84 protein-coding genes, 6 tRNA genes, 2 rRNA genes and 2 riboswitches (2 of these 94 running past the window's edge) are annotated in these 115,343 nt (G+C 46.5%); of the genes, 73 read left to right on the top strand and 19 right to left on the bottom strand.

Features of this window, described 5'->3' with window-relative positions; genetic code table 11:
• From SK066_RS03800 to SK066_RS03835, 8 genes are all read left to right on the top strand, one after another.
• Positions 1-2,362 (top strand): 23S ribosomal RNA (locus tag SK066_RS03800) (it extends 561 nt beyond the left edge of the window).
• 65 nt (positions 2,363-2,427) lie between these two features.
• A 5S ribosomal RNA gene (gene rrf / locus SK066_RS03805) occupies positions 2,428-2,544 on the top strand.
• A gap of 63 nt (positions 2,545-2,607) precedes the next feature.
• Positions 2,608-2,683 (top strand) — tRNA-Thr (locus tag SK066_RS03810).
• A gap of 35 nt (positions 2,684-2,718) precedes the next feature.
• Positions 2,719-2,791, top strand: a tRNA-His gene (locus SK066_RS03815).
• A 23-nt stretch (positions 2,792-2,814) separates the two neighbouring features.
• Positions 2,815-2,889: transfer RNA gene (locus tag SK066_RS03820), tRNA-Gln, on the top strand.
• 16 nt (positions 2,890-2,905) lie between these two features.
• Positions 2,906-2,981: transfer RNA gene (locus tag SK066_RS03825), tRNA-Lys, on the top strand.
• A 42-nt stretch (positions 2,982-3,023) separates the two neighbouring features.
• Positions 3,024-3,110, top strand: a tRNA-Leu gene (locus SK066_RS03830).
• A 6-nt stretch (positions 3,111-3,116) separates the two neighbouring features.
• A tRNA-Gly gene (locus SK066_RS03835) sits at positions 3,117-3,191 on the top strand.
• Between the two features lie 663 nt (positions 3,192-3,854).
• Here SK066_RS03835 and SK066_RS03840 read toward each other — a convergent pair.
• Entirely contained in the window at positions 3,855-4,850 is a 996-nt protein-coding gene (locus tag SK066_RS03840; protein WP_320544794.1) for a ketoacyl-ACP synthase III, read from the bottom strand.
• Between the two features lie 943 nt (positions 4,851-5,793).
• Here SK066_RS03840 and SK066_RS03845 point away from each other — a divergent pair.
• The 6 genes from SK066_RS03845 to SK066_RS03870 all read left to right on the top strand — a co-directional run bounded on the left by SK066_RS03845 (position 5,794) and on the right by SK066_RS03870 (position 15,953).
• Positions 5,794-6,981 (top strand): GNAT family N-acetyltransferase, encoded by a 1,188-nt coding sequence (locus tag SK066_RS03845; protein ID WP_320543705.1) that lies wholly within the window; start codon positions 5,794-5,796, stop codon positions 6,979-6,981.
• 866 nt (positions 6,982-7,847) lie between these two features.
• Positions 7,848-10,004 (top strand): DNA topoisomerase III, encoded by a 2,157-nt coding sequence (locus tag SK066_RS03850; protein WP_320543706.1) that lies wholly within the window; start codon positions 7,848-7,850, stop codon positions 10,002-10,004.
• 350 nt (positions 10,005-10,354) lie between these two features.
• Positions 10,355-11,341 carry a LacI family DNA-binding transcriptional regulator gene (locus SK066_RS03855; protein WP_320543707.1) on the top strand — a complete coding sequence of 329 codons (987 nt, stop codon included), beginning with the start codon at positions 10,355-10,357 and terminating at the stop codon, positions 11,339-11,341.
• Positions 11,342-11,845: 504 nt separating this feature from the next.
• Complete coding sequence (locus SK066_RS03860; RefSeq protein ID WP_320543708.1) at positions 11,846-13,351, top strand: glycoside hydrolase family 32 protein; 1,506 nt, start codon at positions 11,846-11,848, stop codon at positions 13,349-13,351.
• A gap of 46 nt (positions 13,352-13,397) precedes the next feature.
• Entirely contained in the window at positions 13,398-14,810 is a 1,413-nt protein-coding gene (locus SK066_RS03865) for a sucrose-specific PTS transporter subunit IIBC (protein WP_320543709.1), read from the top strand.
• Positions 14,811-15,167: 357 nt separating this feature from the next.
• A complete protein-coding gene (locus tag SK066_RS03870) occupies positions 15,168-15,953 on the top strand; it encodes a MurR/RpiR family transcriptional regulator (RefSeq protein ID WP_320543710.1) in 786 nt (261 codons plus the stop codon).
• A gap of 126 nt (positions 15,954-16,079) precedes the next feature.
• On the opposite strand, the gene SK066_RS03875 is transcribed toward SK066_RS03870, so the two are convergent.
• Positions 16,080-17,078: a Gfo/Idh/MocA family protein gene (locus SK066_RS03875; RefSeq protein WP_320544795.1), complete on the bottom strand. Its 999-nt coding sequence runs from the start codon at positions 17,076-17,078 to the stop codon at positions 16,080-16,082.
• Positions 17,079-17,438: 360 nt separating this feature from the next.
• Here SK066_RS03875 and SK066_RS03880 point away from each other — a divergent pair, with 360 nt between their 5' ends.
• Complete coding sequence (locus tag SK066_RS03880; protein WP_320543711.1) at positions 17,439-19,052, top strand: maltose/glucose-specific PTS transporter subunit IIC; 1,614 nt, start codon at positions 17,439-17,441, stop codon at positions 19,050-19,052.
• 7 nt (positions 19,053-19,059) lie between these two features.
• Entirely contained in the window at positions 19,060-19,779 is a 720-nt protein-coding gene (locus SK066_RS03885; protein WP_320543712.1) for an N-acetylmannosamine-6-phosphate 2-epimerase, read from the top strand.
• Between the two features lie 162 nt (positions 19,780-19,941).
• On the opposite strand, the gene SK066_RS03890 is transcribed toward SK066_RS03885, so the two are convergent.
• Positions 19,942-20,751 (bottom strand): MurR/RpiR family transcriptional regulator, encoded by an 810-nt coding sequence (locus SK066_RS03890; protein ID WP_320543713.1) that lies wholly within the window; start codon positions 20,749-20,751, stop codon positions 19,942-19,944.
• 303 nt (positions 20,752-21,054) lie between these two features.
• On the opposite strand from SK066_RS03890, the gene SK066_RS03895 reads away from it, so the two are divergent.
• Positions 21,055-23,253, top strand: a complete 2,199-nt coding sequence (locus tag SK066_RS03895; protein WP_320543714.1) for an alpha-galactosidase — start codon at positions 21,055-21,057, stop codon at positions 23,251-23,253.
• Between the two features lie 283 nt (positions 23,254-23,536).
• A complete protein-coding gene (locus SK066_RS03900; RefSeq protein ID WP_320543715.1) occupies positions 23,537-23,824 on the top strand; it encodes a DUF1294 domain-containing protein in 288 nt (95 codons plus the stop codon).
• Between the two features lie 240 nt (positions 23,825-24,064).
• Here SK066_RS03900 and SK066_RS03905 read toward each other — a convergent pair whose 3' ends face one another.
• The gene (locus SK066_RS03905; RefSeq protein ID WP_320543716.1) at positions 24,065-25,054 is read right to left on the bottom strand and encodes an AraC family transcriptional regulator; all 990 of its coding nucleotides are present in this window, start codon (positions 25,052-25,054) and stop codon (positions 24,065-24,067) included.
• 297 nt (positions 25,055-25,351) lie between these two features.
• Between SK066_RS03905 and SK066_RS03910 the strand changes: the two genes are divergently transcribed.
• The 12 genes from SK066_RS03910 (at position 25,352) to purF (ending at position 39,955) form a co-directional block, all read left to right on the top strand.
• Positions 25,352-26,755 carry an MFS transporter gene (locus tag SK066_RS03910; RefSeq protein WP_320543717.1) on the top strand — a complete coding sequence of 468 codons (1,404 nt, stop codon included), beginning with the start codon at positions 25,352-25,354 and terminating at the stop codon, positions 26,753-26,755.
• A gap of 30 nt (positions 26,756-26,785) precedes the next feature.
• Complete coding sequence (locus tag SK066_RS03915) at positions 26,786-28,069, top strand: glycoside hydrolase family 1 protein (RefSeq protein ID WP_320543718.1); 1,284 nt, start codon at positions 26,786-26,788, stop codon at positions 28,067-28,069.
• A gap of 267 nt (positions 28,070-28,336) precedes the next feature.
• Entirely contained in the window at positions 28,337-28,777 is a 441-nt protein-coding gene (locus SK066_RS03920; protein WP_188778537.1) for a universal stress protein, read from the top strand.
• Positions 28,778-29,090: 313 nt separating this feature from the next.
• Positions 29,091-30,524: a phosphopantetheine-binding protein gene (locus tag SK066_RS03925; RefSeq protein ID WP_320543719.1), complete on the top strand. Its 1,434-nt coding sequence runs from the start codon at positions 29,091-29,093 to the stop codon at positions 30,522-30,524.
• Between the two features lie 334 nt (positions 30,525-30,858).
• Positions 30,859-30,960: riboswitch (purine riboswitch) on the top strand.
• A 305-nt stretch (positions 30,961-31,265) separates the two neighbouring features.
• On the top strand, positions 31,266-31,763 hold the full coding sequence (gene purE, locus SK066_RS03930) for a 5-(carboxyamino)imidazole ribonucleotide mutase (RefSeq protein WP_320543720.1): 498 nt from the start codon (positions 31,266-31,268) through the stop codon (positions 31,761-31,763).
• Positions 31,760-32,953, top strand: a complete 1,194-nt coding sequence (gene purK / locus SK066_RS03935) for a 5-(carboxyamino)imidazole ribonucleotide synthase (RefSeq protein ID WP_407673740.1) — start codon at positions 31,760-31,762, stop codon at positions 32,951-32,953. The genes purE and purK overlap by 4 nt, the downstream gene beginning before the upstream one ends.
• Positions 32,946-34,241: an adenylosuccinate lyase gene (gene purB / locus SK066_RS03940; protein WP_188778531.1), complete on the top strand. Its 1,296-nt coding sequence runs from the start codon at positions 32,946-32,948 to the stop codon at positions 34,239-34,241. Before purK ends, purB begins: the two co-directional genes overlap by 8 nt.
• 69 nt (positions 34,242-34,310) lie before the next feature.
• Positions 34,311-35,204, top strand: a complete 894-nt coding sequence (locus SK066_RS03945; protein ID WP_320543721.1) for a phosphoribosylaminoimidazolesuccinocarboxamide synthase — start codon at positions 34,311-34,313, stop codon at positions 35,202-35,204.
• Between the two features lie 118 nt (positions 35,205-35,322).
• Positions 35,323-35,568 (top strand): phosphoribosylformylglycinamidine synthase subunit PurS, encoded by a 246-nt coding sequence (gene purS / locus SK066_RS03950; protein ID WP_188778527.1) that lies wholly within the window; start codon positions 35,323-35,325, stop codon positions 35,566-35,568.
• 4 nt (positions 35,569-35,572) lie between these two features.
• On the top strand, positions 35,573-36,262 hold the full coding sequence (gene purQ / locus SK066_RS03955) for a phosphoribosylformylglycinamidine synthase subunit PurQ (protein ID WP_320543722.1): 690 nt from the start codon (positions 35,573-35,575) through the stop codon (positions 36,260-36,262).
• Positions 36,240-38,489, top strand: coding sequence for a phosphoribosylformylglycinamidine synthase subunit PurL (purL, locus tag SK066_RS03960; protein ID WP_320543723.1), 2,250 nt, complete (start codon positions 36,240-36,242; stop codon positions 38,487-38,489). Before purQ ends, purL begins: the two co-directional genes overlap by 23 nt.
• Positions 38,474-39,955 (top strand): amidophosphoribosyltransferase, encoded by a 1,482-nt coding sequence (gene purF, locus SK066_RS03965; protein ID WP_188778520.1) that lies wholly within the window; start codon positions 38,474-38,476, stop codon positions 39,953-39,955. The genes purL and purF overlap by 16 nt, the downstream gene beginning before the upstream one ends.
• Positions 39,956-40,681: 726 nt before the next feature.
• Here purF and SK066_RS03970 read toward each other — a convergent pair.
• On the bottom strand, positions 40,682-40,822 hold the full coding sequence (locus SK066_RS03970) for a hypothetical protein (RefSeq protein ID WP_188778518.1): 141 nt from the start codon (positions 40,820-40,822) through the stop codon (positions 40,682-40,684).
• 68 nt (positions 40,823-40,890) lie between these two features.
• Here SK066_RS03970 and purM point away from each other — a divergent pair, with 68 nt between their 5' ends.
• The 20 genes from purM (at position 40,891) to SK066_RS04070 (ending at position 64,773) form a co-directional block, all read left to right on the top strand.
• Positions 40,891-41,934, top strand: coding sequence for a phosphoribosylformylglycinamidine cyclo-ligase (purM, locus tag SK066_RS03975; RefSeq protein ID WP_320544797.1), 1,044 nt, complete (start codon positions 40,891-40,893; stop codon positions 41,932-41,934).
• The gene (purN, locus tag SK066_RS03980) at positions 41,934-42,554 is read left to right on the top strand and encodes a phosphoribosylglycinamide formyltransferase (protein ID WP_320543724.1); all 621 of its coding nucleotides are present in this window, start codon (positions 41,934-41,936) and stop codon (positions 42,552-42,554) included. Before purM ends, purN begins: the two co-directional genes overlap by 1 nt.
• Before the next feature lie 347 nt (positions 42,555-42,901).
• On the top strand, positions 42,902-44,449 hold the full coding sequence (gene purH / locus SK066_RS03985) for a bifunctional phosphoribosylaminoimidazolecarboxamide formyltransferase/IMP cyclohydrolase (RefSeq protein WP_320543725.1): 1,548 nt from the start codon (positions 42,902-42,904) through the stop codon (positions 44,447-44,449).
• A gap of 95 nt (positions 44,450-44,544) precedes the next feature.
• Positions 44,545-45,822: a phosphoribosylamine--glycine ligase gene (purD, locus tag SK066_RS03990; RefSeq protein WP_320543726.1), complete on the top strand. Its 1,278-nt coding sequence runs from the start codon at positions 44,545-44,547 to the stop codon at positions 45,820-45,822.
• A gap of 375 nt (positions 45,823-46,197) precedes the next feature.
• Positions 46,198-46,662 (top strand): hypothetical protein, encoded by a 465-nt coding sequence (locus SK066_RS03995; protein ID WP_320543727.1) that lies wholly within the window; start codon positions 46,198-46,200, stop codon positions 46,660-46,662.
• A 270-nt stretch (positions 46,663-46,932) separates the two neighbouring features.
• Positions 46,933-47,331 (top strand): hypothetical protein, encoded by a 399-nt coding sequence (locus SK066_RS04000; RefSeq protein ID WP_320543728.1) that lies wholly within the window; start codon positions 46,933-46,935, stop codon positions 47,329-47,331.
• Between the two features lie 556 nt (positions 47,332-47,887).
• Positions 47,888-48,661, top strand: a complete 774-nt coding sequence (locus SK066_RS04005) for a hypothetical protein (RefSeq protein WP_320543729.1) — start codon at positions 47,888-47,890, stop codon at positions 48,659-48,661.
• Positions 48,658-56,763 carry an RHS repeat-associated core domain-containing protein gene (locus SK066_RS04010; protein WP_320543730.1) on the top strand — a complete coding sequence of 2,702 codons (8,106 nt, stop codon included), beginning with the start codon at positions 48,658-48,660 and terminating at the stop codon, positions 56,761-56,763. The genes SK066_RS04005 and SK066_RS04010 overlap by 4 nt, the downstream gene beginning before the upstream one ends.
• Before the next feature lie 19 nt (positions 56,764-56,782).
• Entirely contained in the window at positions 56,783-57,205 is a 423-nt protein-coding gene (locus SK066_RS04015) for a hypothetical protein (RefSeq protein WP_320543731.1), read from the top strand.
• 974 nt (positions 57,206-58,179) lie between these two features.
• Positions 58,180-59,229 (top strand): RHS repeat-associated core domain-containing protein, encoded by a 1,050-nt coding sequence (locus tag SK066_RS04020; RefSeq protein WP_320543732.1) that lies wholly within the window; start codon positions 58,180-58,182, stop codon positions 59,227-59,229.
• Positions 59,230-59,243: 14 nt separating this feature from the next.
• Positions 59,244-59,486 carry a hypothetical protein gene (locus tag SK066_RS04025; protein ID WP_188778192.1) on the top strand — a complete coding sequence of 81 codons (243 nt, stop codon included), beginning with the start codon at positions 59,244-59,246 and terminating at the stop codon, positions 59,484-59,486.
• 75 nt (positions 59,487-59,561) lie between these two features.
• Positions 59,562-60,320: a pre-toxin TG domain-containing protein gene (locus SK066_RS04030; RefSeq protein ID WP_320543733.1), complete on the top strand. Its 759-nt coding sequence runs from the start codon at positions 59,562-59,564 to the stop codon at positions 60,318-60,320.
• 14 nt (positions 60,321-60,334) lie between these two features.
• The gene (locus SK066_RS04035; protein ID WP_320543734.1) at positions 60,335-60,538 is read left to right on the top strand and encodes a hypothetical protein; all 204 of its coding nucleotides are present in this window, start codon (positions 60,335-60,337) and stop codon (positions 60,536-60,538) included.
• A 258-nt stretch (positions 60,539-60,796) separates the two neighbouring features.
• Complete coding sequence (locus SK066_RS04040) at positions 60,797-61,108, top strand: pre-toxin TG domain-containing protein (RefSeq protein WP_320543735.1); 312 nt, start codon at positions 60,797-60,799, stop codon at positions 61,106-61,108.
• 3 nt (positions 61,109-61,111) lie between these two features.
• Complete coding sequence (locus SK066_RS04045) at positions 61,112-61,645, top strand: hypothetical protein (RefSeq protein WP_320543736.1); 534 nt, start codon at positions 61,112-61,114, stop codon at positions 61,643-61,645.
• Between the two features lie 25 nt (positions 61,646-61,670).
• The gene (locus tag SK066_RS04050) at positions 61,671-62,048 is read left to right on the top strand and encodes a hypothetical protein (protein WP_320543737.1); all 378 of its coding nucleotides are present in this window, start codon (positions 61,671-61,673) and stop codon (positions 62,046-62,048) included.
• An 843-nt stretch (positions 62,049-62,891) separates the two neighbouring features.
• Entirely contained in the window at positions 62,892-63,224 is a 333-nt protein-coding gene (locus SK066_RS04055; RefSeq protein ID WP_320543738.1) for an Imm8 family immunity protein, read from the top strand.
• A 159-nt stretch (positions 63,225-63,383) separates the two neighbouring features.
• Positions 63,384-63,887, top strand: coding sequence for a hypothetical protein (locus SK066_RS04060; RefSeq protein ID WP_320543739.1), 504 nt, complete (start codon positions 63,384-63,386; stop codon positions 63,885-63,887).
• A 125-nt stretch (positions 63,888-64,012) separates the two neighbouring features.
• Positions 64,013-64,237: a bacteriocin immunity protein gene (locus SK066_RS04065; RefSeq protein ID WP_320543740.1), complete on the top strand. Its 225-nt coding sequence runs from the start codon at positions 64,013-64,015 to the stop codon at positions 64,235-64,237.
• An 8-nt stretch (positions 64,238-64,245) separates the two neighbouring features.
• A complete protein-coding gene (locus SK066_RS04070) occupies positions 64,246-64,773 on the top strand; it encodes a DUF4303 domain-containing protein (protein WP_320543741.1) in 528 nt (175 codons plus the stop codon).
• A gap of 368 nt (positions 64,774-65,141) precedes the next feature.
• On the opposite strand, the gene SK066_RS04075 is transcribed toward SK066_RS04070, so the two are convergent.
• The 3 genes from SK066_RS04075 to SK066_RS04085 all read right to left on the bottom strand — a co-directional run bounded on the left by SK066_RS04075 (position 65,142) and on the right by SK066_RS04085 (position 68,647).
• Positions 65,142-65,870 (bottom strand): amino acid ABC transporter ATP-binding protein, encoded by a 729-nt coding sequence (locus SK066_RS04075; RefSeq protein WP_188778214.1) that lies wholly within the window; start codon positions 65,868-65,870, stop codon positions 65,142-65,144.
• Positions 65,863-67,326 carry an amino acid ABC transporter substrate-binding protein/permease gene (locus SK066_RS04080; protein WP_188778215.1) on the bottom strand — a complete coding sequence of 488 codons (1,464 nt, stop codon included), beginning with the start codon at positions 67,324-67,326 and terminating at the stop codon, positions 65,863-65,865. Before SK066_RS04080 ends, SK066_RS04075 begins: the two co-directional genes overlap by 8 nt.
• A gap of 496 nt (positions 67,327-67,822) precedes the next feature.
• A complete protein-coding gene (locus tag SK066_RS04085; protein WP_320543742.1) occupies positions 67,823-68,647 on the bottom strand; it encodes a hypothetical protein in 825 nt (274 codons plus the stop codon).
• 200 nt (positions 68,648-68,847) lie between these two features.
• On the opposite strand from SK066_RS04085, the gene SK066_RS04090 reads away from it, so the two are divergent.
• The gene (locus SK066_RS04090; RefSeq protein ID WP_407673809.1) at positions 68,848-69,771 is read left to right on the top strand and encodes a nucleoside hydrolase; all 924 of its coding nucleotides are present in this window, start codon (positions 68,848-68,850) and stop codon (positions 69,769-69,771) included.
• Positions 69,772-69,959: 188 nt separating this feature from the next.
• Here SK066_RS04090 and SK066_RS04095 read toward each other — a convergent pair whose 3' ends face one another.
• Entirely contained in the window at positions 69,960-70,133 is a 174-nt protein-coding gene (locus SK066_RS04095) for a hypothetical protein (protein ID WP_320543744.1), read from the bottom strand.
• 382 nt (positions 70,134-70,515) lie between these two features.
• On the opposite strand from SK066_RS04095, the gene SK066_RS04100 reads away from it, so the two are divergent.
• The 5 genes from SK066_RS04100 (at position 70,516) to SK066_RS04120 (ending at position 76,682) form a co-directional block, all read left to right on the top strand.
• Positions 70,516-71,313: a DeoR/GlpR family DNA-binding transcription regulator gene (locus SK066_RS04100; protein WP_188778219.1), complete on the top strand. Its 798-nt coding sequence runs from the start codon at positions 70,516-70,518 to the stop codon at positions 71,311-71,313.
• Between the two features lie 334 nt (positions 71,314-71,647).
• On the top strand, positions 71,648-72,919 hold the full coding sequence (gene ilvA, locus SK066_RS04105; RefSeq protein WP_320543745.1) for a threonine ammonia-lyase IlvA: 1,272 nt from the start codon (positions 71,648-71,650) through the stop codon (positions 72,917-72,919).
• A 218-nt stretch (positions 72,920-73,137) separates the two neighbouring features.
• Positions 73,138-73,437, top strand: coding sequence for a putative quinol monooxygenase (locus SK066_RS04110; protein ID WP_320543746.1), 300 nt, complete (start codon positions 73,138-73,140; stop codon positions 73,435-73,437).
• A gap of 308 nt (positions 73,438-73,745) precedes the next feature.
• Positions 73,746-75,986, top strand: coding sequence for a S8 family serine peptidase (locus SK066_RS04115; RefSeq protein ID WP_320543747.1), 2,241 nt, complete (start codon positions 73,746-73,748; stop codon positions 75,984-75,986).
• 48 nt (positions 75,987-76,034) lie between these two features.
• Positions 76,035-76,682, top strand: coding sequence for an S-layer homology domain-containing protein (locus SK066_RS04120; protein WP_188778223.1), 648 nt, complete (start codon positions 76,035-76,037; stop codon positions 76,680-76,682).
• A 262-nt stretch (positions 76,683-76,944) separates the two neighbouring features.
• On the opposite strand, the gene SK066_RS04125 is transcribed toward SK066_RS04120, so the two are convergent.
• Positions 76,945-77,904 (bottom strand): polysaccharide deacetylase family protein, encoded by a 960-nt coding sequence (locus SK066_RS04125; RefSeq protein WP_188778224.1) that lies wholly within the window; start codon positions 77,902-77,904, stop codon positions 76,945-76,947.
• 627 nt (positions 77,905-78,531) lie between these two features.
• Entirely contained in the window at positions 78,532-81,666 is a 3,135-nt protein-coding gene (locus SK066_RS04130) for an alpha-mannosidase (protein ID WP_320543748.1), read from the bottom strand.
• Positions 81,667-82,259: 593 nt separating this feature from the next.
• Here SK066_RS04130 and SK066_RS04135 point away from each other — a divergent pair.
• Positions 82,260-83,123, top strand: coding sequence for a DMT family transporter (locus tag SK066_RS04135; RefSeq protein ID WP_320543749.1), 864 nt, complete (start codon positions 82,260-82,262; stop codon positions 83,121-83,123).
• On the opposite strand, the gene SK066_RS04140 is transcribed toward SK066_RS04135, so the two are convergent.
• A complete protein-coding gene (locus tag SK066_RS04140; RefSeq protein WP_320543750.1) occupies positions 83,056-83,793 on the bottom strand; it encodes an ArsR/SmtB family transcription factor in 738 nt (245 codons plus the stop codon). The two genes, SK066_RS04135 and SK066_RS04140, sit on opposite strands and share 68 nt — an antisense overlap.
• A gap of 405 nt (positions 83,794-84,198) precedes the next feature.
• On the opposite strand from SK066_RS04140, the gene SK066_RS04145 reads away from it, so the two are divergent.
• From SK066_RS04145 to SK066_RS04155, 3 genes are all read left to right on the top strand, one after another.
• Positions 84,199-86,286: a Na+/H+ antiporter gene (locus SK066_RS04145; RefSeq protein WP_320543751.1), complete on the top strand. Its 2,088-nt coding sequence runs from the start codon at positions 84,199-84,201 to the stop codon at positions 86,284-86,286.
• Positions 86,287-86,484: 198 nt separating this feature from the next.
• Positions 86,485-87,885, top strand: a complete 1,401-nt coding sequence (locus SK066_RS04150) for a prolyl oligopeptidase family serine peptidase (RefSeq protein WP_320543752.1) — start codon at positions 86,485-86,487, stop codon at positions 87,883-87,885.
• Between the two features lie 582 nt (positions 87,886-88,467).
• Complete coding sequence (locus SK066_RS04155; protein ID WP_320543753.1) at positions 88,468-89,223, top strand: SDR family NAD(P)-dependent oxidoreductase; 756 nt, start codon at positions 88,468-88,470, stop codon at positions 89,221-89,223.
• 213 nt (positions 89,224-89,436) lie between these two features.
• On the opposite strand, the gene SK066_RS04160 is transcribed toward SK066_RS04155, so the two are convergent.
• Both SK066_RS04160 and SK066_RS04165 read right to left on the bottom strand, forming a co-directional pair.
• Positions 89,437-89,937: a hypothetical protein gene (locus SK066_RS04160; RefSeq protein WP_320543754.1), complete on the bottom strand. Its 501-nt coding sequence runs from the start codon at positions 89,935-89,937 to the stop codon at positions 89,437-89,439.
• 48 nt (positions 89,938-89,985) lie between these two features.
• Complete coding sequence (locus SK066_RS04165) at positions 89,986-90,711, bottom strand: HAD family hydrolase (RefSeq protein WP_320543755.1); 726 nt, start codon at positions 90,709-90,711, stop codon at positions 89,986-89,988.
• Between the two features lie 340 nt (positions 90,712-91,051).
• On the opposite strand from SK066_RS04165, the gene SK066_RS04170 reads away from it, so the two are divergent.
• Positions 91,052-92,608: a Ppx/GppA phosphatase family protein gene (locus SK066_RS04170; protein ID WP_188778243.1), complete on the top strand. Its 1,557-nt coding sequence runs from the start codon at positions 91,052-91,054 to the stop codon at positions 92,606-92,608.
• Here the strand turns inward: SK066_RS04170 and ppk1 are convergent.
• From ppk1 to SK066_RS04190, 4 genes are all read right to left on the bottom strand, one after another.
• The gene (gene ppk1, locus SK066_RS04175; RefSeq protein WP_250345545.1) at positions 92,541-94,685 is read right to left on the bottom strand and encodes a polyphosphate kinase 1; all 2,145 of its coding nucleotides are present in this window, start codon (positions 94,683-94,685) and stop codon (positions 92,541-92,543) included. The two genes, SK066_RS04170 and ppk1, sit on opposite strands and share 68 nt — an antisense overlap.
• A gap of 1,346 nt (positions 94,686-96,031) precedes the next feature.
• Positions 96,032-96,994 carry a polysaccharide deacetylase family protein gene (locus SK066_RS04180; protein ID WP_320543756.1) on the bottom strand — a complete coding sequence of 321 codons (963 nt, stop codon included), beginning with the start codon at positions 96,992-96,994 and terminating at the stop codon, positions 96,032-96,034.
• Between the two features lie 521 nt (positions 96,995-97,515).
• Positions 97,516-98,592, bottom strand: coding sequence for a nuclear transport factor 2 family protein (locus SK066_RS04185; protein WP_320543757.1), 1,077 nt, complete (start codon positions 98,590-98,592; stop codon positions 97,516-97,518).
• 502 nt (positions 98,593-99,094) lie between these two features.
• A complete protein-coding gene (locus tag SK066_RS04190; RefSeq protein WP_320543758.1) occupies positions 99,095-99,763 on the bottom strand; it encodes a DUF1129 family protein in 669 nt (222 codons plus the stop codon).
• A 454-nt stretch (positions 99,764-100,217) separates the two neighbouring features.
• On the opposite strand from SK066_RS04190, the gene SK066_RS04195 reads away from it, so the two are divergent.
• From SK066_RS04195 to SK066_RS04225, 7 genes are all read left to right on the top strand, one after another.
• Entirely contained in the window at positions 100,218-101,048 is an 831-nt protein-coding gene (locus tag SK066_RS04195; RefSeq protein ID WP_188778255.1) for an alpha/beta hydrolase, read from the top strand.
• 265 nt (positions 101,049-101,313) lie between these two features.
• A riboswitch (TPP riboswitch) is annotated at positions 101,314-101,416 on the top strand.
• 156 nt (positions 101,417-101,572) lie between these two features.
• Complete coding sequence (gene thiM, locus SK066_RS04200; RefSeq protein ID WP_320543759.1) at positions 101,573-102,397, top strand: hydroxyethylthiazole kinase; 825 nt, start codon at positions 101,573-101,575, stop codon at positions 102,395-102,397.
• A gap of 57 nt (positions 102,398-102,454) precedes the next feature.
• The gene (gene thiD, locus SK066_RS04205) at positions 102,455-103,264 is read left to right on the top strand and encodes a bifunctional hydroxymethylpyrimidine kinase/phosphomethylpyrimidine kinase (RefSeq protein ID WP_320543760.1); all 810 of its coding nucleotides are present in this window, start codon (positions 102,455-102,457) and stop codon (positions 103,262-103,264) included.
• Positions 103,261-104,121 carry a thiamine phosphate synthase gene (thiE, locus tag SK066_RS04210; RefSeq protein WP_320543761.1) on the top strand — a complete coding sequence of 287 codons (861 nt, stop codon included), beginning with the start codon at positions 103,261-103,263 and terminating at the stop codon, positions 104,119-104,121. Before thiD ends, thiE begins: the two co-directional genes overlap by 4 nt.
• 303 nt (positions 104,122-104,424) lie before the next feature.
• Positions 104,425-105,705, top strand: coding sequence for a helix-turn-helix domain-containing protein (locus SK066_RS04215; protein ID WP_320543762.1), 1,281 nt, complete (start codon positions 104,425-104,427; stop codon positions 105,703-105,705).
• Between the two features lie 574 nt (positions 105,706-106,279).
• Entirely contained in the window at positions 106,280-106,696 is a 417-nt protein-coding gene (locus SK066_RS04220) for a hypothetical protein (RefSeq protein WP_320543763.1), read from the top strand.
• Between the two features lie 109 nt (positions 106,697-106,805).
• Positions 106,806-107,609, top strand: coding sequence for a hypothetical protein (locus SK066_RS04225; protein WP_320543764.1), 804 nt, complete (start codon positions 106,806-106,808; stop codon positions 107,607-107,609).
• 226 nt (positions 107,610-107,835) lie between these two features.
• On the opposite strand, the gene SK066_RS04230 is transcribed toward SK066_RS04225, so the two are convergent.
• Positions 107,836-108,366, bottom strand: coding sequence for a DoxX family protein (locus SK066_RS04230; protein ID WP_188778657.1), 531 nt, complete (start codon positions 108,364-108,366; stop codon positions 107,836-107,838).
• Between the two features lie 709 nt (positions 108,367-109,075).
• On the opposite strand from SK066_RS04230, the gene SK066_RS04235 reads away from it, so the two are divergent.
• The 5 genes from SK066_RS04235 to SK066_RS04255 form a co-directional block, all read left to right on the top strand.
• The gene (locus tag SK066_RS04235) at positions 109,076-110,407 is read left to right on the top strand and encodes a DUF3048 domain-containing protein (protein ID WP_320543765.1); all 1,332 of its coding nucleotides are present in this window, start codon (positions 109,076-109,078) and stop codon (positions 110,405-110,407) included.
• Positions 110,408-110,622: 215 nt separating this feature from the next.
• Positions 110,623-111,237, top strand: a complete 615-nt coding sequence (locus SK066_RS04240) for a DUF47 domain-containing protein (RefSeq protein WP_188778608.1) — start codon at positions 110,623-110,625, stop codon at positions 111,235-111,237.
• A gap of 241 nt (positions 111,238-111,478) precedes the next feature.
• Entirely contained in the window at positions 111,479-112,480 is a 1,002-nt protein-coding gene (locus tag SK066_RS04245; protein WP_188778661.1) for an inorganic phosphate transporter, read from the top strand.
• A gap of 299 nt (positions 112,481-112,779) precedes the next feature.
• The gene (gene corA, locus SK066_RS04250) at positions 112,780-113,742 is read left to right on the top strand and encodes a magnesium/cobalt transporter CorA (RefSeq protein WP_320543766.1); all 963 of its coding nucleotides are present in this window, start codon (positions 112,780-112,782) and stop codon (positions 113,740-113,742) included.
• 1,369 nt (positions 113,743-115,111) lie between these two features.
• Positions 115,112-115,343, top strand: partial view of a YerC/YecD family TrpR-related protein gene (locus tag SK066_RS04255; protein ID WP_188778663.1) — the 5' portion only. It continues 59 nt past the right edge of the window; 232 of the gene's 291 nt are visible here — the first part of the coding sequence; its start codon is at positions 115,112-115,114; its stop codon lies beyond the right edge, outside the window.

Raw genomic sequence — 115,343 nt, forward strand, 5'->3', positions numbered from 1 at the left:
CCGTGTGCTTACAAAAAGTCAGAGCCCGATTAATGGGTGATGGCGTGCCTTTTGTAGAATGAACCGGCGAGTTACGTTCCCGTGCAAGGTTAAGGTGAGAAGCCGGAGCCGCAGCGAAAGCGAGTCTGAATAGGGCGACTTAGTACGTGGACGTAGACCCGAAACCGGGTGATCTACCCCTGTCCAGGATGAAGGTACGGTAACACGTACTGGAGGTCCGAACCCACGCACGTTGAAAAGTGCGGGGATGAGGTGGGGGTAGCGGAGAAATTCCAATCGAACTCGGAGATAGCTGGTTCTCCCCGAAATAGCTTTAGGGCTAGCCTCGGAAGATGAGTCGCGGAGGTAGAGCACTGATTGGGTGCGGGGCCCGCAAGGGTTACCAAGCTCAGTCAAACTCCGAATGCCGCAGACTTTATTCCGGGAGTCAGACAGTGGGTGCTAAGGTCCATTGTCAAAAGGGAAACAGCCCAGACCATCAGCTAAGGTCCCCAAGTGTGTGTTAAGTGGGAAAGGATGTGAAGTTGCACAGACAACCAGGATGTTGGCTTAGAAGCAGCCACCATTTAAAGAGTGCGTAATAGCTCACTGGTCGAGTGACTTTGCGCCGAAAATGTAACGGGGCTAAACACACCACCGAAGCTATGGCTTGATGCTTTGCATCAGGGGTAGGGGAGCGTTGAATTGAGGTTGAAGGTATACCGTAAGGAGTGCTGGACACAATTCAAGTGAGAATGCCGGTATGAGTAACGAAAAGATCAGTGAGAATCTGATCCGCCGAAAACCTAAGGGTTCCTGAGGAAGGCTCGTCCTCTCAGGGTAAGTCGGGACCTAAGGCGAGGCCGAAAGGCGTAGTCGACGGACAACAGGTTGAAATTCCTGTACCACCGAGAGCCGCTATGAGCAACGGGGTGACGCAGGAGGGTAGTGACGCAGGCTGATGGATGCCTGTCTAAGCAGTGAGACTTGCATGTAGGTAAATCCGCATGCTCTAAGGTCAGGCTGTGATGGGGAGCGAAAATTACAGTAGCGAAGGTCATGATCTCACACTGCCAAGAAAAGCCTCTAGCCAGGAAGCAGGTGCCCGTACCGTAAACCGACACAGGTAGGTGAGAAGAGAATTCTAAGGCGCGCGGAAGAACTCTCGTTAAGGAACTCGGCAAAATGACCCCGTAACTTCGGGAGAAGGGGTGCCCCGGTAGTGTGAATAGCACGAGGGGGCCGCAGTGAAAAGGCCCAAGCGACTGTTTAGCAAAAACACAGGTCTGTGCGAAGCCGCAAGGCGAAGTATACGGGCTGACGCCTGCCCGGTGCTGGAAGGTTAAGGGGAGTGGTTAGCGCAAGCGAAGCTATGAACCGAAGCCCCAGTAAACGGCGGCCGTAACTATAACGGTCCTAAGGTAGCGAAATTCCTTGTCAGGTAAATTCTGACCCGCACGAATGGCGTAACGATTTGGGCGCTGTCTCAACGAGAGATCCGGTGAAATTTTAATACCTGTGAAGATGCAGGTTACCCGCGACAAGACGGAAAGACCCCATGGAGCTTTACTGCAGCTTGATATTGAACTGGGGTGCGATTTGTACAGGATAGGTGGGAGCCTACGAAGAGGGAGCGCAAGCTTCCTTGGAGGCGCCGTTGGGATACCACCCTGATCGCATCTGAGTTCTAACCTGGTACCGTGATCCGGTACGGGGACCGTGTCAGGTGGGCAGTTTGACTGGGGCGGTCGCCTCCTAAAATGTAACGGAGGCGCCCTAAGGTTCCCTCAGAATGGTTGGAAATCATTCGAAGAGTGCAAAGGCAAAAGGGAGCTTGACTGCGAGACCTACAAGTCGAGCAGGGACGAAAGTCGGGCTTAGTGATCCGGTGGTACCGCATGGAAGGGCCATCGCTCAACGGATAAAAGCTACCCTGGGGATAACAGGCTTATCTCCCCCAAGAGTCCACATCGACGGGGAGGTTTGGCACCTCGATGTCGGCTCATCGCATCCTGGGGCTGAAGTAGGTCCCAAGGGTTGGGCTGTTCGCCCATTAAAGCGGTACGCGAGCTGGGTTCAGAACGTCGTGAGACAGTTCGGTCCCTATCTGTCGTGGGCGTAGGAAATTTGAGAGGAGCTGTCCTTAGTACGAGAGGACCGGGATGGACGCACCGCTGGTGTACCAGTTGTTCCGCCAGGAGCATCGCTGGGTAGCTACGTGCGGAAGGGATAAGCGCTGAAAGCATCTAAGCGTGAAGCCCCCCTCAAGATGAGATTTCCCAGTATGTAAGACCCCTTGAAGACGACGAGGTAGATAGGTTGGAGGTGGAAGTGCAGCAATGCATGGAGCTGACCAATACTAATCGGTCGAGGGCTTATCCTATCTTCTAAAATCGCGATGATTCGTTTCGGATTCAGTTTTCAGGTGATTAACCTGTAGCAAGAACGTTTGGTGATGATGGCGGAGGGGTTCCACACGTACCCATCCCGAACACGACCGTTAAGCCCTCCAGCGCCAATGGTACTTGGACCGCAGGGTCCTGGGAGAGTAGGACGTCGCCAAGCGAACAAGCAAGACTATGTTGTACCTTAAGGTTTTCAATGAAATACTTGGAAGCCTTACTTTATGCCGGTGTAGCTCAGTTGGTAGAGCAACTGACTTGTAATCAGTAGGTCGGGGGTTCAAATCCTCTCGCCGGCACCATTTTCTTTTAAAGAGAATAAAAGATGGTTATTGTGGCGGTCGTGGCGAAGGGGTTAACGCATCGGACTGTGACTCCGACATTCGCGGGTTCAATTCCCGTCGATCGCCCTTTATTTTCTTTCTACTATTGTAGGGGGTTAGCCAAGCGGTAAGGCAACGGACTTTGACTCCGTCACGCATAGGTTCAAATCCTATACCCCCTGCCATTTTCATTTTATATATGAGCCATTAGCTCAGTTGGTAGAGCACCTGACTTTTAATCAGGGTGTCGAAGGTTCGAGTCCTTCATGGCTCACCATTTGTTTTCTACAAATGTGTGAATAGTTTTACGTTGTAATATGCGGTCGTGGCGGAATTGGCAGACGCGCACGGTTCAGGTCCGTGTGGGCTTACCCCCGTGGAGGTTCGAGTCCTCTCGACCGCACCATATTATGCGGACGTGGCTCAGCGGTAGAGCATCGCCTTGCCAAGGCGAGGGTCGCGGGTTCGATTCCCGTCGTCCGCTCCATATAGATTCTTAGTAGGTGCCAGAATGGGCATAAAAGGAACGGTTTAATACTTCCTATATTCCCGATCGAAGGCGCTTTTGTTTTGGGTTTAAGGCTTGGATTGTTGCTTGTGGGTGGAATAGATGATGTTGTACGAATTGCATCATTACCCTGAATTCACATTGCTTTAAACCTTGACTTCCTGATCCGCGAGTGTCGTTCTATGGTAGAACTTCTATTTTACATGACCTATGGTTATGTAACTGGAGCTTGGGTTCGAATCCCATCACCCGCTTAATAAAAAGAGGCTGTTCTCATGTCATGTATGACGTTGAGAGCAGCCTCTTTCTGTATAGGTTAATGGTTTATTGTGCGATTATAGTGGATGATTGGATTACAGGTAAATAGCTTGATGCATTAGTGCTTTATGCAATAGTATTGATTTTTCAAAAGCATTTACTGAACAGTCTGTATCTGAGAGCTTAAAATAGGGATGAGTGATCGAAAATAGAAACGAGAGCTTGAGAATAGGGCGAATACCTGATAGTTCAGGGTTCTGGCCATATAAGCTCATTCATTTAAGACATAGTTATTTGAAATGTGATTGTTTTGGAAGTGTTCGTTTAAGATTTGTCGGCTAAGGTTTGATTTTTAATGTATGTTTGAATTTTAATATATCTTTATTAGGATTCGTTCGTTTTAGGGTTCCAATGAAGGAGCATACCCATCTGGGTGAGACCTGCACCGAAGCCATATAGGAGTAAGGTATTTCCTGTTGTTACTTTGCCATCTTCTATGCCCTGCTGAAGTGCGAGCGGGATAGAGGCAGAGGATGTATTGCCGAACCATTCTGCACTCGTTAATGTACGGGTGAAGGAAATGCCTGATTTTTCACAGATCGAATCGATCATTTTCAGGTTCGCGCTGTGTGGAACAAACCAGTCCACCTGGTCGGTTACGAGCTGGTTTCGTTCCAGCAGCTGACGTAATCCTTGTGGAACGGTGCGCACTGCCCATTTATAGACTTCACGGCCATTTTGATAAATGTTCCCGTTTCCTTCCATTGGTGTATCGTTAATCTGCGCAGAGAGATTACTACGGTATACATGCTGTCCCCCATTACCGTCACTATCCATAATCACATCGATAAAGCTTGGTTGATCTGCATCATATTCTATGAGAGCAGCTCCAGCACCATCACCAAACAAAATACAGGTGCTGCGATCGGTGTAATCCAGCGTTTTGGTCATGGTCTCACTGGCAATGACGAGAATTTTACGATGCATACCGGATGTGACGAGGCTATTTGCCATATGTAGGGCATATACAAAACCAGCACATGTGGCATTCAGATCAAATACACCTGCTTTGGTAATACCAAAATGAGCTTGAATCTGCGCAGCTACACTTGGAAATACATAATCAGCGGTTGTTGTCGCTACGATAATCAATTCGACATCATCGATGCTAACGGGATGGTGACTGAGCATATGCTGTACAGCCTCGATCCCAAGAGAAGAACTAAATTGGTCTGGAGCAGCGACTCTACGCTCTCGCATACCGGTGCGCTGGACAATCCATTCATCAGAGGTATCGACCAATTGCTCTAAATCTGCATTGGTCAGTCGTTTTTCTGGTACGTAAGTGCCAAGAGCCGTAATACGAGCTTTTGATGAAATCATCCGGGTCACCTCATTTTGTAGTTATATAGTCTGTTATTGCAGCTTGCTTGTATAGCGATAGAGCGAAAGTACCTTCATTTTATGATACGTGTACAGATAGGTTAGATGGAAGCATTAATTTAAAATTAAATGATTGTAAGTAGGAATTTAACTATTTTTAACATATAAAAATTGTTGGCTTCGGGCTTAGCGATAAAAGGCGCTCCGTGTAGCAGAAAGATTATAAGGTGTTGCGTTTAGTTGAGATTGTACGTATAACGCAGTAGAAAGAAAGAAAGAAAGAAAGAAAGAAAGAAAGAAAGAAAGAAAGATAGATAGATAGATAGATAGATAGATAGAGGCGAGCTAAGAAATTTAAGTAGTATCTAGTATTAGTACTTGGTACTAATTTTAGCAAATAGTTATATCAAAGTAAATACAAAAGAAAATACAAAAGACTAGTAGAGTTAGAGCAAGCAATAGTTTTCATTCCACGGATATGTAGATTAGTGTTTTATACAGGGGTGGTGTTTGTCTATATATATTTGTTTGTATATATCGAAGGCGCACATATTGTCTGTATATATTGAAGGCTCACATAAATACAGTTTGTTTGTACATTATCGTATTGTATGTATCAAAATCGGATTGTAAGTATCAAAGCAACACATGGAACTAAGTGTTGGATTAAAATAAAGTTGTATGAAGTAAAGTCATCTTGCATATAGAGTACATTGTGTACCTATAGTAGGGAATCAAATATCGTCCGGCGTGACATAGATTAGCAAAATGACATGTAACAACGTAGCGTATATACAACATGGAATCAATATAAATTTAATAGGAAATCAATCGTAGCGTGAAGCCTCGTTTCTGTTGGTGGCGTGAGAAAAGTCTGTTATGATGTTGGGGTGTGACAATGAGCTATCGATAGGCTATTTATGGAATGGAGGAGAATGGAATGGAAATCAGACAATTGAAGGAAGATGAATTTGAACAGCATCTGGAGTTATCGATGTATGCTTTTCAATATAAGCTAAATGAGGAAGAGACAGAGCGATCACGGCAGTTTTTTAAACCGGAGCGTGTATGGGGAGCTTTTGAGGATGGCATACTTCATGCTCAGTTGAAGCTATATCCATTCCAAACGTACATACAGCAACAAAGCATCGACATGGGCGGGATTGCTGGTGTAGCCACATGGCCAGAAAATCGTCGTCAGGGGCTCGTCGATCAGTTGCTTCGTCATGCTTTGCAGCTGATGAAGGAGCAGGGACAATCAGTATCCTTTTTACATCCATTTTATTTCCCATTTTATCGTAAATATGGCTGGGAGCTATATGCAGAGTATATGCAATATACGATTCCAACCGGCTTATTACCTGCGAAGGTGCAAACGGATGGTTACATCAAGCGTGGTGTGCGTGATATCGAGCTATTGCACTCACTTTACAGCCAGTATGCAAGCCAGTACAATGGTACGCTCGTTCGTGATACCGAGTGGTGGCAACATGCTATATTTCGTTCGGATGATACGCGTACAGCTGTGTATTACGCGGCAGATGGACAGGCTCAGGGCTATATCCTGTATAGCGTTTTAAATAAAGAAATGAATATTAGCGAAATTGCGTATACGACGCAAGAGGCACGCCGCGGATTATGGACGTACATTTCCAATCATGATTCGATGGTAGAGCATGTGAAGCTGAGAGCACCGCTGGATGATGGGCTTCCGTACCTGTTACAGGACCCGCGGATTGAGCAGCAGCGCGTACCTTATTTTATGGCGCGGATTGTAGATATGAAAGTATTTTTGGAGCAGTATGCTTTTGAAAAAGAAATCGCTGGTGAGCTGACGATTGAAGTGAGTGATCGTGTAGCCGATTGGAATGAAGGCGTATGGCGAATGGTATGGGATACTGATGGAAAGGCGACTGTGGAGCAGGTAGCTGCTGCTGAAGATTCCAAGCCATCCGCATATGATGTGCAGGTGAAGGCAGATATTCGCGTATGGACAGCGATGCTGATGGGTTACAAGCGTCCGACTGAGCTGGCTCGCTGGGAGCAATTACAGGCTGATGAGCAGGCGATCCAATTGCTGGAGAAGCTGATTCCGAATCGCGAAACGCATTTGATGGACTTTTTCTAAGATAGAGATTGAGGTTGTTTCAGTCTGATGTGATCTAGTCTGAATATGCTGGATATCTGGTATGTAGATATTCGGTGTAGAGGAGTAGATGAACTAGGCTTTATGGTTAATATAAAAGGTCTTTTTGCCAGAATACATGGGCTTGTTCATGAATATGAGGTGACTTTTTGGAGCCGATTATTGATGGTGAGCGATGTGTTGTTGTGGTGAAAAGGCCTTTTTGGATTGCAGAGGTTTAGAGAGGAGTTAGTAGAGATGTCGAGTGGACTTTAGTATATGAAGGAGATGATCTGAGTGATGGATATGTATAGGGGAAGGGGGATTTAGGCTCAGAGAGATAGAGAGGATGTTACGGAATCGTCTGCATAGTAGGGGGAATTATGGTACATTTATATTTGATGTTTAGCTAGCGGTTGTGGTACATTTTGCGACGGTATGTGGTATGTGGTATGTGGTATGTGGTATGTGGTATGTGGTATGTGGTATGTGGTATGTGGTATGTGGTATGTGGTATGTGGTATGTGGTATGTGGTATGTGGTATGCGTAAGAGAGTAGGCGATCCGTGCGAATAGAAAAAAATTGTGCATCGATGGGTACTTTGACTGGATGACTGGATGTTTAAAGAGCAAGAGTGAGTAAAGCTGAACTGTGGATGAATCGATCCTGTGTGTATAAAGCTTGAATAGATGAAGCTCTAGATTCGAATTGGAATGTACTAGATATGAAATGAGAAATAGAAGTAGAAATAAGTAAGATCAGAAAATCAAGCATTAAGAACCAAGAATCAACAACAAAAAACCAAGAACAAAAAACCAAGAACAAACACAAGGAATCAACAATCAAGCACGAGGAAAGGGAAAACAACATGAGTAAAACGCTTGTACTGGCAGAAAAGCCTTCGGTGGCGAAGGAGATTGCGCGGGTGATGGGAAGTCAGCAGCAGCATAAGGGCTATTTGGAAGGGCCGGCTTATATTGTGACATGGGCGCTGGGACATCTGGTTGGTCTGGCTGAGCCAGAGGATTATGATAAGCAGTATCAGAAATGGAATTTGGACGATTTACCGATTTTGCCGGATCGGATGCGGTTGAAGGTGCTACGGGAAAGTGCGCATCAATACAAAACAGTCCAGCATCTCATGAAGCGCAGTGATGTCGGCGCGCTTATCGTGGCTACGGATGCCGCGCGTGAAGGGGAATTGCTGGCTCGTTGGATTATACATATGGCTGGCTGGAAAAAGTCATTTCAGCGCTTATGGATATCATCGCAGACGGATCGTGCGATTCGTGAAGGCTTTAGCAAGCTACGACCGGGAAAGGAATTTGATCGTTTGTATGAGTCAGCACGTTGCCGGGCAGAGGCGGATTGGATGATTGGTCTTAATGTCACACGTGCGCTGACATGTAAATTCGATGCACAGCTATCCGCAGGACGTGTGCAGACGCCAACACTGGGGATGATTATGCAGCGTGAGCAGGAAATTCGCAGCTTCCGTTCGCAGGATTATTATACTTTGCAGATTGATCTGGGAGCATTCCAGGCACAGTGGCGTGGCAAACAAGGAGACGGCAGACTGTTCGAAGCACCACAGGTGCAGCAGCTTCAACAGAAGCTAGAAGGGAAGCAGGCTTCCATTCGCGAGCTGAAAAGGAGCGAGCGTCAGGAGCCACATCCACTGGCGTATGATCTGACCGAGCTACAGCGTGATGCGAATCGTCGGTATGGGTTTTCAGCCAAGCATACATCCAATGTGTTGCAAAAGCTATATGAGCAGCATAAGCTTGTCACCTATCCACGTACGGATTCGCGTTATTTGTCCTCGGATATGACGGATACGCTGAAGGAGCGTCTGACGAGTGTGGCGGTTGGTCCGTATGCACCGCTTGCGCGTCCATTGCTGCGTGGTGCATTGAATGTTACACGTCGTATTGTCGATGACAGTAAGGTGAGTGATCACCATGCGATTATTCCGACTGAGGAAACGGTACTTTTGAATCGTCTGACGGCGGATGAGCGCAAGCTGTACGATCTGATTGCACGGCGCTTTATTAGTTTATTTTATCCAGCTGCGCGTTATGATATCGTCCAGGTAACGATTGAAGCGGCAGGCGAGGTATTCCATGCAAAAGGCGTTACTGTGAAGGAGCAGGGCTGGAAGATTGTCTATGGGGAGCAGTGGCAGGATGATGAGGACGAGGAACAGGAATCGTCATCGGATCATAGGGAGCGAGTTGATGCGGTTCAGTCTTTGCCGGAGCTAAAGCAGGGCGAATCTCATATGATTCAGCGTACACTGGTACGCAATGGACGTACGCTGCCACCGAAGCGTTATACAGAGGCAGCGCTGCTATCACGGATGGAAAAGCATGGACTGGGTACACCTGCAACACGTGCAGATATTATTGAAAAGCTCGTATCCTCCGATACGATTGAGCGCAAGGGTAATTCGCTTCATCCTACCGGAAAAGGAACACAGCTGATCGAGCTAGTATCGCCTCAGCTACGCACACCGGAGCTGACCGCACGCTGGGAGGCTGAGCTAGAGCGGATTGCGCGAGGTCAGGGAAAACCGGAGCCATTTTTAAAGGGGATTCGCGAAATGGCTGCTTCGCTGGTAAGTGGAGTAAAAGCGAGCGAAGTGGAGTATAAGCCGCATAATCTGTCGCATAGTCATTGTCCAGATTGTGGCGCACGTATGCTAGAGAAAAAGTCCAAGCGTGGCAAGTTCCTGATCTGTCCGTCAGAGGACTGTGGATATCGGCGTTCCGCAGAAAAACAGCTGGCTAATCGTCGTTGTCCCCAATGCCATAAAAAGATGGAGATGAAGGATGGCAAGGCGGGTAAGTATGTGCAATGTCTCAGCTGCGGGATTACCGAGGTATTGAACAAGAATGGAGCACGTCCGGTGAAGAAACGGGAGCAGCAAAAGCTGGTGAAGCAGTTTGAACAGAAGGAGGAATTTGGCTCAAATCTGGGAGATCTGCTCAAAGCGGCACTGCAAAACAAGTCGGATGAAGCATAATATACAGAAAAATGTTAATTTATAGCTAGTATTGCTTGCATAGGCAAGCAGAAGCTTCGATTCAGGCAGGGATTTGACGATAAAAGTCGTATATATAAGCATCAGGGAAATGGAAATTCATTGGAGGGGACAGGGTACTGGATATCCTATAGATGAAGGGCTACTTCTCTGAGATAAGTTTTAGTTTGAATACAATGGCAATGCCCGTAATTAGAAGCATTAATTCCTATAGCTCAGAAGCATTAATTTAAAATAATTGGAAGATGGAATTCTAATTTCTGGATGATTCATAACAGGCGAATAGCCGATCACACGGGCGCTTCACATGGAGCGTCCTTATGGAGGTTAACATGAGCAAGACAATTGCAGATATTGCCCGAATTGCCGGTGTGGCGAAAAGCACCGTATCGCGCTATTTGAACGGTGGCTCGGTCAGTGTCGCCACACGGAATAAAATTGAGCAGGTAATCAAGGAAACAGGCTATGTACCGAATACGTTTGCCCAGAGCCTGAAAGCTAAAACAGCCAATATTATCGGCACGATCGTTCCTCGTCTGGATTCATTTGCGACCTCGCATACCTTAATGGGAATTGATGATCAGCTGCGTAATCAGGGTTGCCGTATGCTCATTACAAATACGAGTCAGGATATGAACCGGGAAATTGAAGCGATCTATGAGCTGGCTCGTCAGAAAATATCCGGTATTATTTTATTAGCTGCGCGTATTACAGAGGCGCATCTGGAGGCGATTCAGACTACGGATATTCCGGTATTGCTTGTCGGGCAGCAGCATGAGCAGATTCACAGCCTGATCCACAATGATTATGATGCAGGCTATGAGCTAGGGCGCTATGTACTGGATCGTGGGCATCGTCGTCTTGCATATCTGGGTGTAACCGAGCAGGATATTGCGGTAGGAGTACGCCGGAAGCAGGGCTTTGCACGGGCAGTAAAGGAAACGGGAGAATGCACTGTAGCTTATTATGAAACAAGCTTTCGGATGTCAGATGCACGTCAGTATGCGCTAAAGCTATTACAGGAGCCGTTAGATGCTACAATTATCGTATGTGCAACCGACAATATTGCGCTTGGAGTGATGAAGGCGGCGCATGAGCTTGGGATCGATATCCCTGCGCAGTTATCGATAACTGGATTCGGTGGCTATGATGTGACTGAGGTCGTTCATCCAGCCTTAACGACGATTCGATATCCCTATCAAGAAGCTGGTAAAATTGCTGCTCAGGACATCGTGAAGCTGGTGCATCGTCAGCATGTGCAAATGGTTACCGTGATGGACTACGAATTATTACAGCGAGAAAGCGTTGACAAATGCTGATAGCGGTTTTATAATAACTTTGGAATCGGTTCCAAAAAAACTGCAACCGGATACAAAATCGGATTTGAGGATGTATGCGATCAGCAGAGTTGGAAGCTATTCTAGGAATGTTTAATAAATGCTTTTGAATATGTTACACATACATGATGATCAACAACTGATCTCCAATAGGAATCAGTTGTTATTTCAAACAATTTGGAACCGGTTCCTAAATAGAATGTATACCTGATGTGCTTTCCCGTGTAATCGTGATTGAAGCATAGTGTGGAAAGAACAGAAAGAACGGCTGAATTTTAATAGGATTAGATGCTGGCATTTTACACGTAATATAGTTCAATTTAAAGTATAAATTGAATTGCAGAGGACGAAATTGTATATCAGTCTGGAACATAGATTGAAGTATGAAGTATAGCAGACGAGATAATAGATCAGGCTGTATCTAAACTGACATGTATTATTTTTTTAATCAAATTGGAACCGGTTCCTTTGATATGGAGAATACTAATGAAAATGACGAGAGAACAGAAATATCGACTACTAGAGAACGTTTCACCACAGGAGATCGAGCAGCTGCTACAGCAGAGTGAAGCTTCTCCGTGGCGTCAGCAGTATCATATTCAGCCCGCGATGGGGCTGCTCAATGATCCGAATGGATTTGCTTATTATGACGGGTATTACCATTTATTTTATCAATGGTTCCCACTCGGCACGGATCATGGCATGAAATACTGGTATCACCTGAAATCAACCGATCTGGTGAATTGGATCGATTGTGGAATCGGTGTGAAGCCGGGAGATTGGTTTGATTCTCATGGGGCATATTCCGGTAGCGGCATAGAGCATGAGGGCAAGCTATATCTGATGTATACGGGCAATACACGGGATAGTGAATGGCAGCGACATCCTTATCAGTGCATGGCGATCATGGAGGAGGAGGGGCATATCCATAAGCTGGAGGAGCCGGTTATTGCTAGCGTACCTGCTGGCTATACAGAGCATTTCCGTGATCCAAAGGTATGGAAGGATGGCGACTGGTTCTACTGTGTGATCGGCGCACAGCGAGATGATCTGACTGGCGCGATCGTGATGTATCGTTCACACAATATGCTGGACTGGGAGTTACTGGGCGAATTGCAGACAGCGCTTCCGCAGTTTGGATACATGTGGGAATGCCCGGATTATTTTGAAATGAACGGGCAGGCGGTGCTGTTGTTCTGTCCCCAGGGAGTTGCTGCTGAGGGAGAACAGTATCGCAATATTTACCAGTCTGGCTATATCAGTGCTGCACCACTTCAATTGCCTGAGCTAAAGCTGGAGCATGGCACATTTCGCGAATTGGATCATGGATTTGACTTCTATGCTCCGCAGACTGCGATCGGCCCGAAGGGTAGACGCATTCTGGTAGGCTGGATGGGCTTACCCGATACGGTGTATCCAACCGACAGTCATGGATGGGCGCATTGCCTGACCTTACCGCGGGAGCTTGAGCTGCGCGAGGATGGCGTGCTATTGCAACGACCGGTACAGGAGCTAGCATTACGGCGCGGGGAAAAGGCAATGTTTGCAGGTATCCTACACGAAGGACGCAGCAGCTATGTCGGCTTCGACGGTGTAGCGTACGAGCTGGATTGTCGCTTTGACCGGGCTTCCAATGAGATGGGCGCAGCGGCGAAAGCCTTTGGCATCGAGCTGCGAGTAGGAGAGCAGCAGCGTACGATCATTCGCTATGAAGCAGAGCATCGTCGCCTCATACTGGATCGTTCCGAAGCAGGACAGCCGCTCGCTGAGAATTATGGTACGACACGTAGCTATGAGCTGGAGCGTCCGCTGGAGCGATTGCAGATTTTCGTAGATGTATCATCGGTAGAGATTTTTGCAAATGATGGAGAGGCTGTATTTACGAGCCGGATTTTCCCAGAGCCAGAGAGTCGGGGCATTGTATTTTTCGCAGAGGCTGGACAGGTGAAGCTTCATACTGAAAAATGGGAGTATCCCTCCAGGCAGCAGTAATACATGTGCCGTAATGGCAGATATGGATATGAGAGGATGAATCAAGATGGCGCAAAATCATGAAATTGCCAATGAAGTACTGGAGGCTGTAGGAGGAAGGGAGAATATCGCTTCCTTCGCGCATTGTGCTACCCGACTTCGTATTATGGTCAATGACAAGGAAAAAATCGATCAGAACAAGGTCGAAAATATAGAGAAGGTCAAAGGAGCATTTTTCAACTCCGGACAATATCAGATCATCTTCGGCACAGGCACGGTGAATCAGATCTATGAGGAAATGGAAAAGATGGGTCTGGACGGCTCTACCAAGGAGGAAGTGAAAAACCAGGCGAAAAAGCAGGGAGGAAGCTTCCAGCGTGCGATTCGTACATTTGGCGATGTGTTTGTACCGATTATTCCGGTGCTCGTAGCAACAGGTTTGTTCATGGGTCTGCGCGGCTTGCTGACACAACCTGAAATTCTGGCGCTGTTCGGTATGACAAAGGAGACGATCTCGCCGAACTTCCTGCTGTATACGCAGGTATTGACAGATACAGCCTTTGCTTTCCTGCCAGCACTGGTGGCATGGTCGGCGTTCCGCGTATTTGGCGGTAGTCCGGTGCTCGGGATTATTCTCGGTTTGATGCTGGTTAACCCGGCGCTACCGAATGCCTATTCTGTGGCAGACGGCTCAGCGCAAGCACTTCGTTTCTTTGATTTTATTCCGGTTGTTGGTTATCAGGGTTCGGTTATTCCCGCATTCGTTGTGGGTCTGCTCGGTGCGAAGCTAGAACGCTTTTTACGTAAGCGCATTCCGGAAGCGCTTGATCTGATTTTGACGCCGTTTCTAACGCTACTTATTATGATCACACTGGGTCTGTTTGCGATTGGCCCGATCTTCCACTCGCTGGAAGAGGTTGTGTTGAATGCAACAACGGCTGTACTGAATCTGCCATACGGTATTGCGGGGATCGTGATCGGCGGTCTGCATCAGATCGTCGTGGTTACCGGCGTGCATCATATCTTCAATCTGCTGGAAATTCAGCTATTGGAGCGCACTGGAGCTAATCCGTTTAACGCGATTATCACCTGTGCGATGGCTGCTCAAGCTGCTGCTTGTCTGGCAGTAGGTCTGAAAACAAAAGACAAAAAGCTCAAAGCACTCGCACTGCCATCGTCACTGTCTGCATTCCTCGGTATTACTGAACCAGCGATTTTCGGTGTAAACCTGCGCTATATGAAGCCATTTGTGATGGGACTGATCGGTGGAGCGGCAGGGGGATTCCTGGCTTCGCTGTTCCATCTTGCGGGTACAGGCATGGCGATTACGGTGTTGCCAGGTACGTTGCTGTATCTGAATTCGCAGCTGCCGATGTACATTTTGTGTAATGGTGTAGCGATTGCAGTTGGTTTTGTACTGACCTGGTTGTTCGGGTTCAGTGATAAAATGCTGAACGATATGAAAATCTCGGGTAAATAAGAGTTTTCGTTTAGCTATAGAGGATAGCGTTCTATTTCTTGTAAAGCATGGCTGGAATGATGCAGTACTGGAATAATGCAGTATATGATGGGTATGGCTATATAGTAGTTCTACGCTATGCCGTATGGGTAAAGCTAATGTAGTGCAATATCGGGTGATCATGAATCGTATAATCACGAATGATGTATAATCGTGGATCGAAAAAGCAGGTAGCCGTGGAATTGAGGGCTACCTGCTTTTTGATGTGAATTTTTGCTATAGTAGGCATACAAACTACGATATGGAATCGGGATCACTCGCAGCATACATAGACGAATGAACCAGGGTAGAAGTGATGATCCAGCAGGAGCGGATACAATGACATTATGGAAGCAGTTGAAATACGCACAGCATCTAACGACACAGGAGCAGCATATAGTCGATTATATTGTCCAGCAGCCGCAGGCGGTATTTGATCATAATGCACAGCAGCTAGCACGTCTGACACTGACCAGTGCCTCAACGATTGTACGTCTATGCAAAAAGCTAGGCTTGAGCGGCTATCCTGATTTTCAATTAAAGCTGGCATTGGAATTATCACCAGAGCAGCGGCAATCGCTGGAGCCTTCACAGGATCAGAGAAGTGCAGAGCGACATTTGCAAACGATCTCGGGTGTATACGATGAAGCGCTGATCGAGACGCAGCGGATGTGTGTGCCAGCGGTGCTGGAGCGCGTGATTCGATGGATCGGCGAAGCAAGGCGGATCGATGTGTATGGAAGTGATAGCAATTATTATACGGCTGAGCTTGCCTGTGCGCGCTGGAACGAGATTGGACTAACCGCCATTGCGCAAAATAATGCGAATCATCATTATTTATCCAGTCCGCATATGGATTCGTCTACTTTATCATTTGTCATCTCGCATACTGGACGTAATCGCAGTATGCTGGACATTGCGCGTACACTGAAAAGGAATAACCGCCGTGTAGTAGCATTGACCGTAGAAGGCTCGCCATTATCCGAGCTATGCGATGATACATTGTACACATATGCACAGCGTCCGGGTATGCTGGGCAAAATGTATTCGATGATGTCAGCACAGTATCTATTTGATGTGCTGTATGCTGGAACGATAGCAGATCGGACAGAGTTAGAAGGCTAGTGTAGGGGATGCGACAGACAATGATGAATGGAGTGATGAGATAAGCTAAAAAGCTAAAAAGCTAAAAGCTGGAAAGTAATGAGTAGCCTATCTTATCATGACGACATCACTTGTTATAGCACCCTGTTATGGAGCCATTATCGAGCGAGTATCCGCTGCAAATACGATGCCTGCATCCTGACGCGCCTGATCCAGCGTCTGCATCACACCGTAGCTATATTCCAGCAATTCATAGCACTGCTCATAATCTCCCCGATGATACATCTTCACAAAGTCGACCAGCTCGTAGTAAAGCGGATTATTCGTCGTCTGCGCATTATACTGCTCGGTCGTATCACCGACCTGCAAATGAACTGTACGACAGCCATTAGCTCCATTTTCTACATGAATATAGCCTTTCTCCCCTTGAATAAGAACGAAATTCATGCCTGCGGTGTCTTTGCAGCCTACAGCGGTCGCGGTAAAGCCATCGTACTGCATAACGAGTACGCCTGATGTATCGATCCCGTTGGCATGCTTGTTAGCGGTATAGCGGATCTGCTGCGGTGCACCTACTAGGTTCATAATAAAATGCACATTGTATACATTAATATCCATCAGTGCACCACCGGAAAATTGCGGATTGAATACGTTCGGCGTCTCTCCGGCGAGTAGCTGATCATATTTGCGTGAATACTGGCTGTAATTGCACTGAATCATACGCAGTTGACCGAGGCGATGCACATTGTCCTTGATCCAGCGATAATTCGGTAAATGGATATTCGTAATCGCTTCGAACAGGAAGCGATTATTTTGCTTTGCTAGCTGGATTAGTTGCTGTAGCTCGTGTGCATTGGAGGCGAATGGCTTTTCACAAATAACATGCTTGCCCTGCTCTAATGCTAGACATGCATAATCAAAATGCAGACTATTCGGTGATGCGATATACACGCAGTCTACAGCTGAACTGGAGACGAGCGCATTCAGCTCTGTATAGATGTGCGGAATACGGTACATATCTGCAAGTGGACGAGCCGTCGCTTCTTGTCGTGAAAAGATCGCAATACACGCTGCATGCTCAACCTCAGATAATGCAGATAAAAAAGCTTCAACAATACTGCCTGTACCGATCACGCCGATCTTCATGGTAGGTTGGTTGATATTCATTAGGGTAGCTCCTTTGGAAATACATAGATTAAAAAGATAGATACAACGGATAGCGCATGATTCGGGAAAGAGAATGGATGGGTAACTGTGGGTTTGATTTTCTGCTATATCCTAATCCATTCAGCATGATGAGATTATGGCTATCATAGCATCGAGATAATTAACGCAATAGAGATAGCAGGGGAATTGGTGTCAGGTTGCACAATTGATAACATGACTGCTGTAATCCTGAAATTGAATTTTATAAAAAAGAAAATAAGAATATATACCATATCCATTGACGAAAATGGTTTTCTTAATATATGTTTAAAAGAAAATATTTTCAGGTGGTGGGCACAGATGAAAACGTTTTTCGAAAAGGCACAGCGATTTGGCAAATCGTTTATGTTACCGATTGCTGTATTGCCAGCGGCAGGGTTGTTACTCGGTATTGGTGGGGCATTATCCAATCCAAACACGGTAAGTACGTATCCGTTACTGCAAATTGAATGGCTACAGCATATTTTCAAGGTGATGAGTAGTGCGGGCAGTATTGCCTTTGACAATCTAGCGTTGATCTTTGCGATTGGTGTGGCTGTAGGGCTGGCGCGTTCGGATAAAGGAACCGCAGGTCTGGCGGCGGCGCTGGCGTATCTCGTCATGAACGCGTCCATGAATGCGATGCTAATTAACGCAGACAAGCTAGCTGAGGATAATCCGGCAGCGGTAGGGCAGGGGATGATTCTTGGTATTCAGTCGCTGCAAACGGGTGTACTGGGCGGGATTATTATTGGTCTGGTTACAGCGGCGCTGCATAATCGCTACAATAAGATCGAATTGCCCCAGTTTCTGGGCTTTTTCGGAGGGTCGCGTTTTATTCCCATCATCTCCTCCTTTGCTGCGATCTTCGTCGGACTGCTGCTCTTTCTAGTATGGCCGACGATTCAACTAGGTATCACGAAGCTGGGCGGTATTGTGGATGCCACTGGATATGTAGGAACACTGTTTTATGGATTTTTCCTGCGGATGCTGGGTCCGCTGGGACTGCATCATATTTTTTATTTACCATTCTGGCAAACCGGGCTTGGCGGAACGTTGGAAGTATCTGGTAAGATATATGAAGGTACACAAAATATTTTCTTTGCTCAGCTGGGTGATCCGAGTACGCAAAAGTTCTTTATTGGCACATCGCGCTTTATGTCCGGTCGCTTCATTACGATGATGTTCGGGCTGCTCGGTGCAGCGCTGGCTATCTATCATACAGCGCGTCCAGAGCGGAAAAAGATCGTTGGCGGTCTGATGCTGTCCGCGGCATTAACATCATTCCTGACAGGCATTACTGAGCCGCTGGAGTTCTCGTTTCTGTTCGTAGCCCCACTGTTGTATGTGATTCATGCGGCATTTGACGGGTTGGCATTTATGCTGGCGCATATGTTTCAGATTACGATTGGACAGACCTTTTCCGGTGGTCTGATCGACTTTATCCTGTTCGGTATTTTGCAGGGGAATGCGAAAACGAACTGGGTGATCGTGCCGATCATCGGAGCCGTGTGGTTCTGTCTGTACTACTTTACCTTCCGCTTCCTGATCGTGAAGTTTAACTTCAAAACGCCGGGACGTGAGGATGAGGGTGGAGTAGCCGCAGATGGTGCAACTGGCGCAGTGAAAAGCTCAGATGGCGAGGATGGTATAGCAGCGACAACGATGTCCACGTCCACAGCACCTGCTTCACAGGCATCGCGCTCGGAGATCATTCTGCATGCCCTTGGTGGAACGAACAATATTAAAGATCTGGATTGCTGTGCGACAAGGCTGCGTGTATCGGTGTATGATCCCGGTCAGGTAAACAAGGAGGCTTTCCCGGCAACTGGCGCGAAAGGCGTACTCGTGAATGGCAATGGCGTACAGGTCATCTATGGGCCACAGGTGAGCGTGATTAAAAACGAAATCGAAGAATATATGGAAGGTGAGTGATTGACGAATGGAGCTGGATTCCCTCGGACTACAACACAAACTGATCGTATCCTGTCAGGCGCTTCCGGACGAACCCCTGCACAGCTCATGGATTATGGGGAAAATGGCTCTGGCTGCCAAGCAAGGCGGCGCAGCAGGCATTCGTGCCAATTCGGTCGATGATATTATGGAGATTCGCAAGCAGGTCGAGCTGCCAGTGATCGGTATCATTAAGCGGAATTATGGTGAGCATCCGGTATTTATCACACCGACGCTGCGAGAGATCGATGAGCTGTCGACGACAGGCTGTGAGATTGTGGCGCTGGATGCGACGAGTCGCCCACGTCCAGATGGCATGGAGCTGGCGGAGCTGGTACGGCAAATTCGGCTACGTTACCCGCAGTTGCTATTGATGGCAGATGTATCGACGGTGGAGGAAGGAGTCGAGGCGCAGCGGCTAGGCTTTGATCTGGTGTCTGCTACACTGGTCGGGTATACCGAATATACGCAGGGACAGAAGGTATATGCAGATGATTTTGCTATTTTAAAAGAAATGGTTCGGCAGATTCGTACACCGATCGTGGCAGAGGGCAATATTCTGACGCCGGAGATGGCGGCGCGCTGTCTGGAAATTGGCGTGTATAGTGTCGTTGTAGGTGGGGCGATTACGCGTCCGCAGCAGATTACAGGGCGGTTCGTAGAGCAGATGAGTGGGGTGCAGTCGGCTTCGGTGATGAGAAAGGAGTAGAAGGCTTAATAAATTTTTGGGGAATTGCTGAAAAACTAAAATTAAAAGCTTATATCCAAAATAGAACGGTTCTGTTTAAAACACAAATGGGAAAAAGTAGCATATGTGTAGAAATAAAACTGACACTTAGCTGAATAGCAGTGTCAGTTTTATTTCTATTTATTATTCCTGCTCCATCCGATACAACGCATCCAACGTCTGCTGACGCGCCGCCTTCATCCCCTCATCCTCCAGCAGCAGCATCGAGATCATATCCAGCACATAAATAATCGCCAGCTGGCTATTCACAAACTGCACATCACCGACTCGCTGTAATCCCGGTGTGAACAGGCACAGATCGGTCGTCTCTGTAAAAGGAGTATGGTCAAAGTTCGTAATCCCGATAATATACGCACCGCGGCTGCGAGCGGTTGTCAGCGCTGTCGTCACTTCATCGGTATGCCCGGAATTGGATAATCCGATCACGACATCCTGCTCATCTGTTAGCGATGCATTCATCAGCATCATATGCGAGTCACTGATCGCATCAATCGTAATATTCATGCGCATCAGCCGATATTTGAATTCCAGTGCAGACAGCCCGGAGCTGCCAATACCGTATACATATACACGCCGTGCCTTCATGATCTGCCTTACGACCTGCTGTACCAGCTCAGGCTGGATCATCTCGGCAGTAGCGCTAATCATTTCATTATAAATATGCTGTGTCTGGGCAAACACATTCATATTATCGCGTGGCTGAGCTGCTTCGCGGTTCAGATTGATTTTAAAATCTACAAAGCTGGAAAAGCCAACCTTCCGGCAAAAGCGCGTAATCGTCGACATGGATGCCTGCGTTAAGGTGGACAGATCGCGAATATTGATATTTTGAATCGAGCTTCGATGACGGATCACATAATCGGCGATTTCCTTTTCCTTGGCGGACAGTTGCTGGTATTTCAACTGGAGCTCGTCTAGCACACTGAGAGCCATGGTCTTTCCTCCTTTTGCTTTCTCTGTATGTAACATTATACGGACATGAATGAACGCAAGGAACCATGAAAATCATGGATCATGCCATTTTTTTTTGATGGCAATCGTCCTACAATTAGAATGTAAGCGTTATAGTAGAAATCGGACAGTATCGCCCTGATGTCATTGTAGCAGATATAGAGCTGCCATATGGCACCATTCAATATGCATGCCAGGCTTCTGGAAGTGGTGATGAATAGCATTCCTGCATAATCCTATGAAGGCGGCATACTGTACCGGTCATGATTTGGGAGGAAGAGAAACATGCCAATTTTATTCGATAAACAACAACAGCTTTTCCATTTGCAAACGAATGCGACGAGCTATGTGATTCAGCTTGTTCATGACCGTCATCCTGCACATCTATACTGGGGCCCGCGTTTGCGTCAGTCTTCGGTTAGTAGTCTGCTGTACCAGGTAGAGCGTTGCTCGTTCAGCCCGAACTACCATGCAGAGGATCGGACATTTGCTTTTGATACATTGCCTCAAGAATATCCAGGCTATGGACGCGGTGATTATCGCGAGCCAGCCTTTGAAATTGCCCAGCCTAACGGATCGACGATTAACGATCTGCATTATGTGAGCCACCGAATTACGACAGGTAAGCCGAAGCTGGAAGGTCTGCCAGCGACCTATGTGGAGCAGGATGCAGAAGCCGATACACTGGAGATCGTACTCAAGGATGAGCTGACTGGCATGGAAGCGGTCATGCAGTATTCGGTCTTTAACGAGCTGAATGCGATTACGCGTGCAGTGCGTTTCACGAATCAGGGTACAGCAGCGGTATCGATCGAGCGTGCACTGAGCAGTAGCGTAGACTTTGGCGGCGATCAATTCGAGATGCTGCATCTGTCCGGTGCATGGGTACGTGAGCGTCATATGCATTACCGCAAGCTGGCACCCGGATTACAGCGTGTCGAAAGTAAGCGCGGCTCCAGTAGCCACCAGCATAATCCATTTATTGCGTTGCTTGAAAAAGGAGCGAATGAGGAGCATGGCGGTGTGTACGGTATGAGCCTTGTGTATAGCGGTAACTTTGTTGCACAGGTGGAGGTGGAGCAATTCGGTACAACCCGGATGCAGATCGGGATGTCGCCATTTGATTTTAACTGGAATCTGGAGCCGGGCACATCGTTCCAGACACCAGAGGCTGTGCTCGTGTATTCGCATAACGGTCTGGGTGAATTGTCTCGTACGTATCACCGGCTGTATCGTACACGTCTGAGTCGTGGTGAGCATCGCGATCGTGTACGGCCAATTCTGATCAACAACTGGGAAGCGACCTATTTTGATTTTGACGCGCCTAAGATTAAAAATATTGCCGCAGCAGGCAAAGAGCTGGGCATTGAGCTATTCGTACTGGATGATGGCTGGTTCGGTCATCGGGATAACGACCGTTCTTCACTTGGCGACTGGGTAGAGGATCGTCGCAAGCTGCCAGAAGGTCTGGGCAAGCTAGCACAGGATATCGTAGATACGGGAATGCAGTTCGGACTCTGGTTCGAGCCAGAAATGATCTCGCCAGATAGCGATCTGTATCGTGCGCATCCAGACTGGTGTCTGCATGTACCGGATCGCAGCCGTACGATGGGACGTGAGCAGCTCATTCTCGATCTGTCGCGCGAGGATGTGTGCGATTACATCGTGGATTCGGTAAGCAAGGTACTGTCTTCTGCACCGATCACCTATGTAAAATGGGATATGAACCGCAATATGACAGAGATCGGCTCAGCCTTGCTGCCTGCGGAGCGCCAGCGTGAAACGGCACACCGTTATATGCTCGGTCTGTACAATGTGCTGGAGCGCATCACGACTGCCTTCCCGCATGTACTGTTTGAAAGCTGCTCTGGTGGCGGTGGACGCTTTGATCCCGGTATGCTCTACTACATGCCACAAACGTGGACAAGTGATGATACTGATGCGATCGAACGCCTGAAAATCCAATACGGCACAAGTGTCGTTTATCCAGCGAGTGCAATGGGCTCGCACGTATCGGCAGTGCCGAACCATCAGGTGGGACGTATCACCTCGATTGCCACACGCGGTCATGTAGCGATGTCGGGCAACTTTGGTTATGAGCTGGATTTGACTCGTCTGACCGATGAGGAGAAGCAGGAGGTTCGCGATCAGGTTAAGCAGTATAAGGAGCTGCGCGAGCTGATTCAGTTTGGTGATTTCTATCGTCTGCTCAGTCCATTTGAAGGTGATCAGACGGCATGGATGTTTGTATCGGGTGATCGCAGTGAAGCATTTGCTGGTTATTTCAAAGTGCTGGCTGAGCCGAACCCGCCGCTACGCAGATTGAAGCTGCAAGGACTTGATCCAGAGCGCCAATATCGGATGAGCATCAATGGGGTTACTGAAGGGCTGTATTATGGCGATGAACTGATGTATCATGGCATTGCATTGCCAGAACGCTATGGTGACTTCCAGAGCACACTGTTTTCGTTTCGTGCAGAGTAATTGAGGTTGGCATGACAGATAGCTATGATGAACATAAACGATGGATCGCACGTAGCAATGAATCACAGGAGCGCTTATCGAAGTGCAGACTATGATCCATCCTAAAACCGATCTTATCGTTAAAAGAACATCAACAAAGAGAACGCCACCACAGGCGTTCTCTTTGTTTGTCGTGTCATCTTTTGCAAGGTATACTGTTCATAGTTCTGTTGCCTGTACTGGTTAACTGGTGAGGGCATTCGATAGTAAGGACGAGTATATGTGCTGGAATGAGGGATTAATTATGATCGAGCTGATTCTCGGCATCTGGCTGATAATCATTAATGTGATTGCTTATGGCACGATGGCATTGGATAAAAGTCGGGCTGTACGTGGACGCAGTCGTCAACGTATTCCTGAAAAGACATTATTTACGTTAGCCGCTATCGGCGGTGCGGCGGGTGTTTGGCTGGCGATGATCAGCCGCCGTCACAAAACAAAGCATCGTTCCTTTGTGCTTGGCGTGCCTGCGCTGCTGGTACTAAATGTACTCGTATACGGGTATATTTTCTACCGTTTACGGATGGGATGAAATTAAAATAGGAGCAACGCTATCGTTATAATCGTTATAGATATGGCACCGATAGCATGCACAGCAAAGAACCGGAAGAACGCTCATCATGTGCGTTCTTCCGGTTCTTTGCTGTTGTTCAGTTTATTTTGGTATTTGTATTTGATAGGGGTAGAAGGTGAAGGGCTGTTATTGTAATGATACGAGTTATCCAGCTGGCATGCTGCTTGCACCTAAGCGAAATGGCGGCTTACCCGTATATTAACTACGCATATGCTGACGATAGCTGCTCGGTGTTGAACCAAAATATTCCTTGAATTTTTTATGAAAAAAGGATGGACTGGAATAGCCAACCTCCTCAGCAATCGCGGGAATAGGCATCTCGGAGTTGGTCAAGAATAAGGCTGCTTTGTTCAGACGTTCCATTTGCAGTAAATCCATGAAGGAGTGTCCGGTTTCCTTTTTCAAAAAGGCAGAGACATAGTTCGGATGATAGCCGAATTGCTCAGCAAGCTCGACCAGATTGCAATCACGATAATGCTCACGTACATAACGCAGCATCTCCAGCACCATCCGATCACGAGGCTCATGCTGTTCCTGCTGGCTGCCTGTGCTGCTGTGACGTACAAGCTCGGTAAATAGAATAAAGCAGTACGAATCGATCAGCTCTGCCGAGCAAAAATCTCGATCAAAGTATTCGCACATCATGCGCACAAGTGTATCGTGAATCGTCATCGCTGGCTTAGCTTCAAAATACAGATAGCTATTCATCCGGCGACTGTCGAGCAGCGAGTGGATGAGAAACTGGCTCGTCGTGTTCATACTGGCAAAGCGGCTTAAAAAGCTGGAAGACAGATAGTCCCGCTTGAGCTTCACATCGATAATAATATCCTCGTTCCCCGTCTCGTTCACCGTATGTGGTGTCTGCTTATCAATCAAAATGATATCGCCCTCGTTCATCACGATCTGTTGATTCAGTAGCGAGATCGTACATTGTCCACGATAGACATAGATCAGCTCGATATATTGATGCATATGAAATGGAATGTATGCGCCAGGCAGCTGCTGTGAGATCGCAATGCTATCTTCAATCGGCACATAGGTCATATTCAGACTAAGATCGAACAGATAGACCTGCTGTCCCTGTACGATCACAGATGGAGGCTGATAATCCTCGATGATTTGTTGCCAGTCTGGCTTAGGACGCTGATTGTTTTCGAGCAGAAAGGTATCCAGCTGATTCTGATTCATCGGCGTGCTCCTTTCATCCTTATTTATATAGGCACAGGAGTTGTTACAATCAAGAACTCCTACGTGTCAAAGTAGTGCTGTAAGGCTATTATACAACTCGTTCATGAAGAGAAAATGAACAACCGCTAAATTATTAAACATATTGGAATCGAGCAGGATTTTGCTTGGAATATGCTCTTATTCATTTTGTAAGCGCTTGCTATGATGGTGTCAGCGATAGAGCATTCCTCCCTTTACGGACCAATCCGGCGGGTTCGCGGCTCTATATGAATCACGATATTGAAGGAGGCTTATGCAATGGAGCTACAAGCACCACATCATTCGGAGCACACCAGCATGGTACAGCCGGAGCAAGCAGGGCAATATGCAAGCATTCGATGGAAGGAGCGACTTGGTTACGGAATCGGTGACTTTTCTACGAATCTAATCTGGGTCGCTATTACGACCTATTTGACCTTTTTCTACACAGACATTGCACATCTATCAGCGGGTGTGATTGGAACGGTATTGCTCGCGACACGCTTGCTGGATGGTGTAGTTGATATCGGCATTGGCGTGCTCGTTGATCGCACACGCAGTAAGCATGGCAAGGCACGTCCGTGGCTCAAATGGATGAGCTTGCCGTTTGGACTATCCGTAATGCTACTGTTCACAGCGCCTGATCTCGGTGCAACGGGTTCGATCTTCTATGCTGCGATTACTTATTTTATCGTCACGGTCATCTATTCTTCGATTAATATTCCTTATGCTGCGCTGAACTCGCTTATTACGCAGGAGCCGTACCAACGTTCGATGCTCAATATTACACGCGGCGTGCTAAGCATGTGTGGTGGTGTACTTATTAGCGTGATGGCGCTACCGCTGGTCAATACACTGGGTGGTGGGAAAATGGGCTGGTCACTGACATTCGTGATCATCGGTCTTCTCTCTCCGCTACTACTCATGATCACGTATAAAACAACCCGTGAGCGTGTGAAGCCAGTGGTCGTGCAAAAACAGATTCCACTGCGGATTGCTCTGCGCTCGCTCATACGCAATAAATACTGGCTGCTCGTGGTCGCTTTTACAACACTGGTATTTTTGAGCAGTGGCATCAGTTCGGCGCTGAATATCTATTATGCACAGTATATTTTGCATGATTCAGGATTAGTTGGTGTACTGGCGCTAGCAGGGCTGTTGCCGATTGTGATCGGGATGCTGGTCTCTGCTCCATTAATCAAGCGTCTGGGTAAACGCAATACCGTTTTGCTGGGGATGTGCATCTCACTCGCTGGTGCATTACTCGTGCTTATTCAGCCGTCCAGTCTGGAAATTGTGCTGTTAAGTACAGTACTGAAAACGTTAGGCACGGCACCTGCTGTAGCTACAGGTGCCGCGATGCTGGCAGACACGGTTGAATACGGCGAGTGGAAAACAGGGGCACGGATCGAAGGCTTAATCTATAGCGGTAGCGGATTGTCTTCCAAAATTGGCACAGGACTTGGCGGCGCGTGTGTCGGTTGGGCTCTGGCGTGGGGTGGCTATGTAGGTGGCGTGCAGTTCCAATCCGCTTCGGCACTTCAGGCGATTACGACATTGTTCTTATACGTGCCGATTGTGCTGGCGATATTGCAAATTGTACTGATGACGATGTATCAGCTAGATAAACGTTATCCAGTTATCATTGCTGAACTAAAAGCAATGACTAATCCCCAATCTTAAATACGAACTTCAACTATAGGAGTGATGACGATGAATCAAGCAATGTTTCCAGCATCCTTTATGTGGGGCACCGCTACAGCGGCTTATCAGGTAGAAGGAAATAATCGATACAGCGACTTCTGGGCAGAGGAGCATGCAGAAGGCTCGCCTTATCGCGACAAATCCGGTGCTGCAATTGATCATTATCATTTGTATCGAGAAGATATTCAGCTGATGGCAGGTCTCGGTCTGAATACGTATCGCTTTTCGATTGAATGGGCACGGATTGAACCGGAGCGCGGACAGTTTTCACGCGAAGCGACCGAGCATTATCGCGATATGCTACAAGCCTGCCATGAGCATGGATTGACACCGCTCGTAACGCTGCATCATTTCTCTTCGCCACAATGGCTGATGAAGCTGGGTGGCTGGGCGAGCGTTGAAGTGGTAGCATGCTTTGCAGCGTATACCGAATGGGTTATGCGTGAGCTGGGTGATCTGATTCCGTATGTGATGACCTTTAATGAAGTGAATTTACCGATTATGCTGCGTGAGGTATTTTCTACTATTGGTGTGATTCCGCCAGTAGGTATTGATGCGGCAGCATGGTCAGCACCGGCATGGCGTGAATCGGCAGCACGTCTATGTGGCACGACGGTAGAGCGTTATTTTACCTTTCATATGATCTCGGATGAGCGTAGCATCGATCTGCTCAAACAAACACATCGTCGTGCGCGTGCGATCATTCGCCAGCTTCGACCGGAGACTAAGGTCGGCTTCTCGATGGCACTATCAGATGTGCAGTATATTCCCGGCGGCGAAGCGATTGCTGAACAGAAATGGGCTGCTTATTTCCGTACGTATGCCGATCTGGCAGAGGGAGATGACTACTTTGGGCTGCAAAATTACACACGCCAGGTGTACGGATCCGATGGTCTGGTAGCCCCTGAGGAAGACGCAGAGCTAACACAGATGAAGTATGAATTTTACCCGGAGGCATTAGAAAAGGTAATCCGACGTGTAGCAGATGAGCTAAAGCTACCTATTATCATCACCGAACATGGTGTAGCGACAGAGGATGATACACGACGTGTGGAGTATATCCGTCGTGGTCTGCAAGGCGTACAGTCCTGTCTTGCTGATGGCATTGATGTGCGTGGGTATATGTACTGGTCTGCATTTGATAATTTTGAATGGAATTCGGGATATGCGATGACCTTCGGTATGATCGGGGTAGATCGCTCGACTCAGGAGCGTACGGTGAAGGCGAGCGGACATTATCTAGGACAGATTGCACGCAGTCATAATATGCGCACGCCAGAATCTGCTCGCTGAGTAGTTACACATGCCTCTCTCGTTTCAGTAGGAAAGTGTTGCGGGTAATTCATTGTACAGGCATCAAATAGCATTTGTAGCTGCTTATTGCTTGAGTAGAAAAAGGGCTTGGTCTATCGCTAGATGCTGTTCATATGTTAACAGTGATATAATAGGGATGTGCCAGAGAATTGCCCGAACCTGTACATAACCGTCTGCGGCACGAACAATCGGGCAGCGGCTATCATTTTGAAGTCAGCATTACGCTGAGAAGAGAGGGGAACAAACATGCTGTTTTCTAACATTTTGCTTGCTTACGATGGTTCTAAGGCTTCTAATAAGGCACTGAATCGTGCTATTGAGCTAGCTCAGGCGAATCCAGAGGCACATATCGACGCGATCCATGTGTTTGATTTTCCACGTTACTTTATGGGCGAGGGCATTGTACCCGTGCCAACGACGTCGAATGAAGAGCTGTACGAGATGGCGATGCAGACCGCGAAGGAAGCCAAGCGCCGCCTGGATGAGTCAGGTATTACAAACAAATATGATGTCGAAATGATTCAAGGCTCTGCTGCACAGAGCATTCTTGAATTCGCTGACAGCCACAACTCTGATGTGATCATCATCGGTAGCCGTGGACTGGGCAGCATTCGTGAATTTGTACTTGGTAGTGTGAGCCATAATGTGGTGCAGCACGCTCGTATCCCGGTATTGATCGTAAAATAAAGCAACCTACTACAATAGCATCAAGCAGTCGGATAGCCAGTACGCTTCCTAGGAAGTGTACTGGCTATTTTTGTATAATAATACCAAATTACTACAAATAAAATAGAAGAAACAGCCGATAACATCTATAGCTTGTGCGTGATGTTCGTATTTATGCACAGATGGAGTTTGATCCAAAGGCATTAATTATTCGTTAAACAGGTTAATAACTAAGATGTACGGAACGACAAGTGAGCTCATCATTTATTTTCAAGTCTGACAGTATGGCTCTGATAACAATGAGATGATGCAACAGAGAAGGGAGCAATAATAGATGGAAATACAGCTGCAAGTATCTGAATCGATGTTAGGCAAGCTCGACCTGCTCATGGAGCGCATTCCCTATCTAGCTGAAACGATTACAGGCGTTACCTATGTGGAAACGGCTCGCATGGTTGTAGTCGCTCTGGATACAGAGGAGATTGCGGAAGCAGAGGAGCTGCACGAAGACTATGCTGCTCTGTGTGATAGCCTGATGCAGACCCGTGTCATTAGTAAAACCGTCGTGCGTAGTAATCAATCGGACTCGGATCGGTCAGTGATCTCATCTGCATCGGTATCCAGTGAAGCGCCGGTATCTGCTCCCTATCTGGATGAAACGGATATTACGTTACTGGAGCAGCTGGATCGTTCCTTTATCGAGATTGCGCGACATCATGGCGCTGTTCTTCGTGAGTATCCTTCTACATTTACTAAAGCCAATATGGCACGCAACCAGTATCATATTAATTTTCCGCAAAATATTGTCGGTGTGGCAACTGTGCCGCATCAATTCAAAACGATCAATCGTTTTCGTGAGCAAGCAGCTTCGCATTCGCATCATCAATCACTTGTTCCAACAGGTGAAATTTTGCAGCCTTGTATTTGCTATCATTGCTATGAGGAGCAGCAAGGTAGTCGTTCAGGCAGTCGTCGCATTATGACAGCGAAAGGGAAATGCTTCCGTAACGAGATCGCCTGGCGCAAGGATGAATTCCGTCGCACTGAATTCATGATGCGCGAGATTGTATTCGTCGGTGATCAGCAGTGGGTTATGGATACACGCAATGCGATTATGGATGAGGTGTGGGAGCTGTTTACGGGGCTTGGCTTAACGGGCAAAATCGAAACAGCGACAGACCCGTTCTTTTTCAGTCAGGATGTGAAAACAAAGGGCGCCTATCAAATGGTCAGCAATGCAAAGTATGAGCTGGCAGCCGTGCGCAATAATGGACAGGAAAGCTCGATTGCATCGTTTAACTATTGTGAGGATGTATTGTGCGGCAAATACGATATTCGCGATGAGGACGGCAATGGGATGTACTCAGGCTGTGTTGCATTTGGTATGGATCGCTGGAAGGAAGCCTTTCTGGAGCGCTATGGCCGTGATCAGAGTCAGTGGCCGACCTTTACGATTCAAGCGCTGAAGCAAGAGCAGATGTTAGCCGTAGCTGCTACTCCTGTCGCACATAGAAGCTGTAGCGAGGACGCAGAGCAAGCCATCATACACGTATTGCACGATATTTTCCAGAGAGAAGTAAACCTGGAGCCAGATGAAGACCTGAATCAAGCAGGGCTCGACTCGATCACCACGATTGATCTGATTGTCGGTCTCGAAGAACGGCTCGGTATTCGTATTCAGGATCAAGACCTGACCGTAGCGAATCTATCCTCGATTCGTACGATTACGGAGATGCTGAACAATAAATACTGTGCAGTGGTCAGTTAAGCACCATCCAGCTCATCGTAGATTCCTGTGTTCTCCCAATGCCAAAGGATATCTGCTGATTTCTTCAGCAAGTGGATAAAGCAGTAGGGATTCGGCTACAGGTAATCCCTTTTTCTAAACCAGGACGCACCGTTATCACTAGACTCCCTGTCATCCAAAGGAGCTAAGGCGATAACGATGCGTCTTTTTTGCTGTTTTCAAGCTTTACAGCAGTTATGTAGTGAAATAAATCATCAAAATACGAACAATTAAAAATGTGAACTTTGTAACGTTCGCCTTTTAAGTTGACATACCATGGAACTCATTGGTACACTGTGTAACGAAGCTTATAAATAACGTGAATTGTGATTTGACTCGTATAACGCTGGGAATAAGGCCCGGAAGTATCTACCCGAAAACCGTAAATTTTCGGACTACGAGAGCAGGGAATGAACAGGTAGCACGGCCATCAGGCTGTCTACATGCTGTTGCTACATCCGGTACGATCCTCCGTGCAAGCGAGGAAGCCGGCGTGTCAGGCACCCGCATTTCATCCGTTCGGTGCTCGGTAGTCCGGAAATCCTGGAAAACAACTGTTTTCTCATGGGTTTGCGGATTTTTTTCTGACTGGAAATCGAAACGTCGATAAATAGTCATTCATTTCCAGTCGCTAACATTGCGCGAACAAGCGAATGCTATGCTTGATAGATAGAGCAGCTAGGCTATTGAACCTTTATCCTTTCACAGAAAGTAGGTAATGTCATGTCAGTACAGATCGCTGTCGTGATGGGCAGCAAGTCAGATTGGGAAACGATGCAGCATGCCTGTCAGGTGCTGGATGAGCTGAGCATCCCTTATGAAAAGCAGGTTGTGTCTGCACATCGCACACCGGATTTGATGTTCCGTTTTGCTGAAGAAGCGCAGGATCGCGGCATTAAGGTAATTATCGCTGGTGCTGGAGGCGCAGCACATCTGCCAGGAATGATCGCTTCCAAAACATTGCTTCCCGTTATTGGCGTACCGGTCAAATCGGCTGCGCTGAACGGACTCGATTCCCTGCTGTCGATCGTACAAATGCCAGGCGGCATTCCGGTTGCTACTGTAGCGATTGGTAAAGCGGGCGCGATTAACGCTGGACTGCTGGCAGGTCAGATGATCGGTGCATTTGACCGTTCCATTCTGGAGCGCCTGAACGAGCGTCGTGAGCGCATTAAGCAGGAAGTGCTAGAATCCAGCGAGACACTGGGAGCTGATGAATGATGAACCCATCTGTACAAGGACGCAAGGGTCGTATCATTGAGCCGGGCTCGACGATTGGGATACTTGGCGGTGGACAGCTTGGACGGATGATGGTGCTACAGGGTGCGCCGCTTGGCTACCGTTTCGTTACACTGGATCCGGCAGACAACGCACCGTGCGGACAGGTGAGCAGCCAGATCGTTGCGCATTATGATGATGTAGAAGCGGCCCAGCAGCTTGCAGAGCAAGCGGATGTGATCACGTACGAATTTGAAAATGTGGATGCTGGCGTTGCCGCATTGCTGGAAGAGCAGTCCTACGTGCCGCAGGGCAGTAAGCTACTCTACACCACACAGCATCGTTTACGTGAGAAACGAGCGATTGAGGCAGCAGGCGCAACCGTTGCCCCGTATGCTGAGGTGAAGAGTGCAGAACAGACGCTGGAGGCGGTACGCCGTTTTGGTACACCGTGTGTGATGAAGACAGCAACCGGCGGCTATGATGGCAAAGGGCAATTCGTGATTCGTAGCGAGGAGCAGGCTGCACAGGCATACGAGGAGCTTAGCGCAGCAGGTACTGATCTTGTCGTAGAGCAATTTATCGACTTCGCATGCGAGCTGTCTGTTGTCGCTGCTCGTAGCAGCAATGGGGAGATCAAGACCTTCCCGGTCGCGGAAAATATTCATATCGATAATATTTTACATCTGTCGATTGTGCCTGCACGCGTAGCGGATGAGGTACAGCGCCGTGCGGAGCAGATGGCAGCAGCGATTGCCGAATCGATGGATGCGGTCGGCTTGCTGGCAGTAGAGCTGTTTTGCACAGCGGATGGCGAGCTGTATGTGAACGAGCTAGCACCAAGACCGCATAATTCTGGACATTATACGATGGAAGCCTGCGCGACCTCACAGTTTGAGCAGCATGTACGAGCGATCTGCGGCTTGCCACTTGGTAGTACAAAGCTGCATATGCCCGTCGTGATGGTGAACATTCTTGGCGAGCATGTGCCGGAGGTACAGCAGCGTATGCTGGTGGCAGATACGGAAGCAGAGCGATTGAATGTCATACCGAAGTACCATTTATATGGTAAAGAAGAGGCCAAACACAAACGTAAGATGGGACATATCAATGTGCTGTGTCATAATAGTGAAGACGCTCTGAATTGGATAGAGCAAACCAACATATGGAGGACGAGAACCTATCATGATTGAACGTTATAGCAGACCGGAGATGCGCAACATCTGGAGTGAGGAAAACAAATTCAAGGCATGGCTTGAAGTGGAAATTTGCGCGTGTGAAGCATGGGCAGACCTGGGTGTGATTCCGAAGGAAGATGTGGAGAAGCTGCGTGCGAATGCAAGCTTTGATATTGACCGCATTTATGAGATTGAGCAGGAGACACGTCATGATGTGATCGCCTTTACACGTGCCGTATCCGAAAGTCTGGGCGAGGAACGTAAATGGGTGCATTATGGTCTGACTTCTACCGACGTGGTGGATACTGCACTCGGTTACCTGCTGCGTCAGGCGAATGAAATTTTGGAACGCGATATTATCAATTTTATCGAAATTTTGAAGGAAAAAGCACTGGCTTATAAAAATACGCCGATGATGGGACGTACTCATGGCGTACACGCGGAGCCAACGACATTCGGTCTGAAAATGGCGCTGTGGCATGAGGAAATGAAGCGTAATCTGGAGCGTTTCCGTCATGCGGCTGACAATGTGCAGTACGGTAAAATTTCCGGTGCGGTCGGTACATATGCCAACATCGATCCAGCGGTAGAAGAATTTGTATGTAACAAGCTGGGCACAAAGGCAGCACCGATCTCCACGCAAACCTTGCAGCGTGATCGTCATGCCGAGTACATGGCAACACTGGCGCTGGTAGCAACATCGCTCGACAAATTTGCAACCGAGATTCGCGCCCTGCAAAAGAGCGAATTCCGCGAGGTGGAAGAAGCATTTGCTAAGGGTCAAAAAGGCTCGTCCGCGATGCCACACAAGCGTAACCCGATCGGCTCGGAGAACATTTCCGGTCTATCGCGTGTGATCCGTGGTCATATGGTGTCCGCGTATGAAAATGTAACGCTGTGGCATGAGCGCGATATCTCGCACTCATCTGTAGAGCGTATCATTTTGCCAGATGCGACAATGCTGCTGAACTACATGCTGAACCGTTTTGGCAATATCGTGAAAAACCTGACCGTATTCCCGGAAAATATGCAGCGTAACATCCAGCGTACGTATGGCGTACCGTTCTCCGGTCGTGTGATGACCAAGCTGATCGACAAAGGCATGAGCCGTGAGCAAGCGTACGATACAGTACAGCCGCGTGCAATGCAGGCGTGGGAAGAACAGCGTTCGTTTAAAGATATCATTTCCGAGACACCGGAGATCACATCACAGTTGAGCAGCGAAGAGATCGAAGATGCATTCAATCCAGCATGGCATCTCAAGCATGTAGATACGATTTTCAAAAAGCTCGGTCTGGACTGAGATAACGGAAGATCAGATCAACCAGAAGGCATACATGTATATACCAACCTGAGGGAGAGGGAACGCAATATGGCAGCACAGGCATTAGCTACGGCAGCGGATCTGATCGATGCGCCGCTCATTTATAAAGGTAAAGTACGAGAGCTGTACGATCTGGGCGAGCATTTCTTGATTGTTGTGACGGATCGTATCTCGGCATTCGACTATGTGCTTGATCCGCCTGTACCACATAAGGGTGAGGTGCTGAATCGTCTGAGCGCCTACTGGTTTGGCGAGACCAAGCATCTGATCGACAATCATGTGGTGCATATCGATGTGGATCAGCTTGGTGATATCGTGCGTGATCGTGAAGCGCTGCGTAACCGGATCATGGTGACACGCAAGGCGGAGCGGATCGATATGGAATGTGTCGTACGCGGCTATATTACCGGTGGCGGCTGGCGTCAATATGAGCAGACAGGCGAGGTCAATGGTATCGCCTTGCCGCAGGGCTTGCGCAAAAATGGCGAGTTCCCTCAACCTATTTTTACACCGGCAGCGAAAAATGATGTCGGACATGATGAGGATATTTCATTTGAGCAAATGAAGCAGCAGGTTGGCGAGGAACTCGCGGTTCAGTTGCGCGACAAAAGCATTGAGCTGTATGAGTTCGCACGCAAACAGTGCTTGCAGCACGATATTATTTTAGCGGATTGCAAATTTGAATTTGGACTGATCGATGGCAAGCTGATTCTGATCGATGAGATCTTCACCCCGGATTCCTCGCGTTTCTGGGCCAAATCGAATTATGCACTCGATATTGAGATTGACAGTATGGATAAGGAGCCCGTGCGTACGTATCTGGCAGGCACCGATTGGGATAAAAACAGTCAGCCCAATCCTCTTCCAGCTGAGGTTGTACAGGCGACAGCAGAGCGTTATCTGGCGATTTACGAAAAGCTTACCGGTTCCAAACTTTCGTAATGCTACCGCTAGCTATCGACTCGTTTCATTGATTGGTTAGGTAATACGAATGATTTTGCAGGTGCTATACGATATGAAATGCAAGCTATTCACCATTCCAAGGAGGAACAATGAACCCATGATCAAAGCGACTGTCCATGTGACCATTAAAGAAAGCGTACTTGACCCACAAGGAGCAACTGTACAAGGAGCACTGCATTCTCTCGGATTCAATGAAGTAGAGAGTCTGCGCATCGGCAAATTTATGGAGATTGAGCTGGATACCGACAACCGTGAGGAAGCGGAGCAGCGCCTGAAAGTAATGTGTGAGAAGCTACTGGCTAATACAGTGGTTGAAGACTATCGATTCGAACTGGAGGGTTAATTCCATGAAATTTGCAGTACTCGTATTTCCTGGCTCCAACTGTGATATCGACTGCTTCAAGGCAGTAGAGGAAACACTGGGCGAGCCGGTTGATTATGTATGGCACACGGCAACCGACCTGTCGGCTTATGATTGTATTCTTGTACCTGGTGGCTTCTCCTATGGTGACTACCTGCGCTGTGGCGCGATTTCCCGCTTCGCACCTGTAATGAATGAGGTTGTCAAAGCAGCAGAGCAAGGCAAATATGTGCTTGGCATTTGCAATGGATTCCAGATTCTGACCGAAGCGCGTCTGCTGCCTGGAGCCTTGCTGCGTAACGAATCGATGAAGTTCCGTTGTCATGATACGGTACTCACCGTAACGAATAATGAGACGCCATTCACACTGGATTATGCAAAGGATGAAGAGATCATCATTCCGATTGCACACGGCGAAGGCAATTACTATTGTGATGAAGCGACACTGGAGCAGCTGAAGGCGAATAACCAGATCGTGTTCCAATATGGTGATAATCCGAATGGCTCGCTGCACGATATTGCAGGCATCTGTAATGAGCGCGGTAATGTAGTTGGCATGATGCCACACCCTGAGCGTGCGGTGAATGAGCTGCTCGGCAGCACAGACGGCAAGAAAATGTTCACATCTATTTTGAAAGCCTGGAGGGATCAACATGACGCAGCAAACATCCGTTAAGGAACCGACGGCGGAGCAAGTCGCAGAACAGAAGTTGTATCAGCAAATGGGCGTATCGGATACCGAATTCGACCTGATCTGCGGTTTCCTCGGACGTAAACCAAACTACACGGAAATTGGCGTATTCAGCGTAATGTGGTCGGAGCACTGTGCCTACAAAAACTCTAAACCATTGCTGAGACGCTTCCCGACGGATGGCCCGCGCGTATTGATGGGCCCGGGTGAAGGCGCTGGTATCGTGGATATCGGCGACAACCAGGCAGTTGTATTCAAAATTGAAAGTCATAACCATCCATCTGCGGTTGAGCCGTATCAAGGCGCAGCTACCGGTGTGGGCGGCATCATTCGTGACATTTTTTCGATGGGCGCACGTCCAATCGCATCGCTGAACTCTCTGCGCTTCGGTAAGCTGGAGAGCGAGCGCGTGAAGTATTTGTTTGAGCATGTGGTTGCGGGTATTGCAGGCTACGGCAACTGTATCGGTATCCCGACAGTTGGCGGCGAAGTGATGTTTGATGAGAGCTATGAAGGCAATCCACTCGTCAATGCGATGTGTGTCGGTCTGATCGATCACGATAAAATTCAGCGTGGTGTGGCGAAAGGTGTAGGGAATCCGGTATTTTATGTGGGACCTCCAACCGGACGCGATGGTATCCACGGTGCTACCTTCGCATCGGAGGAGCTAACAGAGGAATCGGAAGCGCGCAAAACGGCGGTACAGGTGGGCGATCCGTTTATGGAGAAGCTCGTTATGGAATCGTGTCTGGAACTGATCGATAGCGGCATCGTGCTCGGGATTCAGGATATGGGCGCAGCCGGTCTGACCTGCTCTAGCTCAGAGATGGCAAGTAAAGCAGGCAATGGTCTGGAGCTGTATTTGGATCAGGTGCCACAGCGTGAATCTGGCATGACCCCTTATGAAATGATGTTGTCCGAATCGCAGGAGCGTATGCTGTTCGTGGTCGAGCCGAAGGATGAAGCACAGGCGATGGAGATTTTTGAGCGCTGGGGCGTTATCTGTGCAAAGGTGGGTAAAGTAACAGACGATGGTCGTCTGAAGCTGTTCCATCACGGCGAGCTGGTTGGCGATATGCCGGTACATGCTCTCGTTGATGAGTGTCCGGTATACAACAAGCCATCCGCAGTGCCTGCTTATTATGAGCAAATGGAAGGCGTAGATACAATTGGATATAACGAAGTGACCGATCTGTCTGGCGCTCTCAAATCCGTACTCGCTTCTCCGACGGTAGCGAGCAAGGCATGGGTATACGATCAGTACGATTACATGGTACGTACGAGCACAGCGGTTCGCCCGGGCTCAGATGCAGCGGTCGTTACCGTGCCAGGTACACGTAAGGCGCTTGCAATGACGACCGATTGTAACTCACGCTTCGTCTATCTTGATCCAGAAGTGGGCGGCAAAATTGCAGTTAGCGAAGCAGCACGCAACATCGTATGCTCCGGTGCAGAGCCACTGGCGATTACGGATAACCTGAACTTCGGTAGCCCGGAAAAGCCAGAAATTTTCTGGCAAATGGAAAAATCGGTTGACGGTATGGCAACAGCTTGCCGTGCACTGGAAACACCGGTTATCGGCGGTAACGTCAGCCTTTACAATGAAAATGCACGCGGTTCGATCTATCCGACACCAGTTGTCGGTATGGTGGGCCTCGTTCACGATACGGATCACATTACGACACAGGCATTCAAGCAAGCTGGCGATGTACTGTTCCTGTTGGGCGAAACGAAAGCCGAACTGGGCGGTAGCGAATTCCAATATATCGTACACGGCAAAACCGAAGGACGTCCGCCTGCACTGGATCTCGTTGTTGAAAAGCAATTGCTGGATGGCGTGCTAGGAGCGATTCAAGGCGGTCTGGTACAATCTGCACATGATCTGTCCGAAGGCGGTCTGGCGGTGGCGCTGGCAGAATCCTGCATTAGCGGCAAGCTTGGCGCAGATGTTGAGCTAGCATCGAATGGTCTGCGTAATGATCTGCTGCTGTTCAGCGAATCGCAATCGCGTATTCTATTATCGGCAACAGCAGACAATGCCGATGCACTCGTGAGCAAGCTGGAAGCAGCAGGCGTACCAGTAACACGAATCGGACAGGTAGCAGCAACAAAAAATCTTACTATTCAAGTGGACGGCAAGCAAGTCCTGGCAGAAGAGGTAGACGCACTTCGCCAGGTCTGGGAGGATGCGATTCCATGTCTGATGAATTAAATGGATTACAGCTTTGGACTGGTGACTATTACAATCAGGGAACCGGACCGAATGATATTTTCGATACGTTAAAGGAGGAATGCGGCGTTTTCGGTGTCTACGGACACTCGGGGGCCGCTTCCCTGTCTTATTACGGGCTGCATGCCCTTCAGCATCGCGGTGAGGAAAGCTGCGGAATTTGTGTGAGTGATCGCAACCAGTTCAACTATCATCGTGGGATGGGACTGGTGAAGGAAGTATTCGATAAGGATATTATGAGCACACTTAACGGCGATATCTCGGTAGGGCATGTACGCTATTCGACGAGCGGTAGCAGTCATCTCGGTAATGCACAGCCGCTCGTATTCCGCTATCGCGCAGGCGAGCTGGCGCTAGCGACCAATGGCAACATCGTTAATGCACCGCAAATTCGGCGTGAGCTGGAGGAAGCAGGTTCGATTTTCCAGACGACCAGTGATACAGAGGTTGTCGCGCATCTGATCGCACGCTCCTCCAAGCCGCTGGTGGAAGCGGTGAAGGATGCGTTCCGCCGTATTGTCGGTGGGTTTGCCTTTCTCGTAATGACGAACGAGCAACTCATCGTAGCCAGTGATCCGAACGGTTTGCGTCCGCTTACGATGGGACGCCTTGGCGATGCGTACATCTTCACATCAGAAACCTGTGCGCTGGAAACGATCGGTGCGGAAGCGATTCGTGATGTGAAGCCAGGCGAGCTGCTCGTACTGGATGAGAATGGGTTGCATGAAGATTCGTATGTAGATGAGCCGCAGCGCAAGGCGCTATGCTCGATGGAATATATTTATTTTGCCCGCCCGGATAGCGATATGAATGGCTCTAATCTGCATTCAGCACGTAAACGGATGGGCTCGGTCATGGCGCGCGAAGCGTTCGTCGATGCCGATCTCGTCACTGGCGTACCGGATTCCAGTATCTCAGCAGCGATCGGTTACGCTGAGCAGACCGGTATCCCTTACGAGCTCGGTATGATCAAAAACAAATACACCGGACGTACCTTCATCCAGCCGAGTCAGGAGCTGCGTGAGCAGGGTGTGAAAATGAAGCTCAGTGCTGTACGCCGTGTAGTTGAGGGTAAACGCGTCGTCATGATCGACGACTCCATCGTACGCGGTACAACCTCACGCCGAATCGTAAACATGCTACGTGATGCGGGTGCAACAGAAGTGCATGTACGCATCACATCACCCCCTTTTAAAAATCCATGCTTCTACGGCATCGATACACCAGATCGTCGTGACCTGATCGCTTCGTCCAAGTCGGTCGAAGAAATCCGCGAGGAGATCAACGCTGATTCGCTGGCGTTTCTGAGTCATACTGGGCTGGTGGAAGCGGTCGCTGGGGATAACAAGCATGACTACAAAGGCGGCATGTGCATGGCGTGCTTCGACAACGACTATCCGACGCAGGTAGACTTCGGTGGCGAAGAACAATTCGGATGTGGGTGTTGAGAAATGGTTTTCTGGGTGGTGGAAAAGAGGATGTGGAGTGGTGCGGGGAACGCTCCGGGCGAGGAATAGGTCGCCGATCGCGGGTTGAACTCGGGTGCCTTGGATTGGATAACCTCTTGTAGAGGTCGGCACCCGAGTTCAAAGGCGATCTTTGACCTATCTCCTCGCCCTCCGCTCCGCACACTCTCCATCCATTTTCCAACGGAGAAAAGCCCTTCTCGTGGGTAGTAGCAGGGAAGGATTAGACCTTTAAACATTAGATCTTCAAACCTCAAGCCTTCGAGTATTAGGGCTTTGAGACTTTGACTTTTGAGATAAGACTTAGGTCGTTATAGCTCTGAACTTTGGAGTAGGTAGGTTTATGTTCTTTGGGAAATATTAATGTGGGTTAAGAGCGGTGACATCGTACATGTACGATGTGATTGGAGTAAAGACAAGGCAAGGGCAATGAAGGTGTATAGAGATTGAATGCATGAGACACTCAATCTAAAAATAAAACAAAGCAAATTAAAACAATGCAAAAAAGAAAACAATACGACACACTATATACAGCGACAGACTACGTACAACAATCAATACGAACAACGATACAATACAACAAACAACTCAAAACATCTCCCAGCAATCAACACAAGATTCACCCTAACAACCCGACAATGTAGCAGTTACAGTGTTTATCCTGCTACTCCCCCTAATGAGGCGGGAATGGTTTTGGAGCGTAGGAGCTTATTGCACCAAGCGGAGGGGATGGAATCGATCGGGCGCAGCATTTGTAGCTGGCTTTTGACCGCTAAGCGGTCGTTCAAAAAAGCCAGCTACAACGGCGAAGCCCGACCGATCCATCCCCGCAGCGCCCGTAGCAGTCAAAGCACCCCCCCGCTCCACTTCCCATCTCTCCGCCAAACATTTTAACATTTGAAAGAGGTGCGATGGCAGTGTCAGAAGCGTATAAAAAGGCCGGAGTCGATATCGCGGCAGGTAATGAAGCGGTCGAGCGAATGAAGAAGCATGTGAAAACTACATTTCGTCCAGAGGTGATGACGGATCTGGGTGGTTTTGGTGCGTTGTTCGGTCTGAATAAGGATAAATACGAGGAGCCTGTACTCGTATCCGGTACGGACGGTGTAGGAACGAAGCTGAAGCTGGCTTTTGCGATGGATAAGCATGATACGATCGGGATCGATGCGGTAGCGATGTGTGTGAACGATATTGTAGTACAGGGCGCAGAGCCCCTATTTTTCCTCGATTATCTAGCTTGTGACCGTGTTATTCCTGAAAAGATTGAAGCGATCGTATCCGGTATCGCGGATGGCTGTCGTCAGGCAGGCTGTGCGTTGATTGGTGGCGAGACGGCGGAAATGCCGGGCATGTATTCGGAGGGTGAATATGATATCGCTGGCTTTACCGTTGGGATTGTAGATAAGCCCAAGGTGATCACAGGTAGCGAGATTGCGGCGGGTGACGCGGTGATTGGTCTGGCTTCTAGCGGCGTGCACAGTAACGGATTCTCTCTTGTGCGCAAGCTACTGCTGGAGGATGGCGGCTATGAGCTGACAGCGCAGGTTGCTGAGCTGGATAACGCCGTACTGGGTGATGTACTGCTGGAGCCAACACGTATTTATGTCAAGTCCTCGCTGGCACTGCAAGAGGCGATACAGGTGAAGGGCATGGCGCATATTACAGGTGGCGGCTTTATTGAAAATATTCCACGTATGCTGCCAGAAAATGTGAACGTCGATATCGAATATGGTAGCTGGCCGATTCTGCCGATTTTCCAGCTGATGCAAGCAAAAGGTGCGATCAGCAATCGTGATATGTTTACAACATTTAATATGGGTATCGGTATGGTGATCGTCGTACCTGCGGAGCAAGCAGAGCAAGCACTTGCTGTATTGGAGCAGCATGGCGAGCAGGCATATCGCATCGGTACGGTTACAGAAGGCGAGCGTATCGTTACCTTTACCGGAGCGGATGTATAATGAAGCCTGTAGCCATTGCCGTATTTGCATCTGGACAGGGTAGTAACTTTCAGGCGATGGTCGATGCGCAGCGTAGCGGGCTGCTCGGTCTGGCTGAGGTTAAGCTGCTTGTGTGCGATAAGCCGAATGCGCCGGTGATTGAACGGGCGCAGCGTGCAGGTGTAGAAACATTTGTGTTCCAACCGAAAGAATATAGCAGCCGTGAGCAATACGAAATGGAGATTGTGAACAAGCTACAGCAGCGAAGCATCGACTATGTGGTGCTGGCAGGCTATATGCGGCTACTCACACCAACGATGGTCAATCCTTACATGGGACGGATGATCAATATTCATCCTTCCCTGCTGCCTGCATTTCCGGGTAAGGATGCGATTGGTCAGGCACTGGACTATGGTGTGAAGTTGACCGGAGTAACGGTTCATTTTGTCGATAATGGCATGGATACCGGGGCGATTATCGCACAGCAGCCTGCGCCGATTCATCCTGATGATACCGCCGACACGCTGGCTGAACGTATTCATCATATTGAACAAACGCTGTATCCGCGTGTTGTCTCCCAGCTTGCTGCGGGCAAGATTCGTCTGGCAGACGATGGACGGCATGTGATTGTGGAGCAGTAACAGGGACGTTGTATTATAGTTACGTTTATAAAAGTGTGGTCTTATATGAATTAGTGATAGGTGCAGTTCATGATCACCTTATATGTGAACAGGTGTAGGCACATTAAATCTTTCGGTTTGATTGAGTAAAGGAGTACCTTGATCAAGTTAAATTGTAGATTTGATTGTGCACTGGTGTATTTATAGCTCAGGATTTAAAGTTACACTCGGTCAATATCGTAGTAGATAGCGTAGAGTACCGATGTTGCTACGGGTATTGATGGTATTCGTGAATGCCATGCTGTGTTACCGATTACGTTACATGGATCTATTCAAGCTGTACCCATTTGAAGGAGGAATCCCTAATTATGAGTATCAAACGAGCGCTCGTCAGCGTATCCGATAAAACAGGTGTCGTCGATTTCTGTCGCGAGCTATCCGAGCTAGGCGTAGAGATCATTTCGACCGGAGGAACGAAAAATCTACTGGCAGATGCAGGTGTACCGGTTATCGGTATTTCCGACGTGACGGGCTTTCCAGAAATTCTGGATGGACGTGTAAAAACATTGCATCCTGCTGTACATAGCGGTCTGCTGGCGATTCGAGATAGTGAAGAGCATCAGAAGCAGATGGACGAGCTTGGACTTGGCTATATCGACCTGGTTGTCGTTAACCTGTACCCATTCCAGGAAACGGTAGCAAAACCGAATGTGGCATACGAGGATGCGATTGAAAATATCGATATCGGTGGCCCAACGATGCTGCGCAGTGCGGCGAAAAATCATGCTTTTGTGACTGTTGTTGTGGATGCAGCCGATTATGCGAACGTACTGGACGAAGTGCGCGCAGGTGGCGATACGACACTGGCAACACGTAAAGGACTGGCTGCCAAAGTATTCCGTCATACAGCAGCTTACGACTCCCTCATCTCTGACTATCTGGCAGGCGTACTGGAAACACCATATCCAGAGCGTTACACTGTAACCTATGAGAAAATTCAAGACCTGCGCTACGGAGAAAATCCGCACCAGACCGCAGCCTTTTATCGTAAGCCGCTGGCGCCAGCAGGCACGCTGACTACGGCTGAGCAGCTGCACGGCAAAGAGCTGTCGTATAACAACATCAATGATGCGAACGCTGCGCTACAGATCGTGAAGGAATTTACAGAGCCAGCCGTTGTAGCGGTGAAGCATATGAATCCTTGCGGTGTAGGCGTAGGGGCAACGATCGCCGAAGCGTACAACAAGGCATATACCGCAGATCCAACATCGATCTTCGGCGGTATCGTGGCGGCTAACCGTGTGATCGATGCGGACACAGCGCAGCCGCTGAGCGAGATTTTCCTGGAGATCATTCTGGCACCAGACTTCACACCGGAAGCACTGGACATTTTAACGAAAAAGAAAAATATCCGTCTGCTGAAAATGGGCGAGCTAGCTCCGACTGGTGAGCGTAAAGCACAGCCAATCGTAACGATGGTTGAAGGTGGCATGGTCGTACAGGATAGCGATGTACATGTGATCACCGAAGCCGATCTAAAAATCGTTACCGATCGTGCACCGTCTGCCGAAGAAATGAAGCAGCTTCTGTTCGGATGGAAAGTGGTGAAGCATGTCAAATCGAATGCGATTGTACTTGCCGCAGACGATATGACCGTTGGCGTAGGCGCTGGACAAATGAACCGTGTAGGTGCAGCCAAAATTGCGATCGAGCAAGCAGCAGACAAAGCCAAAGGTGCGATTCTCGCCTCCGATGCCTTTTTCCCAATGGGCGATACCGTCGAAGCCGCTGCCAAAGCAGGCATTACGGCGATCATTCAGCCGGGTGGCTCGGTCAAAGACGAGGAATCAATCAAGGCAGCCAACGAGCATGGTATCGCAATGGTATTTACCGGAGTGCGTCACTTCAAGCACTAAAAACATGTATAAACCTTCAACCTGCACAGATGCTGTATCGGATACAGCGCTTCTGTTGCAGGTTGTATTCCATTTAAATGAACGGAGAGTGACCTATGGATATTCTCGTTATCGGCAGTGGCGGACGCGAGCACGCGATCATCTGGGCGCTAGCAAAAAGTCCACAAGCCGACCGCATCTACTGTGCACCTGGCAATGCAGGCATCGGACAGATTGCCGAATGTGTGCCAATCGCCGTACATGAATTTGAAAAGCTGGCAGACTTTGCCGCTGAGCGCAAGGTCGGTCTGGTCATGGTTGGCCCGGACGATCCACTGGCAGAGGGCATTGTGGATGTATTTGAAGCGCGCAACATTCCTGTATACGGCCCGCGCAAAAATGCTGCAATCATTGAAGGCAGCAAAACATTTATGAAAGACCTGCTGCACAAATACAATATCCCAACAGCCGCCTATGCTAAATTCGATACGTACGAAGCAGCGCTGGATTACCTGCAACAGCAGCCGATTCCAGTCGTAATCAAGGCGGATGGACTTGCCGCTGGTAAAGGGGTCACCGTAGCGCGTAGTATGGATGAAGCAATCGATGCGTTGCAGGCGATTATGCAGGATAAAGTGTTTGGCGAGGCAGGTAGCCGCGTGATTATCGAGGAGTTCATGGAAGGACAGGAAATGTCCATTCTTGCCTTTGTCGATGGTGAAACGGTACGGGCGATGCCAGCTGCACAGGATCATAAGCCAGTATACGATAATGATGAAGGCCCGAATACAGGCGGCATGGGGACGTATTCTCCGCTTCCGCATATCGATGAAGCGATCATCGACGAAGCAATGGAGACGATCGTCATTCCAACCGCCAAGGCGATGGTAGCAGAAGGTCGTCCTTTCCGCGGTGTACTATTCGCTGGTCTGATGATCACACCGGATGGCAAGCCGAAAACGGTCGAGTTTAACGCCCGTTTTGGCGATCCAGAAACGCAGGTTGTCTTACCACGTCTCAAAACGGATCTGCTGGACATTTTCCTTGCCAGCGTAAACGGCACACTGGCTGAGCTGGAGATCGAATGGTCAGATGAAGCGGCTGTCTGCGTGATTCTGGCTTCCGGCGGTTATCCGGCTTCGTATCCAAAGGGAGTACCGATTCATGGTGTGGATGCTGTAGATCGCTCTAAGGCACTCGTATTCCACGCAGGCACAGGCACGAGCGCGACAGGCGAACTGGTAACTAACGGTGGTCGCGTGCTCGGTGTAGTCGGTCTGGGCGCAGACATTGCTTCTGCCCGTACAGCAGCTTATGCAGAAGCGAAGAAGATTACGTTTGAAGGCAAGCATCAGCGGAGTGATATTGCGGCGAAGGCGCTGGTTCGTGGGTGAAATTGGGCGAGCTGCTTAGCCTATTGGTTATAAATGAATTTAAATAAATAAAGTAATACGAACCATATTGAATCCTCTATACTCTGATAAGATAAAGTATGGAGTAAAAGCATGTTATATTGCTTTTACTCTGTATTGAGGCTGAACAGTAGTATGGGGGATTTTTTGAGTTTGATCAAAGGCTTTGTTAAAGGACAATGTTGATATCATTAATAAAGAATAAACATATTTGAAGGTAGCAGGATTGAGTAAAGAGTTTAGTAACTACAATATTAAAGAGTTTCCATTATCATTATTCGTATTTGAAATATAGTTTGCGTTTATTAAGATTCAGCATTTAACGGTTCTTCAGATAACTTTAGCAGGAGGTATATTTTGAAAAAAATTCGCGGAAAGAAAAGATATTTTCGTAATTTGTGGGAAGAAGTTAATACGTATGACTTAAAAATTAATAACGAAGCATACTTTGATTTTTGGCATAATCACCTTGATTTTATTGGAGTTGGTGAAAGTAGTTTGAAGATAAGGAGAGAGCATATTAAAGCGCATATAGCGTTATATGATAGGTTGCTAAAGCAACTTGAAGAATTTAAAAAACCTTATCAATCATGGATTTGCATTCATGAAAATGACCCAATGTCAGATGCAGTATATATTCATACATCAAACCCCAATAATGACTACTTCCCGCATAAGATGAACGATTTGGATTGGCATTGTAATATACCTAATACTTATAAAGATTTAATCGATCTTTATAAATTTGATGTTGCCTATTATAAGTCGGAGCATGAAGAAGTGTATTATATCCAGGCGAAAGAACAAGGTATTAAATTATAAAGTTAGACTAATAAAAGTATTAGAGGTAATCACTTAGAATTGGATACTCTCCATATTTTAATTGAATTGATATGTTCGCCATCGTAAAAAAGATCCTGTATTAGTGAACTTTTGGAAGCGCTATCTGGGAATAGATTGCAAATGCTGAATAAAGATTATGAGCTCTCTCACAGCATGGATCTCGTAGCCAGGATTGATCATTCATTGCTGCATAATGTTGAATCATGTAATAATTCGAAACCATCAAAAACTGAAAAGGAGGGATTAGCTATGGCAGATAAATATCCTAAATATGTTACGCAAACAGCAATGAAAGGTCTTATACAAAAAATCGATCTACCTGCCCCTGATGAATTCTCACAGGATTGGGAGTACGAAGTATCGGATGCTGCAAGAGTAAGTGAGTTTCTATATGCTTATGAAAATGTAGAGCTAACTACAGATGAAAAATTTGCTCTAATGATTATTATTATTTCGTCCTTTGATGATGCCATATTGGAAGGGAGCGCTGAGAACAATTGGAGCAACTTGATCAGGCATCATCTTTTGCAGGATCACCGCATTCATAAACACACGATTCTGTATTGGGCGATGCTGGATGAAGAGGATATGAGCAATGTTTATGCGGTAACACCATTTATGAGAGAGATTGCTCATCTATTCAATTGATACATAAATAGACTGGCTACAATAGCAGCGATGAATATATTGAATCATTCAACACAGGTGAGCTATGATCGTTTTCTGGTAATTGAATTGGATAAAAATAATATTTGCATATATTTTCCTATACGTTGAGCAGTGCTTCTGTCTGGATATACGTAGTATTCAACTACCATTTACCAGAGGATAGATCTGATCAAATGTGTAGGATTTTTTGCGTTGTTTATCGCTCATATAACCATATGGAATGTTCTACATGCAATAAAAAACTAGCTCGAATTTACTAAGTAAGTCTACAAATTGTTAACATAAATGCAGGTGACATGCACTACATTTATAGCCCTTATGGTTCATTTGCCTGTCCAGCTACCAAAATTTAAAGCTTGTTATCCGATATAAACAGAACGTTCTTCCAATAATCTATAAAAATAACGAAAGCTTCAAAATAAGGAGGGATCTGCAATAGCTTAAAATGGATAAAGCAAGGTGTAGTTTTTGGGAATAAGGAAGTCGAAGCGATGTAGTTTTACATTAGCAAGAAAAGGATAAGGGAGCGAATGTAATGAATAGATTTACCGCTAGAACCGTCGCAGCTGTTCTACTATGTACTGCGATGTTTAGTCATGTAGCTATAACGAAAGCAGCAGATTATCAGTATGATGGACTGGATCGCGTAACCTCTGCACAGCGAGGCGATCAAACAACGACCTATACGTATGATCACGGGGGGAACCTGCTCAGCGTAACCTCAACGAGCACGCCAGCTGTACAAAAGAGCAATATTATTCAAGGCTGGACCGCTTATATGACCAGAGGAATGAAGTCACACTACGAAACTGCAACGGCCAATGTATATAGCAATAACGATGCGCCTGTTCACTATTTTACCTCTTCTGTAGCGAATGATGTGTATAGCGATAACAGACCCGTAACGGTAACGGAGGAAGTGTACAGCTCACCAGAGCCCACGCTAACCGCACAATGGATTACACTGGATGCAAAACGAACCGGCGGCGCTAATATTTACCGAGATATTCCTGTACAAGGTGGCACCCTTTATACATATGAAGGTTGGGTCAAATCGGACGAAATGAAAGATGCGGTCGTGCAAGTAATCGTTAACTACTACGATAACAATAAGCGTCTAATTCGTTACGATAATCTACTGAATCTCAAGCAAAATACAGATTGGAAAAGCTATAATGCTAGACTGGTCGCCCCAGCCGGAGCGGTCAAGGCTAGAGTTCATTTACAGATTGTACTGCTTAAGGCTAACGGACATGCCAAGGCAGGCTTTGCCGACCGCACGTTTGAAAAGGCAGGTGGCGCACAGTGAGGCGATTCGCTATGTTTTTGCGCTGGAGTATGCTGGTCGCTGTACTGGTTGTGGTTGGATATGGATTGACAACGCATGTAGCCAAAGCGGCAGTATCCAATACATATAGTATTGCGCCAGGACAAACTATTACTTTTCAACACTATTATTCAAGTGGGGTAACTGTATTCTTAGAAGGTAATTCTTATGAGTATGCTATTTATAAATCGAATCGTGATGTGTCTAGTTATGGCATGTATTCTGCTCGCAGGTCAATTAATCTTGCTCCAAGCAATACACTGGTTGTAGCTAATAGCTCCAGTACAACAATGATTGTCGATTCAAAGGCTAAAGTTCTTAATGTTGCTGATAGTGCATCTGGTTTAGTTGCGCTGCAACACTATACTGTCTCTCCAGGTGGCAGCGTATTGGTGTCTAATTACGATGATAATAATAGCCAAACAATTCAGGTTGGCGGAGTTAATGCCAATGTGAATATTAATGCGTCAGGACAATATAGTACATTTACATCTAAAAAATCTGGTGGAACAGAGACTCTAGTTAAAGGTGGCTCGGTTATTATTACAAATCGAGATACATCTTCTTATGATATTTATGGAGCTGCCCGAGTAATCGGAATTAATAGCTCATCTGTACCAGCTAACTTTTTGTACAATGTACAACCGAAACAAGCCGTTCAAGCTATTAATAAATCTGACCAAAGTGGCTATGTTTATATTGAGGGCGGCTCCTACGAATTTGTACTCTACGATGAAGATGACTCGATCGCCTCTTCAGGTAAAACAACATCGGTAACAAAGTTCGTTAAAGCGGGTCAACGCATCGTTATTACCAATCCCAATACTTCCAACCTGGTAGTAAGCGGCCCGTATCATATTTTTGCAGCTTCCGATCAGGTCGAGCCACCAACAGTGACCAAGACATTAGGCGCTGGGGCAAGTATCAAGGTGCATAACAGCTCTGCTGAACAGATCAAGCTACTCATGAACGGCACCTATGATTATGCCGAGTATGATGCTTCCGGCGATGTGGCAGACTATCGCAGTGGCAGCACATTATCGAATTATTTGTTGCCGATCGGACATACAGTGGTTTTCACCAATACTAGTAGTCCTAATCCAGTTACAGTAAAAATTCCAAAGGAACAATCTCAGATTTCCGATTCTGCTAATCCAGCACTCTACCGCTATAACCTGCCTCCGGGCGGATCACTGGAAGCGAACAATCTGACGCACAATAATGCAACGATTCAGACGAATGGACGTTATGACTATGCGTTCTACGATAGTCTGGGCATTATGAAATATGGCACGTATGTGTCCAATAGCAGCTTCCTTTTACAAAATGGTCAACGTGTTGCCTTTACGAATGTAGGTGTGACGACAGATACGATCTATGCGCCGTATGAAGCATTCCGCTTCTCCTTCCGTTCGCAGCCGATTACATTCACACGTACACTCGAACCCGGGCAAACGATCAAAGCGCTCAATATATCGCGCTATAGCTTCCCTGTCCTAACCAATGGACAGCATCATTATGTAGTGTATGATCAAGCGGATAATCGTGTGGCGAGCTATGGTAATCCGATCAAGGCAGAGAATCATACAGTCACCAAGGATCAAAAGGCGATTATTACGAATAGCTACAATACACCGCTTACCGTTACAGGCCCTGCGGATGCTTTTGATTGGAGTAATCGTACAGAGCCTGCCCTGTATAAAGGCTATCTGAACGCAGGACAAAGTCTGAAGCTATCTAACACTAGCTCTGCTAACTTTAACCTGTATACCGAAGGAACCTATGATCAAGCGAGCTACAAGGTGGATCAATCGCTGCGTTCACTGGATCATAATCGTACGCAAACCAGCCTTCCTTTGTATACTGGAGAGCGCACAACGATCACCAATTCGGCAAGTACGCAGTTTGTGCTGTTGACTCCATATGATGTGACAACTGTACAAGCCAGCGCGAATCCTGCATTGCTGATCAAGCAGCTCGCTATTAATCAGAGTATGGACTTTATTAATCGGGCACAAACGAGTGAAACGGTCTATTTTACAGGTCGTCACGATCTGATGGATTACACAGCGGCGGGTGCGCCTGATAACTATCTGTATCATACGACGACTACCTATCGCGCGACCGATGCAGGTCAGAGGTTAGGTGTGATGAATACTGATGAACAACCGATTGAAGCCTATGCTGCCTTTGAGTTGTTTACAGGAGCGGGTCGTGAACATCCTGTCACCTTCCATAAAGTATTAAATAACGGCCAAAGTCTGAACATGACCAATACAGCAGATAAGCTGTTTAATCTCTATTCAGTTGGCGACGTGTACGACTATGTCGAGCGTAAGCCAGGTGGTGAAGTAAACGAATTAGAATTAATGCATGATGACAAGATTAATGCTATAACTGCCGGCTATAAGCTTGCCGTGACCGGTTCAGGAGCAGAGCCTTCGATCATAGAAGGGCCTTATGATGCCTTTGATATTCAGGCGAGAACGAATCCAGCCCTGATCAAGCGTACATTGAAGGCTGATGAATATGTGGATGCGGTTAATATTGAAGCTGTTGATTCGATCGTTCGCATTAAAGGATATTACGGCTATGCTCGTTATGGAAATGACGGCACACTGACGAATTATACTTACCATGCGACGAGCGCAAGCAAGCAGGAGCTTCCATCCGGTGGACGAATCGGTATTCAAAATAGCGATGAGAGCGACATTATCGTCTATGCGCCGTTTGAGTCGTTCAAGCTACAGAACCGTCAGCATCCTGTAACGTTCAAAACGGTACTGTCATCTGACCAAACAATAGCGTATCAGCAAACGATTCTCAATCCAGCAACACTATATACAGAGGGAACGTATGACTATGCACGTTACAAGACCGATGGTAATCCTGAAGATTATGCAGTAAACGAAACGACTCGCGCTACGTATCTCTCTAAAACAGATCGCTATGTCATTTCTGCTGCGCCAAATCAACAGGTAACCGTATCCGGTTCCTATGATGCGTTTAACGCAACAACGGTACAGGGACGTCCTGTCACAACCAAAATGCTAGAGCCTGGCGAGAGCTATTCTGTTCGTAATATCTCACCGAGTAGCTTCAATCTAAAAGTAGAAGGTACACATGCCTACCAGATCTATAATGAAAATGGCACACTAACCTCTAGCGGTGATAATAATACCTGGAGTGCGCATACACTATTGTCTGGATCACGTATTGTCATTACCAATGTAGATACCAAGCCAGCAACTGTATGGGCACCAGCAGAGGCAATTCGTGTTACGCAGGGTAACGATCTGCTGAACAAGTCGTTATCTAATGGACAGAGCATGAAAGCTATGAACACTTCTGGTGGTATTGCTCGTCTTACCATCAATGGCAAATACGATGTCACGGTTTACGATGCTTCACATGAAGCCACAACAACCTACGCACGACTCAGTACAGACACAACGGTAGCGATTCCAGCAGGTGGCTACGCGATCCTGACAGGTCGCCAGAGCGTCGCTACAACTATACGTGCTGATAAGGAGCATTTCTTCTTTACCGATGCCGAGCATGAAGCACTATCGATCTACAGTCTTGGTGCAGACAAGATGCTCAAGGCGCAAAATGTTACCAATCAAAGTCATACGCTAACGCCAGGCGGTAGCTTTAGCTACTGGATTGAGCAAGCAGCTGAACAGAATGGCAATGGCCCTGTTGCGATCGGCGGTGGCAATACAGCCATCATTCGTAACACAAGTGGCAAAACAATAGAAGTTTACAGCCCATATGGCTTGTTCCGCTGGGAAGAAACAACGGATCCGGTCATTCCGGCACCCACACCACCATCTGGACAGCCAGTAAGCTCGCTTGACCCATCTAGCTATGATCCGCAGACATTTTATGCGGACCCGATTGATACCTCGACCGGTGCACAGATCATCAACAAAACGATGCTGTCGGCACACGGAAGTGTAGATATTCCATTCCAGGCACAGTACTACTCGTTGTTGCAAGGTAGTGGAGCAATGGGCAAAGGCTGGAGCCATAACTATGCGATGCGCTTGCAAAAGAATGCTAAAGACGGAAGTGTCGATATCTACTGGAATGATTTCCGACATAACACCTTCACCCGTCAAGCAGATGGAACGTACGCATCCAGTCAGAAGTCTGTACGTAATGATCAGCTTCGCGTGAATAGTGACGGTAGCTATACACTGAGCCGCTATGATCGCACGAATCTGCAATTTGCAGCAGATGGTAAGCTGCAATCGATTGGCAATTCGGGTGGAATTACGCTCAATGCACAGTACAATACCAGTGGTAAATTGTCCGGTATCATCGAGCCATCTACCGGTGCGAAACTTGTATTGAACTATGATTCCTCAGGTCGAATCAATGCGGTAAGTGATCAAGCCGGACGTACTGCTCATTTTGACTATGACGCAACCGGACGCTTGATTACACTCACACGTCCGAATGGAGTCAAGGATGAGTACACGTACAATAACAATCATCAGATTATAACAGGCAAATTGGACGGTACACAGGTATTCACCAATAGCTACGATAGCAAAGGACGTATTTTAAAACAGAGCGACGGTATAGCAGGTCATGAGACCAAGCTAGCATATAGCCAGGGCGAAGGTACGTTGACAACAACGATTACGGATCGCAACGGTAATGTACAGAAACGTATTCATGATGCCAATTATCAGCTCATCGGCGTACAGGATGCGCTTGATGGTAAAACAACCTACACCTATGATGAAAAGGGTAATCGAACCAGCATTACCAATGCGCTGAACCAAACGGCTCGTTTTGAGTATGATACAAAAGGAAATGTCGTTAAGGTAACCGATCCATCGGGTCAATCGTTGACTATGACCTACGATGGTCTGGGCAATCTGCTCAAAGCAACCGGGCCAGATGATAGCAGCATGACCAGCACGTATGATAATCAGGGACGCTTGCTGTCTACAACGAATGGCGAAGGACAAAAGATCGCCTATACGTACAATGAGCAAGGTATGCTCATATCGGCAACCGATCCGCGTGGTGGTAATATCCAGTACGGATATGCCAACTCACGCTTGAATAAAGTGACACAGCCAACAGGCGAAGTGACATTGATCGGTTATGATGAAGCAGGTCGCATGACCAGTCAGACAGATGCAGACGGCAATACAGCCAGTCTTGTATACAATGATGATGATCAGCTAGCAGCAGTCGTCGATGAGCTGAATCATAAAATTAGCTACACATACGATGGTCATGACCAGCTGACCAGTGTGACCGATGCGAAAGGCAATGTAACTCGCTACGCTTACGATGCTAATGGTCAATTAACTGGAATGACCGATGCACTGGGTGGCAAAATCGGTATCCAGTACGATGCAGAAGGTCGCATGATCGGTGTTAGCGATCCGTTGGGACGCAAAACAAGCTTTGTGTACGATAAAGCAGGTCGTTTGCTGAGCGAGACAAATGCACAGGGCGCTAGCATTCGCTATGCGTACGATGCACTTGGTCGTCCGATCGAAGCAAGGGATGCACTGAGCAACAAAATCTATACGGTGGAATACGATACCGCTGGCAACCCGGTCAAAATGACGGATGCACTTGGTCATACGTACACAAGCACGTATAACCAGCTCAATCAGCTCACCCAATTCACCGATCCATTACAGCGTAAAACCAGCTATAGCTATGATAAGCTGGGACAGCTGACCAATGTGAGCGATGCGATCGAGGGTCATACCTCGCAAGCACTGGATGCATTTGGTCAGATTACGAAGATGCTGGATGCGAATGGCAACGCGACAGGGTATGAATATGATGCGCTCGGTCGTCTGATTCAAGAAAAAGACGCAACAGGCAGCAGCCATACGTACCAATATAACAAGATTGGACTGCTTAGCCAGGAAACCGATAAAAACGGACGCAATACCGACTATACGTACGATGCCGCTGGTAACGTAATGCGCTTTGCAGATGAAGCAGGCAATGTATCGTACAAGTATGATGAGAATGGCAATATTTTATCTGTTACAGGTAGTGACGGTAAGGTGTTACGCCGTACGTTTGACGCGCTGAATCGAGTTGAAACGTATACCGATGGCGATGGCCATACAATCGGCTACAGCTACGATGCGGCTGGACAGCTAATCACACTTACCTATCCAGATGGCAAAAAGGTTCATTACACGTATGATAGCGTAGGTCGGATGTCGACTGTTACCGATTGGAATGGTCACAAAACGAGCTATAGCTATGATGCAAACGGACGTCTAACTTCTATCAGTCATGCGAACGGTACAAAAGAAAATCGTTCATACAATGTAGCAGGACAGCTGACTACGCTCACGCTATTGAATCCAGACGGTAGTACGATGGCAGAAACGAACTACACGTACGATGCCGCAGGCAATGTGATTCAAGAAGATGGCGGTGAGGTTCAAAATCCACTGAACAGTGTGACCTACGATGTATATGGTCCAGGACTGTCACCTGATCTGAACGATGTTATGATCCAGAGCGGTATCGCTGGCGCAGCGACAGAGATGTCGGGAGATAGCAGCAGCGTGCAACAGGACGTATACAATCCGTCTGAAGCAAATCACTCGGTTGCGGAAGCAGATCGCACAGATGCTGCAAATGCTAATGCAGCCACATCATCTACCACCGTCACCGAAGACACGTATGGTCTATACGGCGATCTGCAAATGACCTACACCGCAGATAACCGACTGGCGACCGTGAACGGTCAGCCTGTACGTTATGACGCAGAAGGCAATATGCTGCACGGACCACTGAACGGCTCCATGCAGGACTATCGCTACGATGCGCGCAACCGCCTGATCCAGGCTGGTGGTGTCAGCTACGGATACGATAATGAAAATAACCGTAATGCGATGACGGTAGATGGCAAAACGACCCGCTTCGTGATCAATCCACATGCGAACCTGTCTCAGGTGCTCATGGAAACCGATGCACAGGGATCGCCGCAAGCCTGGTATGTCTACGGACTTGGACTGATCAGCCGCGAAGACGCAGCTGGTAACGAACAGACGTATCATTATGATCTGCGCGGTAGCACCATCGCCTTGACCGATGCAAATGGTCAAATCACCGATACGTACACGTATGACACGTATGGCGAACAGCTGGAGCATATCGGCGATAGTCAACAACCTTTCCAGTACAACGGACGCGACGGCGTACAGACCGATCCGAATGGTCTATACCAGATGCGTGCACGTTATTACAACCCGGAGATCAAGCGCTTTGTGAACCGAGATGTGGTGACGGGTAGTATTGGGAATGGACTGACGATGAACCGATATGCGTATGTGAATGGCAATCCAGTGTCGTATATTGATCCATTTGGATTGAGTGCAGATGGAGCGGAGTGGCTGAAGCAGGGCGGAAGCTTTGTAGCGGACGCGATTCCGTTTGTCGGTACGGCGAAGGGCATACAGGAAGTGTTCACTGGCGTGGATCTGATCACAGGACAGCAATTGTCAGTGACAGATCGGGTCGCGGCAGGTGGAGGAACGTTGCTGAGCTGGCTGCCGGGTGGTAAGGTAGCTGGGAAGTGGGCAGTGAAGGGTACGGTTGAAGGCGGTACCTGGTTGATTGGAAAGCTCGGAAAGATTGGAAAAACACAAGTTAATGAGATAGAGGTTGCCGAGAAGCAAAGTTTGCGATTGAAGCTGGATTTGCAGTTGTTTGCTAAGAAGACAGGGAGTGTTAGTCCTGAAATTGTTGAACTTCATACAAAGCTAGATGATCTTGCTGAAAAATATCTTCTGCCTCAATTTAGAGAAATAGATCCTAATCTTACAGCTGGTTATACAGGGTCATTTAAAACTGGTACAGTAGGTAATCCTAATAAACCAACTTATGGTCAACCTATTAATTTAAGCAAATATGATATTGATTATTTTATAGAAAGTGATATTTTATATGAGCAATTTGGAAATAGTTTAAAAGCCAATCCTGAGTTTAGAAAAATTCTTTCTAAGACACCAGGCTTTGAAGGATTAAAACCAAATAAGGCAGGCTTCTCGATAAAATTCAAACCATCAAACAATTAATTAGGGGGTTAAAATGGAGATGTTGGACAAAGTACATGGTGCACACGCAAATGTGTTTATTCAATATGAAGGGTCTTTTCAGGATTTAGGTTTAGCAATTGAAAAAGGAGTCAATATAACAACTTTAAGATTTGAAAATATGGAAGAAGAACCGTATGATGAGGTGGGATACGCTGAGGTTTTGGGCTTTGAAATTGAATTAAAGCCTAATAATAAATGGCCTAATTATAAATATTCAATGTCCATAACTACTACTGATTCCTTTCAAGAAATTTTTAATAACCGTATGTTTGATATTTCACTTTGGTTGGCTCGTTACCTTTCACTTGTATGTGAGTTGACTACCATGGTGGAAAATTCTGATGGACAAACAGGTCAGCTGTTCTATTGGAATTCTACTACAGAAAAAAGAGAAAGTAGCTTTGTTAATATACAGATATAATTTGCTAAGCCATAGAGAGTTAGGTTCTCTATGGCTTTTTGAGTTCTCAAGTTACCCTAGCGTGTTTTAACATCGTATTCAATCCAATTGTTTCAATAAAGTTAGAATCGAAATCCCATTATCAGGTACAATAACTTAGATGATTATGTACAGGCTCATGGTGCATTTGTCACTGATTTACCAAAAGCTTTTAAAATGGATAGAACATTGATGTCTGTAACTACTGACAAAAATATTGCAAAATATTTTGAAAATGGTGGAACTGTGTACGAGGCAAAAATACCCAAGTTTCAGCTTATACTACAAACATTCCCGAGATCGACAGAAAGTGAATTTTTAATCAAATTTGGTATAGGAGGTTTTACACTACATTGAATCTGAATAATTCACTCATTCAACAATATGAGATTGATGGTCAAAGCATATATATATATTAGATACTAAAGCTTTTGATTCAATGATCCGGTGATCGAAGGTAAGCCTATACATGCTGTAGGTCAGGTATCGTATATGATGCAGTTTCCCAAAAAATATAATAGATTTTCTCTTGCTTTCTACCCTCTAAGAGATTGAAATATTTGGATGTTTTGTTTATTTATGAATAATACTGATAAACTACAAAGAGTACAGATGGAACGTGTGAACTGTAGCATTTGTAATTGGACAGGCATTATTGCGAATCCTACTATTCCAGAGTTGTATTATGGTTGTGCCAATAGATGGGGATTTTTAAAAGAAGCTAATGAAATACCATTAGTAAATTGTCCTGTTTGTAGTCATGTCTTACCAAGACATTCAATATGGGTAAGTGATTAACTTTTAAAGAAACCTTGAATGGCTTCATACCATTCAAGGTTTCTTTTTAGAATAGTAAGTTGTTATAAAATTTATACGAATTAGGACTGATCAGCCGTGAAGACGCAGCCGGTAACGAACAGACGTATCATTATGATATGCGCGGTAGCACCATCGCCTTGACCGATGCAAATGGTCAAATTACCGATACGTACACGTATGACACGTACGGCGAACAGCTGGAGCATATCGGCGATAGTCAACAACCTTTCCAGTACAACGGACGCGACGGCGTACAGACCGATCCGAATGGTCTATACCAGATGCGTGCACGTTATTACAACCCGGAGATCAAGCGCTTTGTGAACCGAGATGTGGTGACGGGGAGTATTGGGAATGGCTTGACGATGAACCGATATGCGTATGTGAATGGGAATCCGGTGTCGTATATCGATCCATTTGGATTGAGTGCAGATGGAGCGGAGTGGCTAAAGCAGGGCGGAAGCTTTGTAGCGGATGCAATTCCGTTTGTCGGTACGGCGAAAGGCATACAGGAAGTGTTTACTGGCGTGGATCTGATCACAGGACAGCAACTGTCGGTGACAGATCGGGTCGCGGCAGGTGGAGGAACGTTGCTGAGCTGGCTGCCTGGTGGTAAGGTAGCTGGGAAGTGGGCGGTGAAGGGTACGGTTGAAGGCGGTACCTGGTTGTTTAAGAAGGTTGTAAGGTCTTCTGCTGATGAAGTTGCTCCCACAGTTGGTCGTAAAATGGCTGGAGATAATATGGGAGTTATGTTAAGAGGAAACAGAAATCAACCTTTAGCATTGCCAATAGGTAATGCTCCATCTGGAAGTTCGCTAGTCATAGAACATTCTTCTAATCTGAAAGTTAGCTTTTCTGAAAGTGAACTGAGAGTAGCTAATTACATGTATGAGCAAGGTAATCAGGTAATATTACGCCATCCAGTAGGAACGAGATTAGATGGTGGCACTTCAGATTTGTTGGTTAATGGAAAAAGATATGATGTATATACTCCTGAAACTAAAGATGCCTCTCGTATAATTGGAGGCATTGCAAAGAAGAATTCTCAAGCTGAAGGTGTTATTTTAGATTTATCAAAAACACCAGTAACATCGGAACAATTAGGTAATGTCATTGGACGAGTACATGGTATTATTAATAAAGGAGGAAAAACTCCCAATATTAATGACATTATTATTTTACCTTAAGGGGCTAGAAGAATATGCCAAAACTTTTATGTACTTGCAACAACATATTAAATCTTCAGGACATTCCTTGCAAAGTACAATACAATTTTATTTCTGATGTAGATTATGATAAATATCATGACAATATTAATGCAGAAGAATTGTATCAAGAGATGAAAATTTTTGTTGAATGTGATAAATGTGGTCGATTGTGGTTTTTTTGGAATGGATTTGATGAAGAGCCGCTAGAATATTTACCAGTATCAAAACAAATTTAAGATAAAAACCTTAGGAATTATTTTTCTTCCTAAGGTTTTTATCTTATTTAGTTAAGAATTAATAGCAAATCAACGATGAACCACTATGCGTATGTGAATGGGAATCCAGTATCGTATATTGATCCATTTGGACGGAGTGCAGATGGAGCGGAGTGGCTGAAGCAGGGTGGAAGCTTTGTAGCGGATGCGATTCCGTTTGTCGGTACGGCGAAGGGCATACAGGAAGTGCTCACTGACGTAGATCTGATCACAGGACAGCAATTGTCGGTGACAGATCGGGTAGCGGCAGGTGGAGAAACGCTGCTGAGCTGGCTGCCTGGTGGTAAGGTGGCTGGGAAGTGGGCAGTGAAGGGTACGGTTGAAGTTGTTAGCTGGGTGGTTGGAAAGCTTGGAAAAACAAAAAAAGCATATGCCAAACCATCCGAGTTGTTTATAAATGGTTCGGGTGGTATTATGGGTCAAAATATAAAACCTAAAAACCTTTATAGAGATCTAAAAAAATCTGAAATTGGAAGAGAAACTTTAAAAATAATTAAAGATAAAAAAATAGAAGTGAATTTATCTTATATGGATCCAGAGGAAAATATTTTGGGAGAAGCTTTTGGGAAAACGGCTATTGCATATGTCAGAAATACACAGTCCTTAAATCTTACCTCCCAGATTATTATTCATGAAGTAACTCATGCTGGATTAAATATAAAAGGAAGCCAACGTGCAGAAATTATTTCATTTATGAGAGGTACTAAACACAATAAAAATAATTTGGCAATCAGCGAAATAAAAGAAATTATCAATATGGTCAAAAATAATTATCCTGAATTGCCCTATCGTTGAGAAAGGAGCATAATATGGAAAGAAGAAGTCATGAGGAAGTATTGAAAGAAATTGAGATGATGCAAACAATAAGAAAAAGAGTAATGAACGGAGATAATGTAAGTTGTCCTAAATGTGGTGAGCGCCTGATTTTTCTAGATAAAAATAGTGGTAAACATCCGGGTATATTTTGTCCAAATGGAGATTTTGAAATTCTTATTGAGTATAGAATTAATTAAAATTGTATATTACTCTTAAAAACTGAGACTTTGATTCAAAGGTCATAATTGTATGGTTTGAAAAGTATAAAAAAACTAAAGGCACCTTACTAAATTAGTTGGTAAGGTGTCTTTAGTTTTGAATGTTAAAAATTATTTTAATAAACTTCATTTTTCTTTTTTATATAAGGATCTCGAAAAGTTTAATATCGTTTCATTAATTCGAACTTACGGCAATAGATATGCGCACGCTACTATAAACTAGAGATCAAGCGCTTTGTGAACCGAGATGTGGTGACGGGGAGTATTGGAAATGGCTTGACGATGAACCGATATGCGTATGTGAATGGGAATCCGGTATCGTATATTGATCCATTTGGACGGAGTGCAGATGGAGCGGAGTGGCTGAAGCAGGGCGGAAGCTTTGTAGCGGACGCGATTCCGTTTGTCGGTACGGCGAAGGGTATACAGGAAGTGTTCACTGGCGTGGATCTGATCACAGGACAGCAATTGTCGGTGACAGATCGGGTAGCGGCAGGTGGAGGAACGCTGCTGAGCTGGCTGCCGGGTGGTAAGGTAGCTGGGAAGTAGGCGGTGAAGGGTACGGTTGAAGGCGGTACCTGGTTGATAGGGAAGCTCGGAAAGATTGGGAAAACACAAGTTAATGAGATAGAGGTTGCCGAGAAGCAAAGTTTGCGATTGAAGCTGGATTTGCAGTTGTTTGCTGGTAATGGATCTTCATTAGCACAAAAAATCGAAGACAATGCAGCGCTACAATTATCGAAAATGGAAAGTGCAACTCCCAATGCCCATTTCTATTCCAGGCATGGATCTCAGACGACTCTGGCTGAGCAATATTTGCGAGCAACAACAGGTGTAATATCTGATGGATATCATTTACGTCCTGTAAATTCTTCGAGATTTTCAAGTAATCAAGCTCAATTAAATTCTGCTCAAAGAGCTGAAACTATTTATAGACAAACAGGGGCAAATAAAATTGATTTTTCGATGGATGACATTATAGGAGAAGGCTACAAAAGAGGTGGACAAACGTATGTAGAATCTTCAAAAGTTGTGGCTATTTTTCGGAATGGTCAACTATATACTATGTATCCCAACTTAAATTAAAAGATTCATAAAGGAGAATTGATCATTGTTTATTATTAAACCAGATATGTTGACGATGTTTTTAGAACCCTTAGCTGGTCTCGCTGAAGATGAAGTTGAATCAGTTTACTATATGAGTGTGCCGCCTCAAACAGAAGAAGACTACAGAAAAATTATAAACGAGCGGTTAAAGGAACCTTTTTATCAAAAAGAAGAGAAAAAGAGAAAATTAGCTAATTTAGCACTTCGCTATTATCTGAGTCATCCTACAATTGATTTTGAAGGCGTATTTGAATCGATATTACCTCCGTTTGATCCCCCTAATCCACCGAGAGACTTTTTCTTATGGATATGGGAAGAGCTATATGGAGGTAAAGAGTATAGGGTGACCGAGGAAGAGTACAAAATGTTTACTGCAAAATAGGTCAATTAAAATTTGAAATGCTATGTAGTTAAATTATTAGGATAGCTACATAGCATTTTATAAATATTTAGCTATGTATGTAATATAACGAATGTCTAAAAACTTTTTAAAAAAATGAATAATTAATCGTGATCAAAAGTTAAGTCTCACGATATATTTTCAACTATAAACGTATATCTAATTTAATATTGAAACTGTATTTTAATCTTGAGGGGCTCTTATGCTTTTCAAGATTTCTTTTTTAGAATAACGTCAAATAACTGATGTGCGAAGTGGGTGGATGGAGAGCAAGCACATTGTTCGAAGTATAGAGAACTACTCCAAGTAAACCAATTAGGTGGCGGAAAGCATCCGAGCGTTTTTGCCCAAATAATTATTTTAGGATTATGATGGAGTATAAACAAATTAATGCAATTTAGTATTTACAATTTGATCAAAAGCTTAAACGAAAATAATAATCTTACTAAAGGAAGCTCACCATGAACAAAACTGATAATCAACACTTCTCATTTGAAGCTATATGTAATATTGCTGAGCGCGCTACAAGAAGAAATTTAAAAGATTATGTAGCTGACTGCGAAGTTCGACTTTTTAGAGATCGAAGATTTTGATTGAAAGTCATAGTTGTATAGTTTGGAAACTCAAATGCTGTGAAAGATGCTTTACTAATTATTTAGTAAGATGTTTTTAACTATTATCTTTTCACGTTCAAATGAAATGAGAACCTTCAGGATTTAACTTGAACAATAAGAATATGATAAGAACAAGTTTCGGACAAAGCATAGACGTGAAAGCAAATCAGAAAGGCCACTATCGATATACTGAATTAAGGAGAAGGCTCAAATGCTGATAATAAAAGCACTGACGAAAATGTTGGAAGATTGGAGCGATGATGGAGATGATTTTTATATCTATTATCATATTGATATTGGTCCCGAAGAAATACATGGCGCATCTGACTTGTTTTCGTTTGAATTAATTAGTCCAAAAAGGTTACAACGGATGACGCATGAAGGCGATATTATTATAGGACGCGGATGTATCATAACAGGAGACTTTAATGGGAAAAAGCTTGAGGAGACATTGAATCGCATTGTGTCCAAATGTTCTCATAGTGATATTACTAAAGCCAATTATAATCTTTCTCGATATTTCCGTTGGGAAATGGATGAATAGCTTGCTTCAACCATCAGAACAATTGTATTAAGAGATGCGTATGTTTTTTAAATGTGATCGTTGTGAAAGACTGTGGGTATTTTGGAATGGTTTTGATGAAGAGCCCTGTGAATATTTGCGTGTATCAAAATAAGCGTTAAATCCAAAGAGGTGATACGAATGAAGATACCGATACAGTACGGCGAAAATATCATCGTTGCTGTGATCTACAATCAGACATGGAGCTGGTATGTTACCGACAAGGAGTACTGGTATTTAGATTTAACCAAATTAGAGCAAGCCTATGTAGATAAAGGCTATGAATTGCCCACTGCTGGTGACTATTCAGAACGCTTTGACATTGCAGTAGTCAATGAACATTCAGCAGCAGACTTTCTACATAACATAAGCGAATATCGAGTAAGTGTGGTGGAATTAAGAGAGTTATTATTGAAGCTAAAGGACGATTATTTGTCTCAACCCGATTCGATTACAGAATATACTCCATCTTTATTAGTTAATTTTGATGAGAAGCGATTCATCTCCTATTTTCCAGAGCCCGCGTCGTTTGAGCATTATATACCAGAGGACTGGATCGGGAAGTATGAAAGCTTTATGGATCAAGTACCGCCACAGGAACGATATTGGATTGTACATGGGAAAGATTACTTTTCTAGTCAATGAGTAGAGAGGTTTCCTTTAGATAGGCAAGAAGGATTTCACGCAGCGAATTTGATCTTAGCTCAAGAAGCGCTAATAATTAAAGTAACATTTCATTCGTATACCTCACCCAAAGGAGAGTGACACCGATGCAACCATCCCTATCCCGTGCTGAACTGATCCAACTCGTCCAGCGTATTCAAGACGGCGAAGGCAGCGAGCAACAGCAGGATGAATGGCTAGAATTATTAACCCGTCAGGTGCCGCATCCAGAAGTGAGTAATCTGATTTTCTGGAATGAGGAAGATTGGACAGCAGAGCAAATTGTGGATGCAGCGTTAGCGTATCGCCCGATTATACTTGGTGGAGAGTGAATGATCTTATGGACTCATTTAGCACACAATTGATGACGGCGATCGCAGATGCAGCGAGGCAGACATTTCGCGAGCTGTTTGCGAATGGCGAGCATTACTATTACTGTAGTCTAATTACGATTGCAGAAGGCTATGCCCCATTTGCATCGGCATGGTCAGTAGAGGCATTAGAGCGGGAGACGGCGCAACATCCAGACTATGATGTGAAATGGTCATATGCTGATTCGCCGTATAGTATCCTGGGAGAAGCCTATTTTGAACCTGTACAGCACTTGCTGGATACGCGACCACGTATAGATGAAATATCGTCTGAGGATTGGGAACTGGAGCTAGTGATGCGTTTAGAAGCGATGGAGCAGGCGATGCGACAGTTGGATGAGGAAGGATTATTTTCGCAAAATCAGCCACGAGAGCAGGTCTGTGTGCTAGTCGAATTAATGCCACCTGTGCCGCTTAATACGACGATCGCCAAGCGATTGAATCCGCCAGCAGCGCTGGAAATATGGTTGAAGGAAGCTGCAGAGCTGGAGGAATAGGGTGGATTATACGGAGCACAGAAGCGTAAGGCGATGTAAAAGGGAAGAGGATTCCACATCATTCCATACAGTACGTCTTTGAACGATATGGTAAAGCTTATGCTATACAATAAGCATCAAAGCTCTAATCTTTTTCAGCATTTTCACCACCGCTAGCAGTATCTGATCCTTTGTTATTACTTGTCATTTGTTGTTACTTGCTCATAGCCAAAAAACCGCCGTATGCAGACTACTATGCTGCATACGGCGGTTTTTATTTCAGTAGTGTTGTGTAAAATGCTATCTTACGGTTTGGCGTACATGGTAAAAGAAACGCCAAACCAAGCATTTTAACTTAATCTGCAAAAGACATTCAGAACCTGCTTAACTTACAAAACCTTCTCCAGGAAGCTAATCGTACGCTCATGCTTCGGACTGCCAAATACTTGCTCTGGCGCGCCCTCTTCTACGATATAACCGCCATCCATGAAGATAACACGGTCAGCAACCTCGCGTGCGAAGCCCATTTCGTGGGTAACGATCATCATCGTCATGCCTTCGCTCGCCAGATCCTTCATAACGCCAAGTACCTCACCGACCATTTCTGGATCGAGTGCAGAGGTTGGCTCATCAAACAGCATAATATCTGGGTTCATTGCCAGTGCGCGTGCAATCGCTACACGCTGCTTCTGACCGCCGGACAGGCTACCTGGGAAAGCATCTGCTTTGTCAGACAGACCAACGCGTTCCAGCAGCTGTAGCGCCGTTTTGCGTGCTTCTGCTTCAGATTGCTTTTTCAGCTCCACCGGAGCGAAGGTGATGTTTTTGAGCACGCTCATATGCGGAAACAGATTGAAATGCTGGAACACCATGCCGATATTTTCACGAACTTTGTTGATATCGGTACGATTGTCGCTAATGTTGTAATCATCGACGATGACCTCGCCAGCTGTCACTTCTTCCAGCTTATTCACGCAGCGCAGAAGGGTACTTTTACCAGAACCGGAAGGGCCGATGACACAGACTACTTCGCCTTCTTCGATCTGCATGTTAATGTCCTTCAATACTTCGTTAGAGCCATAGCTCTTTTTGAGGTTAGCGATTTTAATTTTACCCACGGCGTGTTCTCCTTTCGACACTGTCTGCCAGTTTAGTCAGGATGGTAATAACAACCAGGTACATGATCGCGACCATTCCATAGATCAAAGTGGATTGGAGGTTATTCGCTACAATCAGCTTACCGGATTGCGTCAACTCGACCAGACCAATAGCGGACATGATCGACGTATCTTTGAGTGTGATAACAAGCTGGTTGATGAACGATGGAACCATAACCTTGATTGCTTGTGGAATGATAACTTTGATCATCGCTGTCCGATACGACAGACCAAGTGAACGTGCAGCTTCAAGTTGACCTTTATCAATCGACTGAATACCACCACGAATAATTTCAGTTACATACGCTCCAGCATTTAAGCTGAGCGCCAGTACAGCGGCAACGATCAATGGAATTTTAATACCGAGTGCGCCTGGAATACCAAAATAAATGAACAAGCCAAGTACAAGTAGTGGAATACCGCGGAAAATATCGACAAACCCGGTCGCAATCCATTGAGCGGTTTTACTTGGACTTACTTTCATAAATCCGAAGATCAGACCGAAAATAAATGCAAAGAACAAGGAGATGAACGTATACATCAGTGTCATTCCTAATCCTTTAAACAGAATAGGAAGAGCAGCCATAATAATTTCCATTTTGCTCAAAGGTGGAGGTGCATCCGTTGATTCCTGACCTGGCTTCGTGTTGCCCAAGTAGTTAGAGACGATCTGATCATATTCGCCGCTGGCTTTGATATTTTTCAGTCCAGCATTGAATTTTTGTAACAATTCCTGATTTTGTCCTTTGTTCACGGCAAAGCCATAAGGAGAACCTTTCTCTTTCTCAGTTACCACTTTCAGCTTCATACCTTGTTGAATACCGAATGCGATAACTGGGAAATCCTCGAAGCAGGCAGCAGAGTTACCGATAACTACTTCTTCGTACATTTGTGCAGAATCGTCAAAAGGTACAAGAGTGAAACCATATTTATCTTTGATTGAATTAGCAAAATTGTAGCCTTCTGTACCCGTTTTAACCGCTACACGTTTACCACGCAGGTCTTCATAACTTTTGATCGTATTGTCATCTTGACCGATCGCCATAACAACACCGGATTCGTAGTAGGGATCAGAGAAATCAAATGTTTGTTTTCTCGTATCCGTAATACTCATACCAGCGATCATGCCATCCAATTGATTCGATTGCACACCTTGTAGTGCAGCATTAAAACCAAGTGGTTTGAGTTCATATTTAAAATTTTGGTCTTTTGCAATAGCTGCTAGCAAATCGAGGTCAATCCCTACATATTTGCCATCTCGTTGAAATTCAAACGGCGCAAACGTAACGTCCGTACCGATTTGATACGTCTTGCCTTCTTCCGATTGAGCGACCGCGCTTGGACTCCAGCTTGCGGTACACACTCCGAAGAAAAGAAGGAACGCAATAGATAGCCACATCAGCCTAGATTTCTTCATAATATCCTCCATTTCATATACTCCAAGATTACGAGTTTGTGATGGTCGTCGACAATGCTGTAGCAAGCCCGTTAGGAATAAAGCTGCCTTCACATTCTATGTAACATTTCATGTCTCACATCACACGTCTTCTTATTCTACAAAAAAATATCCTTGTTGACTATAGCGCTGTGAAGCTGAAATGCATAGAATTTTAATTTGGTACTCATTTTAATAATTAATTTTCTGGATTTCTTTCTTTAAATAAATTCTATTATTTCACAAAAGAAAAAGTATATTCACTTCAATATGAAGACAGAAAAAATTTTACTATATTAGTTGATTGAAAATCCATATCACAATATGTATCTCCAGCAATAGAGTAGTTGAATCAACTCAGTTATATAAGAAGAAATGATTTAAGAAAAGCAGCTATTCTCTTAAATTAAGAAAATAGCTGCTTTTCTGTATATAGTTCATAGTTTAAAGGTTGAATTAGGCTGAAAATCAAATATCATCAATAATTTATTATATTGACTGGTTTTTGAACCGTGAAGACTTTACCATTTGCTCCTTTTTTGACATCCATTTTAATATTCATCCCAACAACACTTGCACCTCTAGGTGCTAGCATGCTGTCACTTGTCCAATTTAGCGTGTATGTTGTTTTTGAATTCTGAGAAGGATAGTAATATTGAACTTTATTTACTCCAGGACCTACTTGTCCTGCTATCATAGTGCGACTAACAATAATAGTATCTCCAATGGGAAAGAATTTACCTGAAATGCTTTTAATGCCGAAATAATCGACATTTTGTTTAGTGGTTGATACATAATTTAGAGTACCTACTACAGTGCCGTACCCTTCTTTTGATGCTTGGTCGTATACACTACCTCCACCTGTCGCAGCAGCTGAAGCTAAAGAAGAGCTAGTATTTGAAAGAAGTTCTTTTCTGTTTTGTTCAACAGTTACTTCGTCTTGAGCAGTCAGAACGGAAACTATTGTTTTTGATTTTAGCGCTTTCTCTTCACCGTCGATAGAAGGAGCTAAAGAGTTTTCTAGCATTCTTTTATTGTCTTGAGAGAGATCACTAGACTTTATGTCATCAGAATCCATTTCTAAATTAATTGAAGTAAGTGTTTCTCCATCATCTGTTTTGATTTGTTCAGTTTTTGCTTGAGAGTTAGAATAAACATAGTTGAAAAGCTCTTGTGAATCCATTTTATCTAAACTTTCTTCGTTCATTAAGTTTTGAGCTTGAGCAATAGGGACATTTGGTAAGACTGCACTTGTTGCTAGTAAAGCAGCTATTGTAGAAGAAATAAGTATTTTTGTTTTCATTATTTAACACTCACTTTCTATAATATTTATTGTGTTTTTGGAGTTCGATCCTCCTTTCTCAAAAAAGTAAGTTTACATTATACCATTAAAAGTAATTTATTTCAAAATGATGGGTAATTATATATTTTGAAAATATTAAAGGCATTTTATTTCATTATTATCTGTTTTAAAATAAATGTTATTAATCATCAAAGGAGTTTATTATGAAATCTGTCATTTTAGACGTAGACACTGGCATCGATGATTCGATGGCAATTGCTTATGCAGTCCATTCCCCAGAGCTAGACGTGCTAGGCATTACCACTGTATTTGGCAATATCACGGTTGAAGAAGCAACACGCAACACACTGGTCGTACTGGATCAATTGGAGCGCCCACTGCCTGTATATCCGGGGGAAGCCAAGCCGCTGCAACGCGACTACACCAAGCCATTTGCCCGGCATATTCACGGAGCAGATGGAATCGGCAATCAATATCGTGAGCCATCGACAAGACAGGCAGAATCTCTGTCCGGCCCTGAGTTTATCGTCCAGCAAATTATGGCGAATCCCGGCGAGATCACGGTCATCGCGGTTGGACCACTGACGAACATCGCTCGTGCCCTACAGCTGGAGCCAAACATCGCCCAGCATATCGCTCGCCTGATCGTCATGAATGGCGCAGTCACCGTACCGGGCAACGTGACACCATATGCCGAAGCGAACACCTACTCCGATCCTGATGCCGCGGCGCTAGTATTTAGCTCCGGTATGCCAGTGACACTCGTTGGTCTGGATGTGACGATGCAGACGCTGCTCACTGCTGCCCATCTGGAACAATGGCGTAGCCTGAACACCAACCTTGCCACCTTCCTTGCAGACATGACCGATTTCTACATGGAAGCCTACAAGGGCGTCATTACTAGCGGACGCGGCTGCGCCCTACACGACCCATTAGCTGTCGGTGTAGCGATCGATCCCACCTTCGTACGCACCGAATCCTACGCCGTACACGTCGAATGCACAGACCAGGACTCCCTGGGCAAAACGACCGGCGTACACGCCAGCCAGGCACCACACATCGACGTAGCGTTGGATGTAGATGCTGACCGCTTCGTAAGCCATTTCCTGAGTCGAATCGTATAATGCTCGTTGTTAGGGAGGGCTGTTAGATAAGAGTGGTTGTGCTGTCATGGACAATAGATGATGTGGTACATGTCAGTATAACCGCCAACTTTGATAGCAGCCTCAACCCAATTCATTTTAAAATGAAACCTCATACTGAACCATATATGAAAATTAACCGTACCTTGGAATATACAGGTACGGTTTTTTCAGAAATAAGGTCTATGAAAAGTGGCAGAGCTAGAATATCCTAATTGTGCAAGTGCAAGTGCAAGTGCAAGTGCAAGTGCAAGTGCAAGTGCAAGTGCAAGTGCAAGTGCAAGTGCAAGTGCAAGTGCAAGTGCAAGTGCAAGTGCAAGTGCAAGTGCAAGTGCAAGCACCACAACACAGCTGCTTGTTTGTACTCTGATTATCCATTTAATGTAATAAATAGCATAAAATCAAGATTTTCATCTTCGAAATAAGCGAATAAGCCCTTTTTTATTGTGACAGATGTCTAAATACGGTATATTGAAGTAGATGAACACATTGCACATGGACACTTGTTTACACTTCAAAACAATAAGCGTTTACATACTGTCCCTATGCAACATTCTCCCTCTGCATGCAGGAGCGGATAATGCACGCAATATACTGAAATTATGAGCTGATTTCGACAATGTACATCATGTATACTGCTTCCTGTTTGACGTAGCATCCAGCATGGATTCATAGCTTGCAGATCGATTAGATTGATAATTTATATAGTAAGGCCAGGTGTACTCAATGAGCAGCAAAAATCCGAGGCGACAAGACGCATTATCTGCAGCACAACGTAAACTCGAGACCCTGCGCATTCTTGAAGCCGAAGGCACAGTCCGCGTATCCGGATTAAGTCGTCGCTTCAATGTGACAGAAGAAACGATTCGGCGCGATCTGGAGCGTTTGGAGCTTGAAGGTATCGTTGTGCGTACGCACGGTGGCGCGGTGTTTAACCGTAACCGTGAGCAATACGAATCTCCTGCTGTACAGCGGGAAACGCAAAATATTGAAGAGAAAAAGGCAATCGTGGAGCATGCGCTCTCACTGATTCAGCCGGGCGATGTGATTGCGCTGGACGCAAGCACGACCTGTCTGCATCTGGTTAAGCAATTGCCGAACCGACCGCTAACGGTACTAACGTATTCGCTGGCAATCGCGAACGAGCTTGTGCCGAAGACCGAGATCAATGTGATTCTGATCGGTGGGTATCTGGATCGAGATTCGATGGCGAATACCGGTATTCATGCGGAGAAGATGGTCGAGAGCTACCATGTGGACAAGTTCCTATTTTCCTGTCACGGCTTTGATCTGACGCGTGGACTGACCGAGCCATCTGAAGCACATGTACAACTCAAAAAGAAAATTATCGAGATTTCCGATGAACTGATTCTGCTAACAGACAGCTCCAAGTTCCGTCGCAAATCACTGGTACGCTTCCTCGGCATGGAGGACCTGAACCGCTTTATTACCGACGATCAATTGCCTGAAGAGGCGATTCATGAATTGGAGGAAATGGGTGTTGAGGTCATCGTTGTGGATTAATCGAACCAGCTTGTACTAGCCGCACTGTAGACACAGGGCGGCTTTTTGTTATGTAGAGATTCCTTTTGTTAACGCTATCATATGCGATATGTGTAGAATTTGTACCAATAGGCTTGAAAATCGTTCCAGTTGGCGGTACGGTAGAACAATAGCATCGTGCTAGCTAGCAGCGATACCCGTTCGGGTGGAGACGACAGACTGAATTGGTGGAAGCGAGTTGGATTTTATAAGTGTAAGAACAACGCAACGCTACATCTGCCGATTCAGAACCATACAGGATGCTGAACCAAAACGAATAATGACGGGATGGGCGTCTGGAGTGAGGAGACAAGCAATGAGAGCAACGGAGGATAACAATTCGCAAACGGTAAGTATGGAGGATATCGTACGGGCGCATCACGTACTGCGCGACGTTATCGTGCGTACACCGCTACAGCGGGATGCAACCCTGTCTGAAAAATATGAGTGCGAGGTGTATCTGAAGCGAGAGGATATGCAGGTCGTACGCTCATTTAAAATTCGCGGTGCGTATAACCGCATTCGCAATCTGTCCAGTGACGAGCTGGCAAATGGCATCGTGTGTGCCAGTGCGGGCAACCATGCACAGGGCTTTGCTTTTTCGTGCCGACAGCTGAATATTCGCGGGAAGGTCTACATGCCAAGCACCACACCGAATCAAAAGGTGAAGATGGTGAAAAAGTTCGGTGGCGCGAATGTGGAAGTCATTCTCGTTGGCGATACATTTGATGATGCGTATGCAGAAGCGATGAAGACGTGTGAAGAGTACAATATGAGCTTTATTCACCCGTTTGACGATCCTTATATTATTGCAGGTAATGGTACAGTCGGTATGGAGATCATGGAAAGTCTGGATCGTCCGGCAGATTATGTGTTTATCACGATTGGCGGCGGCGGTCTGGCTGCCGGTGTAGGTCAATATATGCGTACTATTAGTCCATCCACTCGATTGATCGGAGTCGAGCCACTGGGCGCTGCATCGATGAGCGAGGCGATTAGCCGTAATCAGGTGGTCACGCTGGAGGAGATCGATAAGTTTATCGATGGTGCAGCCGTGAAGCGTGTCGGACAGCTGACATATGAGATTTGCCGCGAGACACTGGATGATGTGATCCGTGTACCAGAAGGCAAAGCGTGCTCTGCGATCCTCGATCTGTACAATGAGAATGCGATCGTAGCCGAGCCAGCTGGTGCGTTACCGATTGCAGCGCTGGATATGTATCGGGAGCATATCAAGGGCAAGACGATTGTATGTATCATTAGCGGTGGTAACAATGATATTGACCGTATGCAGGAGATCAAGGAGCGCTCCCTGATCTATGAAGGGCTGAAATACTACTTTACCATCAACTTCCCGCAGCGTGCAGGCGCTCTGCGTGAGTTCCTGGAAAAGGTACTCGGTCCGAATGACGATATCGCCCGTTTTGAATATACGAAAAAGAGCAACAAGGAGAACGGTCCGGCACTTGTTGGGATTGAGCTCAGCTCGCCGGATGATTACGGCGCTCTCATTCAGCGTATGGAAGATCACAATATTCAATATGTAGAGCTGAATCGCGATCCGAATCTGTTTAACCTGTTAATCTGATCCTATATCGCTTGTATAGCATTCATTGCTTTCTATCCAATACCCGGCATTTCTCAAATGGAGAAGCCGGGTATTGATTTGTTCAGCCACGATGAGGGTATGTACAGATGGATCATCCTATCTTGCATTCAGCACAAACTTGGTTTTTTGGTCAAAGTAGTCTATACTATTAAAGTAAGTTTATTACAGTTGATAACTACCAAGGAGGATGTACACATATGTTTATCATTCATGTTAATATGTTAATCAAACCTGAAAAGGTTGATGAATTTCTGAAAGAGATCGATACACTGGTGGCGGCTTCCCAGGCTGAAGAAGGCAATATCACGTATGTATTGAAACGCGATGTGAAGCAGGATAACCTGTTCACGATGGTGGAAGAGTGGAAGGATGCAGAAGCAATGCAGCTGCACAACGCAACTCCACATTTCCAAAAGTTCGTACAGGATATGCAGCAATTTGCAGCAGCTCCACTGGATGCGAAGGTATTCGAAGGAACTGAGATCAAACGCGGCTAATACCGTGCTTTGAACACTAGCAGAATACTGTGTATGTTGAATATAGATGCATAGCGAATCTCCCTTTGAAATAAAGGGAGATTTTTTATTTTAACTATACATAATTACGGAACTAGCTCCGATATATCTCACTAAGTTAGCTTGTCGAAAATTCTCGAAAGAAATCGGAATTGGTAGATTTTATTGTCGATTATACGTAGCAGCCTTTGAAGCATCAGGTCACTTTTTAGAGCAGAGACATGCCGACTATCATTATACCGGTGAGAAGGATCTCATTTGAATGCCGGAGTCGGAGGGAAATGACTAGCATGAAAAAGACAGCAAAGATATGGATTGCCTCTTTGTTTACGGTGTCCAGCCTTGTAGGCGCGACTTCGACATATGGGCATGACCAGGCATTCGCCGCAGGTGCGGAGCAGGATGTCATTGTCGTATATAAAAATGAGGACGGCAAAGAAGCCGTACTCGATCAGAGTGTAGATGTGCAGCATGAGTTTGAAACGGTTCCTGCCGTTTCCGCTACTGTCACACAGGCCGATCTGAATAGTCTGGTACAGAATCCGGATATTGCTTATATCGAGCGCAATGTTCCGTTTCAGCTTACAGATGATGATGTGACGCCACTTGGTAATGTGTCTCCAGTCAATAAGAATGAGCAAGCGCAGTGGAATTATCAAGCAGAGCAGCCTGATCTAGAATGGGCAAAAGGCTATAATGGCTCTGGCATTAAGGTCGCTGTGATCGATTCTGGTATCGCGGCTCACCCTGAATTAACAATTGCTGGTGGTGTATCCACCGTCGATTATACAACCTCTTATACCGATGATAACGGTCACGGCACACATGTGGCTGGTATTATTGCCGCGCACAACAATGATGGGTCTGTAACCGGTATGGCACCGGGCGTACAGCTCTATGCTGTAAAGGCGATGGGCTCCAACGGTCAGGGCAATCTGCAAGATGTACTGGAAGGCGTAGATTGGGCGATTCAGAACCATATGGATGTGATCAACCTGTCGCTCGGTACGTCCTATGATTCACAGCTTCTGCACAATATGCTTGATCAGGCGTATCAAGCAGGGATTGTCGTTGTGGCATCTGCTGGTAATAGCGGCGCAGGCACCGATACGGTCAATTATCCTGCTCAGTACAGCAGTGTTATCGCTGTTGCCGCTGTAGACAAGGATCTCAAGCGTGGAAGCTTTTCATCGACAGGGCCAAAGGTAGAGCTAGCGGCACCTGGCGTATCGATCGTATCCACGTATCTCAATAATGGCTTTGCTATCGCAAGCGGTACATCACAGGCTGCACCGCATGTGGCAGCAATGGCAGCGATTTTAAAACAGGAAAATCCATCCCTATCTGCTTCCGCACTACGCAGCAAGCTACAGGATTATGCGGTAGATCTCGGTGCAAGCGGACGGGATGCTGAATATGGATATGGCTTTGTGACATTCAAGCCGAAGGCAGATACAACCGCACCAGCTGAGGTAAGTGGACTCCAAGCGAGTCAGATCGGAACCGATTCGATGACATTAACCTGGCAAAATCCAACCGATACCGACTTAGCAGGCGTGCATGTATATAACGATCATGATCCAGCGAAGCAAACGGTACAAACAAATGTGTATACCGCTCAGGGACTGGTGCCCGATACGAGCTATACGTTTACAGTCAAAACGTTTGATCAAACGGGCAATGAATCGATCGGTAAAACGGTAACAGCTAAAACCAATGCTGTTCAGCCTACATCAGGCTCAGGTAGTGATTCGTCTACACCATCGAGCGATAATCAGCCATCGCCTTCGTTCACACCGACACCATCGAACACACCAGCACCAACCGTTACACCAACACCGGTAATCACACCTGTTCCAGTTGTAACGCCAACACCAGTCGTTGCCGTACCTGTTGTAACGACACCGCCACCAGTAGGTGGAGGAGCGCTCGTCCCTGCATTTGGCGGCGGTGGTGGTGGAGGCGGAGGTGGCGGTGGTGCACCAGCGGCACCGCGTCCAACCGTTACACCAGCACCAGTAGCACAGACACCAGCCGCAGCGCCTACACCAGCGCAAAAGGCACAGCAGCAGCTGAACACAGCTAAGTCTTCTGGCAAAGCATCTGATTATATCAAAGCAAGCTTTAGTGGACGTGGATTGAACAACGCGAGCTTTAGCAAGCAACTGGCTGATCTCAAGCAAAGTCTGGGCATTCAGGATGTGCCCGCTCGAACCAGCCTGCCAAGCACTGTACCTGTACGCATCAGTCTGCAAGTCGTAACGAAGAGCAGTCAGTACAAATACCTGGATCCATCTACAATCAATACAGACAATGTCACCGTACTGGATGGCAATGGCAATATCGCTGGTAATGTACAGATTGCTATGAAGTTTAACCGTATCTTTATTACGCCGACGGCAGGTGGCTTTAGCTCCGGTCAGACGTATACCGTTGTACTGGAAAAAGGAATCAAGGGTCAATCGTCAGCGAATTCGGATCAATCCACAGCACTGAGTAATCCGCTTGTCCTACAATTTACGACGCGATAATGTGGTCTCTATTATAAATGAGTGCGACTCAAGAAAAGGTGAACAGCGATGAATAAACGAACATTACCACGTCTGCTCCTGACGCTTGGCTTATTGCTGACCATGCTGGTTTCCAGCATGCCTCAGCAGGCACAGGCAGCAGATGGAAAGCTCTTTTCCGATGTGTCTGCAAGCTACTGGGCACATGATACGATTGCATGGGGCGTACAATCTGGCTTAGTGAAGGGCTATGCAGATGGTAGCTTCAAGCCAGGCAAAACAGTAACGGAAGCTGAATTTTTGGCGATGCTGATTCGCTCCTACGAGCCATCTGTGACCGCAAGCAGCAAAGGCAACTGGGCAGCTCCATATTATACTCGCGCCAAAGCGTTAAATTATCCCGTACAAAGCTACACTAATCTGTCGACTCGTAATGCTGTGATCAGCCGCGCACAAGTAGCAGAGCTCGTATCCGCTGCGGATGGAGTCAACTTTAGCGGTGACAATGCGATTCGTTACTTGCTCGCCTTCGGCTTAGCTAATGGCAGTAATGCGGGTCAAGCGACGATCGCTTCTTTCAAGGGTAAGCAATCGCTGACACGCGCCGAAGCACTGCAATTTATTAAAAACTTCGTCGATTATGGCGCAGGTGGTCTACTGGATCGTCCACAGGAAGCATCGAATGTCGCCGATCTTCCAGCAGTTGCTGACCGTTAATCGTTTCGTTATTGCTCGTTATCGATATCCATTACACATGTTATGAAGTGACTCGTTTATGCTCTACACGAGCAAGTGTAATGCTCCTAGAACATGTACCCATGGTTAGGTAACATCTAATAAGTATACAAAAAGCCCCTTTCCCTGTAGGAAGCGGAATGTCATCTGTAGGATGAACATCCGGTTCAGTGGGAAAGGGGCTTTATTACGTTGCGACTGAATAGTCTCATCTCAATAAAGGTAGTTTTATGAAAATATAATGTTAAAAGGCAACAGGTGCCGATCCGTCTGGATCATGATCCATATGCAGCAGTTCACCTAGATTAGTCGTAGAGATCACGGTCAGACGCTTCAATTGGAGCGGATCATCGCCCGGTCGAATAAAGCCCTGGTGCACCGTGAATGCCATCCGGTAGCCGGACTGCTTGAGTGCATAGATCATCTGCATACGGAAATCGCCAAATGGATACGCAAAGTATGGCGTATTAATGCCAGCTTCGGTACGCATAATATGATCATCTTTTACAAAACGATCCGGGTCCATACCTGCTGCATAATCATCGCCGCAATGCAGTGGCTCTTTGAAATGCAGGTTGTAGGTATGGCTGTTAAATTCAAACACATCGGTCGTTGCCTTCATTTCCTCACGCGATACATAGCTTGTTTTGGTTGGATCGAAGGCTTGCGTTTTCGCTTGAATTTTGGAGCCGATCACGAACATGGTAGCGTGGAAGCCGTACTTTTTCATAATCGGGTAGGCGTAGATCATATTGTTCTGATAGCCATCATCAAAGCTGATCACAACGGTATTTTCCGGTAGTGGAGCCTGCTCGTTTACGAACTTCTCCAGCTCCTGCAAGGTTGCTGTGTGGTAATGGTTGTCGTACAGATACTTCATATCCTTCTCGAAGGCTTCGAGGTTGATGATCGAGTTGTTTTTCGGCTCGGTATTGTACTTCGCAGGCACGATATAGTGATACATGAGCACAGCGACCTTATCCGCAGTGCCTTTCGGTACAACATAATCAGCGGCAAGTGCTACATTACGCTGATTCAACTCATCCCGGTGTTGCAGATAAAACACTTCATTTTGAGCAGCGACCCAGGAACTGCATATTTTATGGGCCAGAATGGAAGACTTCGGGAAGTTCACCCCGAGGACATAGACGACGAGCAGCATCGCCAGCAGGGCGAACATATACTTTTTCCAGGGCTTACGCATGCTTTAGGTATGTCTCCTTTGATGTAAAAATAGACGGAAATGCACAGCACCGCTCGTCGCTACAGAAACTATAACGAGACGGTCTGTATGAATGGACAGATGTTAGATGCCGTTGCTGAACCAATCGAACACGTCAGCAAACTCCGTACAAGCTTATTCCTTTGTTTATAGTAAACGAAAGTTGTCGACAAAAAGTTACATTCCGGCTGAAGAATAGTAACAGTCGCGTGGTTGACTTTTACCTATACTGCCGACTTGCTTTCTATTAAAACAGAGAAATCCATTCGTAAATCCGTAGTATTAGTTATATCAGATAAATGTATGAAAACTGTGTGAGTACAGATTTTATAGCTTCGTAGTGCGAGGATAGCAGGAGGTGAAGTAGTAGTTGGAATGAATAGGTGAATATTGAGCTAATTCTGTCGTTTACGCAATAGCAGTAGTAATTTCTCTATGTATAGATACAGAAGCTAGGCTGTACCGCTAATTTGAATGATGGATAGATTGCTCATTCATTTCTATAGGCGATAATAGCAAATAATCTGTATAAATAAGCGCCTGTCACTCTTGGACAACATAGAGTAACAGGCGCTTGTTATATGGAGCTTAGCGAATGTAGATTAAGCTTTACAGCGCAATCTCGAATGTTTTAATCTCGTATGGCTCCAGTACAAATGCGATCGTATCGCCAGCAGTATCCTCGCCTTCTGGCTGTTCCATCAGATTGCATTCGCGGTAGCTGGTAATGCCTAGCTCGCTGGTCAGTGTCAGGCGCTGACGACTGCCTGAGAAGTCATGCACGCGCACGATGATTCGGTCGCTGTCCTCTGCCTTTTTCACCGCATCGATCATAGCGGTTTGACCGGATAGGGTGAACAGGGAGCGTTCTGGTGTATCCGAGCCACCTGTAGTTACACGCAGCGGGCTGTTCAATGCCCATGCTGCTGGAACCGTACCGCCTTGCAGCCAGTCGCCTTCGTGTGGAAGCAGGGAGTAGGTGAATTCATGATGCCCCTGGTCGGCTTCAAAGTCGGGATGGATGGCGCATTTGATCAGCGACAGACGCATCACATTGTTTTTGATATCATAGCCGTATTTGCAATCGTTCAGCAGGCTGACACCATAGCCACGATCGGACAGGTCTGCCCACTGATGGCCGACAGACTCGAAGCGTGCGCTATCCCAGCTTGTATTCCAGTGTGTTGGACGCTTCACATTGCCATACTGAATATCATACGTAGCCTCGGTAGAGCGTACATTCACCGGGAAGGCGACCTTGAGCAGCTGCTGACGCTCATGCCAGTCTGCCTCGGTGACAAAGTCGATGCGGCGATCGTCTGCGTACACGATCATCTGCTGACGGATCGTCGACTCACCAATTTTCCATTCAAAACGAACGACCGTGCGCAGCAGACCCGTTTCCACGACTTCCGATACGGTCAGCTCCTGCACTTCCTTCATTTTCTCCTGATAATAAATATCGATATCCCACGCATCAAAGTTCAGTGGCTTATCCTCGAACAATTGCAGTACATTCCCACGCTCGCCAGCAGCCAGCACCTCACGGTCTGCTGCTCGATCATACAGTCGTGTTAACTGACCCTGCTCATTCCATTCCAGCTCGTAAAATGGCGTGCTCAAGCGCTGTGCTTCCACTGTGAATGGAGAGCTTGCCGCTGGAGCTTCCATAGTCGGCTCAAAGGAAATAGTCGTGTATCCAAGTGCAGGCACCTTGGGCACGTGTACAATCCATTCGCCATCGTGCAGCTCACCTTGTAAAATAGCGCCATTGGCAGCTTTCCAGCTACCGCTTTGCAGTGAATCATTCGCAGCGATCGTCAGCACACCGCTGGTTGTCCATGGTGCCGAGTTCCATACGGTGCGAGTATGATCATCCGACTTACCAGCGATGAGCTGCTCTGCCTGCTTCCATACGTCAGAGCCGATCTGCCAGGCTTCTGCATATTCCTCGCGGCTGTCCTCGTAGACCTCACGGATCGAAGAGCCAGGGATAATATCATGGAACTGGTTGCGTAAAATAATTTTCCAGCCATCATGAAGCTGTTCTTGTGGATAAGCGCTCCAGTTGCCGCCGAGCGCACTTTGCCACGCATTCAGCCATTCGGCTTCACGGTATAGCAGCTCCAGCTTGCGATTCATACGCTTATTGTACGCCTGACTGGTGTAGGTACCGCGGTGGTATTCCAGATATAGCTCGCCATCCCATGTGTGTACATAGCTGTCCGTATTCGCTACCGTCTCCTGCAAGCGGCGGAAATAGTCGCCTGCCAATCCGGTACGCATATGTGGCAAGCCTGGCATACGGTCGATACGGCGACGCATTTCCAGCATCGTCCGGTTAACACCGCCACCGCCATCGCCGTAGCCGTACGATACGAGCAATTCACGATTCATTTCCTTGTCCCGATAAGCTTCCCAGCTGCCTTGAGCTGTTTTCGGTACGAGCTGACCGTTATACGTGTAGAACCACGAGCCTGGCTCCGAATCCGGTTCCGTTGTCGTGATAAAGTGTGTCAGTACCTCGGTTCCATCGATCCCACGCCAGTGGAACGTATCATGCGGCATCCGGTTGAACTGGTTCCAGCTGATCTTCGTTGTCATGAAGGTATCGATACCAGACTTTTTCAAAATCTGTGGAAGCGCCCAGCTATAGCCGAATACATCAGGCAACCACAGATAATCCGATTCAACACCAAATTCTTCTTTGAAAAAGCGTGTGCCGAGCAGCAGCTGACGAGTCAGCGATTCTCCGCTGGTCAGGTTACAGTCTGCCTCCAGCCACATCGCACCGCCAGCTTCCCAACGTCCTTCGGCAATACGCGCTTTGATCTGCTCGTATAGCTCGGGTGCGTCCTGCTTCACATAGTCATACAGCTGTGGCTGAGTTTGCAGGAACACGTAGTCTGGGAACTTTTCCATTAAACGCATAACAGTGGAGAAGGAGCGAATCGCTTTTTCCCGTGTATGCTTGAGTCGCCATAGCCACGCGACGTCAATATGAGTATGCCCGATGGCAGTTAATTGAACAGAGGAATGCTTGCTGATCTCACCAACAAGCTCATCCAGCAGCTGTTCGGCTTGCTGAATACTTGCATAGAAGCTTTCCGAGCCAGGTACAGCCCAGTCGATCAAACGGAATGCACGATCAATCGCACGCAGCAGGTCAGCACGCTCAGGTGAGTGCTCACTCAGCACTTCAACCGTTTCCAGTACAGTCACGCCGGTATAGTACAGATTGTCTGTCGGCTCATCCAGCCAGCATAGCTCTGCTGTTTGCAGCTCATGCTTTTGCATAATGCGCTTGCCGCCGCCTTCCAGACCTGTCCATAGACGGAAGGTCAGCTGCTGCTGTTGTCCAGCCGCATCGGCAGGCAGGAATACCTCCATATGATTGGAGTCGACCCCTTGATAAGGCTGTCCATTCAAATACAACAGCGATTCAAAACCAGAATTTGTACCGCCGCCTGTCTTACCAAAATCAAATCTGCCCAGAATCGTCTTGCCACTCCATGCTGCGGGTACCTCGGCGCTCACATTGAGCCATAAGTAGCGGTCACGTCCAGTCCAGGTGTCGCCCAGCTTCATCTCAGTCCAGGTGTTATCTGGCTGTAGCGGGGCAGAATGAATACGCTTACCATCATCTTCATGCGTTTGAAACGAAGACAGGACGATGGCCTCACGGTAACGATAGCTATCCAGTTCATTGAGTCGGGACTTCAGCTTCTGCTCTGTTAAAAACATACCTTCACTCCTTGATCGTTGGTGAATTTCCGCAGGTCAACCGGTGAGCAAGCCTGTATGCTGGATGATCGCCAGCAATGTAATCGATGATGACAGGCAGATGTTGTTTTCGTGATGTCGCCATTCGGGGACAAGCGAACTTCCACTTCCCATGTTGGCACATCCGGAGAGCAAATACAATATGTTATCTCTGAATTTAAAATGGTAAAACAAATCCAACATACTTTATATAGAAGAAGTGGAAATGAAAATCTGAAAATATCAGTAAGCTAATGTTAACCGAACCAGTATTGAGCAAATTATACATATCAATGGAAGCGAAGCCTCTTCAATTTCCATCCATAAGGCGATCCTGTCATGATGCGCTCCCTCTATATTGAACTACCAAAATCTTATATGCTACATCTCTTGTATCATGTATTCCACATTTCGATGAGCACTGCATTCAATCCATTATATACTCATTTTAGCCCGAGGGCACAGACGATAAGAGCTGTGAACAGGGTAATAGATAACAGTGCTCAACATGATGCAGGTCGACTAAAACGACTGCAAAGACACATGACCGAAGCAGCTGTAAAAGGAGAGAAACCATGAATCGAATTTCTATGCTGTTCCTTATTGTACTGACGACCTTTCTCATGGGTTCATCCTTTGCGATTGGCAAAATGGGATTAGTCTACGCCTCCCCATTATTATTAGCCGGACTGCGTTTTCTACTCGCAGGGATTATTATGGCGGTACTTGTTCGTCTTCTGCGTCAGCCTCATCCATCAGACTGGAGGGATTGGGGTAAAATGGTGCTCATCGGCGCCTTTCAGACCGCAGGGGTAATGGGCTGTGTGTTCATTAGTTTGCGTACGATCACAGCAGGTGAATCATCGATCTTAACCTTTACGAATCCACTACTGGTGGTCGTATTTGGTACCTGCTTTGCAGGGATGCGATATCGCTGGTATCAATGGATCGGCGTGCTGCTCGGGCTGATCGGCGTTAGCGTTACCGTTGGCGCCGGGCTGCAATGGAAGATTGGGCTCGTATTCGGACTTGCTTCGGCTGTATCATGGGCAACGGCAACGCTACTCGTTAAGCGCTGGGGTGGAGGGCTGAATACGTGGGTGCTGTCTGCATATCAAATGCTTGCCGGTGGAATTTTGCTGCTACTTGGCAGTGTAGTACTGGAGCAGCCTTCATTTGCATGGAATGGCGCTTCGATTATGATTCTGCTCTGGCTCAGTCTGTTATCGTCGATCGTGCAGTTTGCAGGCTGGTACTATGTACTGCAAAATAGCGATCCCGGTAAAACAAGTGCATTTCTATTTCTCGCGCCATTCTTTGGAGTATTAACAGGGTGGGTTCTGCTAGGAGAGCGGCTGTATCCGTCGCTGATTACAGGTGGGCTGTGTATTCTAGTCGGAATTTATCTGGTGAATCGGCAGGTTCAAGCTCCACGCTAAAATGGTCGCGAAACGCCTGCTTCCCGTTCGCCGTAACCTGAATCGCCCGAATGCCTGACATACGCTCGATCCAGCCTCGATCCAGACATAGCTGTAATAAACCCTGTCCCAATGCGCCGCCCAGATGATGCTTGCGTTCACTCCAATCCAAACAGGCATGGGCAAAGGCACGGCGCTTGCGGCGTAGCTGGGCGATATCCAGACCGATAGCGGTGAATCGTTCCACTCCCGTTTCACTCACCTCAAATGCTCCATCCTTCACAATCAAGTGCCCATGCTGAACCAATGACTCCGTCAGTAAAACGCCTACCTGCCCAGCCAGATGATCGTAACAGGTGCGTCCATAGCGCAGCTGATCCATCTGCTGGGATTGCTTTAATGAACGAACCTCAGGCACCGGACAGATCGCTAAGAACTGCTCCAGCTTCTGCGCCGTCTCATTTCCAGCCAATCGATAATAACGATAACGTCCATGCTTTTCCGTGCTGATCCAGCCCTGCTCGGTGAGTCGTGCCAGATGAAAGCTGGCGGTTTGCGGTGTAATGGATGCTGCGTGAGCAAGCTCACCCGCCGTATGGAAGCGACCATCCAGCAGTGCTGTCAGCATATTAGCACGCGAAGGCTCGCCTAGCAGGGAAGCGATATTGGATATATTTGAATGTAGTGTCATGAATGTGGCTCCTTTGTAGATACATATAGTTGAAGACATATAGATGAAGATACCAATGTTGTGAATGAAGATGCACATGCTACGAATATAGAGGCATGTGTATTTAACATTTCGACGACTATCTAACTATATTATACAAAAAATAAAGTGCAGGCTAGCTGCATGATGGACGACGTACCGGAATGTACCGAGTGTTCCTATTGCATAGCATGGTAAAATAAACATAGACCTCCTACCTATCGCTGCTGTACAGGTATCCTGATCATGAACCTGTACGCTATGGTTAACTAAACGTTGGACTGGAATTGCCAGTCGTTCGTTTGTAAGACAGGCGTGGTGGGTATGTTGTTGTTGGAGGTTGGTACGACTATTACGAGGATCGGCTACAATCGAAAGGGGATGGCCATGGAGCATTTTATTGCTGTACTTGTTATTCTGTTTTTCATCGGGATTTCCAATGTTCTGAACAGGCTGGTTCCCTTTGTGCCAGTGCCGCTATTTCAGATTGTGCTCGGGATCGGTGTTGCCCTGTTCGGGTTAAAGGTAGAGCTCGATCCAGAGCTGTTTCTGGTGCTGTTTATCGCACCACTGCTATATAATGATGCTCGTCAAACGCCACGCGGTGAGCTGTGGAATTTGCGGGTACCGATTATTTTGTTAGCGTTTGGGCTCGTATTTGTGACTGTGATCGTAGCGGGCTATGGGATTAATTATCTGATTCCAAGTATTCCATTACCTGCTGCATTCGCGCTGGCGGCAATTCTGTCTCCGACGGATGCGGTAGCCGTAGGCTCGCTGGCGAAAAGGATTCATTTACCAGGCTCGATTCATCGTCTGCTGGAGGGTGAATCGCTCCTGAATGATGCGTCCGGACTGGTCGCATTCAAATTCGCTGTGGCGGCGATGGTGACAGGTACGTTCTCGCTCTGGGAAGCGTCGCTGAACTTCCTATTAGTCGCGCTGGGGGGATTGGCGATTGGTACGCTTGCCTCATTCCTGCTTATTCGCTGTCAGGTGCTGGTGCGTAAATGGGGGATGGAGGATATCACGGTACATGTACTGTGGCAGATTCTGACCCCGTTCGTGATCTATTTGCTGGCGGAGGAGATTGGTGTATCGGGTATCCTTGCAGTTGTGGCAGGCGGTATCGTCTATGCGATGGAAAAGGATCGCGCCGAGTCGGTACAGCTCAAAATGCAAATTGTCTCAACAAGCACATGGTCGGTCATTGTGTATACGCTGAATGGTCTGGTGTTCATGATGCTCGGCTTGCAAATTCCAGAGGTGATGGGCAGTATTTTCACCAATCCTGAGTTTAATAATGGGCTGGTGCTTGGTTATGTCGCGCTCATCACATTACTGCTGTATATTCTGCGCTTTATCTGGATCTACTGCTACTGGGAGGTTCGCTATGTTATGAGTCGCCAGATGGATGATAATCGCCCGGATGTACGAGGCATTTTGCTCACGTCATTATCCGGTGTACGCGGTGCGCTGACACTGGCGGCGGCATTCTCGATTCCGTATGTGCTGAACGATGGCTCTGCCTTTCCGCAGCGAGAGCTGATTCTATTTATCGCGGCAGGTGTGATTTTGCTGTCGCTCATTCTAGCAAGTCTGTTATTACCGCTGTTATCGCCTAAGCCACAGGCAGAGGTGACGAGTGCATCCGAAGCAGGGCAAGGAATGCTACAGCGTCAATTTGTAGAGGATCGGATTCGGATGAAGGTGCTGTCCGCAGCGGTGCAATCGGTCGAATCCAGCACGAATGATGCGAACCGTGAAGCGGCGAAGACGCTCATTTCAGATATTACGCAATACATGTTCCAAAAAAATGGGATGCAGCCGTCGATTTTGCATGATCCGAATCCAGATCAGGAAGAGGTCAAGCTGTACCTGGCTGCGATTCATGCAGAGCGTAAGGTCGCTCGGAAGCTACGGGATAATGGAGAGATTACACCGGAGCTGGCGATGGAGTTTGAATATCGTCTGGATCGGATTGAGAATGTGCTGACCGATCGTATGGATACCGGGATTGCCGAGTGTGTGGACAAATGGAAGGGCATGCTGCCGATGCATCTGCCCGCTCCTGTGAACCTGACGAAGGATGCCGAATCGGATGGAGATGCAGACGAGCCAGCCGCGATGAGCAAGCTTGATAAAATCCGTATGCTCAAGCATCTGAAGCTGCAATCCTGTCCAGCCGCGATCGATGCGATTCGCAGCCGTATGAATGATCATAATGAGGAGGCTGCTGAAAAGGTCATTTCCCGTTATCGCAAAATTATGAACTCGATTCAATATTTCAATGAGAAAATTGCACCGGATATTACACTGGATGAAAACAAGCTCAATCTGATCACCAGCGCGGTACAAAACCAGCGCGATACGGTGCAGGAGCTGTACGAGAGCGGCGAGATCGACCGTCAATATGCACGGAAGATGCGTAGCTTTGTGCAGGATCTGGAGAAGTGGATTCTAATGGAGACGTAAAGCATCAACTCCATTATGATAGAGCAACCATATCGCATCAGAGATGAATGAAACGCAACTAAAATGAGTATTTTTTGCCAGGCAAAAAGAATCGGAACTATACGTTTCGGTTCTTTTTGATACATCATTTCCCATATCTCGATTCCAATGCTACAATAAAGCAATCTTTCCCATTATGAATTTGGAGGTATGTTACTGATGAATATGAAAAAAGGACTGCTTTCTGGCTTTCTAGCTCTAGCTGTAACCTCTTCTCTTTTTATTTCCACAAATGTAAGCGCAAACAATTCAACCGAAGCGCCAGCTCCATTCTCGTATTCACTCGTAACTCGCGGCTATGATTGGGGCCCAGCCGTGTACAAGGTTATTTTACATACCGGTGTGGATATTCAAGCAGACACACTCACCAACGACACATTCAAAGTCCTAGCCGAGCGCAGTTATCCGATGGTTAACATGCAGACGAAGCAAAAGTATACCGGAGCAGATAGCGCCAGCCGAACCATTGATCGAGTGTATCTGTCCGATGAGAAGGGGAACGCCTCCGAGCAGCCTTCCGGTCAATACATTACGTTGGAGATGAAGGTGCATCCTGATTCGGTCTCAGCCAGTCCTTTTACATTCGACCTCAGTACATTCACGAATAAATATGTTGATCTTCAATACACGCTCGTTCAACAGAAGTCGCTTCAAGACACGCAGGGGAATACCGTCGATAATCTGACTACCCGACCAGATACCCCACATACGATGATCGAGCAAGGGGTCGACAAGTTCGATACTACAGGCAAGTTTAATTACAAGGATGCCAAATACGGGCAGATCCATCTTACCTATGCGTCCTACATGCCAGCCAACGACAAGAAAAAGCCGTTAATCATCTGGCTGCATGGTGCAGGTGAGGGTGGAACCGATCCGAGAATTGCATTGCTGGGCAATAAAGTAACGTCATTAGCCGGAGCGTCCATTCAGAAATATTTCGGCGAGGCTGCCGTATTGGTGCCTCAAACGCCAACATTTTGGATGAACGACGGCACCGGTCAATATACGAAAACGGGGAAAAGTATGTATACCTCAGCGCTGACTGCGCTAATTAAACAGTATGTCAAAGACCATGCCGCAGCCATAGATACCGATCGCATCTACATCGGAGGCTGCTCGAACGGTGGATTTATGACCTTGAACATGCTGCTTGCTAACCCGGATTATTTTGCCGCTGCCTATCCATCCGCTGAGGCTTATACCGATTCCTGGCTGACGAAGCAAGACATCAATAAACTGAAGGATACTCCGATCTGGTTCACAGCCGCGGGAGCGGATAAGACAGTAGACACATCCAAAGCATCGACAGCAACGTATAAACGACTCATTGCCGCAGGCGCGAAAAATGTTCATTATTCCTATTTTGATAAAGTGCTTGATATGAGTGGTCTGTACAAAAAAGGCAATGGAGATTCGGCAGCCTATGAGTACAACGGACACTGGTCATGGATTCCAGTATTGAACAACAATATTTCCAAAGACTACAATGGCAAGCCTGTCAAAATTAAGGGTAAAGCGGTATCTCTGATGGAATGGATGGCGAACCAGAAGAACTAAATTATGATCTGCGTAGCATATACGGATTGGAAGGCTTATTGTAGCTTATTGCTTATTAAAAGCTAGTCTGATAAGAAGCTGCATAAGTAGATGGATTGTCGCTTTATACAGCTAAGAAGCCCTGTACATTAACATGTGCAGGTCTTCTGCTATTTGGTGCGATGAAGTAGTGAGTTCTATGGGATACAAGACACGTAGATAAGATATTTTTGATGTGAAATCATCTATTCGGCAGGTTGAGATTATGCTCATTGTTGGAATATCTACAGGTCTATACTTGAATAGCTTAGTTTTCAGTAGCTTAATTTAGAGGTAATATAAAGGCAGTGTAAGTTGGTGGCTAAGTAACTGCAACTCTTTAGTGGTATGTATGCAAACTCTTATACGTGTAAAAGCACGGAACGGAGGGAAGGAAATAAGGGGAAAGGACGACTTTTGAGCACGGGAATCTACAATTTGATCCTACTCCGTAGATTCCTGTGCGAGACGGGAGTCCGTCCCCTTATTCCTTTCCGGAGTGGTTGCTGCCCCAACAACAAAGTTTACGTACACACTCTAAACCACGAATGGAGGAATTAGAAAATGTCTTCATTAACAGGAAAAGTAGCCATTGTTACAGGTGGTGCCAATGGAATCGGTGAAGCCTGCGTAAAGGAAATGGTTGCTGCTGGTGCCAGAGTTATATTTTCTGATCTGAATGATGAGCTAGGGCAGAAGCTGGAGCAGGAGCTGAACGCGAATGGTGGAGAAGTGCGTTACCAGCATTCTGATGTGTCGAAGGAAGAGGATGTAAAAGCATTGATTCAGCGTGCGATCGACGAATTCGGTCGTCTGGATACCATTATAAGCAACGCTGGCATTGGCAATACAGACAGCACGGATGATCTGACATTTGAATCGTGGCGTAAGCTGATGAGTGTGAATCTGGACGGCGTTTTCCTGTGTGCCAAGTATGCGATTCAAGAGATGAAGAAAAATGGCGCTCAGGGTGGCTCGGTGATCAATATGGCATCGATGCTCGGTCATGTAGGACGTGCAGCAACTGCGGCATACACCGCATCCAAAGGCGGCATCGTGAACCTGACTAAGTCACTGGCACTGGAGTATGGCCCGGATAATATCCGCGTGAATGCCGTATGCCCGGGTTATATTGAAACGCCACTGCTCAATGCAACGCTGGATGAAGAAACGCAAAACTATCTGGCATCCCTGCATGCTTTCGGACGCTTAGGTAAGCCAGAAGAAGTCGGTAAAGCCGTTGTGTTCCTGGCATCTGACGATTCCAGCTTTGTCACAGGCTCTAGCCTGATGGTCGATGGTGGCTACACAGCTCAATAAGCAATGATATAGCAGAGCGTGTAGAAGATGATATTAACTCATGCATCTGTACGTGTCTGAATGAATATAGGACAACGAAGACCTCTGTCCCGGATACAGGATAGAGGTCTTCGTTTATACATGAGTTACAAGCTTTAATAAGCATTGTTAATCAAAGCAATGAATATTGCAGTACATCCATGATAGAAGGTAGTACAATACGCTATCTGTTCATTATAAATATCCTGCCTTTTGTAGTGCTTGCAAATAATGTGCATAGACAGGATTGCCTGGCTGTGCCTGAGCAGGATCAATCCCTTTTAATGCAACAAGCGTATACAGTAACTGTTCACTTATACCTTGCTGCGTGAATGAAGTCATCGTCTGTCCATCACTGGACATGATCGCGATGCGAAGCATCCGACCTTGCTGAATATCGACCCATGCTCGCTGAAATTTGTCTTCAGGAACCACATTATCGGCTTGATACATCGAAGCCTGAATTTCCTTCTCCTCTAATGTGAACAACGATTCTAAAATCGTCGGCTCTGTGATGGTATAACATTTATAAAAATGCTCAAATCCAGCATAGGGATCGTGAGCAAGGTCGGCGACGTAGATCGGGTCTTCTTCATTTGCCTGAAATGTATGGTTCAGTACTTCGTCCACGTCTGCTAATGAATACGATAAAGGCAACTTTCTATCCAGAAAAGCTTGATGTAGATCAACGGTCAATGGGTTCACTCCTTGTATAAGATTGAATTCCATAGGTTTAATTCTACATTATACTGCCTTATTCGCAATCAGCTGCTTCACCGCATCCAGCGGATGCTGCGTTTTATCCAGATTCGCATCCGGTACATATTCCACATTATCCGGTAGCACAATTTGACGGCGGTTGATCCAGATGCAGCACCAGCCTGCTTTTTTGGCACCTACCACATCATTCAGATAAGAGTCACCGAGATAGCAAGTATCCGTAGCGGCAATATTCATCTGCTGCTCGACATGACGGAAAATAGCAGTATCCGGCTTGGATATACCCAGCTTCCCTGAAATAAACGTATCCTCTGGAGCAATCCAGCGATCCATACGTAGCTGCTTCACCTTACTCGCCTGATGCTCCGCAGGGCCATTCGTAATGATGCCCATTCGCCAGCCCTGCTCTTTACCATAATCGAGCAGCTCCTTCATGAACGGATGCACTTCGATATGCTGCTGATGAAAGGCATAACGATTCTGAAAATCTACCGCCTGCTGTTCAGAAATAGTGATATCAAAATCAGCAAAAGCATGTGTGATCCGATACACATGCATGTCCTCATCGCTCATTTGCCCATTTTGCACCTGATCAAATACGACATCACTATGCAGCCGACTACGGACAAACAGCTTTTCGACCGGAACGTCATACTCCTTCGAAGTGCCAAACACTTCGTTATACGCCTGACCAAATGGGTCCATCTGATCGTACAATGTATCATCCATATCAAATATCAGATTAATCAATAGACTCTCCCGCTTTCTTTCTGTCTCATTCCAGTATGGGAATAGATAGTGATTCATGTGACAGTTTTGAAGTATACTTACTTTAATCTAGCGCTACGGCTTTATTCTAGCTTACTGGAAATTCATATAAAATTTCAAATAACGCAACTAGATTTCCAGCTACAGCCATTAGCTTTACTGGATCGGTTGTAGACGTACGTGAATTGAGATAGACTGTAAACGTGATTGCACAGGATGAACGGGAAGGAGAGCTTGCCCCTCATTCCATGCAGAGTACGGAAATGAAGCATACGATGCAGCCAGCATCGCTGGCACCATTTGCATAGACAAGGAGGATATTATGGGGAATACATCACAGCATAGCCGTGTAGGTATTATGGATATTGGCTCGAACTCCATTCGGCTGGTCATTTATGAGAATGGGGGCGGAATGGGCTACAAGGTGCTCAAGGAATGTCGGGAATCGGCGCGCTTGAGTGCGATTGTAACGCCAGAAGGAGAAATGCCGCTGGAATCGTTGCGTTTTATCGTACCTGTGCTGCGTCAGTTTGCTGAGGTAAGCCGAGCGTATGAAGTGAGTGAGATTCGTGCAGTAGCTACCGCAGCGATTCGGAATGCGACGAATGGTGAAGACGTTATTCAATATTTGAATGAACAGACGGGGCTGGATATTGAGCTACTGCCAGGTGAGATGGAAGGTCATTATGGATTTATCGGTGTCGTGAATCGAATCGATATTCGTGACGGCTATATTATTGATATCGGTGGTGGTAGTACCGAGATTACACTATTTCGCGATCGGACACGCATTTCCAGTGTATCATTCCCATTTGGTGCAGTGAATATGAACGTGCGTTTTGGCAAGCAGGAGGATGGGCGCTGGGACGAGAAGGCGGTAACAGAGCTGGAGCAACTTGTACTCAAGGCAGCGGAAAAGCATGACTGGATTAGCCGTAATCCGGGTCTACCCCTTGTCGGGTTAGGCGGTACGATTCGCGCTGTTGGTAAAATGCATCAGCGTAAACGCAAATATTCGATGGAGCAGATTCATCAGTACACCCTGCAATCCGAGGATGCAGATTATTACTACCAGCAATTGCCTTCGATGACCAATGAAGAGCGCAAGCGTGTAGCTGGCTTGAGCAAAAATCGGACGGATATTATCATACCCGGGATGATCATTTTGCGTACATTGTTTGGTTATATGCAATGCGATCATTATCTGATCAGTGGTACAGGCTTGCGGGATGGGCTGTTCTTTGAATGGGAGCGCGGACGCGAGCATGCGGTGCTGGACGATGTGCTGGAATACGAGCTGGAATCGGTGCTGGAGCTGGAGCCATTGCCGCGTCAGCGACATTTGCGTCAGGTCGCACAGCTGTCTGTGCAGCTCTACGAAAGTCTGGGCGAAGGTATGGACGACCGCTGGAATGTGAAGCTGCTGCGTACCGCTGCGATGCTGCATCAGATCGGGATGAAGGTAGGCTATCATGATTATGAGGAGCATACACGGTATCTGCTCACCACGCGTGCGCTGGCAGGCTTGAATCATCGGGAAACGGTGCTTGTTGCCTTTATCGCGATCTTCGGCAGTAAAGGGAAAATTAAGAAAAGACGCATTTCGGTGGAGTACGCGGATATTCTGCATCCGAAGGATGAGGAGCGCATTCGTCGCCTCGGTGCATTGCTACAGCTGGCTGCTGCTATGGATACGAGCGAGACGCAGCCTGTGGAGTCGCTGCTAGCCGTACGCAAAGGAAGAGACTTCGAGCTGACGATTCACTGTCGCACCGAAGCCTCTATGGAAGTTGCTGAAATTACGGAAGCTGTTAAAGATTTGGAGAAGGAGTGGGATGTCCGAGTGCGGCTGGTGGTACATACGGTTTCCACGAGCTAATATTCCACGCATGGAACTGACTGCGCAGCGGCGGTTCCCCATTTTTGAATAATTCATAATTACCGCTTGGCAACAATATTCTGGCCTTCACATTGTCCGCAAGGATCAGGTTCAGGATATTGAGCACAGCGGTTTTTGTGTTTTTATCGAACAGTGGACACATTAGCTCGACCCGGCGCGTTAGATTGCGGGTCATCCAGTCCGCGCTGGCAAGCCATACCTCTTGCTCGCCGCCATTATCAAAGGCGAAGATACGGGAATGCTCCAGATAACGGTCAACGATACTACGCACGCGAACATTTTCACTCAGTCCAGGTACACCCGGGCGCAGACAGCACACACCGCGCACGATCAGATCAATCTTCACGCCAGCCTGAGAAGCGACATACAGCTCATCGATAATCTGCTGGTTGGAGAGCGAGTTCATTTTGGCAATAATCCGTGCCGGCTTGCCATTGCGTGCATGATCAGCCTCGCGGCGAATGAGCGAGATGAACTTGTTCATCATCGTGCTTGGCGCAACTGCGACCGCCTGCCAATCATGACTTTCCGTATAGCCTGTAATATGATTGAACACCTCGGATGCATCCTCACCGATCTGCGGATTCACTGTCAGCAAGCCGACATCGGTGTACAGCCTTGCAGTGGAGGCATTGTAGTTACCTGTGCCCATATGGATATAGCGGCGAAGCGTATTACCTTCACGGCGCACGACGAGAATAACCTTAGCGTGCGTTTTAAGTCCGACCAGACCATAGACAACGTGGCAACCTGCTTTTTCCAGCATTTTCGCCCAGACGATATTACGTTCTTCATCAAAGCGTGCTTTTAGCTCCACGACTACCGTTACCTGCTTGCCTGATTCGGCAGCACGTGCGAGCGAGTGGATCAGGGAGGACTTGCCGCTCACACGGTACAGCGTCATTTTGATTGCCATGACATCGGGATCATCTGCTGCTTGCTCGATAAAGTCGCTAATCGCGTCAAACGATTCATACGGATGATACAGCAGCACATCACGCTCGCGAATGACGCTGAAAAAGTCCGTATCACTGCCTTCCGGGAACTCTGGAGCATAGCGCTGAATTTCAGGTGGATAGCGCAGTGAATCGCGTCCAGTAACCGAATCGGAGAAGCCTAACAGGAAGCCCAGATCCAGCGGCCCGTCAATCTCGTAGACGGCTTCACTTACATCGAATTCCTCTAGCAATTGAGCGAGTGCATACGGATGAAAGTCCTTTTGAATCTCCAGACGCACAGGCGCACTGCGTCTACGCTTACGAAGCTGGTTCTCGATCTCTTCCATCAGATCTTCTGCATCTTCCTCATTAATGTCGAGATCGGCATTACGAGTCAGACGGAAGGCATTTACCGCAATCGGTGTATATCCGCCAAATAAGGTCTGAATATGCTGACAGATCAGATCCTCGATTAAAATGTATTGCTGCTTTTTACTATTTTGACGATGCGGAAGTGCAACTGCACGCGGCAGATTGGAAGGAATCTGTACGATTGCAAAATAATACGCTTCGCCATCTTCCTGCTCTGTTGCTTTGAGATTCGGATGCTCCAGTACGACGGATAGATAGACACTCAGACCATGCACGAGCGGAAACGGACGGCTCTGGTCGACTGCCATCGGTGTCAATACTGGATAAATGACATCGTGATAGTACGTGTCCGCAGCCTTCTGCTGGGTAACACTCAGGTCATCATAATGAGTCAGGGTGATGCCCTGCTTACCGAGTAAACGAGAGAGCTCCCGATATGTACGGTATTGATGCGAGACCATCTTTTCTACGCGTTTTGTCAGGCGCTTGTATAAGCCGGCTGGTGTATAGCCGGTAAAATCCTTTTTGTTGTAGCCCGCTTTGATCTGATTACGGATACCAGCAACCCTTACGCTCATAAATTCATCGAGGTTGCGAGAAACGATACCGAGGAACTTGATGCGTTCCAGTAGTGGCGTATCCGATGCCTGTGCTTCCTCCATAACCCGGGTATTGAATTCAATCCAGCTAAGATCCCGGTTAATATACGTTGCTTGAGCTTGATGGTGTCCCTGTTTAGTTTCCATAATGCCTCCGGTCCTAGTGTTAGCGATCTCCTAACACGAGATTCAATGAAAAGTGATTTTTGCAAAGCAAAATATCTTACTTATTTAGTGTTAGCGTCCTCCTAACACGAGATTCAATAAAAAAGTGATTTTTGCGAAGCAAAATATCTTACCTAGCTAGTGTTAGCGATCTCCTAACACGAGATTCAATAAAAAAGTGATTTTTGCGAAGCAAAATATCTTACCTAGCTAGTGTTAGCGATCTCCTAACACGAGATTCAATAAAAAAGTGATTTTTGCGAAGCAAAATATCTTACCTAGCTAGTGTTAGCGATCTCCTAACACGGGGTTCAATAAAAAGTGATTTTTGCGAAGCAAAATATCTTACCTTATTTAAGCTTTTACTCCACGTTTGCTCGAACAGATACATTTTCCTATACCCCGCCAGCAACCGTGTCGAATGATGCAAAAATGTATCGTATATAGCCAGTATACCCATCTTTTGTTAACGCTGTGTAAAAAAAATGCGTCAACTTTCGTTCCATAACTGTGTTCCATCCATTTTAGCAATCGATCGCTTTTGGGTTCTGCCAAAGTTAAAGCTCCGAGTACGCAGCTCATAACCTTCCTCTTCCAGTGGAAGCATCTTCTTCCATTTCTGAACTGTATACGCTGGATAGCCGGGGCGGTGCATATCGATTAAGATTATATCCTTGTGTAGCATATTCAGGCATTCACCAAGAGTCATGGTCATACCCCTTCCATGTAAAGGATCGCTACAATATGCGATACGACGATAGTGTCGTCATGATTACGGCTATAGAAAGAGCCATCATACGCAAAATAAGTGGAAGTAGCGTGTAACTTATCATTACCCGCCTGTATATATTTTGAGCGATTAAATAGAAAATTGCAAAGCAAAATCATCCATTAAGGGAGCCAGTTGAAAGCACAATTAAGAGTGAGGGAAATGATGAAATGGGCTGAAAGGAAGTAGCTATTTACGAAGTGGATATAAGGTGGAGCGGCTTAGAACAGCATGAGTAGAGAGTACAAGAACGGAGCAGCAAATCACATAGCGGAAAAGAACAGGATAGAACAGAGTAAGAGGATATTGCGCTATCTAATCGATCGGCGAACCAATCTAACAATGAGAGAAAGCCGATGCATTAGCCACATCGATATACCGAATACCTGACCAGATCAACGTATACAAAAAGCCCCCACGACTCACCTGATTCTGGCTCATCGTAAGGGCACTTTTAGATTATAACTAGCTTCGAGACGTAGCTACATTTTGTATCGTACATACACAGCAGAGCTTGCACTACCTACTCCGCTTATTTGAAGCAATACGATTCAAACCATTATTCATCCGGCAAATTCAGTAAATGTCTGACCGTTGTCGTTGAGGTTACATTCATCCTCGGCAGATACATCGGATCATCACCTGGATGAACAAAGCCCGGTCGTACAGTAAATGCCATCCGATAGCCGTTGCGCTTCAGATCATACACCATTTGTGGATCGTATTCGCCATAAGGATAAGCGAAGTATGGCGTATTGATTCCCGTTTTACTTTTCATCAGATCGATATCATGGGTGAATCGCTTACTATCTTTACCTGCTGCATAATACTCGGCACACTGTACAAGCCGTTTGTAATGCAAATTGTAGGTGTGACTATGGTAAGCAAACACATCGCTGGTCGCTTTCATTTCCTGACGTGAAATGGTTGTTTTCGCTGTTGGAATGAACTTTTGCTTCTGATCGCTCAGCTTGGTACCAACGATGAAAATATTCGCTTTAAAGCCATACTTTTTCAGCACAGGATACGCGTACACGACATTGTTCTGGTAGCCATCGTCAAAGGTGAGCACGACGGTCTTTTCAGGCAATTGAATCTCGCCCTTCACGTACTGCTCCAGCTCCTTCAACGTTGCGGTATGGTAACCCTCGTCATGCAGGAATTTCATCCCCTGCTCAAAGGCTTCCAGATTAATGCGTGCATTGTTCGGCTCGACATTGTATTTTTCCGGTACCACATAATGGTACATTAGCACGGCAACATGACTCGCTTTGCCAGGGGGCGCTGTTTTTACACGTGGGGTAGAGGCAGAAGCCGCAGCGACATTAGAAGCATCCTCGGGCACTTCACCGTTTAATGTTTTGAACAGATCGTCGGTCATATCGTAGGTAGCTCGGCATGTCTCATAGGAGAAGGCAGAGGCATGCGGATATTTCATACTCAATATATAAAAGGTAATAACAAAGGCGATCGCGATATAGAGCATGATGATAATCATATTACGGATGCGTCTTAGCTGCATATCTTCATAGGCTCCTTTACATACAGGTTGAGATCGAAGGAATGGAATACATGTGTTATTCCATCATGATGGTAATTCTTCACGGTAAACCAATTGACTTATGTATAACATCGGACACTTTTGACCAAAATATTATGTTACTAAAGAATCATATGACTGCATAGGGCTGTGTTCCTGATACCGGAACATACAAAAAGCCAGCCTGCACAGGCATGAATTGCATCTCCATTCGTATTCGGTATAGTCTACCGATGGGAAGGGAGTTTAGCAGTGCAGGCTGACTTTCGTGTGCTATTTTTGGATAGAGTAATCTTCCTTATAGATTACAATCGTGTCGTTGAAGATCGTATCTGCCGAGAAGAGCGCTATTGGACTCGGCGAGAGAATGATCAGCTATAGTCAGAGTAGACAAGACCACGGTATCATTCTGAATTCATACTTGTCTGGGTAGCTATACAGCTATACGCTATCTATTCAGTCCGTGATGGAGTAATTCAACGATCAGATGAGCTACCAATCGATTAGAACATCACGGTATCTTTATACCACGATTCTGGTACAGGCTGACTCAATGTCCACATCGCAGCGATCTGCCCATTATCGACTCGGAATAGCTGGATAACCGCCTGTCCACGATCATTGGTGTTGTTTTGCATATGACTGTGTACCAGCACCAGATTGCCTTCAGCAATGGTGTTTACCAGCGTTGCCTTACTGTCCGTATTGGCGCGGAACTCGGTCAAATAGTGACTCACCAGCGCGCTACGTCCATTTTGAATACCTGAACCGTATTGCTCCACATTCTCATTAACCGCTTCATTGGCAATATCCGTATTATGCTGCACAAAGAATGTATTGAAGAAATTATCTACAAAGCTTGCATTAGCAGCAACGGTTGCACGATCTGTAGCTGCCAGCTCGGCTTTGGCAGACAGCGTTGGCAGCTTGTCTGGTGTGAATACTTTTGCTGGATCATCTGTACTTTGCTGTACATTCCAGTGCTCGGCAATCTGGTTATCGCTAATACGATAAATATCGACGTAGAGTGCTGTTTTCGCATTAGAGCTGGTTGAACTTGTTGTAGTGGTGCTGGCAGCATCGGTACTTGCTTCGCTGCTAGCTTCAGCACTTGTAGAATCAGATGGCTTGGTAGGAGTGGCGTCAACTGGAACATTGCTAAACACAGCTACCAGATCACCCTGTCCGATCATACCTGTGATATTCGCCTTATAATCCGGGTAACGCTTGAAAATATCTTCATAAAACGTAGAGAATTGTTCTCTGCCACTCTGCATGTACGGATTATGCTCGGTATAGTTTTCTGCTACATATTGATTGACTTTATCCAGCTGATGTCCATTGAGAACATCATTATATAGGCCGAGTACAAGCTGTTTATTGGCAGTAATTTTGGCTTCCTCAGCCGTTGGTGTGCCTTGCGCTGGCGTGGTTGTCTCGCCACCCGGTGCAGTATTGCCTGAGTTTTCCGTGGTGTCCGGTGTGGTTGTAGCTGGAGGTTGACTGGAATTACCTGTGCAGGCAGAGAGAACGGTCATTAGCATCAGACTTGCAAGTAAAAGACTGTATTTTTTCATCATAAGCATGCTCCTTTGGATACGATAGTTTGAAATACGGCGGCATTCATTGTTTGCCTGTTAGCAGTGGAGCTTCACCTTCTTTCGGTTATATAACCATATTGTACAATCGTGAATGCACACCGTATAGCGACGGTCAGCCCGTTTCTGATTGGGCAATCAATGTCAAGTGGTTCTCTGTCATCAAGTGGCGACAAGGCTGTCATATCGTCACCATGGAACGCGGACTAACTCTAATCCGTGGTTGTCATGTACTATGCGCTCTTATCTATAAAGACGATTAGGTCAGGGCAGAGGTTGCAAGATGAAAAGGGTAAGCGAGCACGTAAAAAATGCTGTTGAACTCGTTCAGCATTAGGTATCATCTACAACGCCAACGCCAACGCCAACGCCAACGCCAACGCCAACGCCAACGCCAACAAAAAACAGTCATCGTCCGCGGCTAGAGATGTAGCACATCGGTCAATGACTGTTTTCGTTTGAATCCACTCACAGGGGTATCGATTCAGCGGCGCATGAAGATGAATTTTTGTCCCAGAATACCAATCGCACATAGCCCCAGACTGATCCACGGGGAGATGATGACGACAGGCATAATACGACGTAAGTAGTTGCCCACTACAATAATAGCGACCAGAATGATCAAATACGTAATCACCGACCGCATATTAATCTGCATTCGCGGACGATCCAGATCGCTTTTCTCGACAGGCTGATTGGCTACACGCATGACGAGTTCAACGAGTACAATCGCTCCTACAGCAACAAGCACCAGGGTGGACAGGCTAATCTCGCCTACGACACCTGTACCGCTAATACTAATTTTGAAAAAGCCTGCTAGCGCTTGCAATAAAAACACCCAGGTGAGCGCCACCCAGACGATCATCAGATAATACATCGGCTTGCTAAGCTGTCTGCGTTCTGGCAAATTCTCGATGAGCTGTCCAGCATACGAGTCCGAATCCTTGGCAAATAATTGCTCAGCCGACTGGCCGCGCTGTTGAGCGTCCAGCAGATGCTGCCCCATCTCCAGCAGTAGCTCCTCGCCAGATTGACGCTCGATACGAGCATCGCGCACATGCACGATCACATCGTCATAATAGCTCAGATTTTCTTGATTAAGCTGGTCACGGATTACATTAATATCCCGTACCAGATGACGTACTGTACTCATCGTCATTTCCCCTTTCGCATTGGTGTCGGTATGAAGACATACGTGCCAGGCAACATACTCGTAATCCGGTCATTAAAGTATATCTACTTGCTTATTACCCAGCTCTGCTGCACTTGGATAGCCAGCTAACTCGGGCAGAGTAAGCAGGACAATAGCACGAGAAATAGACTCTACTGCACATCTATCGGAAATTCCTATTTTGACACACTTTCATCAGATTGACAATTGCTCGGAGGCAGTGATACTATAAGTTTATTATAATACTCACTAAACTTATCGGAATTATTTAAATTTAAATAGACATGTCGTTTATATACGTTATTATGCTCCATCATACATCGTTAGCATGCAGGAGCAAAGTCCCAGAATAGCTGGCAACACATCGGCATCGCTTAACACGGGAATACAGGATATACATTGTACAAAAATCATGCCTTTTAAGGAGGAGTTCATTATGGAACGCAATATTACGATTCGTCATCATGAGGTTGATCTGGCTGCGAGCATACATTATCCGGTTGCAGACCATAAGCCGGAAGGCAAAGGAAAGGGTCGAACTCCACTGATTGTCATCTGTCATGGATTTGTTGGCAACCGGATCGGTACAGATCGCCTATTTGTCAAAAGTGCACGTAAGCTCGCTAACGAAGGCTATATGGTCGTACGCTTCGATTATGCAGGCTGTGGAGAGAGCACAGGCGAATACGGTCAACAGGGACTGGAATCGATGGTCGAGCAGACGCGTACGATTTTGGATTATGTGATGAACTGCAATGATATTGATCCGACTCGTGTGACGCTGCTGGGGCATAGTCTGGGCGGTGCGGTGGCTATTTTGACGGCGGTACGTGATCGCCGTGTGAATCATCTGGTGCTGTGGTCGCCGGTTGGTCATCCATTTAATGATATCGTCAAAATTGTCGGTAGAGAAACGTATGATCAGGCGGTATTGGAGGGCGAGGCTGATTATCTGGGATATGGCTTTGCGCCAGAGTATTTCGAATCGCTTGGTCATTTTCAGCCATTTCAGGAGGTGCGCCGCTTTCAGGGCGATGTGCTCGTCATTCATGGAACAGGCGATGATGTGATTCCGGTCGACTATGCCTTTTTGTATCAAAAGGAGCTATGGACACGTAGCGAGGGTCGCTGTGATAAAGAAATTATTTTCCAGGCGGATCATACGTATTCGTCAGGCCCGCATCGCCGCGAGCTGCTGGAGCATACATGCACATGGCTATCGGAGCGCTCGGCTGCACAGACGCAGTGGCAGCACTGGATGATCTAGTATTTATAAATTAATCGCAGAGGCAATCCAGCAGCAAGGACTTTGCCAAAGCGCGATAGCCGTGGTATGGTAAGAAAACAGGGCGGCAGCATCGATCGATATCGATTGGTGGTTGCCTCTGTAATGCATACATCTGTGCTACATGTATATTCCATCTATATACAATACAGCTGTGTGCAGAGTTATACTGTAATATAACTTGAAATTAAATACTCATCTTGAACCGACAATGCAGGATAAGCTTACAAGTGGCATTGTACGGTAGCAATTTCACTAGGGGAGCCTTGATGGCTGAGACGAATGCGATATTCGGACCCTTGGAACCTGATCTGGATCATACCAGCGGAGGGAAGTGGAAGACGACTATTCATTCAAACATATGGAGCAGACTCATCATGATGAGTGCTGTTTTATAGATAAATGGACGAATACGACCCACCTTTCTCTTTTGGGAGATCGGTGGGTTTTTTGTTGTGCATCGAAGCATCATACAAGGCTAGAAATGACATCGGGAGGCGAAAGGAATGTCCATTTTACAACAGGTACGGAATAGGAATCCACTCGTTCACAATATTACGAATGTGGTGGTGACGAACTTTACAGCGAATGGATTGCTGGCGCTGGGAGCATCCCCTTTTATGGCGTATGCGCATGAAGAGGTGGCAGATGTGGCGGCGATGGCGGGAGCAGTTATGCTGAATATCGGCACACTTGATCCGTATACCGTGCAATCGATCAAGCTGGCAGGGCAGGCGGCGAATCGTGCTGGAGTGCCTGTTGTCTTCGATCCAGTCGGTGCGGGAGCAACGGCGTATCGTACCGCTACGGCGCTGGAGATTGTGGCTGAGGTGAAGGTCGATATCATACGAGGCAATGTAGCGGAAGTTGCTCATGTGATCGGCGAGAATTGGCAGATCAAGGGCGTGGATGCTGGCGGCGGAGCGGGTGATCGGAAGGAGCTTGCCCTGCGCGCGGCGCGTAAGCTGGGCTGTATCGTTATCATCACAGGCGAACAGGATATCATTACCGATGGCACGCAGCTGAACACGGTAACGAATGGTCATGTACTGCTGACCCGTGTGACTGGAACGGGCTGTCTACTCAGCTCGGTCGTCGCTGCATTTGCTGCGGTTGTACAGGGTGCCGAGCGGCGTCTGGAAGCAGTTACTGAGGCTGTAGCATGTTATGGACTGGCCGCCGAACTAGCCGCGGTTGATGCGGGTGGACAGGGAACAGGTAGCTTTCAAACTGCATTTTTGAACCGTTTATCCACGATTACACCGGAGCAGGTGAACGAGCATTGTCGTATTCAGCGTCATATCTATCCAGCACATGAAACGAAGCATTGAATGGCTATACCGGGGAACGTCTCCAATCCATCCACGATAGCAAAGGAGCAGAAAAGAATGCATATTCCACAAGCATTAACGATTGCCGGTTCAGATAGTGGCGGCGGAGCAGGGATTCAAGCCGATTTAAAAACATTTCAGGAGCTGGGCGTGTACGGCATGTCGGTCATTACAGCAATTACCGCACAAAATACGGCCGGTGTACAGGGCGTCTATCCGATCGAGCTAGAAGGTGTCGTGACCCAGCTACATTCGATTGGCGACGATCTTCAACCTGCCGCGATCAAAACAGGCATGCTGTTCAGCGCAGATATTATTCATGAAGTCGCTGTCGCAGTGCGGCAGTATCAATGGAACACATTAGTCATTGATCCCGTTATGGTAGCGAAAGGTGGCTCTGTGCTGCTACAACAGCAGGCGATCCAGGTATTAATTCGAGAGTTACTACCGCTAGCGGCAGTCATTACGCCTAATGTGCCAGAAGCCGAGCTATTAACAGGGAGTACGATCCACACGCTGAAGGAACGCGAGCAAGCGGCACGCCAGCTGGTGCAAATGGGCGCACGCGCCGCTGTAATCAAAGGGGGGCACGATACATCTACACCACAGGCTGTGGATGTGCTGTTCGATGGCAAGCAGTTTCATTATGTAGAATATCCGCGTGTAGATACGCCACACACGCATGGGACGGGCTGTACCTATTCGGCAGCGATGACCGCTGAGCTGGCGAAAGGCAACGGATTATTGCAAGCTGTACAAACTGCCAAAGCATTCGTGCATGCAGCGATTGAGGACGGACTTGGGATTGGCTCGGTGCATGGGCCAACGAATCATTTTGCATATCGACAAAGGAGGGCTGTGCGATGAACTCGTCCCTATTTTTCGATGGAGCTAATCGCTATCGTTCATCCACCCATGACAATGAGCAGCGTGCGACTGATGCTGACCGTCCTGATGTGCAGTCAGATATACAGTCAAAAACACAGGCGGATCGCATCGATCTGGCTAGCGGCGATTCGGCTCACGATCATAAAGCTACAGGTTCGCTACTGCCTGCTACTGACACAGCGGCGCGCATCGATTGGATTCGCGCGCGCATGCCGCTGTATCTTGTGATGGGCAGTGTGAATTGCCGCCAAGCCCCCGAGCAGGTGCTGGAGCAGGCAATCGCTGGCGGCATTACCCTATTTCAATATCGGGAAAAGGGGAAGCAAGCATTGCGCGGTCAGGAGTATGTGGAGCTGGCACGTCGCTTGCAGGATATTTGCCGCAAGTATCAGATTCCTTTTATCGTTAATGATGATCTGGAGCTGGCGCTGGAGTTGGATGCGGACGGAGTACATGTCGGACAAAATGATCAGCCCGCAGAATGGATACGCCAGCGTCTTGGCCCTAACAAAATTGTCGGTGTCTCTGCCCATTCGCTCAAAGAAGCGAGCCGTGCTATCGCCGCTGGTGCGGATTATCTCGGTATCGGGCCTATTTACCCGACAAGCTCCAAGGACGATGCCGAGCCTGTACGTGGTACCGAAGTGATCCAACAGGTGCGCCGCTCGGGTCTGACGATTCCGCTGGTGGGCATTGGGGGAATCCATGAGCATAATGCTGCCCCGGTAATACAAGATGGTGCAGACGGCGTAGCAGTCATCTCGGCTATTACAGCGGCAGCTGCACCTACGGAGGCGGCAAAGCATTTAAAAAAAGTAATTGCCCAGCGATTGTAGTTGCACTTCTGAAAAGCACCCTTACAATACTCGGTTGAAGGTTGCTCTTTACTTGTACAGGCTCCTTTCGGAATTGAAATGGTTACTCATTAGCGCTTCATTTGAGTTGCTATGTACATTTCCCTATAATTGGACTTGCCAATCTCCTGTATCAATCTGTGCTATATCCCTTTGCAAATTATTGTCATCTGTAGCTCGTGAAGCTGGTGATCTCAATTGGGATATCGAAGCCGATTGATCCATAGTACACAACATACCCACACAGGAGAATGTACACGAGCAATGCCGAAAGGAGTCATAGGTATGCTAAAAGAACGAATTCAATATTTGTGCGACAAAAAGCAATTATCCCGCAAAGAATTAACCGACGGGCTGGTAACGCAGGCTCACTTTTCCAATATTCTTGCTGGTCGTTACGCGCTGCCGGAGGATCTGGCGGAAGCGATGGCGCAGCGACTCGGCGTGGATACGAACTATATTGCTCAAACTGATCTTACGGATACATCTACATTGCAGGAAGCAGAGCGTATTTTCGACATGCTATCGGCACAGGCATCGTCGATTCCTGAGCAGCAGGTGAACGAGCTGCCGGATCGTCACCCTGCACTGACGGTTGAATTAACAACTGCTCTGATGAAAGCGACCTATTACCAGCAGCTGAACGATACCGATGCTTATCAGTATGTGCATCAATCGTATTTGAACTTTTATCTGGAGCATTTTGGACGACCGGATCAGCTTCAATTGCCTGTGCCTCTGCATAAAGCGTTATTGTTTTATAAAATCCAGCATTTTCGTTCGCTGGGCCAGTATTATGATGTGTTGTATCAGCTGGAATTGTGGCTGCCTTTGCTGGATCAAGGCAGTGAGACATGGCTGACGGCGCAGCAGATTCGATTGGAAGCGTACGTACATACTCGACAATTTGAACAAGCCAAGTCGTCTTTTGAAAAGATCACCACCCATATTTATGAGCAACGCCTGTTCCATCGGCTCTCCGGTCTGTATGTGCTGTACAGCGGCTATTGCTTTTCGATGGAATGGACGCAGGAGGCATTAACCGCGCTGGCAATGGCTGAAGCGCATCTCGTTCACGCTCAGCATCAGAGCGATACATTAAGTGCGATTATGAATAACCGCATCATTATGCTTACGCGGAGCGGTGAGCTGGAGCAGGCACAGCAGGAGCTTGATCGCTTTCGGCAGATCATACGGATGCAGCCAGAAGAGACGCAGCAGCAATGGGAACCGATATTACTGGTATATCATTGCGAAATGGCTCTGGCGCGTAAAGACTGGGGAGCGCTTATACCGTTGCTGGACAAGCTACGAGTCTGCACACTGGCGACCGATCAGCAGATGGCGCTCTTTTTTTATGAAAGTCAGCTATCGCTATCTTCGGGGCAGCATGATTCGTTTGTCGAGCAGGCACTGCAATGCTTGCCTTATTTTGAAGGGATTCGTCAGCAGGATCGGATAGGTGTGCTGTATGAAGGATTGGCCACAGTGGCAGAGGAGCAGCGACGTTATAAGGATGCGGCGCTGTATTATCGCAAGCTGGTGTATTTGCTGCGTCACGCATAGTTGCGTGGACACGGAAGAGAGTCGGAAATACATTGGCGATTAGGAACGAAGGTACAAGAGAAGTAAAAGTAGAATTAAAAGTAAATGTGAAGGTGAACGTGAGTTCAGATCAGGATAGATACAAGTACAAGTATAAGGTGTGAAAGATTATCATTTCGTGCAAGTGTAGCTGCAATTAATCGATTATAGCTACATACCATCGATCAATTAGCGAATACGTAACCTCCAATTGCATCTGAATCCAATGCAAAATCGTCCCAATCTGACATTTTTGTTTAGAGAATTTTCCCTATTTGAGCCTAAACGCACAATAAACAGCCAATCCTAAAAGCTTTAAGCGGATGTATCTCCAGATTTATTTGCCGCAAGCCCCTTTTTATAATAAAAAAAGATCGATTTCCTCGCACTCAAGCAGGCATTTTGCCTGCTTTTTTGTATGTGTCCAAATCTATTGTGGCTGTCCAGCGCTGTTTCTATAATAAAACTAAGCAACACCGATTCATCGATCCTACCGTATACGATCGATTTCATATTGTAACGAAGTACCATACAAATTTAGAGGAGCGTGTCACCAATGATGAAATTTTTCAAAAAGAAATCCGAGCCAACTGACCGATTACAGCAAGCCGATGCTGCATTGAATAAAGGATTAAGCGGTATGCTGATCAAGGGGCTGGTTCCCAAGGAACAACGACAGCAAATGAGTGACGGATTGGAAGCAGCCAAGCAGATGCAAGCCGCAGCTTCTGGAAGTGTAGCGATCACAGCAATGGGAACGATCGTATCAGTCAAGGATACGGGCAAGCTGGTTAATTTCGACCCGATTGTATTGTTGACGATGGATGTAGTCGAAAATAGCGGCTCTCGCTATTCGCACACAATGGAGACGCTCGTTCCGAAAATGCAAATCCCACGCCCTGGCGATGTGATCGGACTGGGCACCCATCCAGCGCATCCATCTTCATTTATTTATATGGGGCCACTTGGCTGAGTAGGGGCATAGTCTTAACCATTGCAACGAAGCACGAAGCACGAAGCACGAAGCACGAAGCACGAAGCACGAAGCACGAAGCAAATTTATATGAAATGAGGAATGCATAATGATTAAATTTCTTACAACAACGGGTATACTATGTATCCTGGCAGTGGCGATCCTTCCGTTATATGCTAATTATACTGGCAACGGTGTGACTTCTATTACCGATGCATCCTGGTATAGACCACTGATGTATACTGGCGCCGCGCTGGTGTTTCTCCCATCTCTTCTAGGCACCGTATTCAGCTTACGTACGATCAAATCTGGTGAAGCAGCAGTTGGCTTAATCCGTCGAGTTCAGCAAACGGGCACTTATGTCAACGAGCAGCCACAGTTGAATATTGAAGTGATGGTGACGCGTCAAGGACAGCAACCGTATCCAGCCTCTTTTCAAGCGATTATCCCACAAACGGCAATCCCACAATTCCAACCAGGTAGCGTAATTCCATTGCTTGTATCCGCTAAACATCCATCCAAGGTCGGACTGGATCGCAATGGACAAGTATCGCAGGAGCAGGTGCAATCCTTGCTGAACGAGCAGATGATTCGTCAGGGGGTAGCTCCAGAAATGATGGAGATCGCTCAGCATGGCGAACAACTCTATGCCAAAGTGCTAGAAGTTGTGCCACTCGGTACCAGCCATCAAGGCAAGCTTCCTTTACAAATGACCTTGGGCGTTACCACAGCAACAGGAGAGACGCGCACGATCCAAACGAAAAAAGATGTGTTTGAAAGTAGCCTGCCTCAGATCCAGCAGGGTCATATTATTCGTGTCATGTATTCGGACAAATATCCGAATGATGTTGCTCTCATGCTGCAAACAGGTGAGCAGGATATCCAGCGTGCGTTTGGTGGAACGACAGACTGAGTATGGGATATGAGCTATCGTTCTACTTCCGCTCGCTGTGTGCTATACCCCCTGCTTTGACCGATCACCTTAGGAATACAAGTAAAATTATTTATCTTAAAATCATATATACAACAAATAGCCAGCCTGATCTGAACGGAGCTTCCGTTAGAATGAGGCTGGCTATGGCTATGGCTATGGCTATGGCTATGGCTATGAATATTACTTTATAACTCGTCTATATTATTTATGCCGCACTGTGCTTAGGTGCACTCGGTGTACCCCCGCCATGCTTAGCCTGACGTTTGAAAATATGGGCTCTCAAGTAAGGCAGCACCCAGCGATCCAGACCAATTTGACCAGCATTGGCACCAGCAACGACGATGAAGATTTCCATTAGAAGCAGATACGGGTTCGTGCTGATCGTACCCGAGAACAGGAAGGCAAAGTTCATTACCATACCCATCAGGGCAGCAACGGTAGTAAAGGTACCAAGGATCAAGCCCAAACCAACAAGGAACTCACCAACAGGAACCAGAATATTGAACAATCCTACATTAGGAAGAGCAAAGTGTTCAAGGAAGCCTGCCCAGGCCGCTTTTACGACAGGCTTTTCACCTGTGCTGAGCGAGATGGCATTGGTGAGGAAGCCTGTAGCATCGAATCCCCCTGTCAGCTTGCCCCAGCCCCCATGAATCCATTGGAACCCCACATAGAAACGAAGAACGGTTAATAACCACATTGCAATTTTATTTTGTCTGAGCCATGCGTTCATGATTCATACACCCCTTATTTATTTGTGATGATCATCTCTTTCATGACTTTAGTTTAAAACATGACTAAAATTTAATATGTAATAAAAATCACAATCATGCTTATTTTTTAATATTTTTATGTTAAGTCGTTTGAAGGCGTAATATTTTACATATTCTTGCTAGAAATATGCTAAATATGGTTCCGCTGGTAGATCGGCTATGTATATAATGGGCTTATTGTAGGTAGCATGATCGGCCAGATGACGTTCGATCCTTCTGGCTTGTTCGATTTTCAAAACGATGCCTTATCGACTTATACCATAACTACTAGCTACCTATGGATACTTACATAATAGAAAATGACACCAAGTCTCTATATAAAGTAAATAGATGCGCCGAGTCTGCCCATAGTAGAAGTGCGAAGCAATTGTAGCCCAAGCCGTATCTCTATTGTCGATAACATGCAGTCTATACATGAGATACAACCGTAATTCAATCTTATCGGTTACAGATTCATTTAAGCTTGTTATGTCACATTAGATTCAGAATTGAAATGCATATTCACTCCATTCTGTCCATGATCTCTATTCATGCGTTGTTCATCTGGCTTTGCTACGCTGGATAGACCGTGCCACACGAATCGTATGGGCGACTTGATATCATCTAAGGATAGGTGAGAGCGGAGCGAATACAGGCATCTCAGTTCTGTTATTCAAGGAGGAATCCATCAACTTGTCGTCGATCTCAAAAAAGTTCCACTGGTGTATGCCCATTCTGATCGCCACTACACTTACTGCTTGTCAGTCTGATGAAGCTGCTGTACCTGCTCCACCTTCTGTATCTGTACCCGAATCAACGCCACAGCCAGAAAATGTACCCAAGGAAACAGTGCAGCAGCCTGCTTACACGGCACCATTGACCGGACTTGAAGTGAAGCAGCCAGATATTTCACGCCCAATTGCAGTAATGATCAACAATGCACCTGCCGCTCGTCCACAATCTGGTTTGTCGCAGGCAGATATGGTGTATGAGGTGCTAGCCGAAGGCGGAATTACGCGTCTGGTCGCGGTGTATCAGAGCTATCATGGAGATGTAACGATCGGGCCTGTGCGCAGCATTCGTCCTTATTTGATTGGGATTGGAGATTCCTTGCATGCGCTCCTAGTCCATGCAGGTGGTAGCACAGATGCGTATGCGATTCTACAGGGTGGCGGACGAGAGCATCTGGATGAGATTACGAATGCGAGCGCACCATTCTGGCGCGATTCCAGCCGTAAAGCTCCTCATAATCTATATACGAACGAGGCGAAGCTGCGTGAAGCGGCTGCGAAAAAAGGCTACGAGGAGACGGTTACGATTCCTGCCTTTCCTTTTCTAGCTGCATCATCAGAAGATAACCGGGCGACAGGCTCTAATAGCGAAAGCGCAGATGCTCCAGCGACCCGCGAAACGAGCGGAACTGTGACAACGGATGCAACAGAAGCAGCGGCAACTATAAGTGGACATAAAGCTTCTTCACAGACTTCATCAGCTAACACGACTGCAACAACGACAGCTTCTACTTCGACTGATCATGCCTCTACATCGGCAACCGAATCGAGCAACTCATCTTCGTCCGCTTCAGAACCAGCAGAATCAGAGACATCATTGGAAAAGGCGAATAAGATCGAGCTTCGTTTTTTACTGCAAAGCTACAAGGTCGGTTATATCTACAATGCTACGACAGATCTATACACCCGTCAGATAAACGGGAAGGATCATATCGATCTGAACAATAAGAAGCCGCTCACCGCTGCCAATGTGATCGTGCTAGAAGGCAACTACCGCGTGCTGGATGATATCGGACGACTCAGTCTGAATCTGAATGCTGGTGGCGAGGCAGTATTGTTCCAGCAGGGCAGGGTGGTTCGCGGTGAATGGAAGCATAGCAAGGATGATGCAATCCGCTTTTATAGTGAGGGTAAGGAGGTACCGCTGGTAGCCGGAACGACCTACTATAACATCGTACCGAACGCACCTTCCTTTAACGATCACCTGACGATTGACGGAGAAAAATGGGACTAATTTGGGTATGAAAACCATTTTCTGGTGTAATAGGTAGCATAGAGACCGGGTTTGTATGAATTTTGTGTGAGAAATGTGAATCATTTAATAAGCTATTCTTTACAAACTAGTACCCTGATTGATAAGATAACAAGGGTTGTTATCAACGCCAGATTTGTGTTTAAAATGCATTTTGTCGACAATATTCGGCACAATTGTGAAAAGGGGTTAGAGAAATGCGTATTAAAAAGAAGGATATCTTTTTTGAGACGCTGGAGAATATGGCGGATACGATCGTACAGGCCGCAGATTACTTCGCTGAACAAATTGCGAGCCTGCAAGATATTCCACAATTCACCAAAACGATGAAAGACTATGAAAATAAGTGTGATTCGTACACGCATACGATCATCACTGAATTGAATAAAACGTTCATCACACCGCTGGAACGCGATGATATTATGGATCTGACCACAACAATGGATGATGTAATGGATGGTATGGAAGCTTGTGCTTCTCGTTTTGATATGTACCACCTGAGCACACCGGACAAGCACATTATCAAATTTGCTTCGATCCTGCGCGAATGTGCTTTTGAAATTCATAAAGCGATTCACCTGCTATCCCAGAAAAAGCTGCTGGCGATCCGTGAGCACACGATTCGTCTGAACGATCTGGAAAATCAAGGCGACGACCTGATGCGCGACTGCATTAGAGAGCTGTTCGCTACTGTGAAAGACCCGATCGAGCTGATCAAACGTAAAGAAATCTACGAACGTCTGGAATCCACAACGGATGCCTGCGAAGACGTAGCTAATATGCTAGAATCCATCATCATGAGCAACTCCTGATTATGGATAGAAAACCGAACCGACATGTGCAAGGCTGGTTCGTTTTTCTTTTACCGTCAGAACGTCATTCGATGATTGCGATGCGCTAACTATGCGAATGATTGTTGCAGTTTAGCCAATAGTACCTAATTTATCATTAACAGAAGCTGATGATTTTGCAGCATGCAAAGTCTCACGATATTAAGGAGGTAGTGTCATCCGGGCCTGCAGGAGTGGAGGAATCACCGGATGATGAATGATTATGGTAGAAACCTCATTACTGGTGCTCGGTATCGTCGTATTTCTGGCGCTGGCATTTGACTTTATCAATGGTTTCCATGATACAGCGAATGCGATTGCCACATCCGTATCGACTCGAGCCTTGCCACCGCGTACCGCAATTCTGATGGCAGCCATTATGAACTTTGTTGGTGCGATCACATTTACTGGTGTTGCGAAGACGATCGGGGGAAGCGTTGCCGATCCAGCCAAGCTGGATAACGGGATCGAGATCGTTATCGCTACATTGATTGCAGCTATTATTTGGAACCTGGCAACCTGGTGGTTCGGCATTCCGTCCTCGTCCTCGCACGCACTGATTGGTGCACTCGCAGGTGCGGTACTTGTCGGCGCAGGCTCTGGCTCTGTGAACTGGAGCGGCTTTGGTAAAATCGTCGAAGGTCTGTTGCTGTCACCATTGATTGCATTTGTTGTCGGTTTTATCGTCATGCATATTTTGAAATGGATTTTTGCGAAGCGTAGTCCGCATAGCGTCAACAAAGGCTTCCGTACGATGCAGATTCTGACTGCGGCATTGCAGTCGTTCTCCCACGGTACGAACGATGCACAAAAGGCGATGGGGATTATTACCTTCGCACTCGTCGCTGCGGGTGTACAGGATAATCTGGATGTTCCGCTATGGGTAAAAATCTCCGCTGCAACTGCGATGGCACTCGGTACATCGGTCGGCGGCTGGAAGATCATCAAGACGATGGGTACGAAAATTTTCAAAATCGAGCCGATTAACGGCTTCGCAGCTGATGCAACGTCAGCAACGGTTATTTTTACGGCAACACTGACACACCTGCCTGTAAGTACAACGCACGCTGTCACTTCGGCGATTCTCGGTGTCGGCGCAGCTAAACGTTTCCGCGAAGTAAAATGGGGACTGGCTGGACGAATCGTTATCGCATGGGTAATTACGATCCCAGTTGCGGCATTGCTGTCAGGTATCATTTATAAATTACTGTTCGATCTGTTCTAAGATTAAACAATCCATAGTAAACGTAAGCGTATGAGCATGCCTGTACGACATGACCCGTGGGATCGAAACGGAAAGGAGCGAAAGCCGCTCTTTCATTTCTGTTTAACTTAACAGTCATCGACTAAAATAAGCTCGCTCCTACACTCCGAACTCCAATAAGCTCGTTTCCGCCGTTGCAGCATGACGGCGGTTTTTTATGTCTTTTTTATCCTACTCCGAATTCGATTCGGCTTGTTCATGTATGATATACTCGCGACAGATTCATCAAGCAACATCTTACGGAAAAGAGGGCGAAGCCGTTGATACGTATACTCGGCATCACAGTAGAACATGAAATTGTAGAAAATGTACCCCTGGAAGCTGTCCATTCGGATCAATATAGCTGGTGCTGGGTCGATTTTAATCAGCCTACGGCGAAGGAAGACGAGCTGCTCAGTAGCTTTTTTCATTTTCATCCTCTAGCGATCGAGGATTGTATGCATCTATTGCAACGTCCCAAAATGGATTACTATGGCGATACCCAGTTTCTCGTATTACATACGGTGAAGCGAGACACGCTGAACGCCGAAGAGGTCGATCTGTTCGTCAATGATCGCCTGCTGGTCTCCTACCATTCCCAGCAGCAGCGTGAGGTGGATAATGCATGGGAACGTGTACTCAGCTATCGCACAACCAAGCGCCCTGTCTGGATGCGAGGCCCAATCGCAGCCGCTTACCTGATCATCGATAAGATCGTCGATGAATACTTCCCCTGTGTCTTCGATATTGAGGATGAGCTGGACACATTGGAAAAGCTGGGTCCCAACGAAGCAGTTGATGAGCTGCTCAATCAGGTATTCGCCCTGCGTTCACGTCTGCTCAAGCTGCGCCGGACGATCATTCCGATGCGAGACCTGATGTACCGCGTCATCAATTCGCAGCATATCCAGCAGATCGACGAGCATCATTCCTATTTTGGCGATATCTATGATCATCTGCTCAAGCTATCCGATATGATCGAGTCCGATCGCGAAATGACATCCGATCTGCGTGACAGCTACATTTCACTCAATTCCAACCGCATGAATGGCATCATGAAAACACTAACCGTTATCACCACCGTCTTCATGCCCCTCACCCTGATCGCAGGCATCTACGGTATGAACTTTGAAAATATGCCTGAATTGCATTGGAAATATGGCTATTTTGCGGTACTTGGTCTAATGGTCGTGCTCGGTGCGGGTATGATGCTCTTATTTACTAAGCGTGGTTGGTTTAAGTAACTTGAGCTTACATTCATTGGGTTTTGCTCATTGGAGGATTAAGCAAGTAATCGCGGGGAGAAGCTTTGAACAGAAGGGTGTACACGCAGACTTATGTTGTTGGATAGATACCACTCCGGGAAGGAATAAGGGGACGGACTCCGGTCTCGCACAGGAATCTACGAATGGAGAGAGAATGTAGATTCCCGTGCTCAAAGGTCGCCCTTTCCCCTTATTTCCTTCCCTTCGTTCTGTATGGCTTGCTTCATACCAGTTTGTACACATACTCTATTATCTACCTTTAACTCTTTAATGTATCAGTCTTATATTGTGCTCGTTTGACTCTAGTGAAGACTTGGGGCGGCTTCATTCACTAGGAGCGCATCTCTTTAACCGATAGAGAAGACAAAATGATAAGTTTGACAGTTTGAAGACACCAACTAGGCGATGCATTTGTCAAATCAAAGGTCAATTTCAAGGCATTATGTAAGCAATATAACGTCCATAGACTAATATGCTTAATTGACCTCATCAGATTAACAGACAGTGGTAGAAAGATATATATGCATCAAGATGGTTAATGACTAGCTTATGCAAGATGCTAATATCTGCATGTTTAAAAATTACGTATGTAGCATTAGCACAGAGCGAGGGCAAGGAAATAAGGTGAAAGGACGACTTACCGTGTTAGTGCTTTCCTAACACGGGGTTCAATAAGAAGTGATTTTTGCGGAAGCAAAATATCTTGCCTCTTCCGAGCCTGGGAATCTACATTTTATACTACTTCGTAGATTCCTGGGCTCCACCTGAGGACGTCACCTTATTCCTTGCCGGAGCGGTTGAACCTACCATAAGCATAAGTTCATATCATAACTAGATTTAATATTAAATAATAATGCACTCAGCACATGAATTTAAAATCATTACAATTACCAATCAAAATCGAATATTTTGTTACAACGCAACCTCTGTAAACGCTCAGCAACACAGCAACTTTCACGAGTGAATAAGCATAAACTCGCTCCAACCATTGCAAACTTTTCACCATTGTTTCCACAGACATCATTTTGCCAAACTGACATCAAGCCCATAACGTTGTCCACACCATGTAGAACACAATTGGTAACGAGTTGATTAGCGAATTAGTAGTTGTTTCGCTATTAGCCGAATATGACATCAATATATCATTTCCATTTGCTGTCCATGCTCCACAGACATCCTTTGAAAACGCTCCGGATTCTATTTTCATTTTCACCGCAGCTTTAACGCAGTGACACCGGAGCGTCAGAGCGTTGTCATTCTGCAATACTGTACATCGTTAACGCTTGAAAAAACGAATGGTAATCTATACAATGAAATTACATTAACCGTAGTAGGGGATGATCTAATCGTGCAACTTAAAAAGCTTGATGATAAAAGCGTTGACCAATTATTCGAAGCGATTCTCACATTGAAGAATCTGGAAGAATGCTATATATTTTTCGACGATCTGTGCACTGTAAATGAAATTCAATCACTGTCTCAGCGTCTGGAGGTTGCACGCATGCTGGGTAAGGGAGCGACGTACAATCAGATTGAGGCGGAGACGGGTGCAAGTACAGCAACCATCTCGCGCGTCAAGC

Origin of the sequence: Paenibacillus hunanensis, from assembly GCF_034055775.1 — a bacterium.
Classification (GTDB): Bacteria; Bacillota; Bacilli; order Paenibacillales; family Paenibacillaceae; genus Saccharibacillus; species Saccharibacillus hunanensis.

Bases quoted from the DNA above. Each gene is read 5' to 3' on its own strand.
- SK066_RS03845 (WP_320543705.1), top strand. From the start codon at position 5,794: ATGGAAATCAGACAATTGAAGGAAGATGAATTTGAACAGCATCTGGAG.
- SK066_RS03850 (WP_320543706.1), top strand. From the start codon at position 7,848: ATGAGTAAAACGCTTGTACTGGCAGAAAAGCCTTCGGTGGCGAAGGAG.
- SK066_RS03855 (WP_320543707.1), top strand. From the start codon at position 10,355: ATGAGCAAGACAATTGCAGATATTGCCCGAATTGCCGGTGTGGCGAAA.
- SK066_RS03860 (WP_320543708.1), top strand. From the start codon at position 11,846: ATGAAAATGACGAGAGAACAGAAATATCGACTACTAGAGAACGTTTCA.
- SK066_RS03865 (WP_320543709.1), top strand. From the start codon at position 13,398: ATGGCGCAAAATCATGAAATTGCCAATGAAGTACTGGAGGCTGTAGGA.
- SK066_RS03870 (WP_320543710.1), top strand. From the start codon at position 15,168: ATGACATTATGGAAGCAGTTGAAATACGCACAGCATCTAACGACACAG.
- SK066_RS03875 (WP_320544795.1), bottom strand. From the start codon at position 17,078: ATGAAGATCGGCGTGATCGGTACAGGCAGTATTGTTGAAGCTTTTTTA.
- SK066_RS03880 (WP_320543711.1), top strand. From the start codon at position 17,439: ATGAAAACGTTTTTCGAAAAGGCACAGCGATTTGGCAAATCGTTTATG.
- SK066_RS03885 (WP_320543712.1), top strand. From the start codon at position 19,060: ATGGAGCTGGATTCCCTCGGACTACAACACAAACTGATCGTATCCTGT.
- SK066_RS03890 (WP_320543713.1), bottom strand. From the start codon at position 20,751: ATGGCTCTCAGTGTGCTAGACGAGCTCCAGTTGAAATACCAGCAACTG.
- SK066_RS03895 (WP_320543714.1), top strand. From the start codon at position 21,055: ATGCCAATTTTATTCGATAAACAACAACAGCTTTTCCATTTGCAAACG.
- SK066_RS03900 (WP_320543715.1), top strand. From the start codon at position 23,537: ATGATCGAGCTGATTCTCGGCATCTGGCTGATAATCATTAATGTGATT.
- SK066_RS03905 (WP_320543716.1), bottom strand. From the start codon at position 25,054: ATGAATCAGAATCAGCTGGATACCTTTCTGCTCGAAAACAATCAGCGT.
- SK066_RS03910 (WP_320543717.1), top strand. From the start codon at position 25,352: ATGGAGCTACAAGCACCACATCATTCGGAGCACACCAGCATGGTACAG.
- SK066_RS03915 (WP_320543718.1), top strand. From the start codon at position 26,786: ATGAATCAAGCAATGTTTCCAGCATCCTTTATGTGGGGCACCGCTACA.
- SK066_RS03920 (WP_188778537.1), top strand. From the start codon at position 28,337: ATGCTGTTTTCTAACATTTTGCTTGCTTACGATGGTTCTAAGGCTTCT.
- SK066_RS03925 (WP_320543719.1), top strand. From the start codon at position 29,091: ATGGAAATACAGCTGCAAGTATCTGAATCGATGTTAGGCAAGCTCGAC.
- purE (WP_320543720.1), top strand. From the start codon at position 31,266: ATGTCAGTACAGATCGCTGTCGTGATGGGCAGCAAGTCAGATTGGGAA.
- purK (WP_407673740.1), top strand. From the start codon at position 31,760: ATGATGAACCCATCTGTACAAGGACGCAAGGGTCGTATCATTGAGCCG.
- purB (WP_188778531.1), top strand. From the start codon at position 32,946: ATGATTGAACGTTATAGCAGACCGGAGATGCGCAACATCTGGAGTGAG.
- SK066_RS03945 (WP_320543721.1), top strand. From the start codon at position 34,311: ATGGCAGCACAGGCATTAGCTACGGCAGCGGATCTGATCGATGCGCCG.
- purS (WP_188778527.1), top strand. From the start codon at position 35,323: ATGATCAAAGCGACTGTCCATGTGACCATTAAAGAAAGCGTACTTGAC.
- purQ (WP_320543722.1), top strand. From the start codon at position 35,573: ATGAAATTTGCAGTACTCGTATTTCCTGGCTCCAACTGTGATATCGAC.
- purL (WP_320543723.1), top strand. From the start codon at position 36,240: ATGACGCAGCAAACATCCGTTAAGGAACCGACGGCGGAGCAAGTCGCA.
- purF (WP_188778520.1), top strand. From the start codon at position 38,474: ATGTCTGATGAATTAAATGGATTACAGCTTTGGACTGGTGACTATTAC.
- purN (WP_320543724.1), top strand. From the start codon at position 41,934: ATGAAGCCTGTAGCCATTGCCGTATTTGCATCTGGACAGGGTAGTAAC.
- purH (WP_320543725.1), top strand. From the start codon at position 42,902: ATGAGTATCAAACGAGCGCTCGTCAGCGTATCCGATAAAACAGGTGTC.
- purD (WP_320543726.1), top strand. From the start codon at position 44,545: ATGGATATTCTCGTTATCGGCAGTGGCGGACGCGAGCACGCGATCATC.
- SK066_RS04000 (WP_320543728.1), top strand. From the start codon at position 46,933: ATGGCAGATAAATATCCTAAATATGTTACGCAAACAGCAATGAAAGGT.
- SK066_RS04005 (WP_320543729.1), top strand. From the start codon at position 47,888: ATGAATAGATTTACCGCTAGAACCGTCGCAGCTGTTCTACTATGTACT.
- SK066_RS04015 (WP_320543731.1), top strand. From the start codon at position 56,783: ATGTTGGACAAAGTACATGGTGCACACGCAAATGTGTTTATTCAATAT.
- SK066_RS04025 (WP_188778192.1), top strand. From the start codon at position 59,244: ATGCCAAAACTTTTATGTACTTGCAACAACATATTAAATCTTCAGGAC.
- SK066_RS04030 (WP_320543733.1), top strand. From the start codon at position 59,562: ATGAACCACTATGCGTATGTGAATGGGAATCCAGTATCGTATATTGAT.
- SK066_RS04035 (WP_320543734.1), top strand. From the start codon at position 60,335: ATGGAAAGAAGAAGTCATGAGGAAGTATTGAAAGAAATTGAGATGATG.
- SK066_RS04055 (WP_320543738.1), top strand. From the start codon at position 62,892: ATGCTGATAATAAAAGCACTGACGAAAATGTTGGAAGATTGGAGCGAT.
- SK066_RS04060 (WP_320543739.1), top strand. From the start codon at position 63,384: ATGAAGATACCGATACAGTACGGCGAAAATATCATCGTTGCTGTGATC.
- SK066_RS04065 (WP_320543740.1), top strand. From the start codon at position 64,013: ATGCAACCATCCCTATCCCGTGCTGAACTGATCCAACTCGTCCAGCGT.
- SK066_RS04070 (WP_320543741.1), top strand. From the start codon at position 64,246: ATGGACTCATTTAGCACACAATTGATGACGGCGATCGCAGATGCAGCG.
- SK066_RS04080 (WP_188778215.1), bottom strand. From the start codon at position 67,326: ATGAAGAAATCTAGGCTGATGTGGCTATCTATTGCGTTCCTTCTTTTC.
- SK066_RS04085 (WP_320543742.1), bottom strand. From the start codon at position 68,647: ATGAAAACAAAAATACTTATTTCTTCTACAATAGCTGCTTTACTAGCA.
- SK066_RS04100 (WP_188778219.1), top strand. From the start codon at position 70,516: ATGAGCAGCAAAAATCCGAGGCGACAAGACGCATTATCTGCAGCACAA.
- ilvA (WP_320543745.1), top strand. From the start codon at position 71,648: ATGAGAGCAACGGAGGATAACAATTCGCAAACGGTAAGTATGGAGGAT.
- SK066_RS04110 (WP_320543746.1), top strand. From the start codon at position 73,138: ATGTTTATCATTCATGTTAATATGTTAATCAAACCTGAAAAGGTTGAT.
- SK066_RS04115 (WP_320543747.1), top strand. From the start codon at position 73,746: ATGAAAAAGACAGCAAAGATATGGATTGCCTCTTTGTTTACGGTGTCC.
- SK066_RS04120 (WP_188778223.1), top strand. From the start codon at position 76,035: ATGAATAAACGAACATTACCACGTCTGCTCCTGACGCTTGGCTTATTG.
- SK066_RS04125 (WP_188778224.1), bottom strand. From the start codon at position 77,904: ATGCGTAAGCCCTGGAAAAAGTATATGTTCGCCCTGCTGGCGATGCTG.
- SK066_RS04130 (WP_320543748.1), bottom strand. From the start codon at position 81,666: ATGTTTTTAACAGAGCAGAAGCTGAAGTCCCGACTCAATGAACTGGAT.
- SK066_RS04135 (WP_320543749.1), top strand. From the start codon at position 82,260: ATGAATCGAATTTCTATGCTGTTCCTTATTGTACTGACGACCTTTCTC.
- SK066_RS04140 (WP_320543750.1), bottom strand. From the start codon at position 83,793: ATGACACTACATTCAAATATATCCAATATCGCTTCCCTGCTAGGCGAG.
- SK066_RS04145 (WP_320543751.1), top strand. From the start codon at position 84,199: ATGGAGCATTTTATTGCTGTACTTGTTATTCTGTTTTTCATCGGGATT.
- SK066_RS04150 (WP_320543752.1), top strand. From the start codon at position 86,485: ATGAATATGAAAAAAGGACTGCTTTCTGGCTTTCTAGCTCTAGCTGTA.
- SK066_RS04155 (WP_320543753.1), top strand. From the start codon at position 88,468: ATGTCTTCATTAACAGGAAAAGTAGCCATTGTTACAGGTGGTGCCAAT.
- SK066_RS04170 (WP_188778243.1), top strand. From the start codon at position 91,052: ATGGGGAATACATCACAGCATAGCCGTGTAGGTATTATGGATATTGGC.
- ppk1 (WP_250345545.1), bottom strand. From the start codon at position 94,685: ATGGAAACTAAACAGGGACACCATCAAGCTCAAGCAACGTATATTAAC.
- SK066_RS04180 (WP_320543756.1), bottom strand. From the start codon at position 96,994: ATGCAGCTAAGACGCATCCGTAATATGATTATCATCATGCTCTATATC.
- SK066_RS04185 (WP_320543757.1), bottom strand. From the start codon at position 98,592: ATGATGAAAAAATACAGTCTTTTACTTGCAAGTCTGATGCTAATGACC.
- SK066_RS04190 (WP_320543758.1), bottom strand. From the start codon at position 99,763: ATGAGTACAGTACGTCATCTGGTACGGGATATTAATGTAATCCGTGAC.
- SK066_RS04195 (WP_188778255.1), top strand. From the start codon at position 100,218: ATGGAACGCAATATTACGATTCGTCATCATGAGGTTGATCTGGCTGCG.
- thiM (WP_320543759.1), top strand. From the start codon at position 101,573: ATGTCCATTTTACAACAGGTACGGAATAGGAATCCACTCGTTCACAAT.
- thiD (WP_320543760.1), top strand. From the start codon at position 102,455: ATGCATATTCCACAAGCATTAACGATTGCCGGTTCAGATAGTGGCGGC.
- thiE (WP_320543761.1), top strand. From the start codon at position 103,261: ATGAACTCGTCCCTATTTTTCGATGGAGCTAATCGCTATCGTTCATCC.
- SK066_RS04215 (WP_320543762.1), top strand. From the start codon at position 104,425: ATGCTAAAAGAACGAATTCAATATTTGTGCGACAAAAAGCAATTATCC.
- SK066_RS04220 (WP_320543763.1), top strand. From the start codon at position 106,280: ATGATGAAATTTTTCAAAAAGAAATCCGAGCCAACTGACCGATTACAG.
- SK066_RS04225 (WP_320543764.1), top strand. From the start codon at position 106,806: ATGATTAAATTTCTTACAACAACGGGTATACTATGTATCCTGGCAGTG.
- SK066_RS04240 (WP_188778608.1), top strand. From the start codon at position 110,623: ATGCGTATTAAAAAGAAGGATATCTTTTTTGAGACGCTGGAGAATATG.
- SK066_RS04245 (WP_188778661.1), top strand. From the start codon at position 111,479: ATGGTAGAAACCTCATTACTGGTGCTCGGTATCGTCGTATTTCTGGCG.